Origin of the sequence: Staphylococcus equorum, from assembly GCF_029531845.1 — a bacterium.
Taxonomy (GTDB): Bacteria; Bacillota; Bacilli; order Staphylococcales; family Staphylococcaceae; genus Staphylococcus; species Staphylococcus equorum_C.
Genome location: NZ_JAMBPV010000002.1, coordinates 346,029 through 461,371, shown reverse-complemented (window position 1 = coordinate 461,371; position 115,343 = coordinate 346,029). Strand labels below are relative to the sequence as shown.

The window sequence follows — 115,343 nt, the reverse complement described above, 5'->3', positions numbered from 1 at the left end:
AAGGTAAAACAATTTATCATACTGGAGATACAGGACTTTTCAGCGATATGAAATTAATTGCAGAACGTCATCCTGTTGATGTTTGCTTTGTGCCTATCGGAGATAACTTTACTATGGGTATCGATGATGCTAGTTATGCAATCAACACATTTATTAAACCTAAAATAACTGTACCTGTACATTACGATACATTCGAATTGATTGAACAAGACCCAAATGAATTTAAATCTGCAGTTACGGTAGGAGAGGTACAAATTTTAAAACCTGGAGAATCAGTTAAATTTTAAAATATTTAAGGACTTAATATTTCTATTGAATTAAAAATGTCGACAAAATCTTGTTATTTTGTCGACATTTTTTATGTTTTTGTAGGAAAAATTTAAAGACTTCATTTATATTTCATATTTATAAGAGTGACAATTTAAAAACAAACCCAATGCTTTGGTGCGTTAGGCTTGTTTAGACGTTAAACTCAAATTAGTTCAATGGTTTTTGAGTTTTATATTATTTTACAATCAGAACAGGGATGTTTGCTCTTTTAGCCACCTTATGGCTGACACTACCAAGGACAAACTTTTTCTTTTCCTCAGCTTTTCGGTTACTGAGTACGACGATTTCATATTTGCCACTATTAGCTTGTTTAACTAATTGCTCTTTAGCGCTGCCACGAACAATAATCTCATCATATTGAATGCCATATTCATCTAAAGCTTTACGTGTAGGCTCAAGTCCTTTGCTGCGATTTTCAACTAGTTTATCTAGATGAATACCAGATTTAATTGAAGCTTGTGCATCCTGTTCGCTAATCGAATTTAAAATAGTGACTGTCGTTCCTTCACCCGCTAATTTTGATACTTCTTTAAGTGCTTTTTCGTTAGTAAGTGTTGTATCAACACCAAGTAAAATATTTTTGAACATTGTTCATCCCTCCTTAATATCATTCTAATCAAATCTTCTTGATAAATCCAATTATAATATAAAATCTTACATATTAATTTCTTAAAAAGAATTATTTATATAATTTAAAAGGTACGATTCAACATTATAAAGTTATAAACTATCATAATTTGAATTGTTACATCGCAATTTTAGATATAAGAAGTTATAATGGCATAGAAACTGTTCAATATAAATGAGGTTATTTAAATGACAAAGCATGAGCAAATTTTATCATATATAGAATCTCTAGCAGTAGGTCAAAAAATTTCTGTTAGAAAAGTAGCGAAAGATTTAAGTGTATCTGAAGGTACAGCTTATCGTGCAATTAAAGACGCTGGTCAAATTGGCTTGGTAGCAACAATTGATCGCGTAGGTACAGTTCGCATAGAAAAGAAAACTCGCGAGCAAATTGAGCAACTTACATTTGGTGAGATTGTAAAAATTATAGATGGCCAAGTGTTAGGTGGCAGAAACGGTTTAATTAAAACACTTACAAAGTTTGCCATAGGTGCGATGGAGATTGATGATGTAGTAAAATATTTAAGCACGCATACATTATTGATTGTAGGTAATCGTAAAGATGTTCAATTAGCAGCTTTAAAAAGAGGAAGTGCGGTGCTCATTACAGGAGGTTTCAGAACTTCTGATGAAATTATAAAGTATGCAGATGAACATGATTTACCAATACTTTCTTCCAATTACGATACATACTTAGTAGCGAACATCATTAATAGAGCGATGTATAATCAAATGATACGCAAAGAAATATTGGTTGTTGAAGATATTGTGAAATCAGTCAAAGAAAGCACAGTAATCTTTGATAATATGAAGTTGATTGATTATAAAGAAAAAGCAAGAGCTACTGGACATTCAAGATTTCCAGTTATTGATGAAAAATGGAAACTAGTCGGTATTATTACGAGCAAAGAAATTATTAAAATGGATGATTATGATACGATAGCTCAGTTTATGACGAAGCCTCCTATAAATGTTCAATTATCTACTACAGTAGCAAACTGTGCGCATATGATGATTTGGGAAGGTATAGAACTGTTACCAGTTACTACGGCGAGTAAAAAACTTATTGGTGTCATAACGAGGAAAGATGTATTGACAGCGATGCAATTATTAAGCCGACAACCTCAAGTGGGTGAAACTATTAATGATCAAATTGCAAAACATATTAACATTACAAACAATGGCATTCAAGTGCAAACAACACCATTATTAACAAATCAATATGGTACTTTAAGCAAAGCTGTATTCGTCGCAATAATTGAAGAAACAGTACGCTATGAAATGAGAAAGTTGAAAAAACTTGAAGTTATGATAGAGAGCTTGAACATCATATATATTAAAACAGTACAAATCGAATCAGAAATCGATGTGCATTATGATATGTTAGATGTAGGGAGAAACTTTGCTAAACTAGAAGTGACAATGTTTAGTGATGAGCATCATGTTGCGAAAGCAATGATTATCTGCCAGATGATAGATTAAAATGAACTTTATATAACTAATGAAAAGGAAGATATAAATGACTAAAGAATTCAATCAAATTATGAGTGAAATTAACGAAGCTGAAACGGTTATTATACATAGGCATGTCAGACCCGATCCAGATGCTTATGGTTCCCAGCTTGGTTTGAAACACTATTTAACGTTAAAATTTCCGAACAAAAACATATATGCAGTAGGAGAGTCAGAGCCTTCGTTAAATTTCATTGGAACTTTTGATGAAATTACAGATGAACTATACAAAGATGCACTAGTGATTGTTTGTGATACGGCTAATTCACCAAGGATTAGTGATGATCGTTTTAATAAAGGTCGTTCTTTAATTAAAATAGACCATCATCCTGCAGTAGATCAATATGGTGATATTAATTGTGTGGATGCACAAGCTTCATCTACAAGCGAAATTATCTTTGACTTTATTGCGCATTTTAATGACACAACTGTGATAGATGCATCTGTTGCACGTGTACTTTATTTAGGCATCGTTGGCGATACAGGTCGTTTCTTATTTAATAATACGACATCACATACGATGGAAGTAGCAAGTCAGTTACTAAAATATCCATTTAATCACAATGAAGAACTTAATAAAATGGGCGAAAAAGATCCAAAACTTTTACCATTCCAAGGGTATGTATTACAAAACTTTGAGTTAGATGAAAATGGATTTTGTAAAATAATCATTACGCAAGATGTACTTGAGCAGTTTAATATTGCAGCGAATGAAGCTTCATTATTTGTAAATGCGATTGCGGATATTCAAGGATTGAAAATTTGGATCTTTGCCGTTGATGAAGGTTCTGAAATAAGATGTCGCATTCGCTCAAAAGGTATTGTGATTAATGATATTGCAAGTGAATTTGGTGGCGGAGGTCATCCAAATGCATCAGGAGTTTCTGTTGCTGACTGGAATGAATTTAATTCATTAGCCGAAGCTTTAAATAATAAGTTGTAAGTATATAGGAGGTGTTTGCTGATGGTTACGCATTTAAATATTCATACAACATATGACTTGTTACATTCTAGTTTGAGAATAAAAGATGTTGTTGCTAAGGCCGCTAAAGAAGGGTACACTGCGCTAGCGATTACAGACACAAACGTCTTATACGGTTACCCACAATTTTATGACGCGTGTATTGCAGCAAATATTCATCCTATTTTCGGTATGACAATTTTTGTGACAGATGGTTTAGAATCAGTTGAAACTCTAGTGCTAGCGCAAAATGAGCAAGGCCTAAAAGATATGTTTAAGCTCTCTTCCGCTATAAAAATGAAAGAAAAAACTGAAACACCTATAGAGTGGCTGAAAAAATATCTACAGCATATTGTTGTTGTTTTTAAAGATGTATCATCGTTAAATGAAGCGATCGTAGCTGAATTTAGAGACGAAACACATGTTTATGTGAATCATACGAGTGAAGTCACATTAAACTTACCAATGGTTTGGGCGCAAAGTACGCGCTATCTGAACCAACAAGACGCTGATACGCTTACTGCGCTCGCTGCAATCAGGGATAATGCTAAATTAGATTTAGTGAGTGAACAACCTGATTATGATGCACATTTATACGAGCATAATGATTTGACTACACTTCAATTAAGTAAGGAAGTGTGGGATAACACAAATCAACTTGCAACAGTATGTCAGGCTGAAATGATATATCATCAGTCTTTGTTACCTAAATTTAAAACGCCGGATAATCAACAATCAAAAGATTATTTGTGGCAAATATTACAAGAAAACTTAGGCCAACTCAATTTAAGTCATAACAAATTTGAAACATATAAAGAAAGACTTGTTCACGAGTACCAAGTCATAACAGGCATGGGATTTGAAGATTACTTTCTTATTGTAAGTGATTTAATACATTATGCGAAAACACATGATGTATTGGTAGGGCCAGGTCGTGGTTCTTCTGCAGGGTCACTGGTGAGTTTTCTATTAAATATTACTACGGTTGATCCTATACAATATAATTTACTGTTTGAACGTTTTCTTAATCCGGAACGTGTAACGATGCCAGATATTGATATTGATTTTGAAGATACGCACAGAGATAAAGTTATTCAATATGTTCAAGAAAAATATGGGGATAATCACGTTGCAGGTATAGTAACTTTTGGTCATTTACTAGCTAGAGCAGTGGCTAGAGATGTTGGTAGAATTATGGGATTTGATGAGATTACTTTAAATGAAATTTCTAAATTGATTCCGCACAAGCTGGGTATAACATTGGATCAAGCATACGAACAAAATGACTTTAAACAGTTTGTACATCGAAATCATAGACATGAACGATGGTTTGAAATTAGTAAAAAATTAGAGGGTTTACCTCGCCATACTTCTACACACGCTGCAGGTATTATTATTAATGATCACCCATTATATGAATATGCACCGTTGATGTTAGGTGATACTGGATTATTAACACAGTGGACGATGACGGAAGCAGAGAGAATAGGCTTGCTGAAAATCGACTTCTTAGGGTTACGGAATTTATCTATTATTCATCAAATTGTGAAACAAGTAAAAAAAGACATGAATACACATATTGATATAGAGCAAATACCTTTTGATGATAGCAAAGTATTTCAATTGTTGTCACAAGGTGATACTACAGGTATTTTCCAACTAGAATCAGATGGTATTAGAAGTGTATTGAAAAAATTACAGCCTGAACATTTTGAAGATATTGTTGCCGTGACGTCTTTATACAGACCGGGTCCTATGGAAGAAATCCCTACCTATATTGCGAGAAGACATAATCCATCGAAGGTGCAATATTTGCATAGTGATTTGCAACCGATATTAAGTAACACCTATGGCGTTATCATCTATCAAGAGCAAATTATGCAAATTGCCAGTAAGTTCGCAAACTTTAGTTATGGAGAAGCGGATATTTTAAGACGTGCAATGAGTAAAAAGAATCGAGCTGTATTAGAAAGTGAGCGTCAACACTTTGTGAATGGTGCTTTAAAAAACGGCTATGATGAAAGTTTAAGCAAGCAAATATTTGATTTGATTCTAAAATTTGCAGACTATGGCTTTGCGCGTGCCCACGCTGTAAGCTACTCTAAAATTGCTTATATCATGAGCTATTTAAAAGTACATTATCCTAACTATTTTTACGCTAATATTTTGAGCAATACTATCGGAAGCGAGAAAAAGACAGCGCAAATTATTGATGAAGCCAAACATCAATCTTTAAACATTTTAACGCCGAATATTAATCAAAGTCATTGGTTTTATAAAGCAACCAAGCAAGGTATCTATTTATCAATTGGTGCAATTAAAGGTGTAGGTTATCAGAGTGTTAAGTTAATCGTTGATGAACGCATAACGAACGGCCATTTTAAAGACTTTTTTGATTTTACAAGAAGAATTCCTAAAAGGATTAAATCCAGAAAATTACTTGAAGCACTCATATTAGTAGGGGCTTTCGATACCTTTGGAAAAAACCGTGCTACGTTACTACAGTCAATTGATCAAGTGCTTGATAGCTCATCTGATATTGAACAAGACGGCTTTATATTCGATGTATTAACACCTAAAGCAACATATGAAGACAAAGAGGAATTGCCAGATAAAGTATTGAGTGACTATGAAAAAGAATATTTAGGCTTTTATGTTTCAACGCATCCTGTCGAAAAAGCGTTTGAACAAAAGCAATATCTTGGCATATATAAACTTACTAATGCACGAGATAATCACCCGATTTTTGTTCAAATTGATAATATTAAACGTATACGTACCAAAAACGGTCAGAATATGGCTTTTGTAACACTAAATGATGGAATTAATAGTTTGGATGGCGTCGTTTTTCCAGAAGTATTCAAAAAATATGAAACAGATTTGAAAACGAATGAGACATTTATCATAAAAGGTAAATTTGAAAATAGAAATAATAAAAAGCAGCTTATTATTAATCAAATAGAGTCAGTTAATGCATTTGAAGTTAAGGTATTTGAGCATGCCAAACAAATTGTAATTAGAAACCTCAGCGATGAAACAGAATTAAAACAATTTTTAACACAAACTGAAAATAGCAATTATATTCCTGTTAAGTATTTTCAAGAAGAACAAAATAAGTTCAAAATTATAGGTTATATTACACGAGATAACGACTTATTAAATACATTTATTCAACGATTTTCCCCTTGGGATATAAGAATTATTTAACTTTAATAGCGTTATGAACTATGGTATAGTAAACTGATGGTTAAGCATAAACTTGCCGTCAGTTTTAATTTTAACTAAATTAAAGATAAGAATTATTTAATGTCAAATCAATCTATATATTTTTATTACAAATATTAACTGTATAAGTGAAATCGACATCTTGTTAGCATTATCATTTGTAATTTAAGTTAGATTGTAATAAAAATATATATGAACTGATTTTTATACTAGTTGGATGTAAAGGGGTAGATTTACATGACATTGAGAGACGAAGCATTAGAAATGCATAGACGAAACCAAGGAAAGTTGGAAGTGACGCCTAAGGTCCAAGTTACCAATAAAGAAGAATTAAGCTTAGCTTATTCACCAGGTGTTGCAGAGCCTTGTAAAGAGATACATGAAGATTCTAGAAAAGTTTTTGAGTATACCATGAAAGGAAATACTGTTGCTGTTGTAACAGATGGTACAGCTGTTTTAGGATTAGGTAATATTGGTGCAGAAGCGAGTATCCCAGTAATGGAAGGGAAAGCAGTACTATTCAAAAGTTTTTCTGGTATCGATGGTGTACCTATTGCATTAAACACTACAGATACAGATGATATAGTTAATACTGTGAAATTATTAGAACCGAATTATGGTGGCATTAATTTAGAAGATATTTCAGCCCCACGCTGTTTTGAAATTGAGGAGCGTCTAAAAAAAGAAACTAAAATACCAGTATTTCACGATGATCAACATGGTACAGCAATAGTAACCGTAGCCGGAATGATTAATGCCTTAAGAATAGTGGATAAAGATTTATCAGATATTAAGGTTGTTCTTAATGGCGCCGGTGCAGCAGGTATGGCTATCGTTAAATTATTATATTCTTATGGTGTTCGAGATATGATTATGTGTGATTCTAAAGGTGCTATTTTTGAAGGACGCGCTTTCGGTATGAATGATACAAAAGCATATGTTGCTAAGTGGACTAATAGAGATAAAATTGAGGGTAACTTAAATGATGTCATCAGAGATGCTGATGTATTTATAGGCGTTTCTGTTGCAGATTTATTAACAAAAGAAATGGTTGAATCTATGGCTGATAATCCAATTATCTTTGCTATGGCAAACCCTAACCCAGAAATTCAGCCAGATGTTGCAAAAGCAGCAGGTGCAAAAGTTATAGGCACAGGCCGTTCAGATTTTCCAAATCAAATTAATAATGTCTTAGCATTTCCAGGTATATTTAGAGGTGCTTTAGATGTAGAAGCAACACAAATTAATGAAGCAATGAAACAAGCTGCGGTTGAAGCAATTGCTAATTTAATTAATCCAGAAGAATTGAATCCTGATTATTGTATCCCTGGTCCATTTGACAAACGCGTAGCACCGTCAGTCGCAAGAGAAGTTGCAAAAGCAGCGATGGAGTCTGGCGTTGCTAGAAATGATATGGATCCAGATGAAATTTATGAAAAGACAATGAAATTAACAGACTTAGATAAATAATATTCGTTTATCCTGAATTCAATACGTGACTAACAGTTAAGTATTGAGAAAGGTTGCGATATTTATGTGGAGGTTTACCAATGTTTAAAGATTTTTTCAATAGAAGCAGTAAAAAGAAAAAGTACGTGACCGTATCGGATTCAAAACAAAGTGATGTTCCAGCAGGTATTATGACGAAATGTCCTAAATGTAAAAAAATTATGTACACGAAAGAATTAGCTGAAAACTTAAACGTTTGCTTTAACTGTGATCATCATATTGCACTTACAGCCTATAAACGCATTGAAGCTATTTCTGATGAAGGTACATTTAAAGAATTTGATAGAGGTATGACCTCTGCAAATCCATTGGACTTCCCAAGTTATGAAGAAAAAATCCAAAAAGATCGACAAAAAACTGAGCTGAACGAAGCAGTGGTAACTGGAACTGCAAATTTAGAAGGTATAAGTTATGGTGTTGCTGTCATGGATGCTAGATTTAGAATGGGCAGTATGGGATCTGTAGTAGGCGAAAAAATTTGTAGAATTATTGAGCATTGTATTGAAAACCGTTTGCCATTTATTTTATTTTCAGCAAGTGGCGGTGCAAGAATGCAAGAAGGTATTATATCGTTAATGCAAATGGGTAAAACAAGTGTGACACTGAAGAAACATGCTGATGCGGGGTTATTGTATATTTCATATATTACTAACCCAACTACAGGTGGTGTTTCTGCAAGCTTTGCTTCTGTAGGTGATATCAACCTTAGTGAACCAAAAGCGTTAATTGGATTTGCTGGAAGACGTGTCATTGAACAAACAATAAATGAAAAATTACCAGATGATTTCCAAACTGCAGAATTTTTATTAGAACATGGCCAATTAGATAAAGTAGTACATAGAAAAGAAATGAAAACAACGTTATCTAGTATCCTAAAAATGCACCAAGAGGTGAAAACAAATGCTTGATTTTGAAAAGCCGCTTTTTGAAATAAAAAATAAAATTGAATCATTAAAAGAATCGCAAGAAAAGAATGATGTAGATCTACAAGAAGAAATTGATATGCTTGGAGCATCTTTAGAGAGAGAGACTGAGAAGGTATATACAAATCTTAAACCTTGGGACCGCGTTCAATTAGCACGTTTACAAGAAAGACCTACATCTTTAGATTACATACCTTATATATTTGACTCATTCATGGAACTTCATGGTGATAGAAATTACAGAGATGACCCTGCAATGATTGGTGGCATTGGTTATCTAAATGGTCAAGCAGTTACTGTAGTTGGGCAACAACGTGGTAAAGATACCAAAGATAATATTTATCGTAATTTCGGGATGGCGCATCCAGAAGGTTATAGAAAAGCAATTAGATTGATGAAACAGGCAGAAAAATTCAATCGACCTATTATTACTTTTATCGATACTAAAGGTGCTTATCCAGGTAAAGCAGCAGAAGAACGTGGACAAAGTGAGTCTATTGCTAGAAACTTAGTTGAAATGGCTTCGTTAACAGTACCAGTCATTTCTATTGTTATTGGTGAAGGTGGTAGTGGTGGAGCCTTAGGTTTAGGTATTACAAATCGCATATTGATGCTTGAAAATAGTACATATTCAGTTATTTCGCCTGAAGGTGCTTCTGCATTGTTATGGAAAGATAGCAATCTTGCAAAAATTGCTGCAGAAACAATGAAGATTACTGCTGAAGATTTACGTGAGCTCAATATAGCTGATGATGTAATTAAAGAACCATTAGGTGGAGCGCATCATGATGTTGAAATCCAAGCGCAAAATATCAAAAAAGGATTTGAATATCATTTATCAAAACTTAGTCAGCTAACTAAGCAACAACTTGTTGATGACCGATATGCAAAATTTAGAAATATTGGCGCATATCACGAGTAATGATTATAGTCTAGGGCATAAAGTCATGTCTCAGCTTCAATTGTTAAATTGACAATAGCTGATCGAATTGAAAATGTGTTTATATTAAACTTTTAAAGAACTACTTTTTCATTTATGAAAACGAGTAGTTCTTATGCAAGAGATTCTACTCTTGTATTCTTTTTTCTAATCAGGCTTGTGGGGCAGGGTTATGAAATCAAATTTTGATTTCTGTCCTGCTCCTTTATTATGTCTTAATTTATTTAAAAAATAAATATATTGTTTAAGAAATATAATTTAAAGGTAAATACAAAAGAGCGCTCATATCATTTTTGCTGAGAAATTTTAGTAAACGCTTACTATTTATAATTTAATAGCTTAGATTACTTTAAAACGTTTACATTCGGCACAAAGCCTTATTTTAATGGCACCATTGTATAATTTATGGTATTTTTAGAATAAGAAATACATGTTAGAAAGGTTTGTCGTCATGAAAAAAATTGCAGTGTTGACAAGTGGTGGAGATTCTCCAGGCATGAACGCAGCTGTAAGAGCTGTAGTTAGAAAAGCGATTTTTAATAACATTGAAGTCTATGGTGTTTACCAAGGCTATCAAGGTTTATTAAACGATGATATCGAAAAGCTTGAACTCGGTTCTGTAGGGGATACAATTCAACGCGGAGGCACTTTTTTATATTCAGCAAGATGTCCTGAATTTAAAGAAGTAGAAATGCGTAAAAAAGGTATAGAAAACTTACGGAAAAGAGGAATCGAAGGCCTTGTAGTTATCGGAGGAGACGGTAGTTACAGAGGCGCGCAACGTATAAGTGAAGAATGTGAAGAAATCCAGACAATTGGAATACCTGGTACTATTGATAATGATATTAATGGTTCAGATTTTACAATTGGATTTGATACAGCATTAAACACTATTATTGATTGCGTTGATAAAATCCGTGATACGGCATCGAGTCATGCTAGAACCTTTATTATAGAAGTTATGGGACGTGATTGTGGAGATTTAGCATTATGGGCAGGGATGTCTGTAGGTGCAGAAACAATTATCGTTCCAGAGGTAGAAACAGACATTAAAGATGTAGCTGAAAAAATCGATAATGGTATTAAAAGAGGAAAAAAACATTCAATCGTTATGGTTGCAGAAGGTTGTATGTCTGGAGAGGCTTGCGCACAAGAGTTAACTAAGTATATTAATGTTGATGCGCGTGTCTCTGTATTAGGTCATATCCAACGTGGTGGCAGCCCAAGCGGAGCAGATCGAGTGTTAGCGTCACGCTTAGGTGGTCACGCAGTAGATTTATTATTACAAGGAAAAACTGCTATCGGTGTAGGTATCCGTAATAATGAGTTAACTGATACACCATTTGAAGAAATATTTAGATCTGATCAACATGAGTTTGATTATGAAACTTATGAATTAACAAATGAATTATCTATATAAAATACTTGGAGGCATTATTAATGAGAAAAACTAAAATTGTTTGTACTATTGGACCAGCGTCAGAATCGGAAGAAATGCTTGAGAAATTAATGAAAGCCGGAATGAACGTTGCACGTTTAAACTTTTCACATGGTGATCATGCAGAACATAAAGCAAGAATTGACTCGATTCGTAAAGTATCTAAAAAATTAGGTAAAACTGTTGCAATTTTACTTGATACTAAAGGACCTGAAATTCGTACACATAGTATGAAAGATGGCGGTATAGAACTTAAAAGAGATACTGAAGTCATTGTAAGCATGACAGAAGTAGAAGGTACACCTGAAAAATTCTCAGTAACTTATGATAATTTAATCAATGATGTAGAAGAAGGTTCATATATTTTATTAGATGATGGTTTAATTGAATTACAAGTTAAACGTCTTGACAAAGATAAGGGCGAAGTTGTTTGTGATGTATTAAACACTGGTGAATTAAAAAACAAAAAAGGTGTTAACTTACCAGGTGTTAAAGTGAATTTACCTGGTATCACTGAAAAAGATGCAGAAGATATTAATTTCGGTATTAGCGAAGATGTTGATTTTATCGCAGCTAGTTTCGTACGTCGTCCAAGTGATGTACTAGATATCCGTAAATTACTTGAAGCACAAAAAAATACAACAATCAGCATTATACCTAAAATTGAAAACCAAGAAGGCATCGATAATATCCAAGGTATCCTTGATGTTTCAGATGGTTTAATGGTTGCTCGTGGTGATATGGGTGTTGAAATTCCTCCAGAATCAGTGCCTATGGTGCAAAAAGATTTAATCAGACAATGTAATAAATTAGGTAAACCGGTTATCACTGCGACTCAAATGCTTGATTCTATGCAAAGAAACCCCCGTGCTACACGTGCTGAAGCAAGTGATGTTGCCAACGCAATCTATGATGGTACAGATGCTGTAATGCTTTCTGGTGAAACAGCTGCCGGACTTTATCCTGAAGAAGCAGTTAAAACAATGCGTAATATTGCAGTTTCTGCTGAAGGCGCACAAGATTATAAAAAATTACTATCTGACCGCACGAAATTAGTAGAAACGTCACTTGTTAATGCAATTGGTGTTTCAGTTGCACATACAGCATTAAACTTAAATGTAAAAGCAATTGTTGCTGCTACAGAAAGTGGTTCAACTGCACGTACGATTTCTAAATATCGTCCGCAATCAGACATTATTGCAGTAACACCTAATCCAGAAACTGCACGCCAATGTGCGCTAGTATGGGGGATTCACCCAGTAATCAAAGAAGGACGTAAAACTACAGATGCATTATTAAACAATGCTGTAGCTACTGCAGTTGAAACAGAAAAAGTTCAAAACGGTGACTTAATTATCATCACTGCTGGTGTTCCTACAGGTGAAAAAGGTACTACTAACATGATGAAATTACATTTAGTAGGAGATGAACTTGCAAAAGGCCAAGGTATTGGTAGAAATTCAGTTGTTGGCCAAACACTTGTTGTTAATAATGCAAGTGAGTTAGAAGGTAAAGATTTATCTGAAACTATTATAGTAACTTCTTCAGTAGATGAAACACTTGTACCTTACATTGAAAATGCAATTGGTTTAATCACAGAAGAAAATGGCATCACTTCACCAAGTGCAATTATTGGTTTAGAAAAAGGTATTCCTACAGTTGTTGGTGTTGAAAACGCAACTAAAGAAATACAAAATGATGTTTTAGTTACTATTGATGCAAATCAAGGTAAAATTTTTGAAGGTTATGCTAACGTTTTATAATAGATTTACAAATATAAAATAATAGGCAGTTGTAACTTCCTATTTAAAACATTAGAAACCGGGATGTACATCCTAGAAGAAATTGAGAGTTAATTGAATTTTAAATTCAGTTAACTCTCTTTTTTAATATCAATTCAATGTTATATAAACTAAATAAGTATTCATGACTCCAATTATAATAAAACTATCCATACACATTGGTTCGCAAGTAATGTGTATGGATAGTTCACTTTGTAAGTACGCTTTTATGTATCCTGCATATGTGCAACTTTTTTATATCTTAAGTACATTAAACTTAAGGCAACGAACCAAATTGGTGTTAAAAATACTGCTGTTCTCGTAACTTCGTTTACGAATAATAAACAAAATACTAACAAGAAGAATAGTAAGATGAGATAACCCATATATTTACCGCCTGGTAATTTAAAACTAGCTTGTTTGTGAGCTTCTGGGTTACGTTTAGTATAATTGATATACGCAACAATGATTAATGTCCAAACAGCTAAAAACAACACTGTAGATACAGTAGTGATATAAGTAAATACGAGTGTCGCATTCGGTACAATATAATTTAATAAAGCTGCGATCATTAGCAAAGCACATGAGACAAATATTGCAATGTGCGGAACGCCATTTTTATTTGTTGATGCAAAATAAGGTGGCGCTTGTTTTTGATTAGAGAGACCAAAGAGCATACGACTGTTAGAAAAGATGCCGCTGTTACAAGAAGATGCCGCTGCAGTTAACACAACGAAATTAATAATACCTGCTGCAAACGGAATGCCGATTAAAGCGAACAATCTCACAAATGGACTTTCATCGGGATTTATAGCATTCCATGGGATGATTGACATGATCACAGCTAATGCACCTACATAAAAGACTAATATACGTAAAGGTACACTATTAATTGCTTTAGGTAAGGTCTTAGTCGGATCTTTTGTTTCGCCTGCAGTAACGCCTATTAATTCGATACCCACAAATGAGAACACAGCCATTTGGAATGACATTAAAAATCCATTTACTCCTTTAGGGAATATGCCATTATTATATAAATTAGATAATGAAGCATGTCCAAATTGTGTGTCATAGGCCATAATAATCATAATTGCACCGACAATAATCAATGCGAGAATCGTTACAATTTTAATGATTGCAAACCAAAATTCTAATTCACCAAAGAGTTTAGCACTTAATAAATTAAGTGACATAAGTACAAGTACACAGAACAAAGCACTAATCCAATTTGGAATGTGTGGAAACCAAAAGCTTACATATTTAGCAACCGCAGTTACCTCGGCCATACCAGTAATAATCCAACATAACCAATAAGTCCAGCCAGTCACAAAACCTGCAAATGAACCAATGTATTGATTCGTGACGTCTGCGAAAGATTTGAAATTAGTATTTGTTACAAGCATTTCTCCTAAGCCACGCATAAACATAAATAGCATAAAACCAATGATGATATATGTTAGTAAAATAGAAGGGCCAGTTAAAGCAATCGTCTGACCAGCTCCTAAAAACAGCCCAGTACCAATTGCGCCACCAATTGCAATTAGTTGGATGTGCCGGTTACTGAGTTCTCTCTGTAATTCATTGTTTGACATAATCTGCTACTCCTTCATTTTGTCGTTTTATTATTATGCAACTGTCTCTAAAATATTACAACTGTTTTTTAACTGAATCATAAAAAATTAAAGGATAAAACTACATTAATAATTAGTTATTAAAAATGATAACCAAATGAAAAGCTATAAAAATTGAACTGTAAGGCTTTCCATACTAAAATGAAGTTATAACACTGTTCCATGTCGTGGCGTGTTTAAGGGTATATAAACAAATACTTATTTCTAGTGTTTTGGTAAGAGGATTAAACTTTAAATATTCACAAAAGAGACAAAATTGGATATAATGGTTAATGAAAGCCATTTCATAACGAAATAGAAAAGGGGAATTTATATATGGCAGAGTTACAAAAAGGTTTAGAAGGGGTAATTGCATCTCAAACTAAAGTAAGTTCTATCATTGATAGTCAGTTAACATATGCAGGTTATGATATTGATGATTTAGCTCAAAATGCTGAGTTTGAAGAAGTTGTCTTCTTATTATGGCACTACCGATTACCTAATGAAGAAGAATTAAAAGAATTAAAAGAAAAGCTTTTTGAATACATGACACTAAATCCTAGAGTGTATAACCACTTTAAAGAATACGCTACTAGTAATGTGCATCCAATGACAGCGTTGAGAACTTCTGTGTCTTATATTGCCCATTTTGATGAACATGCTGAAACTGAAAGTGATGAACAAACAATGGAACGTGCGATACGTATTCAAGCTAAAATAGCTTCTCTTGTTACGGCATATGCGAGAGTTAGAGAAGGTAAAGAAGTTGTGAAACCAAATAGTGATTTAAACTATGCAGGAAACTTCTTATACATGTTAAGAGGAGAATTACCTACAGATATCGAAGTTGAAGCGTTTAACAAAGCGCTTGTATTACACGCAGATCATGAGTTAAATGCCTCAACATTTACAGCAAGATGTGCTGTTTCATCATTATCCGATATGTATTCAGGTATTGTTGCTGCAGTTGGTTCATTAAAAGGCCCACTTCACGGTGGTGCAAATGAACGTGTCATGAGCATGCTAGCTGAAGTGAAATCAATTGATGAAGTTGATAATTACATCGATAAAAAAATTGAAAATAAAGAAAAAATTATGGGCTTCGGGCACCGCGTATATAAAGATGGTGACCCAAGAGCGAAATACTTAAAAGAAATGAGTAGAAAAATCACAGCAGAAACAGGTCAAAGTCAATTATTTGATATTTCTGTTAAAATTGCTGATAAGATGAAAGAAGAAAAAGGCTTAATAGCCAATGTGGATTTCTTTAGTGCGACAGTTTATCATAGTATGAACATTGAGCATGATTTATTCACTCCAATTTTTGCAGTAAGTAGAACTTCTGGTTGGATTGCACATATTTTAGAACAATATAGAGATAATAGAATTATGCGTCCAAGAGCTGAATATATTGGTGAAACAGATAGAAAATATGAACCGATAGAAAAAAGATAATAAGTTTAATCATTTTTCACAATTTTTATTGTGAAAGTGAATGTATAAACAATATTTTTCGGAAAAATATTTAATAAACAAAAACAAAACACGGAGGTTTTTTTACATGTCAGGACAAAAAATAGTAAAATCACAAGAAGGTTTAACAGTACCAAATAATCCAATTATTCCATTTATTATTGGTGATGGTATTGGACCAGATATCTGGAATGCGGCTAGCAGAGTAATTGATGCTGCTGTTGAAGAAGCTTATAGCGGTGAAAAGAAAATCGAATGGAAAGAAGTATTAGCTGGACAAAAAGCTTACGATGAAACTGGCGAGTGGTTGCCTAAAGAAACACTTGATACAATTGATGAATATTTAATTGCAATTAAAGGTCCTTTAACAACACCAATTGGTGGCGGTATCCGTTCACTTAACGTCGCGTTACGTCAAGAATTAGATTTATTTACATGTCTACGTCCAGTACGTTGGTTCCAAGGCGTGCCTTCACCAGTTAAACGTCCTGAAGATACTGATATGGTTATTTTCCGTGAAAATACTGAAGACATTTATGCTGGTATTGAATTCCAAGAAGGCACACCTGAAGTTAAGAAATTAATTGAATTCTTACAAAATGAAATGGGTGCTAAAAATATTAGATTCCCAGAAACATCAGGTATTGGTGTGAAACCAGTCTCTAAAGAAGGTACAGAACGTTTAGTGCGTGCTTCTATACAATATGCTTTAGAAAATAATCGTAAATCATTAACATTAGTGCATAAAGGTAATATTATGAAATTTACTGAAGGTGCATTTAAACAATGGGGTTATGATTTAGCACATAACGAATTTGGTGATAAAGTGTTTACTTGGCAACAATATGATGAAATTGTTGAAAAAGAAGGTAAAGACCAAGCAAACGAAGCGCAAGAAAAAGCAGAAAAAGAAGGCAAAATTATCGTTAAAGATTCAATTGCTGACATTTTCTTACAACAAATTTTAACACGTCCGTCAGATCATGATGTAGTAGCTACAATGAACTTAAATGGTGACTATGTATCTGATGCATTAGCAGCGCAAGTTGGCGGCATTGGTATTGCACCTGGTGCAAACATCAACTATGAAACGGGTCATGCGATTTTTGAAGCTACCCACGGTACAGCTCCAAAATACGCTGGATTAAACAAAGTTAACCCGTCATCTGAAATTTTAAGTGCAACATTAATGTTAGAACACTTAGGATGGCAAGAAGCTGCAGATAAGATTACTGAATCAATTGAAAAAACAATTGCTTCTAAAGTGGTAACTTACGACTTTGCCCGTTTAATGGATGGTGCTAAAGAAGTTTCTACTTCTGAATTTGCAGATGAACTTATTAAAAACATCAAATAATATAAATTAGTATAGAATTTTTAATGTTTCAAATTAAAGATTTGTTCAAACTGCCACGATTGTCTTAGGATGTCGTTGGCAGTTTTTTTACGTGCTTTTGAGTTTTAACTCTAAGTAGTAATCATCGACTATGATTTTATTGAAACTTTGTGTATTTCATATATGACGGGCGAATCAAAATAATAATAGCAACAAATACATATATATATATATTATGATGTAAATTGTAAATTTTTATGTACGATTTAATGTATATTTTCACTATTAATTTTAATGAATTGGTTATTTCCAACGATATAAGTGTTCATGTTATTAATTAAATGTTAAGATTTTGTTAACGCATGAATTTTTTTTGAAAAAGTGAAATGAAACAAATAGCTCAACAGATTGTTTACAACAGCATTACATTAGCTTCATGAATACTTAACGTCTTCGTATATTATAGTCATTGTAAAATTTATGTGAAAAGAATTTAAAGTATGTTATTTTTATTAAAATGTAAGTTATAATTAATTTGTAAACACAAATATGGAGGTATACTATGTCACAAAAAGTACTTGTAGTAGATGATGAGCAATCAATCGTAACCTTATTAAAATATAATTTAGAGCAAGCTGGATATATAGTGGATGTAGCTTATGATGGCGAAGAAGCATTGGAGAAGGTTAATGCTACAAACCCCGAATTAGTTGTGTTAGATGTCATGCTTCCAAAAAAAGATGGCATAGAAGTTTGTAAGACAATTCGTACTGATAAAAACCTTGTACCTATCTTAATGCTAACAGCTAAAGATGATGAATTTGATCGTGTATTAGGATTAGAACTTGGTGCAGATGATTATATGACTAAACCATTTTCACCAAGAGAAGTAGTAGCAAGGGTTAAAGCTATTTTAAGAAGATCTGCGATGGTCACAGAAGCAGCTCAAATTGAAAATGATGAAGATGATATAGTTATTGGCTCAATCAGAATTAGACCAGAATATTTTGAAGTGTATAGAGAAGATGAATTATTAGAATTAACACCAAAAGAATTTGAACTGTTATTATATCTTATCGAAAGACAGGGTAGAGTAATCACACGTGAACATATGTTAAATTCAGTATGGAACTATGAATTTGCGGGTGACTCTAGAATTGTGGATGTACATATAAGTCATTTAAGAGATAAATTAGAAGAAAATCCAAAACAACCTAAACTTATCAAAACAGTGCGAGGTTTAGGATATAAGTTGGAGAGACCTAAGGTTTAATGTTGAAGTTTCATCACCGCCTTTTATTTTTATTATGTACCATCGTTATCATTAGTTTTATTATGCTGGGCGCAATCATAACACATGTTATTTATAACACGGTTACTACAGGTCAAGAAGGTGACCTAGAGCATCGTTCAGAGCATATCGTTAGTTTGTACAACCATGATAAAATAGCTGAGATTAAAGATATTGCTGAAAGTGAAAAACTTACTGTAATCATTGAAAAAGGTAACGATGTCTTGTTGTCCACAAAACAAGGAACTGAGATAAATGAAGATATAAAAAATGAAGCTATTCCTTCGAAACTAATTTATGATAAAGTAGCCGATGATCGAAGATATACATTCAAAACTTCAATCAAAGATAAAGACGTTTTGATTAGCGGCGTAAATAATGAAATCTTGCAATTACAAATTGAAATGTGGAAATACACTGCTTTAATTGGTTTAATTGTTTTAGTAATTATTTTCTTTGTAGTGCGAAGTATCAATAGAACGTATATTAGGCCTATTAATGAAGTAACTTATGCCACGAACCTTTTGGCTGAAGGCTATTATCACGTGAGAGTGCCTGAGAGCAACGTAAAAGAGACGAGAGAGTTATTCGTTACTACAAATGAATTAGCTAGACGTTTACAACGTTTAAACCATAAGCAAAAGCTACAATCCAATAGGCTAAAAACAACTGTAGAAAGTATTCCGAGTTCCATATTAATGATTGATAAATATGGTGAAATTGTTGTAGCAAATAAAGCATATTATGAGTTGTTTACGCCTGAAGAGGCAGTAGAACATAAAAGTTATGTTGAGTTTATCGATGTTAAAATTCAAAAACTTATCGCTGATGCGTTTAAAGTAGAAAAACCAATCTATGATCAAGTCGAATTAACCATAGATCAAGTGCATCAGAAATATTTTGATACTGCTTGTGTACCAATTTTGTCGAAAACAAAGAAAAATTTATATGGTATGGTCATTGTTATGCACGATATCACAAATCTAAAGAAACTTGAAAATTTGCGTCGTGAATTTGTAGCGAATGTATCGCATGAATTGAAGACACCCATTACTTCAATAAAAGGATTTGCTGAGACATTACTAGATGGGGCGAAAAATGATGAACAAGCATTAGATGATTTTTTAAAAATTATTTCTAAAGAATCTGATCGCATCGAAACTTTAGTGTTTGATTTGCTAGATTTATCTCATGTCGAGCAACAATCTGAAATAGAAACAGAATATATCAGTTTGTCTGACATTGCTGAGATAACGATTAAAAGCATGCAGACGATTGCTGAAAGTAAAGAGATAACAATTATAAATGAAGTGACGCCTGATATTGTCATTGATGCAAATAATGATAAAGTTTCACAAGTTGTAATCAATTTATTGTCAAACGCAATTAGTTATTCTAAGCGATCGGATAAAGTCATTGTTCGTGTATATAAAGAGAGTAATAAACGTATACTAGAAGTACAAGATTTTGGTATTGGTATAAGTGAAGAAGATCAAAAACATATTTTTGAACGTTTTTATAGAGTAGATAAAGCACGCAGTAGAGATTCAGGTGGCACAGGCTTAGGATTGTCTATTACAAAACATATTATGGAAGCTCATAATGGGAGAATCAATGTGATTAGTCATCCAAACGAAGGCTCAACATTTAGGATTACATTTTTTGAAACAGATAAAGCATAGTTTAAATGAGCAATTCTTGTGAAATTTTAAATAGATAGTCGATCTAATTAACTTTAAGTTGTTAGGTCGACTTTTTATATTATTATGAAAAACAGAAGATATGTCGTATCAATACAGATAGAGTCATAATATATGATAAAATGATAAGTAAATATGTGTTGGAGGTTAAAACATTGAATAAATTAATCTTGGTTGATGGTAACAGTCTTAGCTTTAGAGCTTTTTATGCTTTACCATTGTTACAAAATAAAGCAGGAATCCATACTAATGCCGTATATGGTTTTGCGATGTTGCTTGAAAAAATTATAAAAGAAGAACAGCCTACACATTTCTTAGTTGCATTCGATGCTGGAAAAACAACGTTCAGACACTCACAATATAGTGAATATAAAGGTGGACGTCAAAAAACACCACCTGAATTAAGCGAACAATTTCCTTATATCAGACAATTATTAGATGCTTATCAAATTAAGCGTTATGAGATAGACAATTATGAAGCGGATGATATTATCGGTACGCTGAGTAAACAAGCAAACGAAGAAAAATTCCAAACGATTATCGTAACTGGTGACCGAGATTTAACACAACTTGCTACAGACGATGTGACAATCTATTACACTAAAAAAGGTGTGACAGACGTTGATCATTATACTCCGGAATTTATTGCCGAAAAATATGATGGTTTGGTTCCAGAACAAATTATTGATATGAAAGGCTTAATGGGTGACGCTTCAGATAATATTCCAGGCGTTGCAGGTGTTGGTGAAAAAACAGCAATTAAATTATTGAAACAATTTTCTAATGTGGAAAATGTTTATGAACACCTAGATGAAGTCTCTGGTAAGAAATTAAAAGAGAAACTTGAAAATAGTAAAGATGATGCTTTAATGAGTAAGGAACTTGCGACAATAAATTGTGAAAGTCCAATTGAAATATCTTTAAAAGAGACGAAGTTACAAGAAAACCCAGATACAAGCGATAAAATAGATTTGTTTAAAAAATTAGAGTTCAAACAATTGCTAGACCAAATAGATGTTGATGGCAGTAGCTCGAGTATTGAAGAAATGGAAATCAATATAGCAAGTGATTTTGAACAAGTTGATTTTAAAAACTTAACTGCTGCATCCATACATTTTGAGCTAGATGGTTCTAATTACTTAAAAGATGACATATTAAAATTCGCCTTATATGATGGCATACATCATGTTGTTATTGATGCACATAAGATGCATGATCATCCAACGCTTATTGCATGGTTAGAAGATAGCACTACAGAAAAGAATGTCTACGACGCTAAAAAATCCTATATCGTGGCTCATAGATTAGATATTGCAATCAAGCACATTGTATTTGATGTGATGTTAGCAAGTTATATTATTGATCCTTCACGTACAATAGACGACGTCAATTCAGTAGTTACGAATTATGGTCAATATTATGTACAACAAACTATCGCAATTTATGGTAAAGGTAAAAAAAGGCATATGCCTGAAGATGAAGTGTTGAATCATCATGTAGCAACAATTATAGAAGCGATTAGTGCGACAAAACCAAAAATGGTAGAGCAACTAAATGAATATAACCAAACAGATTTACTATATGATTTAGAATTACCATTGGCACGTATTTTAAGTGAAATGGAAGAAACAGGTATCTATACAGTTGCTAGTGATTTAAAAGAAATGGAAAGAGAAATTCAAACCAAATTAGATGTATTAATAAAAAATATACATGAAGCTGCGGGAGAATCATTTAATATCAATTCACCCAAACAACTAGGTGTTGTATTATTTGAAACACTAGAGTTACCTGTGATTAAAAAAACTAAGACAGGTTATTCTACAGCAGTAGATGTTCTAGAACAATTACAAGGTGAACATCCTATTATTGAGCATATCCTTGAATATAGACAACTTGCTAAATTACAGTCTACGTATGTAGAAGGCTTGCAAAAAGTAATTGCTGAGGATGATCGTATCCATACACGCTTTAACCAAACGCTAGCACAAACTGGTAGATTGTCATCTATTGATCCTAACCTACAAAATATACCTGTTCGTTTAGAAGAGGGCAGAAAAATTAGAAAAGCTTTCAAATCTACGGATGAAAACAATGTCATATTTGCAGCCGATTACTCGCAAATTGAATTAAGAGTATTAGCGCACATCACGCAAGACGAAAGTATGAAGCAAGCATTTATTAATGATGAAGACATTCACACAGCTACAGCTATGAAAGTATTCAATGTGCAACCAGATGAAGTTGATAGCACGATGCGTAGACAAGCGAAGGCAGTGAATTTCGGAATTGTCTATGGTATAAGTGATTATGGATTAAGCCAAAGTTTAGGCATAACAAGAAAACAAGCGAAACAATTTATTGATGACTATTTAGATAGTTTCCCTGGTGTTAAACAATATATGGAAGATATTGTTAAAGATTGTAAAACTCAAGGCTATGTTGAAACGTTATTACATCGTCGTAGATATATACCAGACATCACAAGTCGTAACTTTAATTTGAGAGGTTTTGCAGAAAGAACCGCAATGAATACACCAATTCAAGGAACAGCCGCAGATATTATTAAATTAGCCATGGTTAATTTTGCAAATGAAGTTAAAGATACCGATTTCCACGCACAACTATTATTACAAGTGCATGATGAATTAATTTTTGAAGTACCTAAAGAAGAAGTAGAAGCATTTGAAAAATTCATTGAAAAGATTATGGACAATGCGATAGAGTTAGACGTACCATTAAAAGTTGAATCTAGCTATGGTCAAACATGGTACGATGCAAAATAGAAAGAGGGTATTATATTGCCTGAGTTACCAGAAGTAGAACATGTAAAAAGAGGTATTAAACCTTTTGTTAAAGGACAAACAATTGAATCAGTTACTTTTTCTGACAAAGTGCATGAAGGTAAAGCAAATCAACGGGAAACGATAATTAAAGGTTTAGCATTAGATACCTTTAGGCGTTTTACTGAGCATTTTACGATTAATGATATAGATAGAAGAAGTAAGTATATCGTTTTCTATTTAGAGAAAAACGGTGAAGAAAGAATACTCATTAGCCATCTTGGTATGGCTGGTGGTTTCTTTGTTGTCGATAATATAGAAGATATTAGTGTTCCAAATTATCGTAAGCATTGGCATGTTATATTTAAATTGAATAATGATAAATTGCTTGTGTACTCTGATATTCGCCGCTTCGGTGAAATTAGAAATGTGCCATCGTTTGAGGCATATCCATCATTTTTAGAAATTGCACCAGAACCGTTTGGTGAAGAAGCAATGCCACATTACTTATCATGGTTTAATAAAAAACTATACCAAAATAAACCAATTAAGCAGATGATTTTAGATCACCGAGTCATTTCGGGTTGTGGAAACATTTATGCGTGTGAAGCTCTTTTCAGAGCAGGTATTCACCCAGCGCGTCTATCAAAAGATTTAAATAAGCAAGAACGGGAAATATTATTTTATTATGTTCGAGAAGTGCTAGAAGCGGGTATAAAATATGGTGGAACGAGCATATCTGATTACCGTCATGCAGACGGTAGTACAGGAACGATGCAACTACATCTTAATGTTTATAAACAAAAGATATGTAAGGTATGTGGAAGTGATATTGAAACACAAGTTATCGCAACGAGAAATAGTCATTTCTGTCCTACATGTCAAAAATAAAGGAAGAGTGATATTATGCCAAAAGTTATAGGGCTAACAGGTGGTATCGCATCAGGTAAATCTAGTGTTTCGGAATTATTAACCGTACATGGTTTTAAAGTCGTAGATGCGGACGTTGCATCACGCCAAGCAGTAGAAAAAGGTACCAAAGGGCTAGAGCAAGTTAAAGAAGCATTTGGAGAAGAAGCGATAGATGAAGATGGCAATATGAATAGATCATATGTAGGAGATGTCATATTTAATCATCCGGAGAAAAGATTGGAATTAAATCAAATTATTCATCCTATTGTTAGAGATATCATGGAAAAAGAAAAAGAAGCGTATCTTGAACAAGGTTATAACGTAATTATGGATATTCCATTATTATTTGAAAATGATCTACAAGATACTGTTGATGAAGTTTGGTTAGTATACACTTCTGAAAGCATACAAATTGATAGATTGATGGAACGTAATAATTTATCAATGGAAGATGCGAAAGCGCGTGTTTATAGCCAAATTTCAATTGATAAAAAACGTAGAATGGCGGATCATGAAATTGATAACCGTGACACGAAATTAGAATTGAAACAGAACTTAGAACAATTGCTTGTAGAAGAAGGTTATATTCACAATGATACTGAAGAAGAAGCGCAATAAATCAACTTTTTAAGTGAGTCTTCAAATGATGATTATAGTATGGTTGATTTCATATGCATTAGTATGGTTTAATAAGTATATTCTAAAGTACTACTCAACTTATAATTTAAGTTTGGGTGGTATTTTTTTAATATAAATTCAAATTATGAGGATAATCCTATTATGAAAAAGTCTCTTTAAGCTCATAGGTAAAGGGATTTTAAAATTTTTAAAATTTATTTTAGAAAACGCTTTCTTGTACTTTCATTTATGTTATACTATTTCCATAAAGTATAACACAAAAACAAGGGGTGCTTTGAATGACGACAAATATTGCAATTAATGGAATGGGTAGAATAGGAAGAATGGTATTAAGAATCGCTTTAAAAAATAAGGATTTAAATGTAGTAGCTATTAATGCGAGCTACCCACCGGAAACAATTGCCCACCTAATTAATTATGATACAACTCATGGTGCTTATGATTTAAAAGTAGAGCCTATAGAAAATGGGGTCAAAGTCGATGGCCATGAAATCAAACTTGTAGCAGAAAGAAATCCTGAGCACTTACCTTGGGAAGCGCTGAACATCGATATCGTTATAGAGGCTACAGGAAAATTTAATCATGGTGATAAAGCCGTTGCACATATCAATGCAGGTGCTAAAAAAGTATTGCTCACTGGCCCATCTAAAGGTGGAGAAGTCCAAATGATTGTCAAAGGCGTTAATAACGATCAATTAGATATTGAACAGTATGACATATTTAGCAATGCTTCCTGTACGACAAATTGTATTGGACCGGTTGCTAAAGTATTAAATGATCAATTTGGTATACAAAATGGTTTGATGACAACGGTTCATGCCATTACGAATGATCAAAATAATATAGATAATCCGCATAAAGATTTAAGACGTGCGCGTTCTTGTAATGAAAGTATTATTCCAACTTCAACAGGTGCTGCAAAGGCACTTACAGAAGTGATACCTGAATTAGATGGCAAATTACATGGCATGGCGTTAAGAGTGCCAACGAAGAATGTTTCGTTAGTCGATTTAGTTGTTGATTTAGATACAAATGTAACGGCTGAACAAGTTAACCGAGCATTTAAAGATAATGATTTAGGCGGTGTGATTGCAACTGAAGATGCACCTTTAGTATCCATGGACTTTAATACAAATCCAAATTCAGCAATTATTGATACACAAAGTACGATGGTTATGGGAGAAAATAAAGTCAAAGTGATTGCGTGGTATGATAACGAATGGGGCTATTCAAACAGAGTTGTAGATGTGGCTGAACAAATAGGTCAACTACTCAAAAATGATGTTGGTGCAGTTACAAATTAAAGTGAACAGTTATAGCAATTAATAATTATTTATTTGGTTCAATTCTAAGAAGGCGTAATAGCTTGATTGTACGTAATGATAATATAAAGTATTATGTATACTCCTTTTGAAGTGATGCACTTTGCTAGTGCTTACTTTGAAAGGAGTTTTCATTTTGTCAGTTAAACCTATATACTAAATGTTTGTAGTGAAAGACAATGAATAAATCACTTAGCATGTTACGCTGAATGTCAATGAGACACAGTAAGTATTTTAATTTTATCAATATTCGGCATGCAAGTGATATATAATCCTTAAAGGTTTAAGTTGTTATTATGTATCATAGTGATTCTTTTGTGACATACATATTTATAGTATAATAATAAGTAATCAAAACGAGAGGGTGATAATTCGATGAAATGCCCGAAATGTAATTCGACTCATTCTCGTGTTGTAGACTCTAGACATGCAGATGAAGTTAATGCGATTCGACGTAGAAGAGAATGTGAAAAGTGTAACACGAGGTTCACAACTTTTGAACATATAGAAAAAAGACCACTGATTGTGGTAAAAAAAGATGGCACGCGTGAACAATTTTCACGTGAAAAGATTTTAAATGGATTGGTTCGTTCATGTGAAAAAAGACCGGTACGTTATCAACAATTAGAAGATATTACGAACAATGTTGAATGGAAGTTACGTGATGAAGGACATGCAGAAATTTCTTCAAGAGAAATTGGAGAACATGTGATGAATTTGCTCATGCACGTAGACCAAGTATCATATGTAAGATTTGCATCTGTATATAAAGAGTTTAAGGATGTAGATCAACTATTACAATCAATGCAAGGTATTTTAGCTGGAAATAAACGGAGTGATTCTTAAATGGGGTTACAATCATATGATTATGGTTTGAGACCACATGATAATTTTACTGTTGTACGAAATTTCTATTTGAACAGTAAGCATCTAGAAATTTTAAATAGATTGTTTACACCAATGATTGGTGCAAATGCAATTGGTTTATATCATTATTTGAATCAGTTTGTAGAATATGAAACTGATTCTGTATTGACGCACTATATAATTATGAGTGAGTTAAAGATTAATTTACTAGAATTTAGAAAAGATATGGACTTATTAGAAGGTATTGGTTTAGTTAAAACATTGGTGAATCATGATGCTCAGCATTCGTCTTTTGTTTATCAGCTTGTCCAACCACCATCAGCAAAACAATTTTTCAGTGATCCAATGTTATCAGTGTATTTGTTTAGTGAAGTAAGCAAACAACGTTATCAACAATTGAAACGTCATTTTGAACATAAAACGCAGATTGACTTTAGTAAGTATCACGATGTGACACGCAATTTCACTGATGTGTTTAAAGTACCAAATAAGTCTTTAGAAAACGATACAAATGAAATCCAAAGTGAGACTGCATATGAAGGTTTAAACTTGTCACAAGTGCGCTTTGATTTTGAAACATTATATGATTTATTGCAAAATCATTTTATTAGCACAAAAATTATAGATAAAGAGGCAAAAGCTTTAATCACGCAAATCGCGACTTTATATGGTTTAACACCGGAACCAATGAAACGTATCATTTTAAAATCTATAACAACCGCACAAGAACTTTCGTTTGAAGAATTAAGAAAACATGCAAGAACTTATTATTTGATGGAACACGAACAACAAATGCCATCTTTAAATATAAAAACCAACAATTATGTAGATAACACGCCTCAAGTTGATCAAACTCAGAATAATAATCAAACGCAAGATGAGGATAAATCTGCTACTTGGCTCAAACAGTTAGAAGAAACAAGTCCAATAGATATGTTAGCGTCTTGGTCAGAATCAGAACCAACAACACAACAAAAATATATGATTGAAGAATTAGTAGAACGTGAACAATTGTCATTCGGTGTCATTAATATACTGTTACAATTTGTGATGTTGAAGGAAGATATGAAGCTACCTAAGACTTATATTTTTGAAATAGCGTCAAATTGGAAGAAAAAAGGTATCAAAACAGCTGAACAAGCGTATAATTACGCGATAAAAGTGAATCAACCTAAGACGGAAAACAAGTCATCTAAGCCTTATTATAAACAAAAACAACTAGCATCGAGAGAGATGACACCTAAATGGTTAGAAGAACGAGATAACAAAGTGGAAACTGACACGTCAAATAACAATGAAGATGATGAAAAATTGAAAAATGATAGAGAACAGTTTTTAAATCAACTTAAAGATAGATGGAAGGAGGACAAATAAATGAAACCTTTTAATCAAATTATGGGCGATTCAAACGACTTATCAAAAAAAATTGCCAAGATAAAAAAAGATGTCGTCAATGATCCAGACGTTAAACAGTTTCTAGAATCACATAAATCTGAGGTGACCAATGCGATGATAGATGAAGATTTGAATATTTTACAAGAATATAAAGATCAAGAAAAGCGTTATGATGGTCATAAATTAAAAGATTGCCCCAATTTTGTGACAGGGCATATCCCTGAGTTATATATCGAAAATAATCATATCAAAATTCGCTACTTACCTTGTCCTTGTAAAATTAAGCACGATGAAGAAAGGTTTAACAAACATTTAATCACGTCACACCATATGCAGCGTGACACACTAAATGCAAAACTTGAAGATATATATATGGATAGAAGAGATAGATTAGACGTCGCAATGGCTGCTAACCAAATTTGTGAAAAAATAACAAATAAAGAGACACAAATTAAAGGTCTATATTTACATGGCCCATTTGGTACTGGTAAATCATTTATCCTTGGCGCAATTGCTAATCAATTAAAAACTGAAAAAATACCATCTACAATTGTCTATTTGCCAGAATTTATACGTTCACTTAAAGGCGGTTTTAAAGACGGTACTTTTGAAACAAAACTCTCAAGAGTGAGAGAAGCAAATATACTAATGCTAGATGATATAGGCGCTGAAGACATTACACCATGGGCGCGAGATGAAGTTATTGGACCATTGTTACATTATCGTATGGTTCAAGAGTTACCTACATTTTTCAGTTCTAATTTAAGCTTTGAAGAATTAGAATATCATCTCTCTGTCACACGTGATGGTACAGAAAAAACAAAATCTGCAAGAATAATGGAAAGAATTAGAACGTTAACAACACCTTATTTCTTAGAAGGAAAAAATTACAGGAACGATTGAAATCTAAAATAAATGTTGTATAATAAAATTAAATCTAAATCACACGAAATGAAATAAAGACGAGATGAATAAACCGCTACTTCACAGAGAGCCAGTAACAGATGAGATACTGGTAAGTAAGTTTGTTCGTTACTACTTTATACTTGATGTTGTAATGAACATCCGGCTCAAGACCGTTATCTTACGTAGAGTAAAGTTATGTATATCAAATACATCATAACTTTAATTTAGGGTGGTACCGCGAAGACCTCGTCCCTTTTTAGGGATGGGGTCTTTTTGTTTTTGAGTCTAATTCAGTATAAACTTCATTTCATTTTGATTTAAGTGCTTGAATAAATAGGAGGGTTTTTATGGAGCAAATAAATATTAAATTTCCAGATGGCAATTCAAAGGTGTTTGATAAAGGTACAACTACAGAAGATATTGCACATTCTATAAGTCCAGGGTTAAGAAAAAAAGCTGTAGCAGGTAAATTAAACGGACAATTAATAGATTTAACTAGACCAATTGACGAAGATGGATCAATTGAAATCGTTACACCTGGTTCTGATGAAGCGCTAGAAGTGTTACGTCATTCTACTGCACATCTTATGGCACAAGCTTTAAAACGTCTATATGGTAATGTTCATTTTGGTGTTGGCCCGGTAATTGATGGTGGATTTTATTATGACTTTGATATGGAAGAAAGTATTTCATCAGATGATTTTGAAAAAATAGAAAAAACAATGAAACAAATTGTTAATGAAAACTATCCAATTGAACGTAAAGTCGTTTCGAGAGATGAAGCTAAATCATTTTTCTCAGATGATCCATATAAGCAAGAATTAATCGATGCTATTCCAGAAGATGAAAATGTGACTCTATACTCTCAAGGAGAGTTCACTGATTTATGCCGTGGTGTTCATGTACCATCTACTTCTAAAATAAAAGAATTCAAATTATTATCGACAGCTGGAGCGTATTGGCGTGGTAATAGTGATAATAAAATGTTACAACGTATATACGGTACAGCATTTTTCGATAAAAAAGAATTGAAAGCACATTTGAAAATGTTGGAGGAACGCAAAGAACGTGATCACCGTAAAATTGGTAAAGACTTAGAACTATTTGCTAACAATCCTTTAGTAGGTGCAGGCTTGCCACTTTGGTTGCCTAATGGTGCTACAATTCGTCGTGAAATTGAACGTTATATCGTAGATAAAGAAGTAAGTATGGGTTATGACCATGTTTATACTCCTGTAATGGCCAATGTTGATTTATATAAAACATCAGGCCACTGGGATCATTATCAAGAAGATATGTTCCCAACAATGAAATTAGATGAACACGAAGAAATGGTCTTAAGACCAATGAACTGTCCACACCATATGATGATTTATGCAAATAAACCCCATTCATATCGTGAATTACCTATTAGAATTGCTGAATTAGGTACTATGCATCGTTATGAAGCGAGTGGTGCGGTTTCTGGTTTACAACGTGTCCGTGGGATGACGCTAAATGATGCGCATATATTTGTACGCCCGGACCAAATTAAAGAAGAATTCAAACGTGTTGTAAATTTAATTGTTGATGTATACAAAGATTTCAACTTTGAAAATTATAAATTCCGTGTAAGTTATAGAGATCCTGAAGATAAAGAAAAATACTTCGATGATGATAACATGTGGAACAAAGCAGAAAGTATGTTAAAAGAAGCGGTAGACGAACTCGGTTTAGATTATGAAGAAGCAGTGGGCGAAGCTGCATTCTATGGTCCGAAACTTGACGTACAGGTTCAAACTGCAATGGGTAAAGAAGAAACATTATCTACTGCACAATTAGACTTCTTATTACCAGAAAAATTTGATTTAACTTATATCGGAAATGATGGCGAACAACATAGACCAGTCGTCATTCACCGTGGTGTAGTATCTACTATGGAACGTTTTGTTGCATTCTTAACTGAAGAAACAAAAGGCGCATTCCCAGCGTGGTTAGCGCCAAAACAAGTAGAAATCATACCCGTTAATGTTGATTTACATTATGATTATGCAAGACACATTCAAGATGAGCTTAAGTCTCAAGGTGTAAGAGTTGAAATTGATGACCGTAATGAAAAAATGGGTTATAAAATTAGAGAAGCACAAATGCAAAAAATACCTTACCAAATCGTTGTAGGGGACAAAGAAGTAGAAAACAATGAAGTTAATGTACGAAAATATGGTTCACAAGATCAAGAAACGCTTGAAAAAGAAGCATTCATTTGGAATTTACTTGATGAGATTAGATTGAAAAAACAAAGATAGTCTTGAAACTCTTGATGAAATCATGTATATTACAGAATAGTGAAGTTAGTTCACATTCATATTAAAATTAAATTTGAGTTAGAGGTTGCATTTTCAATGAGTAATTATTCAGAAGCCGGATGGGGCATATGTTGAATGAAAAAAGGTGAAGATGCCGAAACTTGTATTGTCCATTAACTATACAGGTTGGGTCAGTTATCGAAAGAAACTGGACTGTCACATACGTGATGTGCTACCTATATAAATGCTATTATTAAAATGGTTGCATATCTAATAGGTATGCAACCATTTTATTTTTAGCCAAATGATTATCATAAATACGTTAACGGGAAAGAGCGAAATTTATAATTGTTGTGTGATTTATATACTGAATTACAATGAAGTACTGCTCAAACTATAAATAGTATGAATCTTAATCATATAGTAAGTTAACCTCTATATTTAAGGAAGGGAAGCGTCTATGGCAAAACAAGTGAATCAAAATGATGGAGTACAAAGGGGTCTGAAAGATCGCCATATATCCATGATTGCAATTGGAGGTTGTATTGGGACTGGTTTATTTATGACTTCTGGTGGTGCAATACATGATGCAGGTGGTTTAGGTGCGCTTTTAGCCTTTGCAATCATTGGAGCGATGGTATTCTTCCTTATGACTTCACTAGGAGAAATGGCAACATATTTACCGGTGTCAGGATCATTTAGTACATATGCTACACGTTTTGTTGATCCGTCTCTAGGATTCGCATTAGGTTGGAACTATTGGTTTAACTGGGTAATTACAGTTGCAGCCGATGTTACGATTGCAGCACAAGTAATACAGTATTGGACACCAATGTCAGGTATTCCAGCTTGGAGTTGGAGTTGTTTATTCTTAATTATTATATTTGGACTGAATGCATTGTCTGTTAGAGTATTTGGCGAAAGTGAATATTGGTTTGCTTTGATTAAAGTAGTTACAGTAATTATCTTTATTGGTATCGGTTTATTAACAATAGTCGGTATCATGGGTGGAGAGTTTGTTGGTTTTGACACGTTCACTCAAGGTGGCGGTCCTATTTTAGGTGACGGCTTTAGCGGCAGTATCTTAGCGATTTTAGGTGTATTCTTAGTAGCAGGCTTCTCGTTCCAAGGTACTGAACTCATTGGTATTACAGCAGGAGAGTCAGAAAACCCAGAGCGCGCAGTTCCTAAGGCGATTAAACAAGTCTTCTGGAGAATATTAATATTCTATATTCTTGCAATTTTTGTAATCGGTATGTTGATACCATACGATAGCCCATCACTGATGGGTGGCGGAGATGATATTTCAACTTCACCATTTACACTTGTATTCCAAAATGCAGGGCTAGCATTTGCAGCTTCATTCATGAATGCTGTAATATTGACTTCGGTATTATCAGCAGGTAACTCAGGTATGTATGCTTCAACACGTATGCTATATTCAATGAGTAAAGACAAGCTTGCATACCCTATATTTGGTAAAACAAATAGAAGTGGTGTGCCATATGTATCATTATTTGCTACAGCAGTAGTAGTTGTAATTATCTTTGTACTACAACATTTAAGCGGTGATGCTTATGAATATATCGTTGCAGCAAGTGGTCTGACTGGTTTTATTGCATGGGTTGGTATTGCAGTCAGTCATTACAGATTTAGAAAAGCTTTTGATAAACAAAATTATGATAAATCAAAATTAAAATATAAAGCTAAATTATTCCCATTTGGCCCAATTTTTGCAGGAATCTTGTGTGTGCTTGTAATTATTGGACAAGATGTTGATTTCATCCAATCAGGAGAGTTTAATCTCAATAGATTCGTTATCACATATATGGGTATTCCAGTATTCTTAGCATTCTTCATTTATCATAAGCTACGTTATAAAACAAAAATAGTACCATTAGAACAAGTTGATTTAAGACAAAATGTTAAAATGGACGATAAATAATTAAAAATGCTATTGACTTGCTAATGAATTGTTGCTAAGATAGATAATGTTGAATACGAAACGAACCAAGTAGAAGCTCCCGCTTCTCACCTGTTGCGACACTAATAGTAGTTGGCAGGTCTATATACATACGACATTGTTGTGTGTAAAGAAGAGCGGGTATATTATATACTCGCTCTTTTTCTTGGGATAATTTCGTAAAAATCTTGGAGGTGTCAACCATAGCAAAAGATCAGACTCAAGTTAACGAAAAGATTCGTGCAAAAGAATTACGTTTAATCGGACATGACGGAGAACAGATTGGTATCAAATCTAAAGCAGAAGCGTTAGAAATGGCAGAGCGCGTAGAACTCGATGTAGTTATTATGTCGCCTAATGCTAAACCACCTGTTGCGAAAATCATGGATTATGGTAAGTACAAATTCGAACAACAGAAAAAAGAAAAAGAAATGAAGAAGAAACAAAAAGTTATTAACCTTAAAGAAATTCGTTTAAGTCCTACAATTGAGGAACATGATTTCCAAACTAAATTGAAGAACGGACGTAAATTCTTAGAAAAAGGCGATAAATGTAAAGTTTCAATTCGTTTCAGAGGGCGTGCTATTACGCATAAAGAAATAGGTCAACGCGTATTAGAAAAATTTGCAGAAGAATGTAAAGATATCGCTACAATTGGGCAAAGACCTAAAATGGATGGACGCCAAATGTTCATCATGCTTAACCCACTCAACGAAAAATAAAAAGATACTACAGGAGGAATTGAATCATGCCTAAAATGAAAACACACCGTGGAGCAGCAAAACGTGTTAAAAGAACTGGTTCAGGTAAATTAAAACGTTCTAGAGCTTTCACTTCGCATATGTTTGCAAACAAAACAACTAAACAAAAACGTAAATTACGTAAAGCTTCATTAGTGAGCAAATCAGATATGAAACGCGTTAAACAATTATTAGCTTATAAAAAATAAGTAACGACAGATAAAAAAAGATTGAAGATATTTTGAGGAGGAATTTATTATGCCACGTGTTAAAGGTGGAACGGTAACAAGAGCTCGTCGTAAAAAGACGATTAAATTAGCTAAAGGTTACTTTGGTTCAAAAAGAACTTTATATAAAGTAGCAAAACAACAAGTAATGAAATCAGGACAGTACGCATTCCGTGACCGTCGTCAAAGAAAACGTGATTTCCGTAGATTATGGATTACGCGTATCAACGGAGCTGCACGTCAACATGACATGAGCTATTCAAGACTAATGAACGGTTTGAAAAAAGCTGAAATCGATGTTAACCGTAAAATGCTTTCTGAAATTGCTATTTCAGATGAAAAAGCTTTCGGTGAATTAGTTGCTAAAGCTAAAGACGCTTTAAAATAATGCTCAAATAAAGAGATGTACAAATTTGTACATCTCTTTATTTTTGTATCGATTAACATTTTGATAAATAACTATCATTTGATAAAATGGCTAAGAAGTCATATATGAAGGAGAAACTTATGTCTAAATTTGATGAAATGATTACAGTTGTACCAAGAACAATTTTATTTAATAGTGAAAAGAATCAATTTAACGGTTTTCTTGATAAAAATTCTGAAAAGGGTCAAGATATCTTTGACGCACTTTCCAAGTATGAAATTAAGCGTCGCGGTGATATGGAAGAAGATCCGACATATAAACAATTGGTTTCTTATTGTATCTTAGAAAATGAGAATGATGAAATTTTAGTGTATGAACGTTTAGCAGGTGGTGGAGAATCACGTTTGCACGGTCAATCTTCTATAGGTGTCGGTGGACATATGAACGATGTTAAAGGTGCTGAATCTATCAATGAAGTATTGCGAATTAATGCACAAAGAGAACTTGAAGAAGAAGTAGGTCTGTCAGATAGTAAATCACAAAATTTAGCATACATAGGTTTTATTAATGATGATACTAATGAAGTTGGCGAAGTTCATTTAGGCGTAGTGTTTAAAATTAAAGTAAATAGTAATGATGTTGAAGCTAAAGAAACAGATACATTAAAAATAAAATGGGTGAACCAAAGCAAAATAGATAATTATGATGACTTTGAAACATGGAGTGCGTTAATATTACAGTCAATACAATAGAGGTGCTTAAAAATGTCTGATATCATTCCTTTTCCACGTTCAAAAGATAAACTAGTAAGAGAAATCAAACAATCTTTTAACAATAATGATTTAGATCAAATGTATGAACTGTTCGAAGATTTTGAAAAGCAATTTGAATTAGATGAGCAAATATCTCTATTGAAATGTGCCATGTTATACAAAATGGGGCATTATCTTGAACTGCGAGAAGAAGCTATCATTTTGCTCAAACAAGGTATTACCAAATATGATGACCTTATGGTTTATTACGTGAAAAGTTTGAACGGGTTAGGACAATATTTTGAAGTCGTTGAAGTTATCAATCAAATAATAGATGAAGTCAATGATCATAAAACGAGGATGGAGTTATTTCCATTAAAAGAATATGCCTTAAGCCAAATTGATAAACATAATGCGCACGCAGCAGAAATGCTCCGTGATTTTGAATCGTTATCACTACGTGAACAGATAAGTACAATCTTAACTTTAATAGATCATAATCAGTATCGTTATCAAGAAACAGTGGTAAATATTATTAATGAAATTGAACTTGCACCGAATGTTGTGAGTATAATGCTTGAATATTTACGCTTTGCCGGATACAATCAAAACATTCGCGTTCAGAAATTTGGTTATACAGTTGAAGTGAATCCAAATCATCTTTCTGGTCTTGAACAAACACTGTTTAAGATTAAGGTCATCCCAGAAGTCATTAAGCAAATGGAAGATGATGCGGCACAAATTGTAGAGGAAGCACTTCATCTGATGAACAATCATGCTATTCTACTCTATCCGATAGATATAGAAGGTATAGCACCTGAAAATGAATGGATTGAAGCTTATACAAACTATTTTAAGTCAATGTTAGGCTTAGAAAGTTTAGAAACAACTAATACTATTGTTAACTTAATTACTTCAATTGATATGCATGAATAATTAATCTTTAATTTTTTGGGTAATAAATAATAGTAGTAAAATAATAATAAAATTAATTTCAATTATTCATTCAATGTGATTTGTAAACTCAGTGTTTGTGTAGAGCATTGACGTATGATATAATAATGAAGTTGAAAAAATAAAATAGGATATTCATGGAGGTTTTTATACATGACAGCAACTTGGGAAAAAAAGGAAGGTAACGAAGGAGTTTTAACCGTTACAGTTCCAGCAGAAAAAGTAGACAAAGCAATTGATCAAGCTTTCAAAAAAGTAGTTAAACAAATAAACGTGCCAGGCTTCCGTAAAGGGAAAGTACCTCGCCAAATATTTGAACAACGCTTTGGCGTAGAAGCACTATATCAAGATGCCGTTGATATCTTATTACCAGAAGCTTATGGTGAAGCTATTGACGAAACTGGAATTAAACCAGTTGATCAACCAGAAATCAATGTAACTACAATGGAAAAAGGTAGCGATATGACATTCGAAGCGAGTGTAATAGTTGAACCTGAAATTGAGTTAGGAGACTATAAAGGTCTTGAAATTGAAAAACAAAGTGTTGAATTAACTGAAGAAGAATTACAAGAATCAATCGACCACCAATTAGGCCACTTAGCTGAAATGGTAGTTAAAGAAGATGGTGCTGTTGAAGATGGTAACACGGTTAACATCGACTTTGATGGTTACGTTGATGGTGAACAATTTGAAGGTGGACAAGCTGAAGGCTATGACCTTGAAATTGGTTCAGGTTCATTTATTCCAGGATTCGAAGAACAATTAGTTGGTGTTAAAGTTGGAGAAGAAAAAGACGTTACTGTAACTTTCCCAGAAGAATACCACGCTGAAGAATTAGCTGGAAAAGAAGCTACTTTCAAAGCTAAAGTAAATGAAATTAAATATAAAGACGTTCCAGAATTAACAGATGAGATTGCGAATGAATTAGACGCAGAAGCAAATACTGTTGATGAATATAAAGAAAATTTACGTAAAAAACTAACTGAGCAAAAAGAAACTGACGCTGAGAATAATCAAAAAGAAGAAGCAATTAGCAAAGCATCAAATAATGCTTCAGTTGAAATTCCAGACGCGATGATTAACACTGAGTTAGATCGTATGGTTCAAGAATTTGGACAACGTATGCAACAACAAGGTCTTAATTTAGAAACTTATTACCAAATTTCTGGTCAAGATGAGTCACAATTAAGAGAACAAATGAAAGATGATGCAGAAGAACGTGTTAAAACAAACTTAACATTAACTGCTATTGCTGATGCTGAAGAAATTGAAGTAACTGATGCTGATATCGATAAAGAATTAGAAAAAATGAGTGGACAATTTAATATGTCAGTAGAAGATATTAAACAAACTCTTGGTAATACTGATATCGTTAAAAACGACGTTCGTATCCAAAATGTTATCGATTTATTAGTTAAAGAAGCGAAATTAGTAGAACCATCTAAAGATGACTCTGAAGCGTAACTAAATATAAAAAGAGCAAATTATTTTGTGAATTATATGTTGGTCGTTTAATATAGTAAACCAGTAGCAGATGCATTCAAATAATGTATCTGCTACACTATTTTTAAAGCAAATAACTTGTGAAAGTTGTAAGTTGCATATTAAAATGCTATTTAGTATAGTTTTTAGGGAATAGGGGTGTAAATAGAATGTTCAAATTCAACGAAGATGAAGAAAATTTAAAATGCTCTTTCTGTGGCAAAGATCAAGATCAAGTTAAAAAACTTGTTGCAGGAAGTGGCGTTTATATTTGTAATGAGTGTATTGAGCTATGTTCAGAAATTGTAGAAGAAGAATTAGCTCAATCAGAACCTGAAGGGTTAACTGAATTACCAACTCCAAAAGAAATTATGAACCAATTGAATGATTATGTAATCGGGCAAGAGAAGGCTAAGAAATCATTAGCTGTAGCTGTTTACAATCATTATAAACGTGTACAGAATTTAGGACCAAATGAAGATGAAGTAGAATTACAAAAAAGTAATATCGCTTTAATTGGACCTACTGGTAGTGGTAAAACACTATTAGCACAAACATTAGCTAGAACATTAGATGTACCTTTTGCAATCGCTGATGCTACAAGTTTAACTGAGGCTGGTTACGTAGGTGACGATGTTGAAAACATCTTACTACGCTTAATGCAAGCAGCTGATTTTGATATTGATAAAGCTGAAAAAGGTATTATTTATGTCGATGAAATTGACAAAATAGCTAGAAAATCAGAAAACACATCTATTACACGTGATGTATCTGGTGAAGGTGTACAACAAGCATTGCTTAAAATCTTAGAAGGCACAACTGCAAGCGTACCACCTCAAGGCGGTCGTAAGCATCCTAATCAAGAGTTAATTCAAATTGACACAACAAACATTTTATTTGTTCTTGGTGGTGCCTTTGATGGTATAGATGAAGTAATTAAACGTAGATTAGGTGAGAAAGTAATCGGATTTGCAAGTAGTGAAGCTTCAAAATATGATGAAGATGCAATACTTGAACAAATCAGACCTGAGGATTTACAATCTTACGGTTTGATTCCAGAATTTATCGGTCGTGTACCTATTGTTGCTAATTTAGAAACATTAGATGTAGACGCACTGAAAAACATTCTAACTCAACCTAAAAATGCTTTAGTGAAACAGTACACTAAAATGTTAGATCTTGATGATGTAGAGTTGATATTTACTGATGAAGCATTATCTGCAATCAGTGATAAAGCAATTGAACGTAAAACAGGCGCACGTGGTCTTCGTTCAATTATAGAAGAAGCGTTAATTGATATTATGTATGACGTGCCTTCATCTGAAGGTGTTGTAAAAGTCGTAATTACAGAAGAAACAATTAATGATGAAAAAGATCCTGAACTATACGATAAAGAAGGCAACCTTGTAAACAAGGAACAAACTTCTGCTTAATTAGATGAATCAAATGGGAGTAGGGCAAAAATTTAATTTTTTAACAAGATTTCGTCGTACCACCCCGGCAGAGCTGACTAGAAAATGGAATACAAGAGCTGAAGCTCTTGTATAAGAACTACTTGTCTTCATAAATGAAGTAGTAGTTCTTTAAAAGCTTGATATAAGCGCATTTTCAATTCAGTCAGGCACTGCCAATATAATGAATGAGGCTGAGACATGTATTTATGTCCCAGCCTCATTAGTTTTTAAAAAGAAAACATAGATAAAATAAAAATACATATTCATATACGTCATAGTGTAATATAATAAATAATGAGTTCAGAAGAAAAGAGGGACGATAATGAAAGTTAATCCTAATGAAATAGAATTATTAATTAGTGCAGTAAAACCGGAACAATATCCAGAAACTGGTTTAAGTGAAGTTGGCTTGAGTGGTAGATCTAACGTAGGTAAGTCAACGTTTATTAATAGCATGATTGGTCGGAAGAATATGGCAAGAACATCTCAACGACCTGGTAAGACACAAACACTTAATTTTTATAATATAGATAATCAACTTGTATTTGTTGACGTGCCTGGTTATGGCTATGCGAAAGTAAGTAAAACACAACGTGAAGCATTTGGTAAAATGATAGAAAGATATATTTCACAAAGAGAATCATTGAAACTTGTCATTCAACTTGTTGATTTACGACATAATCCAACCGAAGATGATATCATAATGTACAATTACCTTAAATACTATGAAATACCAACACTTATTGTAGCCACGAAAGAAGATAAAATTGCTAAGGGTAAAGTACAGAAGCATTTAGCTAAGATTCAGCAAAAATTAGAAATGGAAGCTGAAGATGAGATTATAAGTTATTCTTCAATTAAAAAAGACAAACAACAAAAAATATGGAATATGATTGAAAGTTATTTATAATCATTACATTGAAGAAACTATTTTTGCTATAAATAGGTTGAATTTAGTACAATTATGTCAACATTTTGAATGTAAATTAGAAGAATTATAATTTACTCGAGCAAGATGGTTAACTCATGACGTAATTGTGTTATAATTTACTTATTGTAATATGTATGGAGGGCGTTATAAATGCATTTAATTGCGGTTAGCATAAATCATCGTACAGCAGATGTAGCACTGAGAGAAAAAGTTGCTTTTAAAGATGATGCCAAACGTTCAGCCAATGTTGATTTATTTGAAACAAAATCTATTTTAGAAAATGTTATATTATCAACTTGTAATCGCACAGAAGTATATGCAGTTGCGGATCAAATTCATACTGGTCGTTATTATATTCAACGATTTTTAGCGAGATCATTTGGATTTGATGTTGAAGAGATTAAAGAAATGACTGAAGTAAAAGTGGGGGACGACGCAGTAAATCATTTATTGCATGTTACTTCAGGTTTAGATTCTGTTGTTCTTGGTGAAACTCAAATTCTTGGACAAATTAGAGATGCTTTCTTATTAGCTCAAGAAGAAGATACAACGGGTACTATATTTAATCACCTTTTCAAACAAGCAATTACATTTGCGAAAAAAGCTCATAATGAGACGGATATTGCAGATAATGCAGTAAGTGTTTCTTATGCGGCTGTTGAACTAAGTAAAAAAGTGTTTGGCAAAATTGACAACAAGCAAGCTTTGATTATTGGTGCAGGGGACATGAGTGAATTATCACTCTTAAATTTAATTGGTTCGGGCGTCACAGATATAACAGTTGTTAATAGAACATTGAGTAAAGCTCAAAAATTAGCAATGAAACATCATGTGAAATTTGAATCAATGGAATCATTACCAAAACTTTTAGCTAAAGTGGATATTGTTATCAGTTCTACAAGTTCAGACGAATATATTGTGACAAACGATATGATGCGTTCTATTTCAACTGAACGAAAAAGTGATTCACTTGTTTTAATAGATATTGCTGTTCCAAGAGACATCGAGCCTAATATTAATACAGTTCAAGATGTATTTAATTATGATGTAGATGACTTAAAAGGATTAGTGGATGCTAATCTAAGAGAACGTCAAATTGCAGCAAATGATATTATGCAACGAATCCCAGGTGAAATTGCAGCACATAATGAATGGGTAAGTATGTTAGGCGTTGTGCCTGTTATACGTGCCTTAAGAGAAAAAGCAATGAATATTCAGGGAGATACTATGGATAGTATTGATAGAAAATTGCCTGGCTTAACTGAGAGAGAACGTAAAATCATTTCAAAACATACTAAAAGTATCATAAATCAAATGTTGAAAGATCCAATCAAACAAGCAAAAGAATTGAGTAATGATAGAAATAGTAACGAAAAATTAGAGCTATTTCAAAACATTTTTGACATTGAAGCTGAACATGCTTATGAACCTAAAAAGAGAAAAAGTGAAGTGGCAACTAGTCAAATCTTAAGTTTTGAATAAGTATATGCAAATGGTGATAATATGCAAGAATTTTCGTTTATAAGATTAAATGAACTTATATTATTAATTTATTTATTTAGTATTGCTTGTTACTTTTTTGATTTTGTGAAAAAACATTATAAAGTTAGAAAAATTGGTTTTGTTACATTAGGGATTGTTTGGGTGTTACAAACAATCTCTTTATCTATTCATGCTAATGTAACGAAGCAAATTCCATTAGGTAATATTTTTGATGTGTTTTTTGCATTAGCTTGGTTAATTATTTCTATTTCTATAGTGATTAGTGTCATCAAGCAAATAAATTTTTCAATATTTTTATTTAATTTAATTGGTTTTGTATTAATTGCTATAAATACGTTTCAACCTATGCATTATCAGAGTGCAGGAGATAAATTAAGTATTATAAACGAATTGTTAATAGTACATATTGCCTTTGCAATTATAAGTTATGCCCTGTTTGCTTTTGCATTTGTTAATTGTATATTATATTTAATACAGTATAAAAATTTAAAACAAAAACGATTTAATCAAAAATATTTTAGAATTGGTAGTGTAGCTACATTAGAGCAAGTTGTGTTTTATAGTAGTCTGATTGGGTTTATATTTATCATATTAAGTATCATTTTAGGTACACAATGGGGCATAAACACTTTAGGTTTACACATATTGAATGATCCTAAAGTGGTGATGTCTGTAATTATTGCAGTGTTGTATGGTGTGTATATCATCTTTAGAGTAAGACATACGTTAAGTAAACATAATTTGATTTATTTTAATCTCAGTTTATTTTGCTTAAGTATGATTAATTTGATTTTTGCTTCTCATATATCTGATTTTCATCAATGGACAGGAATTTGATTACAGATAGAAAAGCTTAATTGTTAAATATAGTCATTTCTAGGAGGTTGCGCCTGATGCGTAAGTTAATCGTTGGTTCACGTAGAAGTAAGTTAGCTATAACTCAAAGCCAACAATTTATTGAAAAATTAAAAGCTGTTGATCCAGAATTAGATATTGAAATTAAAGAAATAGTAACAAAAGGTGACCGTATTATAGATAAACAATTATCTAAAGTAGGCGGTAAAGGGCTTTTTGTAAAAGAAATTCAAAATGAATTATTTAATCATGGTATAGATATGGCGATACATTCCTTAAAAGATGTGCCTAGTGTCATCCCAGAAGGATTAACACTAGGTTGTATACCAGACCGTGAAAATCCGTATGATGCTTATATTGCTAAGAATCATGTTCCATTACATGAACTGCCTGACAATAGTATAGTAGGCACAAGTTCTTTACGCCGTGGTGCTCAAATACTTGCGAAATATCCTAAATTACAAATAAAATGGATACGTGGTAATATTGACACGCGTTTAAGTAAGTTAGAAACTGAAGATTTTGATGCAATTTTACTTGCAGCTGCTGGTTTGAAGCGTATGGGTTGGTCAGATGATATCGTTACAACTTATTTAGATAAAGAGACTTTAATACCAGCCATTGGACAAGGCGCTTTAGGTATTGAATGCCGTTCGGATGATGAAGAGCTGTTAGCATTACTTAAGCAAGTTCACAATCAAGATGTAGCGGATTGTGTTACTGCTGAAAGAACGTTCTTAGAGCGTATGAACGGAAGTTGCCAAGTGCCAATCGGTGGCTATGCAACGAAAAGTAGTGATGGTACAATTGAATTTACAGGCTTAATTATGTCCCCAGATGGTAAAGAACGTTATGAGCATACTGAGCGCGGAGATAATCCGATTGAAATCGGTGAAAAAGTAACTGAAGTACTAAATGCACAAGGTGCATATGAAATAATAAAGGCACTAAACGAAGAACAATAATCGTTTGAGGTGAAAATAATGAGACCAGTGATAGTAATGACACAAACTAGTGAATTTAACAAAGAAGATACATGTATTCTACACAAGCCCTTCATAGATGTAGAGCCGTTATCCTTTGATTTAAATTTGCTAGATGTTAACTATGACTGGCTTATTTTTTCGTCTAAAAATGCTGTGAAATATTTTCGACCGTATTTGTCTAAGTTAAATATACAAAACATTGCAGTGATTGGTGAAAAAACAGCTGATTATTGCAAATCTTTAGGACTAGAAGTTTCTTTTTGTCCAACAGATTTTTCACAAGAAGGTTTTCTTGAAGAGTTTGAAGCGATAAAAGGCAGTCGCATTTTATTACCATCGAGTGCAGCAGCAAGAATATTATTACAAAATGGTTTAAAAAAGCGAGGCTATTTAGTTAGAAAAATTGACTTATATGAGCCTGTTCCACATACTGTGAATATAAATGAAGTCTTAAATCTCATAGTTGAAAATAAAGTAGATGCCATTACTTTTGCGAGTTCATCGGCTGTACGGTATTTTTTTGAAAGTCATCAGTACATACCTTTCGATAATTATTTTGCCATTGGTCAGCAAACATTGGATACATTAAAGGCATTTAATGTTCAAGGCACGATGTCAGAAACCCAAACCTTAGAATCATTAGTTCAAAAAACTTTAGAAAGTTGGGAAAATAATGCAATTTGATAGACACAGAAGATTACGTAGTAGTAAATCACTGAGAAACATGGTAAGTGAAACGCACGTTCACAAAGAAGATTTGATTTATCCAATATTTGTAGTTGAACGTGATAATGTAAAAACAGAAATTAAATCTATGCCTGGTATTTACCAAATTAGTTTGAATTTATTAGGTGATGAAATTAAAGAAGCGTATGATTTAGGTATAAGAGGCATCATGTTTTTTGGTGTGCCAAATGAAAAAGATGAAGTTGGCACTGGTGCTTATGATCATAATGGCATCATCCAAGAAGCGACAAGAAAAGCGAAGTCTATGTACAGTGACTTATTAATTGTTGCGGATACATGTTTGTGTGAATACACAGATCATGGTCACTGTGGTGTAATCAATCATGAGACAAAAGATGTTGATAATGATAAATCATTACCATTACTTGTTAAGACTGCAATTTCTCAAGTTGAAGCTGGTGCTGATATTATTGCGCCAAGCAACATGATGGACGGTTTTGTTGCAGAAATTAGAGCGGGTCTGGATGATGCTGGTTATTATAATGTGCCAATCATGAGTTATGGTATTAAATATTCTTCTAGTTTCTTCGGTCCATTTCGTGATGCAGCGGAATCTGCACCACAGTTTGGTGATCGCAAAACATATCAAATGGATCCTGCAAATAGAAGAGAAGCACTTAGAGAACTCGATAGTGATTTAAAAGAAGGTGCAGACATGATGATTGTTAAACCTGCTTTAAGTTTCTTAGATATTATTAGAGATGTTCGAAATACTACAAACGTCCCTGTAATCGCATATAATGTAAGTGGAGAATATAGCATGACTAAAGCAGCTGCACTCAATGGCTGGATTGATGAAAAAGCGGTAGTTATGGAACAAATGATTTCAATGAAGCGTGCAGGCGCAGATTTAATTATTACGTATTTTTCAAAAGATATTTGTAGATATATTGATGAACAATAAGGAGGTTATTTAGAATGCGTTATACCAATTCTGAAAAAGCGATGGTAAAAGCTGAACAATTAATGCCTGGCGGTGTCAATAGTCCAGTAAGAGCTTTCAAATCAGTAGATACACCAGCAATATTTATGGACCATGGTGAAGGTTCAAGAATTTATGATATTGATGGTAATGAATACATCGATTACGTTCTAAGTTGGGGACCTTTAATTTTAGGACATAAAAACAAGCAGGTCATTGATAAAATACATGAAGCAGTGGATAACGGTACAAGTTTTGGTGCTTCCACACTACAGGAAAATAAATTAGCTGAGTTAGTGATCGATCGTGTGCCATCTATTGAAAAAATACGTATGGTGTCATCAGGTACTGAAGCAACACTTGATACACTGCGCTTAGCACGTGGTTATACTGGTCGTAATAAAATCATTAAATTCATTGGTTGTTACCATGGCCATAGTGACTCACTATTAATCAAAGCGGGATCTGGTGTCGCAACGCTAGGTTTACCTGACTCACCGGGTGTGCCCGAAGGTATTGCGAAAAATACAATCACAGTGCCATATAATGACTTAGATGCGCTAAAAGTTGCATTTGAAGAATTTGGTGACGATATTGCTGGTGTTATAGTGGAACCTGTAGCTGGTAATATGGGTGTCGTACCTCCAGTCGAAGGATTTTTACAAGGTTTAAGAGACATCACTACAGAGTATGGTTCATTACTTATTTTTGATGAAGTGATGACTGGATTTAGAGTTGGATACAATTGTGCGCAAGGTTACTTTAATGTAACGCCAGATTTAACTTGTTTAGGTAAAGTAATCGGTGGTGGTTTACCTGTTGGTGCCATTGGCGGTAAGAAAGAAATTATGGACCAAATTGCGCCAGCAGGTGATATTTACCAAGCTGGTACGTTATCAGGTAACCCATTAGCTATGACGAGCGGTTATGAAACATTAGTTCAATTGACTCCTGAATCATATGATTATTTTAATAAATTAGGTGACAAATTAGAAGAAGGTTTGAAAGAGGTCTTTGCAAAACATCATGTGCCAATCACTGTAAATCGTGCTGGTTCTATGATAGGATATTTCTTAAATGCAGGGCCAGTTACAAACTTTGAACAAGCAAATAAAAGCGATTTAGAAATGTTTAGTCAAATGTATAGAGAAATGGCAAAAGAAGGCGTATTCTTACCACCTTCCCAATTTGAAGGGACATTTCTTTCAACAGCGCATACAGAAGCTGATATTGAACAAACAATACAAGCATTTGATACCGCACTAAGTCGAATTGTATAAAGTTTATTTTTAGCCCGAACAACCATGGTGTTGATCGGGTTCTTTTATATGTAAAGTACAATGAAGTATAACGATACCTATGAAAGTTGTGAGTACATGAGTAAGCAATTAAGAAACAATATCATCGTTTTAGCGTTAGCTTTATTTTTAAGTTTTATACTTAATGCCGCCCACATATTATTGCCATTCATGTTTGGTCCAATTATTGCCAGTATTATCTGTGTGAGATATTTACATTTAGAAGTAAACTGGCCATTTTGGTTAAGCCAAATTGGTTTAGTATTATTAGGTGTTCAAATTGGCTCTACTTTCACTGAAGAGGTTATTTTAGATATTAAAGATGATTGGTTTACCATTGTAATAATTACAATATTATTACTTGGACTCGCATTAATCATAGCTTATTTTTTCAAAAAAATAGCAAAAGTGAATACTGAAACTGCAATACTTAGCATCATTCCAGGGGCATTGAGTCAAATGTTGATTATGGCAGAGGAAAATAAAAAAGCGGATATTATGGTAGTGAGTTTGACACAAACTTCGAGAATTATATTTGTAGTTATTCTTGTGCCTTTTATTTCATACTTTTTTAAAGACTCCCAAGAATTAGCGACGGTTGGATCTGAAGTAACAGCAACATTGACTGACGCTTTATCGATTCCTAGTATTATCTTTTTGACATTAGCTGTGATTGCTGTATATATCATAATGGGAAAAATTAATTTTCCAACAAAACAGATACTTGCACCTATTCTTGTGTTAATATGTTGGAATTTATTGACAGGCGCTAACTTTACGTTAGATAATTATATTATTGCAGCAGCACAAGTCATATATATGATAAGAATTGGCGTTCAAATTGCGCTCTTATTAGATCAGATGAAAGGCCGTATTGCGGTCGCAATTGCTTTTCAAAATACATTGCTCATATTATTAGCTTTTGTAATGGTATTAATCATCTCTACATTTTCAACTCATACAGTAAATGAATTATTCTTGGGGGCTGCTCCAGGTGGTATGAGTCAAATTGTTATCGTTGCGTTAGAAACCGGCGCGGATGTCGCATTGATTTCTAGTTACCATATCTTTAGAATATTCTTTATTTTATTCTTAATTGCGCCAGCGATAAACGTGTTCTTGAAACATCGTGAAAAAAAACTTAACTAAACAGATGATATTTTTAATTAGACATTTGAACAATATCAGCACAATTATATATTACAACTTTTATACACAATATTATGATATAGAGAGGGTGAGACCGTGTTAGAAAATGTGATATAGGCATATCAAATAACTTTTTCAGTTAAAGCGACTCTACTTTTTGAGCGAATACGGTGAAGCAAAAGTCACAATTAATAAAGCATTTATAACACATATATTATGAAATATATTTATATAATTGTCATCATTCTTCTATGGGTCAATGTCATACTGACCTACGATATTGTTAAGGGTATCGTTGCAATGTTCTTAACTTTACTTATAATCAGATTGTATAAAAATAAAAAGATTGTTAAAAATAGTCGCAAAAGACAAGATTTATAAAAGTTTTTAAATTTTTAACACATTGCTATTCATTTGAAAATAAAAATGTAGAATCGATACTCTGTGAACTTACAATTAAAAAATGTCAACAAAACCTTATGGATTTGTTGGCATTTTTTAATTTTCTAGAGAAATATTCTTAGTTTTGGCGTAGAATTTTGTTGAATCATGCTGAAAAACATCAAAAAGAACTTCTATTGAAAGGGATAAACCGATGACTAACTAAAGCCTTTACCGTGATAATATTTTGGGTTATTAGGACATGCCTGCATGTGTGCATTATACAAACCAGCAGCTTCTAGAAATGAATAGACTGTCACTGGCCCTAAAAATTTAAAACCATAACGCTTTAACATTTTTGATAATTCCGTTGCGCGCGCGTCTACAGTTATACGATCATTTGGATTGGTATATCCACAATCGATAGGTTGGTAATCTACGTATGACCATAGAAAATCACTGAAACTTCCGTAATCTTTTGTTATTTCAAAATATCCTTTAGCTTGTCCGACAATAGCCTCTATCTTTTTTCTATTATGAACGATATTAGGAAATGTCATTAACTGTTCTATATCATCAGAAGTCATTTTAGAGATAAGCACTGGATCAAAGTCATAAAAAGCTTCTTCATACGATTCTTTTTTCTTTAAAATTGTTAACCAGGAAAGACCGGCATGTTGTGATTCTAATGCCATGAGTTTAAATAATTTTAAACTATCGTAAAGTGGTTGACCCCATACTTCATCATGATATTCGAGATAGGTAGGATCTTTTGTACCAAATGCGCATTCATTCATATATTTTCACTCCATTCCATTGACTTATCTTAATATCCATTATACTATAATTAGGTAAAGAAATATTGTCTACTGGGAAGAGTAAATAGGCTTAGATTTAACAGAGAGTACATGTTTGCTGAAAATGTACAGTTTAACTTATTGAAGGTAGCCCACATTGAACTTTAGCTGAAATATTACAATGTAATTGTATGTAAAATAGGTTAAAGCGTGTTTGAGCGTTAATCATAATTTTAAGTGCTTGAAATTGGTGAACTAATTTCTTGAATTTAGGTGGTACCACGGGAAATCCGTCCTATATATTTATAGGGCGGATTTTTTATTTTAAGGAGGATTTTAACGAATGGAAATGAAACCAAAATATAATCCGAACGAAGTTGAGTCAGGGCGCTATGAGAAATGGCTTGATAAAGGCTATTTTAAAGCTTCTGAAGATAATACAAAAGAAACATACACAATTGTTATTCCACCACCCAATGTAACTGGTAAACTACATCTAGGGCATGCATGGGATACAACGTTACAAGATATACTTACACGTATGAAACGTATGCAGGGTTATGATACTTTGTATTTGCCTGGTATGGACCATGCTGGTATAGCGACACAAGCAAAAGTAGAAGCTAAATTAAATGAACAAGGATTATCTCGTCATGATTTAGGACGTGAAAAATTCCTTGAACAAGCATGGGATTGGAAAGAAGAATACGCTACATTTATAAGAAAACAGTGGGCTAAACTAGGACTGGGTTTAGATTACAGCAGAGAAAGATTTACATTAGATGATGGATTGAGTAAAGCAGTTAATAAAGTATTCGTTGATATGTATAAGAAAGATTTAATCTATCGCGGAGAATATATTATAAATTGGGATCCTATTGCGCGTACTGCATTATCAGATATTGAAGTTATTCATGAAGACGTACAGGGCAAATTTTATCATTTTAAATATCCTTATGCAGATGGCGAAGGATATATAGAAATCGCTACGACACGTCCAGAAACAATGTTAGGTGATACAGCGATTGTTGTGAATCCTAATGATGACCGTTATAAAGATGTCATAGGCAAAAAAGTTATTCTTCCAATCCTTGGTAGAGAATTGCCTGTCTTAGCAGACGATTACGTGGATATTGAATTTGGTAGTGGTGCAATGAAAGTGACACCCGCACATGATCCAAATGACTTTGAAATCGGTAACCGTCATGACTTAGAGCGCATTATTGTAATGGATGAATCTGGTAAGATGAATGACAAAGCTGGTAAATATGAAGGTTTGGATAGATTTGACTGTCGCGAACAGCTGGTAAAAGATTTAGAATCAGAAGGTTTAGTTATTAAAATAGAAGAGCATGAACATTCTGTTGGTCATTCTGAGCGTTCTGGTGCAGTTGTAGAACCTTATTTATCTACACAATGGTTCGTAAAAATGAAACCTTTAGCAGAACAAGCATTAGATAATCAAAAAGCGGATGATAGAATCGATTTTGTACCTGAAAGATTTGAAAAAACATTTAACCGTTGGATGGAAGAAATTAGAGATTGGACAATTTCACGTCAATTATGGTGGGGACATCAAATTCCTGCATGGTACCACAATGAAACTGGCGAAATTTACGTGGGTGAAGCAGCACCAGAAGATATTGAAAATTGGACACAAGATGAAGACGTATTAGATACATGGTTCTCTAGTGCATTATGGCCATTTTCGACGTTAGGTTGGCCAGACGTTGAAGCTGAAGACTTCCAACGCTACTTCCCAACGAATGCATTAGTAACCGGTTATGACATTATCTTCTTCTGGGTGGCAAGAATGATCTTCCAAGGATTAGAATTTACTGGAAAACGACCTTTCGATGATGTATTATTACATGGATTGGTCCGTGCAGAAGATGGACGTAAAATGAGTAAATCTCTAGGTAATGGTGTTGATCCAATGGATGTTATCGACGAGTATGGTGCAGATAGTCTAAGATATTTCTTAGCAACTGGATCTTCACCAGGTCATGATTTACGTTACTCTACTGAAAAAGTAGAATCTGTATGGAATTTTATCAATAAAATTTGGAATGCAGCTCGATTTAGTTTAATGAATATTGGCGATGATTTTAAAGTTGAAGATGTAGACTTATCAGGTAATCTATCATTAGCAGATAAGTGGATTTTAACGCGTTTAAATGAAACGATTGCTAATGTTACTAATTTAAGTGACAAATACGAGTTTGGTGAAGTTGGTCGTACGCTTTATAACTTCATTTGGGATGATTTCTGTGATTGGTATATTGAAATGAGTAAGATACCAATGAATAGCGATGATGAAGCGCAGAAACAAGTAACGCGTTCTGTACTAACTTATGTTTTAGATAATACAATGAGAATGTTACACCCATTCATGCCATTTGTGACTGAACAAATATGGCAAAATCTGCCACATGAAGGTGAAACAATTGTTAATGCACCTTGGCCTAAAGTAAACGAAGCGTTGATTTTTGATGAAAGTAAAGAAACGATGCAACAACTTGTTGAAATAATTAAATCTGTTAGACAATCGCGCTTGGAAGTAAACACACCATTATCTAAAGCAATACCTATTTTCATTAAAGCAAAAGATGAAAATATTAAAGATACGCTATTAAATAATTCAAATTATATAGATAGATTCTGTCATCCTAGTGAACTTACAATAGATATATCAGTTGAAATACCTGAAAAAGCAATGACATCTATTACTACAGCTGGTGAAGTTGTCTTACCACTTGAAGGTTTAATCGATATGGATAAAGAGATTGAGAGACTAGAAAACGAACTTGGGAAATGGGAAAAAGAATTGGATCGTGTTAATAAAAAATTAGCAAACGATAACTTCGTTAATAAAGCACCTGAAAAAGTAATCAATGAAGAGCGTGAGAAAAAACAAACGTATCAAGAAAAATACGAGGGTGTAAAATTACGAATTAATCAATTAAAAGCATAGGAGTCCTAAACATGAATTACCTAGATAGCTTATATTGGATACATGAAAGAACTAAATTTGGCATTAAACCCGGCGTTAAGCGTATGGAATGGATGTTAGAACGATTAAACAATCCTCAATTTAATATAAATGGTATTCATGTAGGTGGCACGAATGGAAAAGGATCCACAGTTGCATATTTAAGGTCAGCGCTTGTTGATAATGGATATGAAGTGGGTACTTTCACTTCGCCATTTATTGAAACCTTTAATGAGCGTATAAGTTTAAATGGGATACCGATTAGTGATGACAATATTGTGGAATTAGTTCAAAAAGTAAAACCAGTAAGCGAAGCATTAGAAGTTGAAACAGAGCTTGGAACAGCCACTGAATTTGAAATCATTACTACGATGATGTTTTTATACTTTGGTGAATTACACCCAGTTGATTTTGTAATAGTTGAAGCGGGGTTAGGGATCAAAAATGATTCAACAAACGTGTTTAAACCGATATTAACAATTCTAACAAGTATAGGATTAGATCATACTGAAATTTTAGGGGATACTTATACTGAAATAGCAAAAGATAAAGGTGCAATCGTCAAACCCGACATACCAATTATCTATGCAGTGAAAAATGAAGATGCACTTAGAGTGATTCGTGGTTGCGTTGAGCAACAGAATACTGAAGGCATAGAATTTGATCGCGATATTAGTATCGTTTCACAAGAAGAGGAATTTACTTATCGTTATAAAGACTATGAATTAGAAACCTTACTATTAAACATGTTGGGCGAGCATCAAAAAGAAAATGCAGCTTTAGCAATAACTGCGCTTATTGAACTAAACGAATCAGGCATTGTTGATTTAGATTTCAATAAGATGATTGATGGCATTGAATCAGTAAGCTGGACTGGGAGAATTGAGCAAGTTAAAGAAAAGCCATTGATGATTGTTGATGGCGCACATAATGTTGAAAGTGTTGAGGCTTTGATTAGTACGATAAAAGGTTATTACCACGTTGATAGTCTGGATATTTTGTTTTCTGCAGTGAAGGGGAAACCAATTAACACGATGGTAGATCAACTTAAAACAATTGCTACAACGTTTTATGTTACAGATTTTGATTTTCCTAGAGCATTAACTAAAGACGATATTTTTGAAGCAATACGATTTGATCAAAAAGAACTCGTTGATGATTATGTGAAGTTTATTGAAACATATAAAGGCGATGGATTAATCATAACTGGAAGTTTATATTTCATTAGTGAAGTTAAAGCGAAAGTTAATTTTTAAATTTTATTAAACAACAGTTAATCTGTGCTGATTTTAATTAAATAAAGATTTATTCAATAAGAGAGCTAGTTATTATTTTGCGCTATTGGGTCAGGATTAATGATTTATTCTGACTTTAATGTAAAAGTAACTGGCTTTTTTTGATATAGAAGTTTTATGGAAATTTTTAAAATTGAAGATTTATTTTTTGGATTTGTGTAAATTGTGATTAATGCATCGTTTAATACAAATAATTATTGATGCTTTTTTTATCTATTTAGCAATTCCTATTTTAATTTGTAATAATATGATAGTATTTAAAAAAGGGAGGGAAAGATTAACATGACAGAAAAGAAATTTCCAAAGGATGCAATGCGCGTACTAAAAGAAACAAGTCGTACGTTTTATATTCCAATTACCTTTTTAGAAAAAGAATTAAAGCATTCAGTAGCATCTGCATATTTAATACTACGAGCAATTGATGAGATTGAGGATCATGAAGAAGTAGATAATGATTTAAAATATACAATTTTAATGCAAGTGAGTGAATTGTTTAAAGAACCTTTCGATGAAGAAAAATATCTAGAGATTCTTAGTCCCGTGAAAGATATCATGCCTGAAGTCACACTCCGTTTAGGTGAGTGGATAGACGCATGTCCTGACAGAACGTTGCCAATCGTTTTAGATTGTTCAAGCGAAATGGCATTCGGTATGGCTAAATGGGCGAAAGCAAACTGGGATGTTCATACGCGCGAAGATTTAGATGAATATACATATTACGTTGCAGGACGTGTTGGTGTCATGCTGTCAGAACTATGGGAATTGTGTGCTGGTGAAAAAACAGATCGCGATTTAGCCATTGGTTACGGGCGTGGACTTCAAGCTGTCAATATTTTACGAAATGAAAAAGAAGATTTAGATGAACGTGGTGTGAGTTTTGTACCTGATGGTTGGACTCGTGCAGACCTGTTTGATTATGCAGATGAAAACTTAGCAAAAGCAGATGCATATATCGATTCAATCAATAAGAGAACGATTATATTATTCGCGCGTTTACCTTTAGCTCTTGCGCATAAATCTTTAAAAGCCATGAAAAATGGTCGTGAAAAAATAACACGTAAAGAAGTGGAAGAAACAGTGGAAGAAGTTAAGAAAAAATAGTATCGAAAAATGATGATTAGCTTTCTTTTAAAACAGTAACTACAACACATAGCATTTTAATAAATAAATACAGAGTGACTGATTCTGTCTTTCTGTATGCCATAGTTAAATGTATTTATAATTATTATATATAAGCGCATAAACTCTTCTTAATTTATTTGGTTAACCATTTAAACAGTAGAGGTTAATGCGCTTTTTGTGTACTGAAATTTTATTTTAACAAGCTTACAATTGGAAAAAACAATAAAGTGATAATTTTGTTATTAAATTAAATAGGACGTGATATAATCTTTATAAGGAGGTACATCATTGATTAAACAACTTTTATTATGTCCAGTTCTATTTAGCTATTTGTATCAGCTGAGTTATGTGACTCAATTAAAGTTAAATTACTTTGTGTCACGCTCTCGTTGTGATTATTGTCATAAAGAACTTAAATTTATCGAAATGATACCAATTATAAGTTTTTTGTGTCTAAAAGGAAGAAGTAAATGCTGTCAAAGTAAGTTGAGTTCGTTATATTTAATTGGAGAATTGTTATCGATTGTTCCTGCATTTGTACTTTCTTACTTATCATTGTCTTTAGATCACGCCACTTTTTTACTTGTTTATATATTCTTGCTTGTATTTACTATGTATGACATCAAAACTTTTACGTTGCCACTCCATCTATTCATTATATTTTCGTTATGTGCCTACTTTATTGCACAAGGAAATGTATACCATTTCTTAATCATGACTATGATATTACACCTTTTTTATTTTTTAATACGTCACGGCATTGGTTACGGTGACATACTTCTCTTTTCATTGCTCTCTTATTTATTACCATATCCAGATTTTGTGTTAACAATGCTTTTCACATTTATTTGTGGAGGGATTTTTGCTTTAGTTAGTATGATACTTTTTCGTAATTTAAAACAAAGAATACCACTTATACCTTTTATTTTTGTTGCTTTTAATTTAACGATGGTATCTCATCAATATTTAACTTTAGGAGAGGGTCTAATTTGAGAATAAATGAACTAGCAGATAATCAGAAACCGAGAGAACGTTTATTAAGTCATGGTGCCTCGCATTTATCGCATGCTGAGTTATTAGCCATACTAATTAATACTGGTCGAAAAGGGAATTCGAGTTTAGATATTGCAAACGAATTGTTGAAGACAGTTGATAACTTAAAAGAATTAAAAAGGTTATCTATCAGTGACTTAAATAAAATCAAAGGTGTAGGTTTATATAAAGCGCTTATTTTGAAAGCAGCATTTGAGTTAGGAGAGCGCATGCATTCAGGTAGCGTAGACGATAAGATTCAAATTTCAAGCCCTAAAGATGTCGCAGATTTCATGATGGGAAAAATGGAGCATTTGACACAAGAGAAATTTATAGCGCTGTTTTTAAATTCTAAAAACGTAATTATTAAGCAAAAGACCATATTTATTGGCACTTTAAATAGCTCAATTGTACATCCAAGAGAAGTATTTAGTGAGGCTGTTAAATGTGCGAGTAACGCCATTATTGTATTACATAACCATCCTTCAGGTGACGTTACGCCTTCAAACGAAGATATTAAAACTACTGAAAGATTAAAAGAATGTGGTCAAATGCTAGGAATTGACTTATTAGACCACATTATTATAGGTGATCATACTTATTTAAGCATGGTTGAAGAAGGGTATTTTGATTGAAGTTTATTAATTGAAATTATTATTTATAAAATTACATAGAACAAACATTTATAACAGATTATTAAAACGGTAAAAAGGGTAGAAATAGAAAGTAATGGTTATATATAATCAACTTATTTATGCTGATTTTTAAATACATGAAAGAAGGGTAGGATTATCAATGACAATGTATGATGAGTTTCGTTTAAATGATGGATCAACTTTACCTCATATAGGATTAGGAACGGTTAATATTCAAGGTGGAAAAGGCGTTAACCAAGTAATGAATGCAATTGATATTGGCTATAGCTTAATAGATACTTCAACAAATTATAATAATGAAGGCATGGTAGGCGAAGCAATTCGTCGTTCGTCAATACCTCGAGAACAGATTTATGTAAGTGCTAAATTACCAGGCGCTGCACATGAATATGATAAAGCGATTAATCTTATTCAAGAATCACTTTATCGTACGGGCTTAGACTATTTTGATAAATATTTAATACATTGGCCGAATCCTAAACAAGGTAAATACGTTGAGGCTTGGAAAGCGTTAGTTGATGCTCAGAAATATGGCTTAATTAAAACGATTGGTGTTTCTAATTTTATGCCTGAACATTTAGATGAAATTATTGAAGCGACAGGAGTTACGCCAGCTACTAATCAAATAGAGATACACCCGTATTTCAATAATAAAGATTTAATAGCAGAAAATGACAAAAGAGGTGTTGTATCAGAAGCTTGGAGTCCTTTAGGTCGCGAAATTAATGACGTTCTTACGAATGATACGATTAAAGCTATTGCTGATAAATATGATCGTACGCCCGCTCAAGTGATTATTAACTGGGTTAATCAAAATCATGTATTTCCAATTGTTAAATCGAGTGATGACGTGCATCAACAAGAAAATTATAATTATCTTGACTTTGAATTAGAACAAGAAGACTTAGATAAGATTGATGCTTTAGATCAAGGTGAAAGCGGTCGTGTTGAAGGTCAAAACCCACGTGAATATGAAGAGTTTGTTTAAGCATTTAAATTAACAATATATATTAATGACATCCTGTGCTTATGAAGGGATGTCTTTTTTTACATATGACATATTTGTTTTATGGAGTAAATTAATCTTCCGGTATGCGTCAAGGTAATGTATAATCAAGATGTTATATAAGGAGGATTATATATTGGGAAGTATCTTATTAATCGGGTTATTGTTACCTGTAGTGTATCTTATGCAACTCACAAAAAAGCGCCAAGCAATTAATTTGAAAAGAACGGGTGTTGCAATAGCTGTTTCAGTTATCGGGGTTGTTATTACAACTATATTATTCGTTGTATTTAATCATACATCAACTTCAATTTGGATTTATTTATTGAGTGCTATAGCGGTAGCGATAATATGGGCACTATTATTAAGTGGCTGTTATTATGTTTATCAAGTGTTGAGTAATGGTGTAGGAAAATAAGCAAATGACAAGTTTCTATAGTATATGTTAAGTTTTGTTAGTAGTAATTTATATTTTTACATATTTAAAGTGAAAGTATTAGAAGTTTAAAGCTAATAACACAAAAATGCGCTTAATGGATAACTTAATCCTTAAGCGCTAAAATTTTAATTTATGAAATTGAAATAAGTGTTAAAATTTTCCATTAACCAAAGAATCCCTTGGTAACCCAAATATAGACATAACACAATAATCCCAATATATATTATAAATCTTAAAATTGATAAACCTACTCTAAATAGTAGTATGACTAAGAGTGCAAGCAGGATTATAGATAAAATACTCATTCTGTATTCACTCCCTTTAAAAACATTGTACTACGAAAATATAGCAGATGCATCAGTCTATAGATAAGTTTTAAATAGTTCTAGAGACTGATGATAATTCGATTGTAAAAAATTATAATATAGAGTGACTTAATAGGAGGATGGTTCATGCGGTTTATTTTCAGTATTGTAAAAAACATTATAGCTGTCATAGCGATTATAGCAATTGTACTTTTCGCATTAAAATATGCGCCTTTTTTAAAAGACCAAGAATGGAACCCAGTACATGATGATAAACCATCTATGAATAATGAAGCACCTCAGCAAAATTTGACTGGTGGCAAACGTTATTCAGTAGAAGATAATGACATCCTTAATAATGTACCATTTAGTCAAACGAAAAATGTGTTTGATTGGATTAATAAAAAAGAGTTTATGTCAGTCTCAGGTTTAGAAAGAATGGGTTACACAGATGAATATTTGGCTGGTCAACGTGGCGATGAGTTTATTATCTATAAATTCGGCTCAGATTCACTTCGTGTTTATAAGACAGAAATTGAAATGGAACAAGATCTAAATCAATTAGGAGCGCATATTGAACTACAACCGCAATCTAACTACGAGTAATGCGTTTGAATTATAGGGTGAAATGCGTTAGCCTTAAATAAGTAAAAACGTTAAAGGTTGGTGTCCAATTATGAGTGAACAGTCTAAAGATAAGAAAATGGCTGAACAAGCTAAAGCACAGAATTTATTTGCACGTTGGCGTAAAAAAGAAACATTATATGAAGAAGATGAGAAAAAAGCTAAAAAATCAACTGACGACAACAAATCAGATGAAAAAGAAAATGACTAAAGTAAGTTCACGTCTCTAAAAGTAGAGGCGTTTTTTTATGGCTTAAAAATTTGTGTACAAGCATACCAAAAGAATTATTAAATGAAAGTTATTAAATGATACATAAAAAATATATAACACGTAAGATGATTTTAAGCATCGTTAAGCGTAATTTTTAAAATAATGTATTGTATTATAATTCGCAAAACCAAAACTTTTTAATACACTATTGACTGTAAATATTGTTATAATACAATGTATCGTTAAATTCATTACATTCTAATCAAAACTTTAAACGTAATCGCTTAATCTAGTTAAACTGTTGATTCAACATCTGATAAATTTTGTTATGGAATATCAGGGTTCGTGCTTTATTTCGTAACACTAGTGATATAAAATGATAATAAGAATATAAAATAGTTGGTTAATAGAGGTGTTCAGGTTGTCAAAGTTTTTTAAAAACAACAAATTGATTGTTATACTGTGTGCAATCATTGTGTTTATAGCCTTAATTGGTGTATCTTTGCGTTCGCAAACACAATCACCAGTAGAACAATATGTGGGAGATACTGTTGCTTTTGGTCAAAAAGCAGTTAGCTATCCTGTCCATTTTGTAACAGGATCTATTGGTAATCTCTTTTCAAAGGATAGTTCAAAAGAACAAAATAGTAAGGTGAAACAATTAGAAGCTGAAAATGAAAGACTAAAAGCTGAAAATAAAACTTACAAAAAAGAATTAGATATTGAAGACATTTCAAAATATGAACCGATTTCTAGCACAGTGTTATCTAGAAATCCTGATCAATGGATGAATACATTGGTTATAAACCAAGGTTCTAAAGATGGAATAGAAAACAATATGGCTGTGATGACTTCAGAAGGGTTAGTTGGCCGCATCTCTAAAGTGAATCAATTCTCGTCTCAAGTAGATTTAATCTCAACGAACACACGTGCCAATCGATTGTCTGTAAACGTTCAACATGATGGTGAAAATGTTTTTGGTTTAATAGACCATTATGATGCTAAGAATGAAGAACTTGTAATTACAGATATAAATAATAAAGATAGTATTAAAAAGGGAGATAAAGTTGTTACGAGTGGCTTAGCAGATCAACTTCCTAGCAGTATTTACATAGGTGAAGTATCTAAAGTTGAAAATGATGAGTACGGTTTATCTAAAGAAGTAAGAGTTAAGACAGCTGCAAGTCTAGCAGACTTAAACCACGTTTATGTTGCTAAAAGAGACCCTAAAACAATACCAGATAATGAAAGCGGGGATAATTAATGCGCGCATTATACTACTTTCTTATTGGTATTGTATTGTTTTATATTGATACTGCAATTGGACTTGTTATACCAATGCAAATAGGAGATAAAGATATTATTTTCGTGCCACATTTAACGATCATGTACATTTTGATGCTAAGTGTGTATAGAAGTTTTGGTGTAGCGATGGTTTTATCAGTAGTATTAGGTCTAATTACAGATTTATATTTCGGCAGTTTTTACGGTTTATATCTATTTGGTTACATTTTATTTGTAGTCATCATGGACTTTTTCTTTAAAACATTTTATAGAGATCATACAATGTTGTTTATCATTATTTTACTTAGTACAGTCTTCTTAGAAATTTATGTAGCAATTATGTATAGTATTTTAGGAATTATTAATTTTGAATTTATTGACTTTGTTATATTTAGATTAATACCTACATTTATATTGAATTTAATTTTACTTACAATTTTATTCCCAATTATTATGAAATTCCTAAGAAAAGTACAATTGAAGATTGACAGTAAGAAATCCTAATGCTAAAATGCAGTAGTTGAGTAGTTCATAGCTACATACAACCGCTCAGATTCAGGTTCAAGTACATTTATGTCACCTGCATTTGGCGTGACTTAAAATTATAGGAGGTGCAAAGTATGTTTGCTATTATCGAAACAGGTGGAAAACAATTAAAAGTTGAAGAAGGACAAGAAATCTTCGTTGAAAAATTAAATTTAAACGAAGGTGATTCATTCACTTTTGACAAAGTATTATTTGTAGGTGGAGACTCAGTTAAAGTTGGTGCGCCAACAGTTGAGGGTGCTACTGTTACTGCTACTGCTAATAAAGAAGGACGCGGTAAAAAAATCACTGTATTCACTTACAGACGTCGTAAAGACTCAAAACGTAAAAAAGGTCATCGTCAACCTTACACTAAATTAACTATCGACAAAATCAACGCTTAATTATGATTACTGTTGATGTTACATTGAACGAAGCTGGTCAAGTAACGGATGTTATTATGGATGGTCATGCAGAACATGGCGAATACGGGCATGACATAGTTTGTGCTGGTGCATCCGCAGTTATTTTCGGAAGCGTTAATGCTATCATGGGATTAACGAGCGAAAAACCAGACATTGATTACAATGATGACGGTGGACATTTCCACGTAAGAAGTGTCGATGCTACAAATGAAAAAGCGCAATTAATTCTTCAGGCAATGTTAGTATCATTGCAAACAATTGAAGAAGAATATAAAGAAAATATCAGACTAAATTATAAGTGAGGTGCAACCCAATGTTAAAATTAAACTTACAATTCTTCGCATCTAAAAAAGGGGTAAGTTCTACAAGAAACGGCCGTGACTCTGAGTCAAAACGTTTAGGAGCTAAACGTGCTGATGGTCAATACGTTACAGGTGGATCAATTTTATTCCGCCAACGTGGTACTAAAATCTATCCTGGTGAAAATGTTGGTCGTGGTGGCGACGATACATTATTCGCTAAAATCGACGGCGTTGTTAAATTTGAACGTAAAGGTCGCGACAAAAAACAAGTTTCTGTTTACGCAGCAGCTGAGTAGTTTTTGTCACCATTAACACCAGAAGTTATGACTTCTGGTGTTAATTTTTTTGTCTTTATTTTCTAGTAGGCAAGATAATGATATAATGTAAAAGATATGGAAATTAAGTTTTTAGAAAAAGAGGTGAAATCATGTTTGTCGATCAAGTTAAAATATCACTTAAAGCAGGTGATGGCGGTAATGGTATAACAGCCTACCGTAGAGAGAAATATATTCCATTTGGTGGTCCAGCTGGTGGCGACGGTGGTAATGGTGCGTCAATTATATTTGAAGTTGATGAAGGGTTAAGAACTTTATTAGATTTTAGATATCAAACACATTTCAAGGCTAATAGAGGTGGCGCTGGTCAAACAAGTAATATGCATGGTAAAAATGCAGATCACTTAGTTCTAAAAGTACCGCCAGGCACAATTGTGAAAAATGTTGAAACAGAAGAAGTTGTTGCAGATTTAGTTGAAGATGGTCAACGTGCAACTGTAGCTAAGGGTGGTCGTGGTGGCCGAGGTAACTCTCGTTTCGCTTCTCCAAGAAACCCTGCACCTGATTTTAGTGAAAATGGAGAACCAGGTGAAGAAATAGATGTCACGTTAGAATTAAAATTACTAGCCGATGTAGGACTAGTAGGTTTCCCGAGTGTTGGTAAATCTACCTTGCTCTCAATGGTATCTAAAGCCAAACCGAAAATTGGTGCTTATCATTTCACTACAATTAAACCTAACTTAGGTGTTGTTTCTACAAAAGATCAAAGAAGTTTTGTAATGGCAGATTTGCCTGGTCTTATTGAAGGTGCGTCTGAAGGTGTGGGATTAGGCCATCAATTTTTAAAACACGTTGAGAGAACAAAAGTTATTGTTCATATGATTGATATGAGTGGCTCTGAAGGTCGTGATCCATTCGAAGATTATAAAGTGATTAATGAAGAATTAAGCGCTTATGAACATCGTTTAGAAGAGAGACCTCAAATCGTTGTAGCAAATAAGATGGATATGCCAAACGCTGAAGATAACTTAGAAATTTTTAAAGAAGAATTGAATGATGATAGTATTCATATTATTCCTTTATCTACAGTGATGCATGATCATATAGATGAACTTTTATATGCAATTGCAGATAAATTAGAAGAAGTTAAAGATATTGACTTTAGTAAAGTAGAAGAGGAAGACTTGGGTGTTAACAGAGTGTTGTACAAACATACGCCGAGTCAAGACAACTTCACAATTACTAGAGATGATGATGCTGCATACGTTGTAAGTGGTAAAGCAATTGAAAGAATGTTCAAGATGACTGACTTCAATAGCGATCCTGCAGTACGTAGATTTGCACGTCAAATGCGTTCTATGGGCATTGATGAGGCGTTGAGAGCACGTGGTTGTGAGAACGGTGATATTGTAAGAATACTTGGCGGAGAATTTGAATTTGTTGAATAGGAGTGCTTAATTTGGACAAAAAAGACTATAAAAAGTTTTATTTAATTAGAGAAGATGTTTTACCAGAATCAGTAGTAAAAACTTTAAAAATTAAAGATGTATTAAAAAATGATCCGTCATTGTCCATATTTGAAGCAGTCAAGCAGTTCGATTTATCTAGAAGTGCATTTTATAAATATCGAGATACAATATTTCCGATTGATGAAAAGATGGAAACAACTAGAGAGTTTACGTTAATATTGTATGTTAATGATATCGTAGGTATGTTGGCACAAGTATTAAATACATTATCTAGCTTACGTTTATCTGTATTAACAATTCACCAAAGTATTCCTATGGATGGTAGAGCAACAATCACACTTTCATTAGATGCCAAGGGTACGGATTTGGAAATTGATGATGTAATGGAAGCTTTAAGAATTATTGATCATATTTCTAAAGTTGAATTAATTAGTATGACTATATAAGGAAGTGTAAACGTGTACGCATATATTAAAGGCACATTAACAGTATTGAATCCTACGCACGTGGTAGTTGAAGCATCAGGTGTAGGATATGAGATTCAAACACCTAATTCTTATCGTTTTCAAAAACAAATGGACCAAGAAGTTGTGATTCACACTTCACTTATCGTAAGAGAAGATGCACAATTGCTATATGGTTTTATAAATCAAGAAGAAAAAGATATGTTTTTAAGCTTGATAAAAGTAACTGGTATTGGTCCGAAATCTGCATTAGCAATTTTAGCAAGTAGTTCTCCGAATGACGTCAAGATTGCCATCGAGAATGAAAATGATGCTTACTTAACACAATTCCCTGGAATAGGTAAAAAAACTGCGCGTCAAATTGTATTGGATCTTAAAGGTAAAGTACAGATTAACGAAGTAGATAGTAGCCAGCTATTAAACATGGGTGCAGATAGTAATGGTGCAACTGCAATTGTTAAAGAGGCAATGCTAGCACTAGAAGCATTAGGTTATTCTAAACGTGAGTTGACTAAAGTTGAAAAAAAACTAACTAAAGAATCATTTGAGTCTGTCGATGATGCAGTTAAAAGAGGATTACAATTACTTATATCATAAATATTACTGTATTTAAAAGGGGGGAATGTAATGGATGATAGAATGGTAGACCAATCAGTACATGAAGAGGAAACTTCATTTGAACTTTCTTTACGACCAACAAGGTTACGTCAATATATCGGACAATCAGCGATTAAATCGAATTTAGAAGTGTTTATTAAAGCCGCTAAAATGAGACAAGAGCCGTTAGATCATGTCCTATTATTTGGCCCCCCTGGATTAGGTAAAACGACTTTGTCTAATATCATTGCGAATGAAATGGAAGTAAATATTAGAACGATTTCTGGACCATCTGTAGAACGACCGGGTGATTTAGCTGCAATTCTTTCTAGTTTACAACCAGGAGACGTTTTATTTATTGATGAAATTCACAGGTTAAGTAGTGTTGTTGAAGAAGTATTATATCCAGCAATGGAAGATTTCTTTTTGGATATCGTTATTGGTAAAGGAGAAGAAGCTAGAAGTATTCGTATAGACTTACCACCTTTTACTTTAATTGGTGCTACTACAAGAGCGGGCAGTTTAACAGCTCCTTTACGTGATAGATTCGGTGTTCATCTCAGATTAGAGTACTACGAAGAACCTGAGTTGGAAGAAATCATCGTGCGGACTGCAGAAGTATTAGGTACGTCTATCGATAAAGAAAGTGCAACAGAATTAGCTAAACGTAGTCGAGGCACACCAAGAGTAGCCAATCGTTTGTTAAAGCGTGTACGTGATTTTCAACAAGTGAAGGAAGATGAATCAATAAGTATAGATACTACAAAGCAATCACTACAGTTATTGCAAGTAGATGATGAAGGACTAGATTATATTGACCATAAAATGATGAATTGTATATTGCAACAGTATAAAGGTGGACCTGTTGGTTTAGATACGATTGCTGTTTCTATTGGTGAGGAACGTATTACAATTGAAGATGTATATGAACCCTTTTTAATTCAAAAAGGATTCATTGAGCGTACACCAAGAGGGCGAAAAGCGACTCCTTATGCATTTGAACATTTTAGCAAGAATGGAAAGAGGGAATAAGTTTGGATATTGAAGCATTTGATTATCATTTGCCTGAAGCATTGATAGCACAAACACCTCTGAAAAACAGAGATGAGAGTAGATTACTAGTTCTTGGCAGACAAACTGGTGATATTGAACATAAACATTTTAAAGAAGTCATTGATTACTTAAATAAAGGTGACACACTTGTATTGAACGATACAAGAGTGATGCCAGCTCGTTTGTTTGGTTTGAAAGAAGAAACTGGTGCAAAAGTAGAAATGCTAATGCTGACACAAATCTCTGGTAATGATTGGGAAGTGTTATTAAAACCTGCAAAAAGAATCAAAATTGGTAACAAATTAACGTTTGGTGATGGCAAAATAATTGCTGAATGTATTGAGGAGTTAAACCAAGGCGGTCGAATAATGAGACTACATTATGATGGTATATTACAAGAACGTTTAGATGAGCTTGGTGAAATGCCTTTACCTCCTTATATTAAAGAACGTTTAGATGATCAAGATCGTTATCAAACCGTTTATGCTAAGGCCTCTGGTTCTGCAGCTGCACCAACAGCTGGACTACATTTTACTGACGAATTATTAAATCGTATAAAAGCAAAAGGCATTAACATCGCGTTCATTACATTACATGTTGGTTTAGGTACATTTAGACCTGTAAGTGTAGATAATATAGACGATCATGAAATGCACAGTGAATATTATCAGATGGACCAAAAAACAGCAAAGTTGTTAAATGAAACCAAATCTAATGGACATCGTGTAATTTCTGTAGGTACAACATCCACAAGGACGCTAGAAACGATTATGCAAACAAATGAAGCATTTAAAGCTCAAAGTGGCTGGACAGACATCTTTATTTTCCCCGGCTATACATTTAAGGCAATTGATGGTTTAATTACAAACTTTCATTTACCAAAATCAACGCTTGTTATGCTAGTATCTGCTTTTAGTAATAGGGATTATATTTTAAATGCATATCAACAAGCGGTAAAATCAGAATACAGATTCTTTAGTTTCGGAGATGCAATGTTAATTATTTAGGGAATGAAAGGGGATTTTGTATGCCAGCAGTAACGTATGAGCATATTAAAACTTGTAAGCAATCGGGTGCGCGTTTAGGTATTGTACACACACCTCATGGATCATTTGAAACACCGATGTTTATGCCAGTAGGTACAAAAGCAACTGTAAAAACAATGAGTCCAGAAGAATTACATCAGATGGAAACGAAAATCATTTTAGGGAATACTTATCATTTGTGGTTACAGCCAGGAAATGATATTATCAAAAAGAGTGGGGGCTTACATCAGTTCATGAACTGGAATGGTCCTATACTGACTGATTCTGGCGGTTTCCAAGTATTTAGCTTAAGTAATTTGAGAAATATTACTGAAAAAGGCGTAGAATTTCGTCATCACAAAAATGGATCGAAATTATTTTTGAGTCCTGAGAAAGCTACAGAGATTCAAAATGACTTAGGTTCAGATATTATGATGGCTTTTGACGAATGTCCTCCTATGCCTGCCGAATATAAATATGTGAAAGACTCTATTGAAAGAACCACTAGATGGGCTGAAAGATGTTTGAAAGCACATAAGAGACCTGAAGATCAAGCTTTGTTTGGTATCATCCAAGGCGGAGAATATAAAGATCTTAGAAAACAAAGCGCTGAGGAATTAGTTGCTTTAGATTTTCCAGGATATGCAATTGGTGGCTTATCTGTAGGAGAGCCTAAGCCAGTAATGTACGATATGGTGACACACACTGAACAATTTATGCCGAAGGATAAACCGCGTTATTTAATGGGCGTCGGTTCACCGGATGCATTGCTCGAATGTAGTATTCGAGGTATGGACATGTTTGACTGTGTACTACCGACACGTATTGCACGTAATGGCACTTGTATGACTTCACATGGGCGAGTGACTATTAAAAATGCTAAATATGCAGAAGATTTAGGACCACTTGATGATAATTGTGACTGCTATACTTGTAAAAATTATAGTAGAGCTTACATAAGACATTTAATTAAAGCAGAAGAAACATTTGGTATCCGTCTTACTACTTATCATAATTTACATTTCTTGCTAAAATTAATGGAAAACATCCGACAAGCAATTCGTGAAGATCGTCTTCTTGACTTTAAAGAAGAATTCTTTGAACAGTATGGACTTAATGTAGACAACCCAAAAAACTTTTAACAAGGGAGAAATAAAATAATGCAATTTACTTCATTAATATTACCAATTTTATTATTAGCATTAATGTGGTTTTTCTTAATCAGACCACAACAGAAAAGAGCGAAAGAGCATCGTGAAATGATTAGCCAAGTAAGCTCTGGGCAACATGTAACTACAATCGGTGGTATCAAAGGTACTGTTCGTGCAGTAGATGAAACTACAGTAGTATTAACTTTAAATGGCAATGGTACTGAAATCACTTTAGAAAAACCTGCTATAAAACAAGTTGATCCTTCATAATAAAGCAACGAACTGATATGAAAATATCAGTTCGTTTTTTTATTAACATATTCTACTGATGCATTAATAGAAATCATATATACTTTCTTAAACAATATGCTGATATAGTGTTATAATTTAAAATGACCTAGGATATAATAATCATAACTTAACGTATAAACTAGTAATATTTTCGTAACATTTTAAAATGTTAATAACGCTTACAATTAAGTTATGAATACAAAATAGTTGAGTTAGTTTTTACACGCGTTGTAATATGTTAAGATAATAAGGTCGTTTAGAAGAAAGTATAGATTGTATAAAATTGCGTTAAAATAATTTAATCAAGTATTCTTATAACATAAGCTTACAATGAGGTGTTCAAGTGAAGAAGAGTAGTAGAATAGTTGCATTCATAGTGCTCGTAGCTCTGTTGTTGGGAGCCATGGCATTTACTTATAAGAGTGTAGTTAAAGACGTCAGTCTTGGTTTGGACTTACAAGGTGGATTTGAGGTCTTATATCAAGTAGATCCTTTACAAAAAGATGATAAAATTGACGATAAAGCGGTAAAATCAACAGCAAAAACGCTTGAAAATCGCGTCAACGTCTTAGGTGTTTCCGAACCGAAAATTCAAGTCGAAGATAAAAACAGAATTCGTGTCCAGCTTGCAGGCGTCAAAAACCAGTCTGAAGCGCGAGAAGTTTTATCATCACAAGCAAATTTAACGATTCGTGATGCGGATGATAATATCAAATTGACTGGTAAAGACATTCAGCAAGGTTCAGCAAAACAAGAATTCAAAGAGAATACGAATCAACCAGCAGTTACTTTCAAATTAAAAGATAGTGATAAATTTAAAAAAGTAACTGAAGAAATTTCGAAAAAAGATGAAAACGTGATGGTTGTTTGGCTAGATCACGAAAAAGGTGATTCTTACCATAAAGAAGTGACTAAAAAAGATCCGAAATTCGTTTCAGCTGCTTCAGTAGATAAGCCAATTAACTCTGATAGTGTTGAAATTTCAGGTGGCTTTAACGGTGAAGAAGGCATTAAAGAGGCAAAACAAATTGCTGATTTGTTAAATGCAGGTTCCTTACCAGTAGATTTAAATGAGATTTATTCTAATTCAGTCGGCGCCCAATTTGGTCAAGATGCATTAGATAAAACAGTATTTGCTGCTGTTATTGGTATCGCAGTAATTTATCTATTCATGTTAGGTTTCTATCGTTTACCAGGGTTAGTAGCAATTATTGCGCTAACCGCGTATATATACTTAACAATGTTAGCCTTTAACTTTATTTCAGGTGTGCTTACATTACCAGGTTTAGCGGCCTTAGTGCTAGGTGTAGGTATGGCCGTCGATGCGAACATTATAATGTATGAGCGGATTAAAGACGAACTTAAAATTGGACGGACACTCAAACAAGCTTATAAAAAAGCGAATAAGAGTTCTTTCTTAACCATTGTCGATGCACAGTTAACAACTGTTATCGCAGCCGCTGTGTTGTTCTTCTTTGGTGAAAGTTCAGTTAAAGGTTTCGCAACTATGTTACTCATCGGTATCTTAATGATCTTTGTAACAGCAGTGTTCCTATCAAGATGGCTATTATCGCTACTTGTGTCATCTAATTACTTCAAAAAATCATATTGGTTATTTGGTGTAAACAAGAAAGATATCTATAACATTAATGAAGAAAAAGACGTACATGATTTGAAAACGCCATATGAGCGTTGGGACTTTATGAAATTGGCTAAGCCATTGTTATCATTGAGTGTCCTTATTATCATTGTCGGTGCCATCATTCTCTTCATTTTTAAATTAAATTTAGGTATTGATTTCACAAGTGGTACGAGAGTTGATTTTGAATCTGAAAATAAAGTCTCAGAGGAAAAAGTAACTCAAACGCTTGAAGATAAAGATTTCAAACCGACTCAAGTTTCACTAGGTGAAAATGGCCAAAATGCGACCGTACAATTTAAAGATGACTTATCTAAAGATGAAGTTGCTAAAATTAAGAGCACAATAGATAATGAGTTTGGTAGTGATCCAACGGTCAATACAGTTTCACCAGTGATTGGTCAAGAGCTTGCTAAAAATGCCATGTTTGCACTTGTATATGCTGCTATTGGTATTATACTCTACACTACATTTAGATTTGAGTGGCGTATGGGATTATCCTCGGTGTTGGCATTACTACATGATGCATTTATGATTGTTGCTGTATTTAGTTTATTCAGATTAGAGGTAGATATTACCTTTATTGCAGCAGTATTAACTATTATTGGTTACTCTATCAATGATACGATTGTTACATTCGATAGGGTCCGGGAAAACTTACACAAAGTAAAAGTGATTACGAAGAAATCTCAAATAGACGATATTGTTAATAGATCGATTCGTCAGACCATGACACGTTCTATCAATACTGTTTTGACAGTAGTTATTGTAGTCATTTCATTACTTGCATTTGGTGCACCAAGTATCTTCAACTTCTCGTTAGCATTACTCATCGGTCTGATTTCAGGTGTTTTCTCATCTGTATTTATCGCAGTACCGCTATGGGGCATTATGAAGAAACGTCAACTTAAAAAATCAGATGATCATAAGATTGTCGTTTATAAAGAGAAAAAATCAAATGATGAAAAAATCTTGGTATAAGTTATACAGGATGAATACGTTATGAATTATCAATATTAACCATAGCTAAGACATTTCTAATAAAGTGAAACAGCTCGAATTAAAATTCGGGCTGTTTTTTTATGTGTTTTAAAAGTTATTTACTAATAAAGTAATTATAAGTACGAATTATTTGTTAATAAGCTAAAGTAGAATGCTTTTCATGTTAAGATGTATTTGTGAATTTTATAAAAATGGTATTCGCTATATAAATTTAATAGAAAGTCTTGTTTAAATGTAAGTACTTTTTATTTTCGAATATCTTTTGTATAATTGCTTGTGGAAATGAGGGAGAATAGTATGATTAAATCCAAGTATACTTGGGATGTTAACGCACCAGAAATTGAGATTACAGAGGAAGTTTCATCAGATTTAAAGCTAACTCCTATTGTAAAGAAAATCTTAGAAAGTAAAGGGTTAACTGATAAACCATCAATTGAGGCTTTGTTAAAAGGCACTCAAGTCACACATGACCCATTATTAATGAGCGATATGACAAAAGCTGTCGAACGTATTAATTTGGCAATAGATCAAAATCAAAAGATTTTAGTATATGGTGATTATGATGCAGATGGCGTAACATCTACAACAATACTCGTAAATACGTTAAAAGAATTGGGCGCGCATGTAGGTTGGTATATACCAAATCGTTTTTCTGAAGGATACGGCCCAAATGAAATGGCGTTTAAAAATGCTTATGAAGAAGAGATTTCATTAATTATCACTGTGGATAATGGCATACAAGGCCATGAAGAAATACAGATGGTACAAGATTTAGGTGTAGATGTTATTGTGACAGACCATCACGAAATTGGTAGAACAATGCCTAATGCCTATGCCATTGTACATCCGATGCATCCAGAATTTGATTATCCTTTCAAATATTTATGTGGGGCCGGTGTAGCGTATAAGTTAGCACAGAATTTATTGGATGAGCCACCAGCATATTTCCTCGGCTTAGTTGCTATAGGAACAATTGCTGATTTAGTATCTTTAACGAATGAAAACCGAACTTTAGTTCAAAAAGGATTGGAAGTTCTTAATGATCATTGCCCGCCATCTATAAGAGCGATTTTAAAACAAGCTGGTTACAGTGATGAAATTAATGAAGAAACAATTGGTTTTATCATCGGACCTCGTTTAAACGCAGTAGGTAGACTTGAAGATGCTGCGCTTGCTGCAGAATTGTTAATGGCTGATACAGATGAAGAAGCAGATTTTTTAGCTGAGCAAGTCGAATTCTTTAATCAAGAACGTAAAGACATTGTTGCACAAATTTCTGAAGAAGCATTACAAGTTGCTGACGCACAGGTACAACAAGGGGCAAAATTCTTATTATTAGCTGAACCAAATTGGCATGAAGGTGTTTTAGGCATAGTGGCTTCTAAAGTTGTGGAAACGTATAGTTTGCCAACACTCATACTAAATATAGATGATGCGCAGGGCCATGCAAAAGGGTCAGCGCGTAGTATAGCGCAAGTCTCAATGTTTGAAATTTTGAATGCACATGGGGATTTAATTTCGAAATTTGGTGGTCATCATATGGCTGCAGGTGTGACGATGCCTATAGAACACATTGAAACACTGAGACAAGGATTAAATGATTGGATGAATCAACTTGCTGAAACAACCTCACTTGAGCCACGTAAAAAAGTAGATGTAAAAATTTCAGAAGCTGATATTACAATAAAGAACATTCAAGATATTCAAAGGTTGCGTCCTTTTGGCACAGATTTCTCTAGTCCATGCTTTGAATTACAAGATGTCATTGTCAATCAAGCAAAAGGAATTGGCCAAGAGCAGAAACATTTAAAACTCGTAATGGGTGAAAGTCAATTACAGGCTATCTTTTGGCAAAACGGTCACCTTGTTAAAGAATTAGGGGAACAACAACCGATTAATTGTATTGGTACTTTACAGATTAATGAATGGAATGGTTTTCAATCACCACAATTCATGATACAAGACTTATCAAGTAATAATTTACAAATTCTTGATTATCGAAGTAAAAGTAAAGTGAGTGGCTTTGAGCAGGATTCAACAGATGTAGCTTACCTTGTTCATAAAAAAAGTGAAAAATTAGGCGAAAATTATTATTTTTATGGTGAAGAAATTCAGCAAAATTATGATAAATATGTTTTCCGTGATTTGCCTGCTTCGATACAAGACATTAAAGATACTTTGAAAACCGTCGAAGTTTCTCAAATTTACCTTGTTTTAAATCATGAACGCTCGATTTATTTCGAAGGCATGCCAAAAATGGAAACGTTCAAACAATGTTTTAAAGCGTTAGCGACTAAAAAAGAAACTAATTTAGCAAAAGATGGTATGCAACTTTGTCAATACTTAAATATACAGTCTAGTATGCTTAAATTTATCTTGAAAGTTTTCCTCGATTTAGAGTTTATAAAAGATGAAAATGGTATAATTAAGATAAATAGCGACTCTACTAAGAAAGCGATTGAATCGAGTAAGTATTATCAAGGTCGTTTAGAAAGAATTGAAGTTGAAAAAATGTTGCTTTATGAAGATTTTAATAATTTGAAGCAATGGATTAAGTCTGAACTGGTAGATAAATAGGAGGAAGTTTGAATGGATTTAAAACAGTATGTGTCGGAAGTAGAAGATTGGCCAAAGCCTGGAGTTAACTTTAAAGATATTACAACAATTATGGATAATGGCGAAGCATTTGGTTACGCTACAGATCAAATTGTTCATTATGCTAAGGACCGTGATGTAGACGTTATAGTCGGGCCAGAAGCACGTGGTTTTATTATAGGCTGTCCAGTAGCATATTCAATGGGTATTGGTTTTGCGCCAGTTAGAAAAGAAGGCAAATTACCTAGAGAAGTAATTCGCTATGAATATGATTTAGAGTATGGTACAAATGTATTAACAATGCACAAAGATGCGCTTAAACCTGGTCAACGTGTTTTGATTACGGATGATTTATTAGCTACAGGTGGAACGATTGAAGCGGCAATCAAACTTGTTGAACAATTAGGTGGTATCGTTGTAGGTATTGCATTTATTATTGAACTTAAATATCTTAATGGTATTGAAAAAATAGAAGATTACGATGTAATGAGTTTAATCTCTTACGACGAATAAAATCTAATAGTAAGCTAACAAAAGAGCTTGGGACATGTATTTATGTCCTAGCTTCTTTTTTATTTAAAATATACTTAATTTATTATAATAGAATCCATCATTGGATAGTTATCTGAGAATTTTTCTTACTCTATTTCATTTTTCTTTAGCGATATTTCAAAAAATGTGTCTTTGTTATGAATGACATACACTTGAACACGCTATATAATATTTAAAATAAACTTTATTTTCTCAATACTCGCATGAACTCATTTATTTATTTAATAACATGTAGTATCATATAACTATTATACAAAATTTGACCTAATAAAATGAAAACACGTTACAATCGTAGTTAAATAAAATTAGATAAAGCAACGAAATATAATACTGGGTATCTAATAGCGATTAATATTTAGTATAGGGGTGTCTTAAGTGAACAATGAATATCCATATAGTGCTGATGAAGTACTATCCAAAGCCAAATCATATTTGTCAAAAGAAGACTATGAATATGTGTTGAAAAGTTATCATATTGCTTATGAGGCACATGAAGGTCAATTTCGGAAAAATGGTTTACCATACATAATGCATCCAATTCAAGTTGCTGGCATATTAACTGAAATGCATTTAGATGGACCAACAATTGTTGCAGGGTTTTTACATGACGTAATCGAAGATACACCATATACATTTGATGATGTTCAGGGTATGTTCAATGAAGAAATTGCAGTTATTGTAGAAGGTGTAACAAAATTAAAAAAAGTTAAATACCGTTCTAAAGAAGAACAACAAGCGGAGAATCATCGAAAACTATTTATCGCAATTGCTAAAGATGTACGTGTGATTTTAGTTAAATTGGCAGACCGTTTACATAATATGCGGACGATAAAACCGATGCCAAGGGAAAAACAAATTAGAATTTCTAAAGAGACACTCGAAATTTATGCACCTTTGGCTCATAGATTAGGTATCAATACCATTAAATGGGAATTGGAAGATACAGCGCTTAGATACATTGATAGCGTTCAATATTTCAGAATTGTTAATTTAATGAAGAAAAAACGTAGTGAAAGAGAAGATTATATTCAAAATGCTATAAACCGTATACAAGCAGATATGTCTAGTATGAATATTGTTGGCGATATCAATGGACGACCTAAACACATATATAGTATATATAGAAAAATGGTTAAACAAAAGAAACAGTTTGATCAAATTTTCGATTTGTTAGCCGTTAGAATCATCGTGAATTCTATTAATGATTGCTACGCTGTACTGGGTTTAGTACACACACTTTGGAAACCAATGCCCGGTAGATTTAAGGATTACATTGCGATGCCAAAACAAAATATGTATCAGTCATTACATACAACGGTTGTTGGTCCAAATGGCGATCCACTTGAAATACAAATTAGAACTTCTGAAATGCATGAAATTGCTGAACATGGTGTAGCAGCCCACTGGGCATATAAAGAAGGCAAAAAAGTAACTGAGAAAGCACAAAACTTTAATAAAAAATTAAATTGGATTAAAGAGTTTGCTGAAACAGATAATACTACATCGGATGCTGAAGAATTTATGGAAACACTTAAATTTGATTTACAAAGTGATAAAGTATATGCATTTACGCCCGAAAGTGACGTTGTAGAATTACCTTATGGTGCAGTTCCTATCGATTTTGCATATGCAGTCCATAGTGAAGTCGGTAATAAAATGATAGGTTCAAAAGTAAATGGTAAAATTGAACCTATAGACTATGTCTTGCAGACTGGAGATATTGTTGAAATTAGAACCAGTAAACATTCTTACGGCCCAAGTAGAGATTGGTTGAAAATTGTTAAATCATCAAGCGCTAAAAGTAAAATTCGTAGTTTCTTTAAAAAACAAGACCGTTCTTCAAACATTGAAAAGGGTAAATTTATGATTGAAGCGGAAATAAAAGATCAAGGTTTTAGAGTAGACACAGTATTAAATGAAGAAAACATTGCCGTAGTAAATAATAAATACAATTTTGCTAACGACGATGACTTATTTGCTGCAGTTGGTTTTGGTGGTGTAACCGCCTTACAAATAGTGAATAAATTGACTGAAAAGCAACGTATCCAAGATAAGCAAAAAGCATTGAATTCAGCACAAGAAATTTCTAAATCAGTACCTATTAAAGATGACATTACAACGGATAGTGGCGTTTATGTTGAAGGTATTGAAAATGTTTTAATAAAATTATCAAAATGTTGTAATCCAATCCCAGGTGATGATATTGTTGGTTATATCACTAAAGGACATGGCATTAAAGTACATAGAACAGATTGTCCTAATATTAAAAGTGAAAAAGACCGCTTGATTCACGTAGAATGGGTACGTTCTAATGATGCTACTCAACGTTATCAAGTAGATTTAGAAGTTTCTGCTTACGATAGAAATGGGCTTTTAAATGAAGTATTACAGGCTGTAAATTCGACTAAAAGTAATTTAGTTAAAGTATCTGGTAAATCAGATATAGATAAAAATGCTGTAATTAATATTAGTGTTATGGTGAAAAATGTTAATGAAGTTTACCAAGTTGTAGACAAGATTAAACAACTCGGCGATGTATATACTGTCACAAGAGTTTGGAATTAGAGGTGCAACATACATGAAAATAGTCGTACAAAGAGTGAAGGAAGCTTCGGTTTCTAATGAAAATATAGAGAATAAAATAAAAAAAGGTTTTTGCCTATTTGTTGGTGTTGGTAAAACATCTACAGAGGCTGACATTTTAGCATTAGCTAAAAAAATTGTGAATGCACGGTTATTTGAAGATATCGATGGAAAGTTAAACTTAAATATTCAACAAGTTGAAGGTGATATCTTATCTATTTCACAATTCACCTTGTATGCAGATGTTAGAAAGGGTAACAGACCAGGCTTTTCTCATTCTATGCCTCCAGAACAGGCAAACGCATATTATGAAATGTTTAATCAAGCATTACGTTCTTATGGAATAAATGTGTTAACAGGTGAATTTGGTACAGATATGTTAGTGAATATTGCTAATGATGGGCCTGTAACAGTGATTTATGAAAGTCAGGATGGCAAAATAGTATGAAAAAACTCGATACTTGGTTAGAAAAACATAATCTCAGAAATATCCCCACATTTATTGTCGTAGTAGCATTTATCATTTTTATTATTATGATTATTGCTTTCTTAAATCATAATGATGAAAACAGTAGTACGATTTATATTACTGAAGATGCAGAATTAAGAACAGGTCCTAGCGCTGTTTATCCAGAAATTAATTCTATCGAAAAAGGGCAAAGTTTCCATAAAATTGGCAAATCTGGTAAGTGGATTGAAGTAGAATCCGGTAATAATGAAAAAGGTTGGGTGGCAGGTTGGCATACGAATTTAAATATTCAAGCAGATGCTAACAAGAATGCTAAACCTTTGAAAGATAAGATAATAGTACTTGATCCTGGTCACGGTGGACGTGATCAGGGGGCATCAAGTAATACAAAAAAACATAGTAAAGAGAAAGTATATACTTTAAAAACCGCTCAAGAGCTTAAAGCACTTTTAGAAAAAGAAGGTGCAACGGTGAATATGACACGTAGTTCAGATGAATATGTCAGTCTTAGCGATAGAAACATTAAAGGTGATGCTTATATTAGTTTACATAATGATTCATTAAAGTCAGCTAAAGCAAATGGTAGTACCGTTTATTGGTATAAAAAAAACCAAAAAGCATTAGCAGAGACATTGAGTGCGAGCTTACAAAAAAAAGCATTACTAACAAATAAAGGCGCACGACAAGAAAACTTCCAAGTATTGAGACAAACAGATGTACCAGCAGTATTATTAGAGTTAGGTTATATTAGTAATCCTACAGATGAAGATATGATTAAGGACCAATTACATCGACATATTGTAGAAAAAGCAGTTGTTGATGGGCTACGTGCATACTTTTCAGAATAAAAAGGTTGCATATTAGTCATAAACTCGTTATTATTAAGTATGAATTCTATATTAAAACCGCTATAATTCTTGAAAATTCTAAACGAAATGGTAACATTTAAACAATGCGAAGAGACATAATTCCTGGCTGAAAAATTATGCTTAGTAATTTAGAAATTTAACACAAGAAAAGGTGCTTTGAAAAATAAAGCCGTGTAACGAACGTTATTCGTATGAAGTGGGTTATAAATTTAAATATTTATAACCAATTAGGGTGGCAACACGGAAATTCGTCCCTTGTATGACTATTAGTCATGCAAGGGTTTTTTTATTGCTTAAAAGGAGAGGTTCTATGATAAATATACCTAGAGGGACTCAAGATATTTTACCAGAAGAAACAAAGAAATGGCGTTATATTGAAGCGAAATTAGATCAACTCATGGAGTTGTATAATTACGAAGAAATTCGTACACCAATTTTTGAAAGTACTGAATTGTTTGCACGTGGTGTAGGTGGTTCAACGGATGTTGTTCAAAAAGAAATGTATACCTTTAAAGATAAAGGTGACCGAAATATTACGTTGCGTCCAGAAGGTACAGCAGCAGTTGTACGTTCATATATAGAAAATAAAATGCAAGGTATTCCGAACCAACCTATTAAATTATATTATAACGGGCCAATGTTCCGTTATGAACGAAAACAAAAAGGTAGATATCGTCAATTCACGCAGTTTGGTGTAGAAGCTATTGGTGCTGAAAATCCAGGCGTAGACGCAGAAGTACTAGCTATGGCAATGCATATTTATCAGTCATTTGGGTTGAAACACTTAAAACTTGTGATTAATAGTATTGGTGATATAAATTCTCGTAAAGAATATAATGACGCACTTGTGAATCATTTCGAACCTGTAATCGAGCATTTTTGTAGTGATTGTCAATCCCGTTTACACACAAATCCAATGAGGATTTTAGATTGTAAAATCGATAAAGACAAAGAAGAAATAAAAACAGCTCCAAGTATTACGGAATTTTTAAATGAATCATCAAAAGCTTATTATTCAGAAGTAAAACAACATTTAGATGATTTAGGTATTCCATACGTAGAAGATCCGAATTTAGTTAGAGGTTTAGATTATTATACACATACTGCTTTTGAATTAATGATGGATAACCCTAACTATGATGGTGCGATAACTACATTATGTGGTGGCGGACGATATAATGGTTTATTAGAATTATTAGATGGACCAAGCCAAACTGGTATAGGGTTTGCATTGAGCATTGAAAGATTGTTACTCGCATTAGAGGAAGAACAAATTGAACTTAATGCTGACCATGATTTTGATTTATTTATTGTAACAATGGGCGATAAAGCGGATCGTTATGCTGTAAAGCTATTAAATGATTTACGTAAAAATGGTGTGAAGGCAGATAAAGATTATTTACAACGTAAAGTTAAGGGCCAAATGAAGCAAGCAGATAGATTAAATGCGAAATATACAATTGTTGTTGGTGAGCAAGAGTTAGAAGAAAATAAAATTAATGTGAAGAATATGGAATCAGGTGAAACTGAAACTATTAAATTAGATGAAATGGTTAATTATTTCAAAAATTAAGGAGAAGATATTATGAGTAAGCGTACAACTTATTGTGGTTTAGTAACTGAATCGTTATTAGACCAAGAAGTAACATTAAAAGGTTGGGTACACAACCGTAGAGACTTAGGTGGCTTAATTTTTGTTGATTTACGTGACCGTGAAGGTTATGTTCAAATCGTATTTAACCCAGATTTTTCAGCAGAAGCATTACAAATTGCAGAAACTGTTAGATCAGAATATGTGGTAGAAGTTAAAGGGCTCGTTAAACAACGTGATCCTCAAACTGTAAACCCAAAAATTGAAACTGGGCAAGTTGAAGTACAAGTTTCAGACATTCAAATTATCAACAAATCTGAGACTCCTCCATTTGCTTTGAATGAAGAAAACCAAAATGTAGATGAAAATATCAGATTAAAATATAGATACCTTGATTTACGACGTCAAGAGCTAGCACAAACATTTAAAATGAGACACCAAACAACACGTTCTATCAGACAATACTTAGACCAAGAAGGTTTTTATGATATAGAAACACCTGTATTAAATAAATCTACGCCAGAAGGTGCACGTGACTATTTAGTACCATCGCGTGTGCACGGTGGTGAATTTTATGCTTTACCTCAGTCACCACAAATATTTAAACAATTATTAATGATCAGTGGTTTTGACAAATACTATCAAATTGTTAAATGTTTCCGTGATGAAGATTTACGAGCTGACCGTCAACCAGAATTCACACAAGTGGATATTGAAATGAGTTTCGTAGACCAAGAAGATGTGATGGATATGGGCGAAGAAATGTTACAAAATGTTGTTAAAGATGTGAAAGACATTGAAGTACCACGTCCATTCCCAAGAATGACATATAATGAAGCTATGGGGCGTTACGGTTCAGATAAACCTGATACACGTTTTGGCATGGAATTAATCGATGTTTCAGAACTTGGCGAAGTTATGGACTTTAAAGTATTCAAAGATGCTATCAATAAAGGCGGTCAAGTTAAAGCAATTGTTGCTGAAGGCGCTTCTGATAAATATACAAGAAAAGACATAGATGCTTTAACTGAATTTGTAAACATCTATGGTGCTAAAGGCTTAGCGTGGGTAAAAGTTGTAGATGATGGTTTAAATGGACCAATCGCTAAATTCTTCGAAAATGATCACGTTGAAAAGTTACAGTCACTAACTGGAGCGAAAGCAGGAGACTTAGTATTATTCGTTGCAGATAAACCAAGTGTTGTTGCACAAAGTTTAGGCGCTTTACGCCTTAAACTTGCTAAAGAATTAAATATGATAGATGAAACAAAATTGAATTTCTTATGGGTTACAGATTGGCCATTGCTTGAATATGATGAAGATGTTAAACGCTATACTGCAGCGCATCACCCATTCACTTCACCAAAACAAGAAGATATTGAAAAATTAAGTACTGAGCCTGAGAATGTTCAAGCTAATGCATATGATATTGTTTTAAACGGTTATGAACTGGGTGGGGGTTCTATCAGAATCCATGATGCTGATTTACAAGCCAAAATGTTCGAAGTTTTAGGTTTCACAGACGAACAAGCAAAAGAACAATTTGGTTTCTTACTAGATGCGTTTAAATATGGTGCACCACCGCATGGCGGTATCGCATTAGGATTAGACCGTTTAGTTATGTTATTAACTAATCGCACAAACTTACGTGATACAATTGCCTTTCCTAAAACTGCATCTGCGACATGTCTATTAACAGATGCACCAAGTGAAGTGTCAGAAAATCAATTAGAAGAACTTTCATTACGTATTCGACATTAATTATTGTAAGAAGTAATAATTCTTGCTAATTTGTGATTATGTGTTATGATGTTCACATAAGATAGTCATCTGAAGTGTTCGTAAGTTTGCTTCATATTTGGGCCTAACACTCTTTGATCCGGGAGCCCAATGGGTTTTCTTGCAGCGCACACGCCTCATTAGGAGGACTTGCAAAACAAGAAACAGGGCACCCACCTGTTTTAAGCAGGCCGAATGATCAAGCACTTTATAACTACGGCACTAACGGACTCTATCGTACGCAAGACTTCGGTCTTGCGTATTTTTTTGCTGAAATTTAAGATATGAATGTTATTAATTCAAATAATGTAAGATGTATAATGCATTTTGTAAATATAAATATATGTTAATGTTATAATAGTTTTGTTATGGCATATTATTAATAATAAGGAGTATTTAGATGAGACATCAATTTTCTAGAAATGAATTAGCCTATGGACAAGAAGGCTTAGAATTATTAAAAGAAAAGACAGTTGTTGTGCTTGGTGTAGGTGGCGTTGGTTCATTTGCCGCTGAAGCTTTAGCACGTACAAATATTGGTCATATCATTCTTATTGATAAAGATGATGTTGATATCACCAACGTCAATCGTCAATTGCATGCGCTTACTACTACGATTGGTCAGAGTAAAGTAACTTTGATGGAAGAACGTATTAAATTAATTAATCCTGATTGTAAAGTGACATCATTGCATATGTTTTATACAGAAGAGACTTATGAAGCATTGTTCAGTGAGTATGATATTGATTATTTTGTAGATGCAAGTGATACAATCATTTATAAAGTACACTTAATGAAGGAATGTTTAGATAGAGGCATTTCAGTGATTTCAAGTATGGGTGCTGCCAATAAAATTGATCCAACACGTTTTGAAGTTGCAGATATTTCTAAAACACATACAGATCCTATGGCTAAAATTATAAGACGTAAATTAAAAAAATTAGGCATTCATAAAGGGGTTCCTGTTGTATTTTCAGATGAAAGTCCGATTGTAATTAGAGAAGATGTTAAAGATACGGTGGGGGATGCTAATGCACCAACGAGAAAAGGTCAAATGCCCCCATCTTCAAATGCTTTTGTACCGAGTGTAGTTGGATTAATCAGTGCGGGTTATGTAATCAACGATATTCTAAAAAATATTCCCGTTACTCGTATTAAAGACAAAAAATAAAAGTGATATAAATGCACTACGCTTTGAAAGTAAATGCTAATTCAGCAATAATTATTTTAAAAAGGTAGCTTCCAGTTTTTGGGAGCTACCTTTTATTGATTATACTGAGTCATATTTCAGATTTATTTCTTGTTTTGTGAGCGATTAATATTATCATAAACAGATTTAAACTGCTGTTCACTTTTAGAGGTTGCTTTAGGTTCATAATAAATTTTATTTTTAAGTTTATCAGGTAAATATTGTTGTGCAACGAATCCGCTGTCATAACTATGCGGATATTTATATCCGATTGCACGACCCAATTCTTTAGCACCTGCATAATGACCATCCTTTAAATGGTCTGGAATCTGACCGACATGACCCTTACGTATATCTGATAGGGCAGCATCAATAGCTGAAATACCTGAGTTAGATTTAGGTGATAAACAAAGTTCAATTACAGCTTGACTCAAAGGAATTCTAGCTTCAGGGAAACCTAAACGTTCAGCTGACTCTATTGCTGCTAATGTCCGTTGACCAGCTGCTGGTGACGCTAATCCGACATCTTCAAAACTAATCACTAACAAACGTCGAACGATAGTTGGTAAATCACCAGCTTCAATTAAGCGTGCTAGATAATGTAATGCAGCATTGACATCGCTACCTCTAATTGATTTTTGAAAAGCACTCATCACATCATAGTGCATGTCACCATCTTTATCACTTACAAAAGCACCTTTTTGCAAACAATCCTTCGCATCTTCTAGTGTGATATGTCTATTATCATCAGTAACTTTAGAACTTAATACAGCCAATTCCAAAGCATTGAGAGCGCTTCTTACGTCACCTTGACTTTGTGTGGTAAAGTAAGTCATTGCTTCATCATCAACAATTGGATTGTAAGTAGCGAGGCCACGTTCAGCATCATTAATTGCTCTGTCTAATGACACTCTGACATCATCGTCATCTAATGGATATAATTCGAAAATTTGAGCTCTCGAACGTATAGCAGGATTAATTGCATGATAAGGATTAGATGTTGTCGCGCCAATTAAAACAATTTTTCCATTTTCTAAGTGTGGCAGTAAAAAATCTTGTTTAGCTTTATCTAAACGATGTATTTCATCTAATAGTAGAATTACTTGTCCAGACATTTTAGCTTCTTCAACAATTAGCTGCATATCTTTTTTTGTATTTGTTACAGCATTGAGCTGTCGAAATTTAAATTGCGTACTGCCAGATATCGCTTTTGCAATACTTGTTTTACCTATACCAGGTGGGCCAAAGAATATCATTGAAGATAATCTTTTCGTTTCAACCATTCTTCTAATAATCCCTTTTGGACCTACTAAATGTTTTTGAGAAATAATTTCATCTATGTTATTCGGACGCATTCTTGATGCAAGTGGTTCGTTCGTCACAATCTGTCACACCTTTCTAATTCTATATTAACGTAAAAAATGATAGAATGTTAATATATAGTATTCGAATTAAGTGAGGTAATATAATGAAAATTTCAACAAAAGGAAGATATGGGTTAACATTAATGATTTCCCTAGCTAAAAAACAAGGTCAAGGATGCGTATCATTAAAATCTATAGCAGAAGAAAATAATTTAAGTGATCTATATCTAGAGCAATTAGTCGGTCCTTTACGGAATGCTGGGTTAATTCGAAGTGTTCGTGGTGCAAAAGGCGGTTACCAATTAAGAGTGCCAGCGGAAGAAATAACAGCTGGTGATATTATACGTTTATTAGAAGGTCCAATTACGTTTGTAGAAAGTATTGAATCAGAGCCACCTGCACAAAAAGAACTTTGGATTAGAATGAGAGATGCTGTAAGAGAAGTACTTGATAATACAACTTTACAATATTTAGCTGATTTTAAAGAGACTGATGATTTAGACGGTTACATGTTTTATATTTAAAATGAAATATAATTTATAATTTTATAGTTCAAAACGATTTCTTTTAATGAAAATATTGGATTTATTTTCTTTATCATGTTTAGACACAATAATTAGTGGTATTTAATTTATATACATTGCTAAGGAGGTAATTTACATGGCAGATGAAAATAAATTCGAACAAGCAAAAGGTAATGTAAAAGAAACAGTCGGTAATGTAACTGACAATAAAGATTTAGAAAGCGAAGGCAAGGAAGATAAAACTTCTGGTAAAGCTAAAGAATTCGTAGAAAATGCAAAAGATAAAGCGAATGACGCTATTGATAAATTTAAAAAATAAGTGAAGTTTTAATTAACTTTCAAAGGAGTAATTACTATGGCTGAAAATTTCTTAGACAAAGCAAAAAACACTGCAAAAACTGTATCTGAAAAGTTAAAAGGTTCTGACAATGAAAAAGCACAACAAGCTTCAGAACAAATTGATAAATTCACTGGTGGCAGTGACGATAAAAAAGATGAAGACAAAAAAGACGAAAAATAATTTTTGTTTAAATTTTAAATAAACCATTTTGTAAAATACTTAAAATCCCAATCTACAACTATGTAGATTGGGATTTTAACATTTCATTAGCTTGAAATTTACAACGTATCTATTACATTTTTTAATTTACGGTAAGAATCAAGTTGAGCTTCTTGATCATAAATATAACTGATAGCCATTAATTCATCAATGTCACCATGTTCATCTATAAATGCTTTAATTTTATTTTTTACAGTTTCTTCTGAGCCGATAAGAGATGAGCGCATACGTTGTTGCGCAACTTCAAATTCAGTAGGCGTTAAAATGCCTTTTAAATCATCAGTAGGTGGTTGAAGTGGTTGCATTCTACCTCTAGTTATACTGACCATAACTTGTGCTTGGGTCGTTGATAAGTATTCAGCTTGTTCATCATTATCAGCAACAATGGCATTTAAACAAACGATGACATAAGGTTTGCTAAGTGCGTCGGAAGGTTCAAATAAATCTTTATATATATCAATCGCATCTTTCATTTGTTGTGGTGCAAAATGGCCAGCAAATACATAAGGAAGTCCTTTTCGTGCTGCTAAATGAGCAGAGTCAGTAGATGAACCTAGGATATAAAGTGGTACATGTTTATCTACTGCAGGGTAAGCACGAACATATGCTTGTTGGTTACCTGGACCAAAATATTTAGCGAGTTGTTCAACTTCTTCCGGGAATTCATAAACGCCATTATGTTGATCTCTGCGTAATGCACTTGCTGTCATCATATCAGTACCAGGAGCACGTCCTAAACCTAAATCTACACGTTCTGGAAATATCGTTTCCATCGTACCAAACTGCTCGGCAACTACTAATGGTGCGTGATTTGGTAGCATAATACCTCCCGATCCCACTCGGATTTTAGATGTATGCTCTAAGGTATGTTGGATTAATAAAGCAGTTGCAGAACTTACTAAATTTGGTGCATTGTGATGTTCTGCAATCCAATATCGCTCATAATCCAACGTTTCCAAATTTTGAGCTAATTTAACCATATCTTTAATCGCAGATTGATCATCTTCTCCTTCTCGAATAGGTACAAGATTAAGCGCTGATAATTTTAAATTGTACATGTTTATTGTTGTCCTCCTTAGTGATTGTTATTATATTGAAGTATAACAGTCGTTATAAAACTTGCGTAAGAAACTGCTCATTGTTATAATGAATGAAATTAAAACGTTAGGTGGCTTAATTAAGGCGATGAAGACATTGGATAAATATCAAGAGAACAAATTAATACAATTACATTTAAAAGAAAAAGTTACAGGATACGTCCATGTCGTAAATAATATGAGCTATTATTAAGTAACCACATATATTGATTGCAGTATATATTTATGGCATTTCATATCCTTGGAAGCGAGGAAATTGATATGTCTTTTTATTATGTTCAAAAACCATTTGAAAAATATGGTAAAATGCTGATAAATTACGTGAATATAAGTGTTGAAACGGGAGAACACGTAGCGCTCGTGGGTGATAATGGTGTAGGGAAAACGACTTTATTGAATGAAATATACTTAAAATATAGAGATAATGCATACCTTATGCAACAAGATATGACAGACTATTATAATGAAACTGGAATGGAATTCATTTTATCTTTATTTCCAGAAATATTAAAATTAAAAAAAGAAATAACGTATAACTATGAAAAAATAGTTGATTATATAGCTTATAATGGTTATGAATTAGAGCAAAAAATTATAACACAGGCAAATTTTTTTAATTTAACTGAAACTGATTTAGACAAACAAATAGGTCTTTTAAGCGGGGGGCAACAAACACGCGTCGCATTATTACGTTCAATTATTTCAGAAAAAGATTTAGTTCTATTAGATGAACCAACAAATCATCTTGATCAAATTATGCTTAATGATTTGATTATTCACATGAATAAATCAAAGCATACGATGATTTATGTATCTCATCACCGTGGCTTCATTAATGCAACTGCTAGTCATATCATAGAGATAAACCGAACACATACAAGGAAATTTACCGGTAATTATAACCAGTACAAAGAAATTATAGATTTAGAGTTCCAAACACAAGCGAATGCTTATGAAAAACAACAGCAGGAAGTTAAAAAACTTGAGGATACTATCCAAAGAGTTAAAGAGTGGCACGCTGCTTCTAAGCAAACAACGAGTGTCCGCGATCCCTCTATGCAAAAGCGATTGAGTAAATTAGCACAAAAATCAAAAGTAAAAGAATCACAATTAAATCAAAAATTAAACGAAAAAAATATCGAAGAACCCGAAAAAGATAATAGAAAGTTTCATTTTGAACAGCATAAAAACATGCGTAAACGTTATTTATTGAGGTTAGAAGATTTCAGTATTTCAATAAATGATCTTTGTATTTATAATCAAGCGAATTTCGAAATTAAGAATAATGAAAACATTTTACTTACTGGACCCAATGGCAGTGGAAAATCACTATTAATCAGCTTGATTAGACAAAAAATAAAACCTGATCAAGGCTTTATCCATATTACACCTTCACTTAAAATAGGTTATTTCAATCAACAAAATGATAATTTAACGTACCGAGAAACACCTTTAAATATGTTGTTAGCTCTAGAAGGAATGACACGTAGTCATGCCCAAACGATTTTAGCTTCATTTGGTTTTGACCAAGAGAAAATTAGTGTACCCATTGCTTATTTATCAATGGGAGAGAAAAGTAGGTTACAGTTTGTAATATTATTTTTCTCAAGTCCAAATTTATTGATTTTAGATGAACCGACAAATTATTTCGATATCGCAACACAGGACTTGATTATGAATATGATTCATAGTTTTAGTGGTCAAGTGTTCATAGTCACACATGACCAGTACTTACAATCACAATTCACAGCGACACATTGGGAAGTATCCAATAAACAACTTCATAATTTAACGCTCAATCAATATCGTAAGTCAAATACCGATGATACTTTGAAATTATTAGATGATTACAAAACAATTGATGAAAGTGGACATTTTGAAACAGACAACTAGAAAATTTGATTAGTTGGTGCTATCATTGGAACATTGATAAAATTGTTAGGAGTGTCAAACATGGAAGTATATGCAGATTATGCTGCAACAACACCAGTCAAACAAGCAGTTATAGATAAAATGATGGATGTTTATAGCGTTCATTATGGTAATCCATCTTCTGTTCATAGTATGGGTAGAGATGCAAGAAAGTATCTCGATGAGTCGCGTAGAACTGTAGCGAAGATATTTAAGGCTAAGCCAAGTGAAGTCATATTCACGAGTGGCGCTACTGAATCTAATAATACTGCAATAAAAGGTATTGCGTACGAACATCAACATAAAGGTAAACACATCATTACATCTAAAATTGAACATCACTCCGTACTCCATGTATTTGAACAACTCGAAAAAGAAGGCTTTGAAGTGACATATTTAGATGTGGATCATGAAGGCTTAATACAACTAGACCAATTAAAAGCAGCACTCACGGACGAAACAATTTTAGTGTCAATCATGTTTGTTAATAACGAAATAGGCACAGTTGAACCTATGTATGAGATTGACGACATCATAGCTGAATCTAACGCTTTGTTTCATGTTGATGCAGTCCAAGCGATAGGACATCTTGAAATAGATTTTCATGAATTTAATATAGATGTCATGAGTATCACTGCACATAAATTTGGAGGCCCCAAAGGTGTAGGTGCGTTATTAATTAAAAATGAAACAATATTGCAATTTCCACAATTAGGTGGAGAACAAGAAGCAAAACGAAGAGCAGGTACAGAAAATCTCCCGCAAATTGTAGGATTAGCTGAAGCTTTGACTTTAGCTAACAATCATATAAACGATAATAATGTTCATTTAATGAATTTGAAAAATCAATTTCTCGTTACATTACAAGAGCGATCTGTTCCATTTGAATTGAATGGTTCTATGACTGATTCGACAGGGCATATCGTTAATTTATATTTGCCTTTCGTTGATGTAGAAACAATGCTTACTTTATTGGATTTATCTAATATATATGTCTCGTCCGGCTCTGCATGTACAGCAGGTACAACGACACCATCGCACGTTTTAGTAGCAATGTATGGTAATGAAGAACGCGCAAAACATTCTGTAAGATTTAGCTTTAATGAACAAACCACTGAGCAAGAGATTAAATATATAACTGCGGAAATACACAAAATTCATCACAAATTTAAGGAGGAAATATAGTTGTCAAATCAAGATACACGTGTGGTAGTCGGTATGTCAGGTGGCGTAGACAGTTCTGTAACGGCACACATATTAAAAGAACAAGGTTACGATGTCATAGGCATATTCATGAAAAACTGGGACGATACTGATGAGAATGGAGTTTGTACGGCTACAGAAGATTATAACGATGTAATCGCCGTATGCAACCAAATCGGTATACCTTATTATGCTGTTAATTTCGAAAAAGAATATTGGGATAAAGTGTTTACTTATTTCTTAGATGAATATAAAAAAGGACGCACGCCTAATCCAGATGTAATGTGTAATAAAGAAATTAAATTTAAAGCTTTCTTAGAGCATGCATTAAAACTTGGAGCAGATTATGTTGCAACAGGTCATTACGCACGCGTACGACGTCATGAAGATGGTCATGTCGAAATGTTACGTGGGGTCGATAATAATAAAGACCAAACTTATTTCTTAAATCAATTATCGCAAGATCAATTATCTCGCGTTATGTTTCCAATAGGTGATATTGAAAAGTCAGAAGTACGTCGCATTGCTGAAGAACAAAATTTAGCTACTGCTAAAAAGAAAGATTCTACAGGTATTTGTTTTATAGGAGAACGTAATTTCAAAGAATTTCTATCTCAATATCTACCAGCTCAATCTGGTGATATGGTTACATTAGCAGGGGATAAAATTGGCACACACGCAGGATTAATGTACTATACAATTGGTCAACGCCACGGCCTTGGTATTGGTGGGGATGGAGACCCATGGTTTGTAGTTGGTAAAAACTTAGATGACAATGTGTTATATGTAGAACAAGGTTTCCACCATGATGCATTATACAGTGACTATTTAATCGCTTCTGATATTTCATTTGTGAATACAGTTGATTTAGAAGAAGGTTTTGAATGTACTGCTAAATTTAGATATCGTCAAAAAGATACTAAAGTATTTGTTAAAAAAGAAAATGACAATGCAATTCGCGTTTCATTTGCTGAACCAGTTCGTGCAATCACACCTGGTCAATCTGTCGTACTTTACGATGGTGATGTTTGCTTAGGCGGCGCTACAATTGATGATGTCTTCAAAGAATCAGGTCAGTTAAGTTACGTCGTATAATAATACATTTTACTTAGAAATCGTTAGTAAGCTATATATTATAGTAACTAACGATTTCTTTTTCTAAAATATGATTTCAAAAAGACAAGCAAATGTTATAATAAATAGTCAGAAATGAGGGTTTAAATTGGATCAAGAACAAATATATAAATTAATTAAACAAGGTAATATTGAAGAAGCATTAACAGCATTATTTGCAAATATTGAAGAAAATCCTAAAGAAGTTGAAAATTACATAAACGCAGGTATTTTAATTGCTGAAGCGGGTGAAGTTGAGAAGGCTGAAAAGTTTTTTCAAAAAGCGATAACACTCGATCCGGAAAATGGGGCGATTTATTATAATTTAGGCAATGTATATTATAATGAAGGACGATTCAGTGAAGCAATCAAACTATATCAGCAAGCTTTAAAATACAAGGTAGATTTAGTAGATACCAATTATATGATTGGTATGTCATTTAATCAACTAGAGGCATTTAAAGAGGCGTTACCATTCTTAATGACTGCTGCAGAACAAGATGAGCGTAATGATGTAGAAGTTCAATTTCAATATGGTCTGGTATTATGTCATTTAGAAATGTTTGAACAAGCAATCACTCAATTGAACCATGTATTAACATTAGATAAGAAGCACTCAGATGCTTTATATAATCTAGGTTTAGCAACTTATATGCAAACTGAAGATACAACGCAAGCCATTCAAATTTTTGAACGTGCGGTAGAGGCTAATCCAGAACATGTGATGAGTCAACACGCAATCAAAACTTTTAAAACTATAGCAGAGGAGGAATAACTAATGGAAGACCCTACATTGTTTAATAACTCAATGATTAAAGGAACCGTGGATGCCATTTTATTTCAAAATAAAGAAAACTTTTATACGGTTTTAAAAGTAGATACAATTGAAACAAACGAAAATTTCGATTCAATGCCTACAATTGTAGGGTTTTTTCCAGAAATTGCTGAAGGTGATGTCTATACGTTTAAGGGTCAAGTTGTAACACATTCAAAATACGGTAAACAACTTAAAGCTGAAACGTTTGAAAAAGAGTTGCCACAAACAAAAGAAGCAATTATTAGTTATTTGTCCAGTGATCTTTTTAAAGGTATCGGTAAGAAAACGGCACAAAACATTGTAAATAAGTTAGGCGAAAATGCCATTAGCGATATATTAAATGACCCTGCTGTTTTAGAAAAAGTACCGAGTCTACCCAAGAATAAACAAAAGCAAATTGCAGAACAAATCGCTAGTAATCAAGAAACAGAACAAATCATTATACGACTCCACGATTTAGGGTTTGGTCCGAAACTCGCAATGGCAATATATCAAGCCTATTTAGGTGAGACGCTTAAAGTTGTTGAAAATACACCATACCAATTGGTTTATGATGTAAAAGGCATCGGTTTTAATAAAGCAGATACCTTAGCGCGCAACGTGGGTATTCAATTTAATGATGATGAACGACTGAAAGCTGGTTTACTATTCGTTTTAGAAGAAGAATGTATTAAACAAGGACATACTTATTTACCTACAAATAATGTTCTGGAAATGACACAAGATATGTTGTCTCAACCACCAGCAGAGCTAATTGATGCACAACAACTTATAAATGTATTACAAGATTTAGTAAATGACACGAAATTAATCCAACAAGAAAATGAAGTTGCAATACCAAGTTTGTACTATTCAGAGTTAAAGAGTGTTCAAAACTTATATCGTAATTTTACGCATACAAATAAATTAAAAGAAATTGAGCAATCAGAATTATTGCTTGAAATTGGTGAAATCGAGAATCGTAATGAAGTAACATATGCCGACTCCCAAAGAGACGCGCTACAAACTGCAATCAATACTAAAATTATGTTGTTAACCGGTGGTCCTGGTACTGGTAAAACGACAGTAATCAAAGGTATTGTAGAATTATATGCAGAGATTCATGGGTTATCATTAAATTATGATGATTACCAAAATGATGATTATCCAGTTGTGCTTGCTGCACCTACAGGCAGAGCATCGAAGCGGTTAGCAGAATCTACAGGTTTAGAAGCAATGACGATACACCGACTAATTGGTTGGAATCAAGATACACAACCTGAAGACATATTAGATAATGAAATATCTGCAAAACTTATTATTATTGATGAAATGTCGATGGTTGATACATGGCTATTCCATCAATTTTTGAGTGCAGTACCTATAGACGCACAAGTTATATTAGTAGGTGACGAAGATCAATTACCATCTGTTGGTCCTGGACAGGTGTTCAAAGATTTAATTGATTCAAAAGTCATCCCACGTGTTAATTTAACGGAAGTATATCGACAACAAGATGGTTCTAGCATTATTGAGTTGGCACATAGAATGAAATTGGGCGAAACGATTGATATTACACAGCGTTTCCATGATCGTAACTTTATCAAATGTACTACTGAACAAATACCAATAGTAGTTGAGAAAGTAGTGACAAGTGCGGTAAATAAAGGATATGACATGAGTGATATTCAGGTATTAGCCCCTATGTATAAAGGTTCGGCAGGTATTAAAAAATTGAACACTGTCTTGCAAGATATACTGAATCCTAAAGATAAAGATACTCGAGAAATCGAATTTGGTGATGTTGTTTTTAGAAAAGGCGACAAAGTTTTACAACTTGTGAATCGGCCAAGTGATAATATTTTTAATGGTGATATCGGAGTAATCGTAGGCATATTTTGGGCGAAAGAAAATGCGTTAAATAAAGACATACTTGTTGTTGATTTTGATGGCAATGAAATTACATTTGTACGAAAAGATTTATTAGAATTAACACACGCATATTGCACATCAATTCATAAGTCTCAAGGCTCTGAATTTCCTATAGTCATTATGCCAATGGTCAAACAATATTTTAGGATGTTACAAAAACCTATCTTATATACAGGGCTTACCAGAGCGAAGCAATCGCTTATATTTTTAGGTGACCCACAAGCATTTGATATTGGGTTAAAAACGCATGGTCAAGTGAGAATGACTCAATTATGTACATTTCTGAAAAGTTATTTCAATAACGAAATAACAGAAGATGTTGAAGATAGTATTGAAATAAGTAAAACAATAGATGCAGATATTATTTTGACTGAAGATAATATCTTTAAAATTAACCCTATGATCAACATGGGAGAGATTTCCCCATATGATTTTGTAGAAGATTGACATTAGTAACGAAAGTAAATACAATATAATTAACTTAGCATAAAGGTGAGTAGGCTGTGTTAGACAAAAAGAGATGTACTGGTCGGTGGAAAGTGCAGATAATACAGTTGAACGCTACTTTATGTCAGTATAAATATTAACTAATTAAGTGATAAGTGTGAGTTAGTAAATTTTAAGAATAACTATTGGTCTGATATGTAAATCTTTAAAATTTAGTTAGAAATAGATTTACTAATGCTTATAACCAGGGTGGTACCGCGAAACGTTCGTCCCTTTTATGAGGATGGGCGTTTTTTATTTTCAATTTTTTCTTATAACTGTTATAACTTGATTTGAGATGGAGGAATTTTAAGGATGAAAAACTTAAAAGCTAGTGAAATTAGACAAAGTTTTATTGATTATTTCGTTGAACAGGGACATATGGTTGAGCCTTCAGCGCCGTTAGTCCCTATTGATGATGATTCTTTACTCTGGATTAACTCTGGTGTTGCTACATTGAAAAAATACTTTGATGGTAGAGAAACACCTAGAAAACCTCGCATAGTGAATTCACAAAAAGCGATTCGTACCAATGACATTGAAAATGTAGGCTTTACTGCCCGACACCATACGTTCTTTGAAATGCTAGGAAACTTCTCAATTGGCGATTACTTTAAAAAAGAAGCAATCCAATTTGCGTGGGAATTTTTAACAAGTGAAAAATGGATGGCAATGGATCCAAAATTACTTTATGTCACAGTTCATCCTGAAGATGTAGAAGCATATAGAATATGGAATGAAGAAATGGGATTAGAAGAAAGTAGAATCATCCGTATTGAAGGTAATTTCTGGGATATAGGTGAAGGTCCATCTGGTCCAAACACTGAAATATTCTATGACCGTGGCGATCAATTTGGTCACGATGATCCTGAAGAAGAAGTTTACCCTGGTGGAGAAAATGAACGCTTTTTAGAAGTATGGAATTTAGTGTTCAGTGAGTTTAACCATAATAAAGATCATACTTATACACCATTACCAAACCAAAATATTGATACTGGTATGGGTCTAGAAAGAATGGCTTCTATCGCCCAAAATGTGCGTACAAATTATGAAACTGATTTGTTTATGCCTATTATTCATGAAGTTGAAGCAGTTTCTGGTAAAAAATATTTAGAAAAAGATGCTTATGATGTTGCATTTAAAGTGATTTCTGACCATATACGAACAATAGCATTCGCAATTGCTGACGGCGCATTACCAGCTAATGAAGGCAGAGGTTATGTATTGCGTCGATTATTACGCCGTGCTGTAAGATTCAGTCAATCTCTAGAAATTAACGAACCATTTATGTATCAGTTGGTTGATATTGTTGCGGATATTATGGAACCTTATTATCCGAACGTGAAAGAAAAATCAGATTTTATTAAACGTGTTATTAAATCAGAGGAAGAACGTTTCCACGAAACTTTAGAAGAAGGACTTGCGATATTAAATAATTTAGTTGTAAAAGCTAAAGATTCAACTCAAGAAATAAGTGGTAAAGATGCGTTTAAATTATATGATACTTATGGCTTTCCAGTTGAATTAACTGAAGAAATTGCAACACAAGAAAACCTTAATGTTGATATGCAGACTTTTGAAATTGAAATGCAACAACAAAGAGATAGAGCGAGACAAGCACGTCAAAGCTCTCAATCTATGCAAATCCAAAGTGAAGTATTGAAAAAAATAACTACAGAAAGTAAATTTGTAGGTTACGACGTTACGGAGAAAGCAACAACGATTACTGACATTATCTATAATGGAGAATTAGTAGATACGGTTGAAGCAGGCGAGGCAATTCATTTTGTATTAAATGAAACACCTTTTTACGCTGTAAGTGGTGGACAAGTTGCAGACCAAGGTATAATTAGTAACGAACAATTCGAGACAGCAGTGACTGAAGTAACGAAAGCACCAAATGGACAAAACCTACATAGAGGTGAAGTTCAGTTTGGAACTGTTAAAAAAGGTGCTGAGGTTTCTGCGAGCGTGAATCACGAAGACCGCCGTGCGATCAAGAAAAACCACAGTGCCACACACTTATTACATGCTGCTTTAAAAGAAGTGTTAGGCGATCATGTAAATCAAGCTGGTTCATTGGTGGAAGCAGACCGTTTAAGATTTGATTTCTCACATTTCGGTCCTATGAGCCAAGTAGAAATAGATCGTGTTGAACAACGCGTTAACGAAGAAATTTGGAATAGCATCGATGTTAACATCCAAGAAATGCCAATTGATGAGGCTAAACAAATAGGCGCTATGGCACTATTTGGTGAAAAATATGGTGATGTAGTAAGAGTTGTAAACATGGCACCATACTCTATTGAATTATGTGGTGGTATCCATGTGAATAATACGTCTGAAATTGGATTGTTTAAAATTGTTAGTGAATCAGGTACAGGTGCAGGTGTGCGTCGTATAGAAGCATTTACAAGTAAATCAGCATTCCTTTATTTAGAATCTGTTCAAGAGAACTTTAATGCTGTTAAGTCTCAGGTTAAAGTTAAAACAGATGAGCAAGTATTAGAAAAAGTTATGCAAATGCAAACTGATGAAAAAGAACTGAAAAAACAATTAGAGCAAAAAAATAAAGAAGTTACGGCCTTGAAAATGGGTGATATCACTGACCAAGTTGAAGATATAAATGGCTTGAAAGTTTTAGCAACAGAAGTTGAAGTCACAAATGCCAAAGCAATTCGTGAAACAATGGATGATTTTAAATCAAAATTACAGGATACAGTAATCGTATTAGTGAGTAACATAGATGGAAAAGTCTCATTAGTTGCCACTGTACCAAAAGAATTAACTGCTAAAGTGAAAGCAGGAGACATTATTAAAAATATGGCACCTATTGTAGGTGGAAAAGGCGGAGGCCGTCCTGACATGGCTCAAGGCGGAGGAACACAGCCTGAAAATATCACAGAATCATTACGTTTCATTAAAGATTACATTAAAACTCTATAACTTCAGTGTATAGTAATGTAGAATGTAAATAAGAACTTTTTTACTTGATACGAAGGAGTGCTAAACAATGGAAAATTTTGATAAAACAATGAAGTTTAATTACGATGAAATTCCAAAAGAAGATGTCAAAACAGTATTGCAAAATGTCTATAATACACTAGATGAAAGAGGGTACAATCCTGTAAATCAAATCGTAGGTTATTTACTATCAGGTGATCCAGCTTATATTCCTCGTAATAACGAGGCTAGAAACCAAATACGTCGTATAGATCGTGACGATATTATGGAAGAACTTGTTTCGAATTATTTACAAGAGAATTCAAAATAATATATGTTAACGCATAAAATATTAGGTTTAGACGTTGGAAGTAAGACTGTTGGCATTGCAGTAAGTGATTTAATGGGTTGGACAGCCCAAGGATTAGACACACTCCGTATAGACGAAGAAAACAATGAACTAGGTATTGAACAATTAGTGAAAATTATAAAAAAAGAGAATGTTGGCTCTGTTGTTATAGGTTTACCGAAAAACATGAACAATTCTATTGGATTTCGAGGCGAGGCTTCGTTACAATACAAGGAGCAACTTCAAGAAGCACTGCCATCTGTAGAGATAATTATGTGGGATGAACGATTAAGTACCATGGCTGCAGAACGTTCTTTACTGGAAGCAGATGTTTCTAGACAGAAACGAAAAAAAGTAATAGATAAAATGGCAGCAGTATTCATATTGCAAGGCTATTTAGACTCTATTCAATAAAAAGGAGCGTTTAATAATGACAGAACAAAATAAAGATGCAGAATTAGAAATCAACAACGAAGAGGAATTATTAACACTATATGATGAAGAAGGTAATGAAGTTTTATACCGTAAAGTTCTAGAATTTTTCCACCCAGAATTCAAGAAAGAATATGTCATTCTTGCTGAAGAAGGCGCTGAATCTGATGATGAAGATTTAATTGAATTAGTACCGATGATTAACGAACAAGACGAAAATGGTGAAGGTGGTAAATTCTTACCAGTTGAAACAGACGAAGAATGGGATATGATTGAAGAAGTAGTTAATACTGAAATGGATGATCATGACCACGATCACGAATAAAATAACTATAGATGGCGCATATAACCTCTTATAGCGATGAATAAATAACGAAGGGATGATTTCACTAGAAATCATCCCTTCTTGCTGTCAACAAGCGTGTAGGGTTTTGTTGACAGCTTTTATATTGTTGGTATAAGTAAGAGTTCAAATTATTGTTTAAATTGATTACCCCCATCCCCGTAAGCAACAATATGAAGGGCGTCACAGCTTTGAAACACAATTTACACTTATATTTTGTGCTAGTTTATGGTAAAATATATAAAGTTAATTTCAATCGTACGTTTTGTATATTTATGGTATACCTATATATAAACACTTGAACGCGTACCCTTATAAAAAGCTAGTTATCATTTACTTTTATTAGAGACAATCAGTCAATTTATTCTGACTGATTTATTTTATTATTTAAGTCAAAAAGTATCATTTTACAACAAAGGAAGTTATGAAAATGGATAATAATCAGTTATATTTGTTAAATTTGCATAAGCAAACTGATAAAAATATTGAATCATTAAGAACCTATGCAGAGGAAAATCAAGTGCCCATCGTTGATAGACTCACTTTAGAAATGATAAAACAAATTATTAGATTACATAAACCTATTAATATTTTAGAAATTGGAACTGCAATTGGTTATAGCGCAATGCAATTTGCTTCTATTTCTGAGAAAATTAATGTGACTACAATTGAACGTAATATAGAAATGCAAGATAAAGCGAAAGAAAATATTGAGTTATTTCAATATAATAACCAAATTAGATTAATTGAAGGCGATGCATTAGAGCAAGTTGAAAATGTGAGTGATCGCAGTTATGATATGATATTTATTGACGCAGCAAAGGCACAATCCAAAAAGTTTTTCGAACTTTATACACCATTATTAAAAATAGGTGGCATCGTTGTTACTGACAACGTGCTTTACCACGGTTTTGTATCTGATATCTCTGTCGTTCGTAATAGGAATGTACGACAAATGGTAAAGAAAGTACAAGATTACAATGAATGGCTAATGAACCACCCAGATTATACTACGAATTTTTTGAATATGGATGATGGTTTGGCAATTTCAATTAAAGGGGAATCAAAATGACAGAATTATTAGTAACACCAAAATCTGTTGAACATATTGAAATATTAATTGAAAAAGGCGCTGATGCGTTTGTAATTGGCGAACAAAAATTCGGCTTAAGACTCGCAGGTGAATTTAATAAAGATGATATGATAAAAGCTGTGGATTTAATACACAGTCAAGGTAAAAAAGCTTATGCCGCTGTTAATGGCATTTTTCATAATTATCATCTGAACGCATTAGCGTCTTATATTGATTTTTTGCATGAAATTAAAGTAGACCGTATCATATTTGGTGATCCAGCAGTGGTTATGTATGTAAAACAACAAGAACATCCAATCCCGTTAAATTGGGATGCTGAAGCACTAGTTACTAATTACTTTCAATGTAATTATTGGGGGAAAAAAGGTGCTCAACGTGCTCAATTAGCTAGAGAACTAAGTTTAGAAGAGATTATCAATATTAAAGAAAACGCTGATGTTGAGATTGAAGTTCAAGTACATGGAATGACTTGCATGTTCCAATCTAAACGTATGTTATTAGGTAATTATTATACATTCCAAGAGCGACAAATGAAAATTAAACGGAATAAAGAAGCAAATGAATTATTATTATACGATGAAGAACGTGATAATAAATATCCGGTGTATGAAGATTATAATGGTACACATATCATGTCACCTAATGATATATGTTTAATTGAAGAGCTAGAACCACTTTTAGCAGCAGGTATAGATGCATTGAAAATAGATGGTGTATTACAATCAGAAACATATATTAATGTATGTACAGAACAATATAGGGAAGCCATTGATTTATATCATGAAGATCCTGAAGTTTATGAAGATGAAAAATTTATGCTTGTCGATCCAATTGAAGCTATACAACCAGAACATCGTCCGTTTGACGAAGGCTTTTTATTTAAACAAACAGTATATTGATGGAGGTTTAACAGTGAAAGTTTTAGAAGAAATTAAATTACATAATAAACCTAAAATGAATAAACCTGAACTTCTTGCTCCCGCGGGTAATTTAGAAAAATTAAAAATTGCAGTACATTATGGGGCAGATGCTGTGTTCCTCGGTGGACAAGAATATGGTTTAAGATCAAATGCAGATAATTTTACAATGGATGAAATTAAAGAAGGTGTTGAATTTGCACAAAGTTATGGTGCTAAAATCTATGTCACTACGAACATCATTGCGCATGATGAGAATATAGATGGATTAGATGACTATTTGCGTGATTTAGCCTTAACTGGTGCAACAGGTATTATCGTTGCTGACCCTCTTATTATTGAAACGTGTAAACGGGTAGCACCAAAATTAGAGATACATTTATCTACACAGCAATCACTTTCAAATTATAAAGCCGTTGAATTTTGGAAAGAAGAAGGTTTGGATCGAGTTGTATTAGCTCGTGAAACTGGAGCAATGGAAATGAAAGAGATGAAAGAAAAAGTAGATATTGAAATCGAATCTTTTATACATGGTGCGATGTGTATTGCTTACTCAGGAAGATGTACCTTAAGTAATCATATGACTGCGCGCGATTCCAATAGAGGTGGTTGTTGTCAAAGTTGTCGTTGGGATTATGATTTGTTACAAGTAGATCAAGATGGTGAGTTAGATTTATTTTATGCTAATGATGAAGCTGCGCCATTTGCAATGAGTCCTAAAGATTTAAAACTAATCGAAGCTATACCAAAAATGATGGACATCGGTGTCGATTCTTTAAAAATTGAAGGTCGTATGAAATCAATTCACTATATTGCAACAGTTGTTTCTGTGTATCGAAAGGTTATTGATGCTTATGCAGAAGACCCAGAACATTTTAAAATCAAGCCGGAATGGTTAAGCGAATTAGATAAATGTGCCAATAGGGATACAGCTTCAGCATTTATTGAAGGGACGCCAGGTTACGAAGAACAAATGTTCGGCCGACAAAATAAAAAGAATGCTTCATTTGACTTCTGTGGTTTAGTATTAGATTATGATAGTTCAACCCACATAGCGACAGTGCAACAACGTAATAAATTTGAACCCGGACAAGAAATTGAATTTTTTGGTCCTGAAATTGAAACATTTAGACAAGTTGTGGATACAATTTATGATGAAGAAGGTAATGAACTTGATGCAGCACGCCATCCATTGCAAATCGTGCAAATCAAAGTCGATCATCCAATTTATGCCAACAACATGATGAGAAAGGAAATTGGATAATGAATAGTACGACAATTATAGGTATTGCAGGTGGCTCTGGATCAGGCAAAACATCAGTAACAAATGAAATTATGAAGAATTTAGAAGGTCATAGTGTTGCACTATTGGCTCAAGACTATTATTATAAGGACCAATCGCATTTAACTTTTGATGAACGCTTGGAAACCAATTATGACCATCCATTTGCATTTGATAATGATTTGTTAATCGAGAATTTGAATGATTTGAGGAATGGAAAACAAATTGAAGTTCCAACTTATGATTATTCAAATCATACGAGAAGTGATAAAACGATTGCATTTGAGCCAAAAGATGTTATTATCGTGGAAGGTATATTTGCGCTTGAAAACAAAACATTAAGAGATTTAATGGATGTCAAAATTTATGTTGATACTGATGCTGATTTACGTATCTTAAGACGGTTACTTCGAGATACTGAAGAAAGAGGCCGTACTATGGATTCTGTTATAAATCAGTATTTAAATGTGGTGCGACCAATGCATAATCAATTTATAGAACCGACTAAAAGATATGCAGATATTATTATTCCAGAAGGTGGCAGTAATAAAGTAGCAATCGATATAATGACGACAAAGATTCAAACTTTAGTAAGTAAACAATAGTATGTATATGTAAAGGAAGATGACATAATGGAAAATCAAAAACAGTACCCAATGACTCAAGAGGGTTTTGAGAAATTAGAACATGAGTTAGAAGAATTAAAAACAGTTAAACGACCAGAAGTCGTTGAAAAAATTAAGGTAGCACGTTCTTTCGGTGACTTATCTGAGAACTCAGAGTACGATGCTGCTAAAGACGAACAAGGATTTATCGAGCAAGATATTCAACGTGTAGAACATATGTTACGTAATGCACAGATTATCGAAGATACTGGTGATAACAATGAAGTTAAAATTGGTAAAACAGTAACAATTGTAGAATTACCAGGCGAAGAAGAGGAAGAATACCAAATTGTTGGTTCAGCTGAATCTGATGCATTTAATGGTAAAATTTCTAATGAATCGCCAATGGCTAAAAGTTTAATTGGTAAAAAATTAGAAGATGAAGTACGTGTACCGTTACCAAATGGTGGCGAAATAAACGTTATTATTAAAAATATTAAATAAAACAAATCCCCCTAAACATATATACAGATGTTTAGGGGGATTTTACACTATATAAAAGTAGTTATATACTTGGCGGTAACATTTTGTTAACTTAATGATAATAATGAAATTTTAGATTAATATTGCTATTTTATTTACAAATACACTTTGGATAGAAAATGTTTAGTTATTATTAGTAATAACTTTTTAGTATTAAACACAATATTAAAATAAATGGTATACTATCAATATCATGTGCACAATATAGTTTTCTTGAAGATAAACTGCATTGTAAATGTAAAAAAGGGGGCATAATCTTTGAATTATAAATTAATTAATGAACAAACGATTATGATTTATTTTGAAGAGCGTATAGATCCTAATACGTTTCAAAAGGTACAGCACGTCGAACAATGTATTAAATCACAAAACAACCCAGCTATTATTGAAATAGTTTCTTCATATCGTGCAATTATGTTAACCATTGATATCAGTAAAAGTGATTTATCAAAGATTATTACAGAACTTAATTTAAATCAAATGGACCTAACAAAATCTGACGATACAGCTATACAAACACAAACGATTAACCTACCTGTGTTATATGGTGGAAGTTATGGACAAGATATTCAAGAGGTAGCAACACATAACAATTTAACTACTGAAGAGGTCATACGTATACATACTGAAAATGCTTATTTAATCTATATGTTAGGATTTATGCCTGGTTTTCCTTTTTTAGGGGGATTAGATAGACAATTACATACGCCAAGACGCCAAGAACCGAGAACAAGCATTCATGCTGGTTCTGTAGGTATTGCTAATAATCAAACGGGTCTATATCCTAAGCAATCTCCTGGTGGTTGGCAAATTATAGGACGTACGCCAATTAAAGTGTTTGATATTCATAGAGAACCTATGTGTTTATATGGTGCAGGAGACTACATAAAATTTTACGCTATAGAAGAAGCAACATACCATCGTATATTAGATGAACAGCAGCGTGACGATTTTGAGATAGAAAAGTGGGTGAAAATTTAATATGTCTATTAAAATTTTAAATCCTGGACTATTTAGTACAATACAAGACCAAGGTAGAATTGGTTTTCAAAACCAAGGATTTTCGAATGCAGGCGTGTTAGATCAATATGCATATAAGTTAGGCCAATCACTTATTGGAAATGAAGGACCTGCGATTGAATGCACGATTATTGGTCCAACACTTCAATTTTTAGCAGACAATACTGTTATTATCACTGGTGCGCAATATAATGCCAAGATAAATGATAAAGATATTGATGTTCAGACAGTAACTTCAGTGAAAAAAGGCGATGTACTGGAACTGGGTGCCGTAGTAAATGGTGCGAGAGGTTACATTTTGTTTGGTAAACCACTAGATGTTCCAATGGTAGCAGGTAGTTATGCTACTCATACACGCAGTCATATTGGAGGATATAAGGGGCGTGCTTTAAAAGGAGATGATGTGATTTTGTGTAAACAAGACGATACATACCTTTCTAAAGTAGGTTACAGTTTAGAATTAAATACTGAAACATTTAATAAAGATACAATTCAAATCATTGAAGGACCACAAATAAATCGATTCACTCTAGATACACAAGATAAATTGACAACAGTTGAATTTAAAATTTCAGAAAAATCAGACCGCATGGGATATCGATTACAAGGTGAGACAATCTCACCAATAGATTCTGCGGATATTATTTCTGAGCCAGTAGCTTTAGGTAGCATACAAGTTCCAAACGATGGAAATCCTATTATTTTACTGAATGATAAACAAACAGTTGGTGGCTATACAAAAATTGCTACAGTATGTGGTTCAGATTTACATATTTTAGCACAGAAACAACCAGGGGACGTGCTTCATTTTGAATGGATAACGATTGAAGAAGCAACAGAAAAATTAAAACAACAAGAATTAGATTTTAAAAAAATATTAGAAGGTACAATCAATACACCTATTTATAATATGGCTCAATTAAGACCAACGGCTTCACGTATCAAAAAAATATTAAAAGGGGAATTATAATGAATTTTGAAAAAATAGAGCAATTAATAAAATTAGTGAAAGAAAATGAAGTTAAAAAATTCGAATACAAAGATAGTAAAAGTGAAATTTCTATAGATTTTACTGATAATAATATGGGTTCATTTCCTTCCAATAAAAATTTACAAACTGTAGCAAACCAAGAATCCAATCAAAATCAAAGTGTAACGGACGGTCAAACAACTGTTCAGGACAACTTTAAAGAAGTTAAATCACCAATGGTAGGTACATTCTTCCAACAAGATGAAAAAGAGCTTACTGAACCAATCATTCGTGTTGGTGATGAAATAAATAAAGGTGATACGATCGGTTACATTGAAGCAATGAAAGTAATGAATGAAGTGAAAAGTGACCTAGATGGTGTAGTGAAAGAAATCGTAGTAGAACATGGTGCGAATGTCGAATATAATCAGACGATTATTAAAATAAAATAAGTTAAAGAAAGGGGTGTTTGCTGTGTATCGTTGTTTAATAGCAAACAGAGGAGAGATAGCTGTTAGAATTATCCGGGCATGTAGAGAGATGGATGTTGAAACAGTAGCTATATATGCAATAGGGGATGAATCTAGTTTACATGTGAGTTTAGCTGATCAGGCTATTTGTATTGGTGAAGCAAATCCACTAGAGAGTTATTTGAATCAGGACAGAATTATTAGTGCAGCAAAAATCAGTGGTGCTACTGCAATACATCCAGGATATGGCTTTTTATCAGAGAGTACTTCTTTTGCACAAAAAGTAGAAGAAAATAATATTGATTTTATTGGCCCAACACGATTGACGATGGAAATGATGGGTGATAAAATCACCGCACGTCAAACTGTTGATAATGCGGATGTGCCAATTATTCCAGGTTCTACAAATGCTGTGGAGTCAATTGAAGAAGTGAAACAAATATCACAAGATGTTGGTTTTCCACTTGTTTTAAAAGCTGCTAGTGGTGGCGGTGGTAAGGGCATTAGAATTGTTAAAACAGTTGATGAATTAGCTAAAGCTTATAAAGAGGCTAAGAGTGAAGGCGAGAAGTATTTTGGTGATAATCGTATTTATGTTGAATCGTTTATTCCTGTAGCGAAACATGTAGAAGTTCAAGTCATTGGTGATGGTAAGAATAATTACATACATTTAGGAGAAAGAGATTGTTCAGTACAAAGAAAAAATCAAAAATTAATTGAAGAATCACCTTGTGCAGCAATATCAAAAGAGACGAGAAATGCAATGTGTAGCGATGCAGTTAAAGTCGCAAAGGCCTCGAATTACAGAAGCGCAGGTACAATCGAATTTTTAGTGACAGACACAGCATATTATTTCATTGAAATGAATGCTCGTATTCAAGTAGAACATACTGTGACTGAAATGAGAGCGAATAGGGATTTATTACAAGCTCAATTATACTTGATGATAAATAACGAATTGCCTTTCACACAGGAAGATATAGTTTTTGACGGACATGTCATTGAAGCACGAATTAATGCAGAGAACCCAGAGCGACAATTCCAACCTTCACCAGGAAAAGTAGAAGCATTACATTTACCACAAGGATTTAACGTACGTGTAGATAGCTTACTTTATCAAGGGTATACTGTCTCCCCTTATTATGATTCTTTAGTAGCAAAAGTGATTGTAAAAGCGCCTGATAGACAACGCGCAATCAAAAAATTAAAAGTTACTTTAGATGAAATGGTGATAGACGGTTTTACAACAACTGCTGACTTTTTATACGCAGTGTTATCTTACCCATTGTATGCAGACGGGGATGCAAAAGAAGTAGATATAAAATTTTTAGATAGGCATCAAATTATCAAGGGGGTATCTTAATGCAAGTAGACTTAAATTGTGATCTTGGAGAAGCTTTCGGTAATTACTCATTTGGAGGGGATGAACATATCATCCCACTTATTACTTCAGCAAATATTGCTTGTGGTTTCCATGCTGGTGACCAACATGTAATGAATGAAACGATAAAATTAGCTAAAACGCATGATGTAGGTATTGGTGCTCATCCAGGATTGCCAGATTTACAAGGATTTGGACGTAGAAATATGGATTTATCACCAAGTGAAATTTATGATATTGTTGTTTACCAAATTGGTGCGTTAAGTGGATTTTGTAAAATTCATAACGTGAAGATCAATCACGTTAAACCGCACGGCGCCCTTTATCAAATGGGAGCTAGAGACAAAGATATAGCACGCGCAATTGCGCAAGCAGTATTTGATATTGACAAGACCCTAATATATGTGGGATTATCTAACACGTCATTAATTTCTGAAGCTAAATCAGTTGGGTTAACAACAGCCTCAGAAGTCTTTGCAGATAGACGTTACGAAGACGATGGCCAACTTGTAAGTAGGAAAGAGCACGATGCATTAATTACGGATACAAATGAAGCAATTGAGCAAGTAGTTAATATGGTAAAATCACAAACCGTTGTCGCAAAAAGCCAAAAGACCATCAGCATAGAAGCTGATACTATTTGTGTGCATGGAGATGGTGCACATGCTCTCGAGTTTGTAACGCAAATTAGAGAAAGATTAACGAAAGAAGGCGTTTCTATAAAAAGTCTAGGGGGCTAACCTATGAAAGAAAGATTAAGTTCTGAAGAAAAAGATTTTGAGTTCACGAAAAACCATAAAAGGTTATTATTAGGTTCAGTATTTTTAATGGCAACATCTGCAATAGGACCAGCGTTTTTAACACAAACTGCAGTATTCACGGCACAATTCACTTCAAGTTTTGCATTTGCTATTCTATTATCTATTATTATAGATATTGGTGCGCAAATAAACATTTGGAGAGTATTGGTAGTTACAGGCAAACGTGGTCAAGAAGTTGCAAATGAGATTTTCAATGGGCTTGGTACAATTATTTCAATACTGATAGCCATTGGAGGGTTAGCTTTTAACATCGGTAATATAGCTGGAGCTGGACTTGGTTTAAATGCCATCTTTGGTTTAGATGTGAAGATCGGTGCTGCAATTACAGCAATCTTATCCATTGGTATCTTTATTAGTAAAAGCGGTCAAAAGGTTATGGATGTTGTTACAATGTTTTTAGGCATGCTTATGATTGTAGTCATAGCGTTTGTGATGTTTAAGGCAAACCCGCCATATGCAGAAGCGGCTAAGCATTTAGTAATGCCAGAACAACCATTTGCGCTTGTACTACCTATTATTACTTTAGTAGGTGGCACAGTTGGTGGTTACATTACGTTTGCTGGGGCACATAGAATTTTAGACTCTGGGATTAAAGGCAAAGAATATTTGCCATTTATTAATAAAGCCGCTATTTCTGGTATATTGACTACCGGTGTTTTAAGAGCTTTATTATTCTTAGCAGTTCTTGGTGTGGTCGTTACAGGTGTTACTTTAAGTTCAGAAAATCCACCAGCTTCAGTCTTTGAACATGTACTTGGACCAGTTGGACGTAGTATCTTTGGTGTCGTATTATTTGCAGCAGCAATGTCATCTGTAATTGGTTCTGCTTATACAAGTGCGACATTTTTAAAAACATTACATAAATCGGTATACAATAAAACCAATTTAATCGTAATTAGTTTTATTGTTGTTTCTACGCTAGTATTTTTATTCATAGGTCAACCAGTTACTTTATTAATCGTTGCTGGAGCACTTAACGGATTTATTTTACCAATCACTTTAGGAACGATTTTAATAGCGAGTAAACGAAAATCAATTGTCGGAGATTATCATCATCCAACGTGGATGTTAATCTTTGGTATAGTGGCAGTGCTAGTTACAATTGCTGCAGCGTTATTCTCTCTACAAAGTTTATCAGGTTTATTCGGTAGTTAATATAGCATTATTTTAAAACTCTGAACGATACATAAAAATAATGTATTGTTCAGAGTTTTTATATGGAAAAAATATGGAATTCAAATGTATAAAAAATTTATTATTAATTACTTAAAAATAGGGAAAATGGCATATAGAATTTAATATAAAAAGTTGAACAATGATCGAGCTATGAACATAAATGTGGTAGAATAACTAAGGCTAGGATTTTAATATGAGGTGAATTATAATGATAGGTATTATAGGTGCTATGCAAGAAGAAGTAGCAATCTTAAAAGATAAACTTGTAACATTAGAGGAAATAAAAATTGCGCATGTAATATTTTATAAAGGGCGTCTACATGATAAAGAGGTAGTACTTTCACAAAGTGGTATTGGTAAAGTGAACGTAGCAATTTCTACGACATTATTAATTGAGAAATTCAGACCTGATGTAATAATTAATACAGGTTCTGCTGGAGCTTTAGACAAATCATTAAATGTTGGTGATGTTGTTGTTAGTGATTTGGTCTCTTATCATGATGCAGATGCAAGAGCATTTGGTTATCAATTAGGACAAATACCTCAAATGCCAGCACAGTTTATTGCTGATGAGCATTTAATTAAAAAGGCAACAGATGCAATTAATGAACAACAACTTGTAGCTAAAACGGGATTAATTGTGAGTGGAGATAGCTTTATTGGTACAAATGAGCAGCGTACGATGATTAAAACGAATTTCCCACAAGCAATGGCTGCAGAAATGGAAGCTACTGCAATTGCACAAACCTGCTATCAATTTAATTTACCATTCATAATTACGCGTGCAATTTCAGATTTAGCTGACGGCGATGCTGGTATTACGTTTGATGCATTTTTAGAAAAAGCAGCAATATCTTCTAGTAAAATTGTTGAGCGTTTAATTAAAACTATATAAAAAGGTGAAAATAAATAATGGGTATAATAAAAAAATATTTTATGCCAAATCAATATGTGCAGTCTGTTTTTCAAATAGACATTGATAAACTTGCAGCATCTGGCGTGAAAGGAATTATTACAGATTTAGATAATACACTTGTAGGATGGGACGAAGCAGATCCAACTGCAGCAGTGAAACAATGGTTTGAGAAAGCAAATGCATTAGGCATTACAATTACGATTGTTTCTAATAATAACGAAAGACGTGTTGGTAGTTTTTCAAAATCATTGAATGTTGATTATATTTTCAAAGCCAAAAAACCTAGAGGTCGTGCTTTTAATCAAGCTGCGCAATTAATGAAATTGAAACCTACAGAAATTGTAGTTATTGGTGACCAAATGCTTACAGATGTATTTGGAGGTAATAGACGTGGACTCTTTACAATTATGGTTGTACCAGTGAAACAAACGGATGGTTTTATTACGAAATTCAACCGGATGATTGAACGAAGATTACTACAACACTTTAGAAAAAAAGGCTATATCAAATGGGAGGAAAATTGATTGACTGAAATTTTAAAATGTATCGGATGCGGTGCACCACTACAATCTGAAGATCCAGATGCGGCAGGCTATGTGCCAGAACATAATTTACATCGTGAAGATGTCATATGTAAAAGATGCTTTAGACTAAAAAATTACAATGAAGTTCAAGATGTTGGCTTAGATAGCGAAGACTTTTTAAATTTATTGAATGGTTTAGCAGATGAAAAAGGAATTGTTGTGAATGTTGTAGATGTTTTTGATTTTGAAGGATCTTTTATTAACGCAATCAAACGAATCGTAGGTAATAAAAAAATCATTTTAGTAGCCAATAAGTTAGATTTATTGCCTAAACAGATAAATAAACGTCGTGTTAAAGAATGGTTGAAGAAGACAGCTAGAAAGTATGGCTTAGAAACTGAAGATGTTGTATTGATATCTGCCGAAAAAAATGAGGGCATAGATGATTTATTAACATCGATTAACACATTACGTAATAACGACAATGTCTATATTGTAGGAACTACAAACGTAGGTAAATCAACACTTATAAATAAATTGATTGAACGCAGTGTTGGTGAAAAAGATGTCGTTACTACTTCTAGATTCCCAGGAACAACACTAGACATGATTGACATACCATTAGATGATACTTCATTTATGTTTGATACTCCAGGCGTGATACAAGCGCATCAAATGACACATGTGGTAACGGATGATGAACTTAAAACAATTATGCCTAAAAAAGAAGTTAAGCAGCGCGTATATCAGTTGAACGAAGGTCAAACTTTATTCTTTGGTGGAATAGCGCGTATTGACTATGTTAGTGGTGGTAGACGTTCATTGGTATGTCATTTTTCAAACGAACTTAATATCCATAGAACTAAAACTGAAAATGCCAATGAATTATGGAAAAATCAATTAGGTGCATTATTGTCACCACCTCATAATCCTGACAATTTTGATTTACAAAATGTTAAAGCAGTAAGATTAGAAACAGGTAAAGAAAAACGAGATGTGATGATCTCAGGATTAGGTTTTATCACGATTGATGAAGGTGCCAAAGTTATAGTTCGAGTACCTAAAAATGTAGATGTCGTATTAAGAAATTCTATAATGTAAGGTGTGTTTAATATGAAATATGCAGTAATAGGCAATCCCATAGATCATTCTTTGTCACCAGCTATGCATAACGCTAACTTTGAGACTTTAAATGATGATTCAACATATGAAGCGATAAATATTCCTGAAGAACATTTTCATCTTATTAAAGAAATCATAGAAGACAAAGCGCTCTCTGGATTTAATGTTACAATACCTCACAAAGAACGAATTTTACCTTATTTAGATGAGATTGATGACCAATCTAAAACGGTTGGTGCAGTTAATACAGTGAAAATTAAAGGTGGAAAATGGATAGGATACAATACAGACGGTATAGGCTATGTTACAGGTCTTAAACAGGCTTACCCTGATTTACAAAATGCTTATATACTTATTTTGGGTGCAGGTGGTGCCAGCAAAGGTATTGCAAATGAACTGAATAAACACGTTCGACCTAAATTAACTGTTGCTAATAGAACTATGAGCCGCTTTGATAATTGGGAATTAGATATAAATAAGATTAGCCTAGTAGATGCAGAACAATCATTGTCTGAATTCGATATTATTATTAATACTACACCTGCAGGTATGAATAAAAATAAAGATGTAGCTATAAGTCTCGATCAATTAGCTTCGCATACATTAGTTAGTGACATTGTTTATATTCCGTTTAAAACGCCAATTTTAGAAATAGCAGAAGAAAAAGGTAATCCTATACACAATGGATTGGACATGTTTGTATACCAAGGTGCAGAAAGTTTTGAGATTTGGACCGAACAAACGCCAGATATTCAAGTAATGAAAGAAGCAGTACTAAAACATTTATAAAAGGAGCATATTATGCTAACAGGTAAACAAAAAAGATTTTTAAGAAGTAAAGCAAATAACGTAGATCCAACGTTTCAAATAGGAAAATCAGGTATTAATGATAATATGGTTAGTCAAATTAACGATATTTTAGAAAATAGAGAATTAATTAAAGTACATGTTTTACAAAATAACTATGAAGATAAAAATGATTTAGCACAAAGCTTAAGTGATGCGACAAGAAGTGATGTCGTACAAGTAATCGGGTCTATGATTGTATTGTACAAAGAATCTCAAGACAACAAACAAATTCAATTGCCATAATGACTGAGTCAATTGTATTATATGGTGGGCAGTTTAACCCGATTCATACAGCTCACATGGTTGTTGCAAGTGAGGTAAATAACGTAATAAAACCTGAGAAGTTCTATTTTATACCGAGCTATATGTCTCCGTTAAAAGAGCACAATGATTTTTTAGACGTACAGTTTAGAATAGATATGATTCAGTGTGCTATTAAGGAACTTGGATTTGGAACAATTTGTCTTGATGAAATTGAACGTGAAGGGCAAAGCTACACTTATGATACGGTGGAGCATATTTTAAAACAGTATCCTCGATCTAAGCTATACTTTGTTATAGGTACTGACCAATACAATCAACTTGAAAAGTGGTATAAAATTGATGAATTAAAATCATTAATTACTTTTGTAATTGTTAATAGAGATAAATCAGCTCAAGAAGTGGAGCCTGGTATGTTAGCAATAAATATACCCCGTATTGATATTAGTTCAACATTAATCAGAGATAGAATTAAAAATGATGGAAATATTCAAGTTTTAGTTCCTCCTAGTGTAGAACAATATATCCGAGAGGAAGGATTATATGAAAATTGATCAAGCAGTTACTTTAGTCAAAGATAAATTACCAAAAAAAAGGTTTGACCATTCATTGAGAGTTGCTGAAACAGCTGTAAAATTAGCAGAAATCTATGATGGTGACAAAGACAAAGCTGAACTTGCAGGTATACTACATGATTACTGTAAATATGACGATTTAGGATCAATGTATCAAATCGTTACGCAGAACGAATTAGATACTAATTTACTGAGTTATGGCTCTGAAATATTACATGGCCCAGTAGCAGCTATAATTATGAATCAACAGTATAACGTCACTGAGGAAGAAGTCTTACTAGCGATTAAAAATCATACAACAGGACGCGCTCAAATGACAAAAACTGAGAAACTGATATTCATAGCTGATTATATAGAGCCAGGTCGTCAGACCCCAGGCGTTGAAGAAATTAGAGATTTAGCATACAATCAAGGTAGCTTAGATAAAACCATTTATGAAATTTCTAAGCGAACAGTTCTATACTTAATTAATAAAGATATTAATGTTTATGATGCCACGATTGCATGCTTGAATTATTACAATTACAGTGACGAAAGAGTAAAGGATGATTAAATGAATTCAGATCAATTATTAAACATTGCTGTCGAAGCAACAGAGAATAAAAAAGCAGAAGATATTATTTCTTTAAAAATGAAAGGCATTAGTGACATGACTGATTATTTTGTAGTTTGTCATGGTAATAACGAAAAACAAGTTCAAGCTATAGCTCGTTCGGTAAAAGATGCAGCAAGCGAAGCTGATATCGAAGTAAAACGCATGGAAGGTTTTAATGATGCCAGATGGATTCTTATTGATTTATCTAATGTAGTTGTTCACGTATTCCATAAAGATGAACGTGATTACTATAATATTGAGAAATTATATCGTGATGCGCCTCTTGAGAGTTATAGACAGGTTGTTTATTAATTATGGTGCAATATGAAGAAATGAGCTTGTTCTATGATCAATTAACGTTAGATCAACCCTATGAATCATGGTTAGAAATTGTAGACCATTTTGCTGAAAATAGGACGTCTATATTAGATATTGGTTGTGGTACAGGGAGTTTAACATCATTGCTAACAGACTTTGACCAAATCACGGGTATGGATTTGAGTGTTGATATGCTTTCGATAGCAACTCAGAAATCTAACAAAGTGAATTGGATAGAAGGTGATATGACTGAATTTGAATTGAATCAGAAGTTTGATGTAATTACGATTTTTTGTGATTCTTTAAATTATTTATCTGAAAAAGATAACGTCTTCACCACATTTAGTCATGTTTTTAACCATTTAGAAACAGAAGGTGTGTTTATGTTCGATGTTCATACACCTTTTAAAATGAATACATTATTTAACAACCAAAGTTATATCGACGAATCTGAAAAAGTTTTTCTTGGTTGGGAAGCTGTGCAGGGTGAGGAACCATTGAGTGTCTGGCATGACATGTCATTCTTTATTAAACAAGATGACAATCATTATGTAAGGTTCGATGAGTCACATTATCAGCGAACTTACACAGAATCAGATTATATTGAAATGCTTAATAACGTAGGCTTTAACCAAATCACTACGTTTGTCGATTTTGATATTAAGAATAATAGCAATGAAGGACACCGACTGTTTTTCATTGTCAAAAAATAAAAGTAAAATCACTCCTCTATACGTGTATAGTATAAAGGAGTGATTTTTTATTGCTAGATCAGTGGAACTATCTAAGAGAAATCATTTGTAAGTACAAAGCAGTAGCTATAGCAATTGTAATGCTCGCTGTTATTTTCATAGCTTGGTTGCTGCAAAGTACTTTTACAAACGACAACAATCATAATATAGTAAATTCGAATGACGACATAACCACAGCTTCACAAACACAACAAGATACAAGTGCAAACCATACGAAAAATAATACTGAACAACCAAAAAAGATTAAAACAGAAGATATTTTTGTGGACATCAAAGGCGCAGTGCAACATCCTGATATTTATAAGATGAAATCCTCTGATAGAATTAAACAGCTTTTAGATAAAGCAATCGTTACTGATGATGCTGATTTGTCAAAAATAAATTTAGCTGAAAAGTTAGTAGATCAAAAGCTGGTTTATATACCAAAAAAAGATGAAACGATAAATTCAAATCAACAAAGGAATGAAAATATTAACAATGGTTCTCATAAAAGCACGAGTTCAAGTTCAACAAGAGTTAGTGACAATAGCACTAATCAGGAAAAAATAAATATTAACAATGCTACAGAAACTGAGTTATTAACAGTTCCCGGGATTGGTCCTTCAAAAGCTAAATCTATTATAGAATATAGAGAACAAAATGGAGCTTTTGAATCTATCGAGCAATTAACAGAAGTTAAAGGGATTGGAGCAAAGACGTTTGAAAAATTAGGCTCATATTTTACGATATAGATTTTTATTGCAATATAACTCAATACAAATTAACCTATAGTTATTCATAAAATAAATAATTACTATTAATGGAGGTATTACATCATGGATCGCATTAAATGGGAAGAATACTTTATGGCTCAAAGCCATTTATTAGCGTTACGTTCCACTTGTCAACGTTTATCTGTTGGTGCAACAATTGTTAAAGATAATAGAATCATTGCTGGTGGCTACAATGGCTCTGTTTCAGGAGAAGTTCATTGTATAGATGAGGATTGTTTGTTAGAAGATGGGCATTGTATACGTACAATTCATGCTGAAATGAATGCATTACTCCAATGTGCCAAACAAGGGGTATCAACAGATGGAGCAACGATATATGTCACACATTTTCCTTGCTTAAATTGTACGAAATCAATCATCCAAGCTGGCATTCAAACAATTTATTACGCTGAAGACTATCACAACCATTCATATGCGTTAAAGTTACTAGACCAATCAGGTATCGATTATAAAAAAATACCATTTAATCAAGAACATGTAGCACAATACCTTACCCATAAATAACACTGATTTACTATGCTATTGCATATTTAGTCGGTCTTCTATGGCTACATGTTAAACTATTATCGATATTTTTATGTGGTATCTTATTTTATTTAGTGATACGCAAAAGATTTAAATGGTTTCAAATTTTAGTTGTTTTAATTATACCAATCATTAGTTATACGATGTTTCAGAGTGATTTAGTAAGTGAGAATAAAGCACGTGGAGCTTACTTAAACCAAAATATTGAAGTAGATGTACAATTTGTGACTAAACCTATTCTGAAACATCAAAAACTACAAGGTAAAGCTAAAATTGATAATAAAAATTATAACTATTATTTTTATGTTAATAACAACATGCACAGTAATAAATACATAGATCTCTATCAAAAGACATGTAATGTGAAAGCAAAATTAAAACCCTTGAACCAGTCTCCATATAGCCCCATTTCGCTTTTTATTAATTCAATCAATTTTGAAAGTTGCAGATTAAAGAATTCGAATTATAATGCTATTTTAGATAGACATAAACAATATATTTTCGAACGTTTAAGACATACCAAAATCAGTCATCCAGAGAAAGTTATTGCATTAATTAGTGGAGATACCTCAAAAATTAATAATAATGAATTAGACAAATTTAAAGAAATTGGTATATATCATTTATTAGCAGTAAGTGGCACACATATTGCTGCGATTATAGGTATTTTAATATACGTATTAAATATTTTTAAGTGTCCGTTTGCCTATATCAAAATG

The 115,343-nt window shown here is 33.2% G+C and carries 109 protein-coding genes, 1 other RNA gene, 1 riboswitch and 3 other annotated features (2 of these 114 cut by a window edge); of the genes, 104 read left to right on the top strand and 6 right to left on the bottom strand.

Annotated elements, in window-relative coordinates; translation table 11 throughout:
* Positions 1 to 287 carry the final stretch of a metal-dependent hydrolase gene (locus M4L39_RS04515; protein WP_277580950.1) on the top strand. The gene continues 403 nt to the left of window position 1, outside the view, so only the last 287 of its 690 coding nucleotides appear in the window; its start codon lies beyond the left edge, outside the window; its stop codon occupies positions 285 to 287.
* A 217-nt stretch (positions 288 to 504) separates the two neighbouring features.
* Here M4L39_RS04515 and M4L39_RS04510 read toward each other — a convergent pair whose 3' ends face one another.
* Positions 505 to 918 carry a universal stress protein gene (locus M4L39_RS04510; RefSeq protein WP_277580949.1) on the bottom strand — a complete coding sequence of 138 codons (414 nt, stop codon included), beginning with the start codon at positions 916 to 918 and terminating at the stop codon, positions 505 to 507.
* Between the two features lie 228 nt (positions 919 to 1,146).
* Between M4L39_RS04510 and M4L39_RS04505 the strand changes: the two genes are divergently transcribed.
* The 8 genes from M4L39_RS04505 (at position 1,147) to pyk (ending at position 13,228) form a co-directional block, all read left to right on the top strand.
* Positions 1,147 to 2,439 carry a DRTGG domain-containing protein gene (locus tag M4L39_RS04505; protein ID WP_277580948.1) on the top strand — a complete coding sequence of 431 codons (1,293 nt, stop codon included), beginning with the start codon at positions 1,147 to 1,149 and terminating at the stop codon, positions 2,437 to 2,439.
* A gap of 37 nt (positions 2,440 to 2,476) precedes the next feature.
* Entirely contained in the window at positions 2,477 to 3,412 is a 936-nt protein-coding gene (locus M4L39_RS04500) for a DHH family phosphoesterase (RefSeq protein WP_277580947.1), read from the top strand.
* Between the two features lie 21 nt (positions 3,413 to 3,433).
* A complete protein-coding gene (locus tag M4L39_RS04495; RefSeq protein ID WP_277580946.1) occupies positions 3,434 to 6,637 on the top strand; it encodes a DNA polymerase III subunit alpha in 3,204 nt (1,067 codons plus the stop codon).
* Positions 6,638 to 6,892: 255 nt separating this feature from the next.
* Positions 6,893 to 8,125, top strand: a complete 1,233-nt coding sequence (locus tag M4L39_RS04490) for an NAD(P)-dependent malic enzyme (protein ID WP_277580945.1) — start codon at positions 6,893 to 6,895, stop codon at positions 8,123 to 8,125.
* Between the two features lie 80 nt (positions 8,126 to 8,205).
* Complete coding sequence (gene accD, locus M4L39_RS04485; protein ID WP_277580944.1) at positions 8,206 to 9,072, top strand: acetyl-CoA carboxylase, carboxyltransferase subunit beta; 867 nt, start codon at positions 8,206 to 8,208, stop codon at positions 9,070 to 9,072.
* A complete protein-coding gene (locus M4L39_RS04480; RefSeq protein WP_277580943.1) occupies positions 9,065 to 10,009 on the top strand; it encodes an acetyl-CoA carboxylase carboxyltransferase subunit alpha in 945 nt (314 codons plus the stop codon). Before accD ends, M4L39_RS04480 begins: the two co-directional genes overlap by 8 nt.
* 469 nt (positions 10,010 to 10,478) lie before the next feature.
* The gene (pfkA, locus tag M4L39_RS04475) at positions 10,479 to 11,447 is read left to right on the top strand and encodes a 6-phosphofructokinase (protein WP_277580942.1); all 969 of its coding nucleotides are present in this window, start codon (positions 10,479 to 10,481) and stop codon (positions 11,445 to 11,447) included.
* A gap of 20 nt (positions 11,448 to 11,467) precedes the next feature.
* Positions 11,468 to 13,228, top strand: coding sequence for a pyruvate kinase (gene pyk, locus M4L39_RS04470; protein ID WP_277580941.1), 1,761 nt, complete (start codon positions 11,468 to 11,470; stop codon positions 13,226 to 13,228).
* Positions 13,229 to 13,473: 245 nt separating this feature from the next.
* Here pyk and M4L39_RS04465 read toward each other — a convergent pair whose 3' ends face one another.
* The gene (locus tag M4L39_RS04465; RefSeq protein ID WP_277580940.1) at positions 13,474 to 14,838 is read right to left on the bottom strand and encodes an amino acid permease; all 1,365 of its coding nucleotides are present in this window, start codon (positions 14,836 to 14,838) and stop codon (positions 13,474 to 13,476) included.
* 354 nt (positions 14,839 to 15,192) lie between these two features.
* Between M4L39_RS04465 and M4L39_RS04460 the strand changes: the two genes are divergently transcribed.
* The 28 genes from M4L39_RS04460 to M4L39_RS04325 all read left to right on the top strand — a co-directional run bounded on the left by M4L39_RS04460 (position 15,193) and on the right by M4L39_RS04325 (position 48,095).
* The gene (locus M4L39_RS04460; RefSeq protein WP_277580939.1) at positions 15,193 to 16,311 is read left to right on the top strand and encodes a citrate synthase; all 1,119 of its coding nucleotides are present in this window, start codon (positions 15,193 to 15,195) and stop codon (positions 16,309 to 16,311) included.
* 106 nt (positions 16,312 to 16,417) lie between these two features.
* Positions 16,418 to 17,686, top strand: a complete 1,269-nt coding sequence (gene icd, locus M4L39_RS04455; protein WP_277580938.1) for an NADP-dependent isocitrate dehydrogenase — start codon at positions 16,418 to 16,420, stop codon at positions 17,684 to 17,686.
* Between the two features lie 541 nt (positions 17,687 to 18,227).
* Complete coding sequence (locus M4L39_RS04450; protein ID WP_277580937.1) at positions 18,228 to 18,938, top strand: response regulator transcription factor; 711 nt, start codon at positions 18,228 to 18,230, stop codon at positions 18,936 to 18,938.
* Positions 18,938 to 20,638, top strand: coding sequence for a two-component system histidine kinase PnpS (pnpS, locus tag M4L39_RS04445; RefSeq protein WP_277580936.1), 1,701 nt, complete (start codon positions 18,938 to 18,940; stop codon positions 20,636 to 20,638). The genes M4L39_RS04450 and pnpS overlap by 1 nt, the downstream gene beginning before the upstream one ends.
* A gap of 173 nt (positions 20,639 to 20,811) precedes the next feature.
* The gene (polA, locus tag M4L39_RS04440; RefSeq protein WP_277580935.1) at positions 20,812 to 23,442 is read left to right on the top strand and encodes a DNA polymerase I; all 2,631 of its coding nucleotides are present in this window, start codon (positions 20,812 to 20,814) and stop codon (positions 23,440 to 23,442) included.
* A 15-nt stretch (positions 23,443 to 23,457) separates the two neighbouring features.
* Positions 23,458 to 24,330 carry a bifunctional DNA-formamidopyrimidine glycosylase/DNA-(apurinic or apyrimidinic site) lyase gene (gene mutM / locus M4L39_RS04435; protein ID WP_277580934.1) on the top strand — a complete coding sequence of 291 codons (873 nt, stop codon included), beginning with the start codon at positions 23,458 to 23,460 and terminating at the stop codon, positions 24,328 to 24,330.
* A 15-nt stretch (positions 24,331 to 24,345) separates the two neighbouring features.
* Positions 24,346 to 24,969 carry a dephospho-CoA kinase gene (coaE, locus tag M4L39_RS04430; protein WP_277580933.1) on the top strand — a complete coding sequence of 208 codons (624 nt, stop codon included), beginning with the start codon at positions 24,346 to 24,348 and terminating at the stop codon, positions 24,967 to 24,969.
* A 299-nt stretch (positions 24,970 to 25,268) separates the two neighbouring features.
* Entirely contained in the window at positions 25,269 to 26,294 is a 1,026-nt protein-coding gene (gene gap / locus M4L39_RS04425) for a type I glyceraldehyde-3-phosphate dehydrogenase (RefSeq protein WP_277580932.1), read from the top strand.
* A gap of 393 nt (positions 26,295 to 26,687) precedes the next feature.
* A complete protein-coding gene (nrdR, locus tag M4L39_RS04420) occupies positions 26,688 to 27,158 on the top strand; it encodes a transcriptional regulator NrdR (RefSeq protein WP_277580931.1) in 471 nt (156 codons plus the stop codon).
* On the top strand, positions 27,159 to 28,553 hold the full coding sequence (locus tag M4L39_RS04415) for a replication initiation and membrane attachment family protein (protein WP_277580930.1): 1,395 nt from the start codon (positions 27,159 to 27,161) through the stop codon (positions 28,551 to 28,553).
* The gene (dnaI, locus tag M4L39_RS04410) at positions 28,554 to 29,477 is read left to right on the top strand and encodes a primosomal protein DnaI (RefSeq protein ID WP_277580929.1); all 924 of its coding nucleotides are present in this window, start codon (positions 28,554 to 28,556) and stop codon (positions 29,475 to 29,477) included.
* 350 nt (positions 29,478 to 29,827) lie between these two features.
* Complete coding sequence (gene thrS, locus M4L39_RS04405) at positions 29,828 to 31,765, top strand: threonine--tRNA ligase (RefSeq protein ID WP_277580928.1); 1,938 nt, start codon at positions 29,828 to 29,830, stop codon at positions 31,763 to 31,765.
* A gap of 71 nt (positions 31,766 to 31,836) precedes the next feature.
* Positions 31,837 to 32,008, top strand: a riboswitch (Lysine riboswitch).
* 217 nt (positions 32,009 to 32,225) lie between these two features.
* Positions 32,226 to 33,710 (top strand): amino acid permease, encoded by a 1,485-nt coding sequence (locus tag M4L39_RS04400; RefSeq protein ID WP_277580927.1) that lies wholly within the window; start codon positions 32,226 to 32,228, stop codon positions 33,708 to 33,710.
* A 61-nt stretch (positions 33,711 to 33,771) separates the two neighbouring features.
* Positions 33,772 to 33,900, top strand: a sequence feature (ribosomal protein L20 leader region).
* A gap of 22 nt (positions 33,901 to 33,922) precedes the next feature.
* On the top strand, positions 33,923 to 34,450 hold the full coding sequence (gene infC, locus M4L39_RS04395) for a translation initiation factor IF-3 (RefSeq protein WP_002507377.1): 528 nt from the start codon (positions 33,923 to 33,925) through the stop codon (positions 34,448 to 34,450).
* A gap of 26 nt (positions 34,451 to 34,476) precedes the next feature.
* Positions 34,477 to 34,677, top strand: coding sequence for a 50S ribosomal protein L35 (gene rpmI, locus M4L39_RS04390; RefSeq protein ID WP_002507378.1), 201 nt, complete (start codon positions 34,477 to 34,479; stop codon positions 34,675 to 34,677).
* 49 nt (positions 34,678 to 34,726) lie between these two features.
* Positions 34,727 to 35,083 (top strand): 50S ribosomal protein L20, encoded by a 357-nt coding sequence (gene rplT / locus M4L39_RS04385; protein ID WP_277580926.1) that lies wholly within the window; start codon positions 34,727 to 34,729, stop codon positions 35,081 to 35,083.
* A 119-nt stretch (positions 35,084 to 35,202) separates the two neighbouring features.
* The gene (locus M4L39_RS04380) at positions 35,203 to 35,814 is read left to right on the top strand and encodes an NUDIX domain-containing protein (RefSeq protein ID WP_277580925.1); all 612 of its coding nucleotides are present in this window, start codon (positions 35,203 to 35,205) and stop codon (positions 35,812 to 35,814) included.
* 12 nt (positions 35,815 to 35,826) lie between these two features.
* Positions 35,827 to 36,750, top strand: coding sequence for a hypothetical protein (locus M4L39_RS04375; protein WP_277580924.1), 924 nt, complete (start codon positions 35,827 to 35,829; stop codon positions 36,748 to 36,750).
* Between the two features lie 171 nt (positions 36,751 to 36,921).
* Positions 36,922 to 38,232: a trigger factor gene (gene tig / locus M4L39_RS04370; RefSeq protein ID WP_277580923.1), complete on the top strand. Its 1,311-nt coding sequence runs from the start codon at positions 36,922 to 36,924 to the stop codon at positions 38,230 to 38,232.
* Positions 38,233 to 38,420: 188 nt separating this feature from the next.
* Positions 38,421 to 39,683: an ATP-dependent Clp protease ATP-binding subunit ClpX gene (gene clpX / locus M4L39_RS04365; protein ID WP_277580922.1), complete on the top strand. Its 1,263-nt coding sequence runs from the start codon at positions 38,421 to 38,423 to the stop codon at positions 39,681 to 39,683.
* 343 nt (positions 39,684 to 40,026) lie between these two features.
* Complete coding sequence (gene yihA / locus M4L39_RS04360; RefSeq protein WP_277580921.1) at positions 40,027 to 40,614, top strand: ribosome biogenesis GTP-binding protein YihA/YsxC; 588 nt, start codon at positions 40,027 to 40,029, stop codon at positions 40,612 to 40,614.
* 171 nt (positions 40,615 to 40,785) lie between these two features.
* Entirely contained in the window at positions 40,786 to 42,117 is a 1,332-nt protein-coding gene (gene hemA, locus M4L39_RS04355) for a glutamyl-tRNA reductase (protein ID WP_277580920.1), read from the top strand.
* Between the two features lie 21 nt (positions 42,118 to 42,138).
* Complete coding sequence (gene ccsA / locus M4L39_RS04350) at positions 42,139 to 42,975, top strand: cytochrome c biogenesis protein (RefSeq protein WP_277580919.1); 837 nt, start codon at positions 42,139 to 42,141, stop codon at positions 42,973 to 42,975.
* 56 nt (positions 42,976 to 43,031) lie between these two features.
* A complete protein-coding gene (gene hemC / locus M4L39_RS04345) occupies positions 43,032 to 43,958 on the top strand; it encodes a hydroxymethylbilane synthase (RefSeq protein WP_277580918.1) in 927 nt (308 codons plus the stop codon).
* A gap of 18 nt (positions 43,959 to 43,976) precedes the next feature.
* Positions 43,977 to 44,663, top strand: coding sequence for a uroporphyrinogen-III synthase (locus M4L39_RS04340; protein ID WP_277580917.1), 687 nt, complete (start codon positions 43,977 to 43,979; stop codon positions 44,661 to 44,663).
* A complete protein-coding gene (gene hemB / locus M4L39_RS04335; RefSeq protein WP_277580916.1) occupies positions 44,653 to 45,630 on the top strand; it encodes a porphobilinogen synthase in 978 nt (325 codons plus the stop codon). Before M4L39_RS04340 ends, hemB begins: the two co-directional genes overlap by 11 nt.
* Positions 45,631 to 45,644: 14 nt before the next feature.
* Positions 45,645 to 46,928 (top strand): glutamate-1-semialdehyde 2,1-aminomutase, encoded by a 1,284-nt coding sequence (gene hemL, locus M4L39_RS04330; protein ID WP_277580915.1) that lies wholly within the window; start codon positions 45,645 to 45,647, stop codon positions 46,926 to 46,928.
* A 96-nt stretch (positions 46,929 to 47,024) separates the two neighbouring features.
* Positions 47,025 to 48,095, top strand: a complete 1,071-nt coding sequence (locus tag M4L39_RS04325; protein WP_277580914.1) for an AbrB family transcriptional regulator — start codon at positions 47,025 to 47,027, stop codon at positions 48,093 to 48,095.
* A gap of 599 nt (positions 48,096 to 48,694) precedes the next feature.
* On the opposite strand, the gene M4L39_RS04320 is transcribed toward M4L39_RS04325, so the two are convergent.
* A complete protein-coding gene (locus M4L39_RS04320) occupies positions 48,695 to 49,273 on the bottom strand; it encodes a DNA-3-methyladenine glycosylase I (protein WP_277580913.1) in 579 nt (192 codons plus the stop codon).
* Positions 49,274 to 49,332: 59 nt separating this feature from the next.
* Positions 49,333 to 49,574 (top strand) — a binding site (T-box leader).
* Positions 49,575 to 49,616: 42 nt separating this feature from the next.
* Between M4L39_RS04320 and M4L39_RS04315 the strand changes: the two genes are divergently transcribed.
* From M4L39_RS04315 to M4L39_RS04285, 7 genes are all read left to right on the top strand, one after another.
* Entirely contained in the window at positions 49,617 to 52,247 is a 2,631-nt protein-coding gene (locus M4L39_RS04315) for a valine--tRNA ligase (protein ID WP_277580912.1), read from the top strand.
* Positions 52,248 to 52,258: 11 nt separating this feature from the next.
* Positions 52,259 to 53,521: a bifunctional folylpolyglutamate synthase/dihydrofolate synthase gene (locus M4L39_RS04310; protein WP_277580911.1), complete on the top strand. Its 1,263-nt coding sequence runs from the start codon at positions 52,259 to 52,261 to the stop codon at positions 53,519 to 53,521.
* 321 nt (positions 53,522 to 53,842) lie between these two features.
* On the top strand, positions 53,843 to 54,661 hold the full coding sequence (locus M4L39_RS04305; protein ID WP_277580910.1) for a squalene/phytoene synthase family protein: 819 nt from the start codon (positions 53,843 to 53,845) through the stop codon (positions 54,659 to 54,661).
* A gap of 309 nt (positions 54,662 to 54,970) precedes the next feature.
* Positions 54,971 to 55,675: a prepilin peptidase gene (locus M4L39_RS04300; protein ID WP_277580909.1), complete on the top strand. Its 705-nt coding sequence runs from the start codon at positions 54,971 to 54,973 to the stop codon at positions 55,673 to 55,675.
* Entirely contained in the window at positions 55,672 to 56,349 is a 678-nt protein-coding gene (radC, locus tag M4L39_RS04295) for a RadC family protein (protein WP_277580908.1), read from the top strand. Before M4L39_RS04300 ends, radC begins: the two co-directional genes overlap by 4 nt.
* Before the next feature lie 160 nt (positions 56,350 to 56,509).
* Positions 56,510 to 57,358, top strand: coding sequence for an aldo/keto reductase (locus M4L39_RS04290; RefSeq protein ID WP_277580907.1), 849 nt, complete (start codon positions 56,510 to 56,512; stop codon positions 57,356 to 57,358).
* 154 nt (positions 57,359 to 57,512) lie between these two features.
* Positions 57,513 to 57,794, top strand: coding sequence for a hypothetical protein (locus M4L39_RS04285; protein ID WP_277580906.1), 282 nt, complete (start codon positions 57,513 to 57,515; stop codon positions 57,792 to 57,794).
* Positions 57,795 to 57,940: 146 nt separating this feature from the next.
* Here M4L39_RS04285 and M4L39_RS04280 read toward each other — a convergent pair whose 3' ends face one another.
* On the bottom strand, positions 57,941 to 58,120 hold the full coding sequence (locus M4L39_RS04280) for a hypothetical protein (protein WP_277580905.1): 180 nt from the start codon (positions 58,118 to 58,120) through the stop codon (positions 57,941 to 57,943).
* 147 nt (positions 58,121 to 58,267) lie between these two features.
* Here M4L39_RS04280 and M4L39_RS04275 point away from each other — a divergent pair, with 147 nt between their 5' ends.
* The 24 genes from M4L39_RS04275 (at position 58,268) to M4L39_RS04160 (ending at position 82,066) form a co-directional block, all read left to right on the top strand.
* A complete protein-coding gene (locus M4L39_RS04275) occupies positions 58,268 to 58,726 on the top strand; it encodes a DUF4930 family protein (RefSeq protein ID WP_277580904.1) in 459 nt (152 codons plus the stop codon).
* Positions 58,727 to 58,796: 70 nt separating this feature from the next.
* Positions 58,797 to 58,955, top strand: a complete 159-nt coding sequence (locus M4L39_RS04270) for a hypothetical protein (RefSeq protein WP_141714362.1) — start codon at positions 58,797 to 58,799, stop codon at positions 58,953 to 58,955.
* Positions 58,956 to 59,376: 421 nt separating this feature from the next.
* Positions 59,377 to 60,219 (top strand): rod shape-determining protein MreC, encoded by an 843-nt coding sequence (mreC, locus tag M4L39_RS04265; RefSeq protein WP_277580903.1) that lies wholly within the window; start codon positions 59,377 to 59,379, stop codon positions 60,217 to 60,219.
* The gene (mreD, locus tag M4L39_RS04260; protein WP_277580902.1) at positions 60,219 to 60,743 is read left to right on the top strand and encodes a rod shape-determining protein MreD; all 525 of its coding nucleotides are present in this window, start codon (positions 60,219 to 60,221) and stop codon (positions 60,741 to 60,743) included. Before mreC ends, mreD begins: the two co-directional genes overlap by 1 nt.
* Before the next feature lie 29 nt (positions 60,744 to 60,772).
* Positions 60,773 to 60,846: a sequence feature (ribosomal protein L21 leader region), on the top strand.
* Positions 60,847 to 60,859: 13 nt separating this feature from the next.
* The gene (gene rplU, locus M4L39_RS04255) at positions 60,860 to 61,168 is read left to right on the top strand and encodes a 50S ribosomal protein L21 (protein ID WP_065338186.1); all 309 of its coding nucleotides are present in this window, start codon (positions 60,860 to 60,862) and stop codon (positions 61,166 to 61,168) included.
* A gap of 2 nt (positions 61,169 to 61,170) precedes the next feature.
* Positions 61,171 to 61,491, top strand: coding sequence for a ribosomal-processing cysteine protease Prp (locus tag M4L39_RS04250; protein ID WP_002507408.1), 321 nt, complete (start codon positions 61,171 to 61,173; stop codon positions 61,489 to 61,491).
* Between the two features lie 11 nt (positions 61,492 to 61,502).
* Positions 61,503 to 61,787, top strand: coding sequence for a 50S ribosomal protein L27 (gene rpmA, locus M4L39_RS04245; RefSeq protein WP_002507409.1), 285 nt, complete (start codon positions 61,503 to 61,505; stop codon positions 61,785 to 61,787).
* 131 nt (positions 61,788 to 61,918) lie between these two features.
* Entirely contained in the window at positions 61,919 to 63,214 is a 1,296-nt protein-coding gene (gene obgE / locus M4L39_RS04240; RefSeq protein WP_277580901.1) for a GTPase ObgE, read from the top strand.
* A gap of 11 nt (positions 63,215 to 63,225) precedes the next feature.
* Positions 63,226 to 63,681, top strand: a complete 456-nt coding sequence (locus M4L39_RS04235) for an ACT domain-containing protein (protein WP_277580900.1) — start codon at positions 63,226 to 63,228, stop codon at positions 63,679 to 63,681.
* A 12-nt stretch (positions 63,682 to 63,693) separates the two neighbouring features.
* On the top strand, positions 63,694 to 64,296 hold the full coding sequence (ruvA, locus tag M4L39_RS04230; protein ID WP_277580899.1) for a Holliday junction branch migration protein RuvA: 603 nt from the start codon (positions 63,694 to 63,696) through the stop codon (positions 64,294 to 64,296).
* A gap of 30 nt (positions 64,297 to 64,326) precedes the next feature.
* The gene (gene ruvB, locus M4L39_RS04225) at positions 64,327 to 65,328 is read left to right on the top strand and encodes a Holliday junction branch migration DNA helicase RuvB (RefSeq protein ID WP_277580898.1); all 1,002 of its coding nucleotides are present in this window, start codon (positions 64,327 to 64,329) and stop codon (positions 65,326 to 65,328) included.
* 2 nt (positions 65,329 to 65,330) lie between these two features.
* Positions 65,331 to 66,356 carry a tRNA preQ1(34) S-adenosylmethionine ribosyltransferase-isomerase QueA gene (gene queA / locus M4L39_RS04220; RefSeq protein WP_277580897.1) on the top strand — a complete coding sequence of 342 codons (1,026 nt, stop codon included), beginning with the start codon at positions 65,331 to 65,333 and terminating at the stop codon, positions 66,354 to 66,356.
* Between the two features lie 20 nt (positions 66,357 to 66,376).
* Positions 66,377 to 67,516 carry a tRNA guanosine(34) transglycosylase Tgt gene (tgt, locus tag M4L39_RS04215; RefSeq protein ID WP_277580896.1) on the top strand — a complete coding sequence of 380 codons (1,140 nt, stop codon included), beginning with the start codon at positions 66,377 to 66,379 and terminating at the stop codon, positions 67,514 to 67,516.
* Positions 67,517 to 67,534: 18 nt separating this feature from the next.
* The gene (gene yajC / locus M4L39_RS04210) at positions 67,535 to 67,795 is read left to right on the top strand and encodes a preprotein translocase subunit YajC (protein ID WP_002507416.1); all 261 of its coding nucleotides are present in this window, start codon (positions 67,535 to 67,537) and stop codon (positions 67,793 to 67,795) included.
* A gap of 364 nt (positions 67,796 to 68,159) precedes the next feature.
* Positions 68,160 to 70,436 (top strand): protein translocase subunit SecDF, encoded by a 2,277-nt coding sequence (gene secDF, locus M4L39_RS04205; RefSeq protein WP_277580895.1) that lies wholly within the window; start codon positions 68,160 to 68,162, stop codon positions 70,434 to 70,436.
* 318 nt (positions 70,437 to 70,754) lie between these two features.
* Positions 70,755 to 73,034 (top strand): single-stranded-DNA-specific exonuclease RecJ, encoded by a 2,280-nt coding sequence (gene recJ / locus M4L39_RS04200; protein ID WP_277580894.1) that lies wholly within the window; start codon positions 70,755 to 70,757, stop codon positions 73,032 to 73,034.
* 12 nt (positions 73,035 to 73,046) lie between these two features.
* Positions 73,047 to 73,565 (top strand): adenine phosphoribosyltransferase, encoded by a 519-nt coding sequence (locus M4L39_RS04195; RefSeq protein ID WP_021339119.1) that lies wholly within the window; start codon positions 73,047 to 73,049, stop codon positions 73,563 to 73,565.
* 414 nt (positions 73,566 to 73,979) lie between these two features.
* A complete protein-coding gene (locus M4L39_RS04190; RefSeq protein WP_277580893.1) occupies positions 73,980 to 76,169 on the top strand; it encodes a RelA/SpoT family protein in 2,190 nt (729 codons plus the stop codon).
* 13 nt (positions 76,170 to 76,182) lie between these two features.
* Positions 76,183 to 76,635 (top strand): D-aminoacyl-tRNA deacylase, encoded by a 453-nt coding sequence (gene dtd, locus M4L39_RS04185; protein ID WP_277580892.1) that lies wholly within the window; start codon positions 76,183 to 76,185, stop codon positions 76,633 to 76,635.
* Entirely contained in the window at positions 76,632 to 77,504 is an 873-nt protein-coding gene (locus M4L39_RS04180) for an N-acetylmuramoyl-L-alanine amidase (RefSeq protein WP_277580891.1), read from the top strand. The genes dtd and M4L39_RS04180 overlap by 4 nt, the downstream gene beginning before the upstream one ends.
* Positions 77,505 to 77,835: 331 nt before the next feature.
* Entirely contained in the window at positions 77,836 to 79,098 is a 1,263-nt protein-coding gene (gene hisS / locus M4L39_RS04175; protein ID WP_277580890.1) for a histidine--tRNA ligase, read from the top strand.
* A gap of 12 nt (positions 79,099 to 79,110) precedes the next feature.
* Entirely contained in the window at positions 79,111 to 80,877 is a 1,767-nt protein-coding gene (gene aspS / locus M4L39_RS04170) for an aspartate--tRNA ligase (protein WP_277580889.1), read from the top strand.
* Between the two features lie 63 nt (positions 80,878 to 80,940).
* Positions 80,941 to 81,131, top strand: a non-coding RNA gene (gene ssrS / locus M4L39_RS04165) — 6S RNA.
* Between the two features lie 164 nt (positions 81,132 to 81,295).
* Positions 81,296 to 82,066, top strand: a complete 771-nt coding sequence (locus tag M4L39_RS04160; RefSeq protein ID WP_277580888.1) for a tRNA threonylcarbamoyladenosine dehydratase — start codon at positions 81,296 to 81,298, stop codon at positions 82,064 to 82,066.
* Positions 82,067 to 82,188: 122 nt separating this feature from the next.
* Here M4L39_RS04160 and M4L39_RS04155 read toward each other — a convergent pair whose 3' ends face one another.
* Entirely contained in the window at positions 82,189 to 83,466 is a 1,278-nt protein-coding gene (locus M4L39_RS04155) for a replication-associated recombination protein A (protein ID WP_277580887.1), read from the bottom strand.
* A gap of 86 nt (positions 83,467 to 83,552) precedes the next feature.
* On the opposite strand from M4L39_RS04155, the gene cymR reads away from it, so the two are divergent.
* The 3 genes from cymR (at position 83,553) to M4L39_RS04140 (ending at position 84,492) form a co-directional block, all read left to right on the top strand.
* The gene (gene cymR / locus M4L39_RS04150; RefSeq protein WP_002507427.1) at positions 83,553 to 83,972 is read left to right on the top strand and encodes a cysteine metabolism transcriptional regulator CymR; all 420 of its coding nucleotides are present in this window, start codon (positions 83,553 to 83,555) and stop codon (positions 83,970 to 83,972) included.
* Positions 83,973 to 84,108: 136 nt separating this feature from the next.
* The gene (locus M4L39_RS04145; RefSeq protein ID WP_277580886.1) at positions 84,109 to 84,291 is read left to right on the top strand and encodes a CsbD family protein; all 183 of its coding nucleotides are present in this window, start codon (positions 84,109 to 84,111) and stop codon (positions 84,289 to 84,291) included.
* 36 nt (positions 84,292 to 84,327) lie between these two features.
* Positions 84,328 to 84,492, top strand: a complete 165-nt coding sequence (locus tag M4L39_RS04140; protein WP_277580885.1) for a hypothetical protein — start codon at positions 84,328 to 84,330, stop codon at positions 84,490 to 84,492.
* A 98-nt stretch (positions 84,493 to 84,590) separates the two neighbouring features.
* Here the strand turns inward: M4L39_RS04140 and M4L39_RS04135 are convergent, their stop codons facing one another.
* Positions 84,591 to 85,589, bottom strand: coding sequence for an LLM class flavin-dependent oxidoreductase (locus M4L39_RS04135; protein ID WP_277580884.1), 999 nt, complete (start codon positions 85,587 to 85,589; stop codon positions 84,591 to 84,593).
* A gap of 88 nt (positions 85,590 to 85,677) precedes the next feature.
* Between M4L39_RS04135 and M4L39_RS04130 the strand changes: the two genes are divergently transcribed.
* The 33 genes from M4L39_RS04130 to M4L39_RS03970 all read left to right on the top strand — a co-directional run.
* Complete coding sequence (locus M4L39_RS04130; protein WP_277580883.1) at positions 85,678 to 85,821, top strand: hypothetical protein; 144 nt, start codon at positions 85,678 to 85,680, stop codon at positions 85,819 to 85,821.
* A 68-nt stretch (positions 85,822 to 85,889) separates the two neighbouring features.
* Complete coding sequence (sal, locus tag M4L39_RS04125; protein WP_277580882.1) at positions 85,890 to 87,521, top strand: Sal family ABC-F type ribosomal protection protein; 1,632 nt, start codon at positions 85,890 to 85,892, stop codon at positions 87,519 to 87,521.
* 60 nt (positions 87,522 to 87,581) lie between these two features.
* Positions 87,582 to 88,724, top strand: coding sequence for a cysteine desulfurase family protein (locus tag M4L39_RS04120; RefSeq protein ID WP_277580881.1), 1,143 nt, complete (start codon positions 87,582 to 87,584; stop codon positions 88,722 to 88,724).
* The gene (gene mnmA / locus M4L39_RS04115; RefSeq protein ID WP_277580880.1) at positions 88,725 to 89,837 is read left to right on the top strand and encodes a tRNA 2-thiouridine(34) synthase MnmA; all 1,113 of its coding nucleotides are present in this window, start codon (positions 88,725 to 88,727) and stop codon (positions 89,835 to 89,837) included.
* Positions 89,838 to 89,964: 127 nt separating this feature from the next.
* Complete coding sequence (locus M4L39_RS04110) at positions 89,965 to 90,630, top strand: tetratricopeptide repeat protein (protein WP_277580879.1); 666 nt, start codon at positions 89,965 to 89,967, stop codon at positions 90,628 to 90,630.
* 3 nt (positions 90,631 to 90,633) lie between these two features.
* The gene (gene recD2 / locus M4L39_RS04105) at positions 90,634 to 93,030 is read left to right on the top strand and encodes an SF1B family DNA helicase RecD2 (RefSeq protein WP_277580878.1); all 2,397 of its coding nucleotides are present in this window, start codon (positions 90,634 to 90,636) and stop codon (positions 93,028 to 93,030) included.
* Positions 93,031 to 93,384: 354 nt separating this feature from the next.
* Complete coding sequence (alaS, locus tag M4L39_RS04100) at positions 93,385 to 96,015, top strand: alanine--tRNA ligase (RefSeq protein WP_277580877.1); 2,631 nt, start codon at positions 93,385 to 93,387, stop codon at positions 96,013 to 96,015.
* Between the two features lie 67 nt (positions 96,016 to 96,082).
* Positions 96,083 to 96,343, top strand: a complete 261-nt coding sequence (locus M4L39_RS04095; protein WP_057512350.1) for an IreB family regulatory phosphoprotein — start codon at positions 96,083 to 96,085, stop codon at positions 96,341 to 96,343.
* Positions 96,344 to 96,346: 3 nt separating this feature from the next.
* Positions 96,347 to 96,775, top strand: a complete 429-nt coding sequence (gene ruvX, locus M4L39_RS04090) for a Holliday junction resolvase RuvX (RefSeq protein ID WP_277580876.1) — start codon at positions 96,347 to 96,349, stop codon at positions 96,773 to 96,775.
* A 16-nt stretch (positions 96,776 to 96,791) separates the two neighbouring features.
* Positions 96,792 to 97,118 carry a DUF1292 domain-containing protein gene (locus tag M4L39_RS04085; RefSeq protein WP_277580875.1) on the top strand — a complete coding sequence of 109 codons (327 nt, stop codon included), beginning with the start codon at positions 96,792 to 96,794 and terminating at the stop codon, positions 97,116 to 97,118.
* Between the two features lie 448 nt (positions 97,119 to 97,566).
* Positions 97,567 to 98,208 carry an O-methyltransferase gene (locus M4L39_RS04080; RefSeq protein WP_277580874.1) on the top strand — a complete coding sequence of 214 codons (642 nt, stop codon included), beginning with the start codon at positions 97,567 to 97,569 and terminating at the stop codon, positions 98,206 to 98,208.
* Positions 98,205 to 99,128: a peptidase U32 family protein gene (locus tag M4L39_RS04075; protein ID WP_277580873.1), complete on the top strand. Its 924-nt coding sequence runs from the start codon at positions 98,205 to 98,207 to the stop codon at positions 99,126 to 99,128. Before M4L39_RS04080 ends, M4L39_RS04075 begins: the two co-directional genes overlap by 4 nt.
* 13 nt (positions 99,129 to 99,141) lie before the next feature.
* Positions 99,142 to 100,410 (top strand): peptidase U32 family protein, encoded by a 1,269-nt coding sequence (locus M4L39_RS04070; protein WP_431197617.1) that lies wholly within the window; start codon positions 99,142 to 99,144, stop codon positions 100,408 to 100,410.
* Complete coding sequence (gene udk / locus M4L39_RS04065; protein WP_057512344.1) at positions 100,410 to 101,033, top strand: uridine kinase; 624 nt, start codon at positions 100,410 to 100,412, stop codon at positions 101,031 to 101,033. Before M4L39_RS04070 ends, udk begins: the two co-directional genes overlap by 1 nt.
* 27 nt (positions 101,034 to 101,060) lie before the next feature.
* Positions 101,061 to 101,537 carry a transcription elongation factor GreA gene (gene greA, locus M4L39_RS04060; RefSeq protein ID WP_046465479.1) on the top strand — a complete coding sequence of 159 codons (477 nt, stop codon included), beginning with the start codon at positions 101,061 to 101,063 and terminating at the stop codon, positions 101,535 to 101,537.
* A 297-nt stretch (positions 101,538 to 101,834) separates the two neighbouring features.
* Positions 101,835 to 102,557: a 5-oxoprolinase subunit PxpB gene (gene pxpB / locus M4L39_RS04055; protein WP_277580872.1), complete on the top strand. Its 723-nt coding sequence runs from the start codon at positions 101,835 to 101,837 to the stop codon at positions 102,555 to 102,557.
* Between the two features lies 1 nt (position 102,558).
* Positions 102,559 to 103,566, top strand: coding sequence for a biotin-dependent carboxyltransferase family protein (locus tag M4L39_RS04050; protein ID WP_277580871.1), 1,008 nt, complete (start codon positions 102,559 to 102,561; stop codon positions 103,564 to 103,566).
* Complete coding sequence (locus M4L39_RS04045) at positions 103,566 to 104,018, top strand: acetyl-CoA carboxylase biotin carboxyl carrier protein (RefSeq protein WP_277580870.1); 453 nt, start codon at positions 103,566 to 103,568, stop codon at positions 104,016 to 104,018. Before M4L39_RS04050 ends, M4L39_RS04045 begins: the two co-directional genes overlap by 1 nt.
* A 22-nt stretch (positions 104,019 to 104,040) precedes the next feature.
* Positions 104,041 to 105,399, top strand: coding sequence for an acetyl-CoA carboxylase biotin carboxylase subunit (locus M4L39_RS04040; RefSeq protein WP_277580869.1), 1,359 nt, complete (start codon positions 104,041 to 104,043; stop codon positions 105,397 to 105,399).
* Complete coding sequence (gene pxpA, locus M4L39_RS04035) at positions 105,399 to 106,157, top strand: 5-oxoprolinase subunit PxpA (RefSeq protein ID WP_277580868.1); 759 nt, start codon at positions 105,399 to 105,401, stop codon at positions 106,155 to 106,157. Before M4L39_RS04040 ends, pxpA begins: the two co-directional genes overlap by 1 nt.
* A gap of 3 nt (positions 106,158 to 106,160) precedes the next feature.
* Positions 106,161 to 107,393, top strand: coding sequence for an NRAMP family divalent metal transporter (locus tag M4L39_RS04030; RefSeq protein ID WP_277580867.1), 1,233 nt, complete (start codon positions 106,161 to 106,163; stop codon positions 107,391 to 107,393).
* 229 nt (positions 107,394 to 107,622) lie between these two features.
* Positions 107,623 to 108,309 (top strand): 5'-methylthioadenosine/S-adenosylhomocysteine nucleosidase, encoded by a 687-nt coding sequence (gene mtnN / locus M4L39_RS04025; RefSeq protein WP_277580866.1) that lies wholly within the window; start codon positions 107,623 to 107,625, stop codon positions 108,307 to 108,309.
* A gap of 17 nt (positions 108,310 to 108,326) precedes the next feature.
* Positions 108,327 to 108,854, top strand: a complete 528-nt coding sequence (locus M4L39_RS04020) for a YqeG family HAD IIIA-type phosphatase (RefSeq protein WP_277580865.1) — start codon at positions 108,327 to 108,329, stop codon at positions 108,852 to 108,854.
* Complete coding sequence (gene yqeH / locus M4L39_RS04015; RefSeq protein ID WP_277580864.1) at positions 108,855 to 109,955, top strand: ribosome biogenesis GTPase YqeH; 1,101 nt, start codon at positions 108,855 to 108,857, stop codon at positions 109,953 to 109,955.
* 12 nt (positions 109,956 to 109,967) lie between these two features.
* Positions 109,968 to 110,765, top strand: coding sequence for a shikimate dehydrogenase (gene aroE, locus M4L39_RS04010; protein WP_277580863.1), 798 nt, complete (start codon positions 109,968 to 109,970; stop codon positions 110,763 to 110,765).
* Between the two features lie 12 nt (positions 110,766 to 110,777).
* A complete protein-coding gene (gene yhbY, locus M4L39_RS04005; RefSeq protein WP_002507455.1) occupies positions 110,778 to 111,068 on the top strand; it encodes a ribosome assembly RNA-binding protein YhbY in 291 nt (96 codons plus the stop codon).
* A complete protein-coding gene (nadD, locus tag M4L39_RS04000) occupies positions 111,068 to 111,640 on the top strand; it encodes a nicotinate (nicotinamide) nucleotide adenylyltransferase (RefSeq protein WP_277580862.1) in 573 nt (190 codons plus the stop codon). The genes yhbY and nadD overlap by 1 nt, the downstream gene beginning before the upstream one ends.
* Entirely contained in the window at positions 111,630 to 112,214 is a 585-nt protein-coding gene (gene yqeK, locus M4L39_RS03995; protein ID WP_277580861.1) for a bis(5'-nucleosyl)-tetraphosphatase (symmetrical) YqeK, read from the top strand. The genes nadD and yqeK overlap by 11 nt, the downstream gene beginning before the upstream one ends.
* Positions 112,215 to 112,568, top strand: a complete 354-nt coding sequence (gene rsfS, locus M4L39_RS03990) for a ribosome silencing factor (protein ID WP_277580860.1) — start codon at positions 112,215 to 112,217, stop codon at positions 112,566 to 112,568.
* A gap of 2 nt (positions 112,569 to 112,570) precedes the next feature.
* The gene (locus M4L39_RS03985) at positions 112,571 to 113,287 is read left to right on the top strand and encodes a class I SAM-dependent DNA methyltransferase (protein WP_277580859.1); all 717 of its coding nucleotides are present in this window, start codon (positions 112,571 to 112,573) and stop codon (positions 113,285 to 113,287) included.
* A 50-nt stretch (positions 113,288 to 113,337) separates the two neighbouring features.
* A complete protein-coding gene (locus M4L39_RS03980; RefSeq protein ID WP_277580858.1) occupies positions 113,338 to 114,057 on the top strand; it encodes a helix-hairpin-helix domain-containing protein in 720 nt (239 codons plus the stop codon).
* 84 nt (positions 114,058 to 114,141) lie between these two features.
* The gene (locus M4L39_RS03975) at positions 114,142 to 114,603 is read left to right on the top strand and encodes a ComE operon protein 2 (RefSeq protein ID WP_277580857.1); all 462 of its coding nucleotides are present in this window, start codon (positions 114,142 to 114,144) and stop codon (positions 114,601 to 114,603) included.
* A 164-nt stretch (positions 114,604 to 114,767) separates the two neighbouring features.
* A protein-coding gene (locus M4L39_RS03970) for a DNA internalization-related competence protein ComEC/Rec2 (protein ID WP_277580856.1) crosses the window boundary here: on the top strand, positions 114,768 to 115,343 show its 5' portion. It continues 1,473 nt past the right edge of the window; only the first 576 of its 2,049 coding nucleotides appear in the window; the start codon lies at positions 114,768 to 114,770; its stop codon lies off the right edge, out of view.

Bases quoted from the DNA above. Each gene is read 5' to 3' on its own strand.
- M4L39_RS04320 (WP_277580913.1), bottom strand. From the start codon at position 49,273: ATGAATGAATGCGCATTTGGTACAAAAGATCCTACCTATCTCGAATAT.
- M4L39_RS04080 (WP_277580874.1), top strand. From the start codon at position 97,567: ATGGATAATAATCAGTTATATTTGTTAAATTTGCATAAGCAAACTGAT.
- M4L39_RS04145 (WP_277580886.1), top strand. From the start codon at position 84,109: ATGGCAGATGAAAATAAATTCGAACAAGCAAAAGGTAATGTAAAAGAA.
- M4L39_RS04030 (WP_277580867.1), top strand. From the start codon at position 106,161: ATGAAAGAAAGATTAAGTTCTGAAGAAAAAGATTTTGAGTTCACGAAA.
- M4L39_RS04075 (WP_277580873.1), top strand. From the start codon at position 98,205: ATGACAGAATTATTAGTAACACCAAAATCTGTTGAACATATTGAAATA.
- tig (WP_277580923.1), top strand. From the start codon at position 36,922: ATGACAGCAACTTGGGAAAAAAAGGAAGGTAACGAAGGAGTTTTAACC.
- M4L39_RS04140 (WP_277580885.1), top strand. From the start codon at position 84,328: ATGGCTGAAAATTTCTTAGACAAAGCAAAAAACACTGCAAAAACTGTA.
- M4L39_RS04050 (WP_277580871.1), top strand. From the start codon at position 102,559: ATGTCTATTAAAATTTTAAATCCTGGACTATTTAGTACAATACAAGAC.
- pyk (WP_277580941.1), top strand. From the start codon at position 11,468: ATGAGAAAAACTAAAATTGTTTGTACTATTGGACCAGCGTCAGAATCG.
- aroE (WP_277580863.1), top strand. From the start codon at position 109,968: ATGAAATATGCAGTAATAGGCAATCCCATAGATCATTCTTTGTCACCA.
- icd (WP_277580938.1), top strand. From the start codon at position 16,418: ATGTCAGGACAAAAAATAGTAAAATCACAAGAAGGTTTAACAGTACCA.
- ccsA (WP_277580919.1), top strand. From the start codon at position 42,139: ATGCAAGAATTTTCGTTTATAAGATTAAATGAACTTATATTATTAATT.
- M4L39_RS04270 (WP_141714362.1), top strand. From the start codon at position 58,797: ATGAGTGAACAGTCTAAAGATAAGAAAATGGCTGAACAAGCTAAAGCA.
- M4L39_RS04310 (WP_277580911.1), top strand. From the start codon at position 52,259: ATGAATTACCTAGATAGCTTATATTGGATACATGAAAGAACTAAATTT.
- hemC (WP_277580918.1), top strand. From the start codon at position 43,032: ATGCGTAAGTTAATCGTTGGTTCACGTAGAAGTAAGTTAGCTATAACT.
- cymR (WP_002507427.1), top strand. From the start codon at position 83,553: ATGAAAATTTCAACAAAAGGAAGATATGGGTTAACATTAATGATTTCC.
- recJ (WP_277580894.1), top strand. From the start codon at position 70,755: ATGATTAAATCCAAGTATACTTGGGATGTTAACGCACCAGAAATTGAG.
- M4L39_RS04180 (WP_277580891.1), top strand. From the start codon at position 76,632: ATGAAAAAACTCGATACTTGGTTAGAAAAACATAATCTCAGAAATATC.
- tgt (WP_277580896.1), top strand. From the start codon at position 66,377: ATGCCAGCAGTAACGTATGAGCATATTAAAACTTGTAAGCAATCGGGT.
- dnaI (WP_277580929.1), top strand. From the start codon at position 28,554: ATGAAACCTTTTAATCAAATTATGGGCGATTCAAACGACTTATCAAAA.
- coaE (WP_277580933.1), top strand. From the start codon at position 24,346: ATGCCAAAAGTTATAGGGCTAACAGGTGGTATCGCATCAGGTAAATCT.
- M4L39_RS03975 (WP_277580857.1), top strand. From the start codon at position 114,142: ATGGATCGCATTAAATGGGAAGAATACTTTATGGCTCAAAGCCATTTA.
- nrdR (WP_277580931.1), top strand. From the start codon at position 26,688: ATGAAATGCCCGAAATGTAATTCGACTCATTCTCGTGTTGTAGACTCT.
- pfkA (WP_277580942.1), top strand. From the start codon at position 10,479: ATGAAAAAAATTGCAGTGTTGACAAGTGGTGGAGATTCTCCAGGCATG.
- M4L39_RS04275 (WP_277580904.1), top strand. From the start codon at position 58,268: ATGCGGTTTATTTTCAGTATTGTAAAAAACATTATAGCTGTCATAGCG.
- thrS (WP_277580928.1), top strand. From the start codon at position 29,828: ATGGAGCAAATAAATATTAAATTTCCAGATGGCAATTCAAAGGTGTTT.
- M4L39_RS04195 (WP_021339119.1), top strand. From the start codon at position 73,047: ATGGATTTAAAACAGTATGTGTCGGAAGTAGAAGATTGGCCAAAGCCT.
- gap (WP_277580932.1), top strand. From the start codon at position 25,269: ATGACGACAAATATTGCAATTAATGGAATGGGTAGAATAGGAAGAATG.
- rplU (WP_065338186.1), top strand. From the start codon at position 60,860: ATGTTTGCTATTATCGAAACAGGTGGAAAACAATTAAAAGTTGAAGAA.
- M4L39_RS04120 (WP_277580881.1), top strand. From the start codon at position 87,582: ATGGAAGTATATGCAGATTATGCTGCAACAACACCAGTCAAACAAGCA.
- M4L39_RS04280 (WP_277580905.1), bottom strand. From the start codon at position 58,120: ATGAGTATTTTATCTATAATCCTGCTTGCACTCTTAGTCATACTACTA.
- M4L39_RS04415 (WP_277580930.1), top strand. From the start codon at position 27,159: ATGGGGTTACAATCATATGATTATGGTTTGAGACCACATGATAATTTT.
- ruvX (WP_277580876.1), top strand. From the start codon at position 96,347: ATGTTAACGCATAAAATATTAGGTTTAGACGTTGGAAGTAAGACTGTT.
- M4L39_RS04130 (WP_277580883.1), top strand. From the start codon at position 85,678: ATGAATGAAATTAAAACGTTAGGTGGCTTAATTAAGGCGATGAAGACA.
- aspS (WP_277580889.1), top strand. From the start codon at position 79,111: ATGAGTAAGCGTACAACTTATTGTGGTTTAGTAACTGAATCGTTATTA.
- M4L39_RS04500 (WP_277580947.1), top strand. From the start codon at position 2,477: ATGACTAAAGAATTCAATCAAATTATGAGTGAAATTAACGAAGCTGAA.
- pnpS (WP_277580936.1), top strand. From the start codon at position 18,938: ATGTTGAAGTTTCATCACCGCCTTTTATTTTTATTATGTACCATCGTT.
- hemA (WP_277580920.1), top strand. From the start codon at position 40,786: ATGCATTTAATTGCGGTTAGCATAAATCATCGTACAGCAGATGTAGCA.
- M4L39_RS03985 (WP_277580859.1), top strand. From the start codon at position 112,571: ATGGTGCAATATGAAGAAATGAGCTTGTTCTATGATCAATTAACGTTA.
- udk (WP_057512344.1), top strand. From the start codon at position 100,410: ATGAATAGTACGACAATTATAGGTATTGCAGGTGGCTCTGGATCAGGC.
- M4L39_RS04465 (WP_277580940.1), bottom strand. From the start codon at position 14,838: ATGTCAAACAATGAATTACAGAGAGAACTCAGTAACCGGCACATCCAA.
- yihA (WP_277580921.1), top strand. From the start codon at position 40,027: ATGAAAGTTAATCCTAATGAAATAGAATTATTAATTAGTGCAGTAAAA.
- mtnN (WP_277580866.1), top strand. From the start codon at position 107,623: ATGATAGGTATTATAGGTGCTATGCAAGAAGAAGTAGCAATCTTAAAA.
- M4L39_RS04325 (WP_277580914.1), top strand. From the start codon at position 47,025: ATGAGTAAGCAATTAAGAAACAATATCATCGTTTTAGCGTTAGCTTTA.
- alaS (WP_277580877.1), top strand. From the start codon at position 93,385: ATGAAAAACTTAAAAGCTAGTGAAATTAGACAAAGTTTTATTGATTAT.
- rpmA (WP_002507409.1), top strand. From the start codon at position 61,503: ATGTTAAAATTAAACTTACAATTCTTCGCATCTAAAAAAGGGGTAAGT.
- M4L39_RS04085 (WP_277580875.1), top strand. From the start codon at position 96,792: ATGACAGAACAAAATAAAGATGCAGAATTAGAAATCAACAACGAAGAG.
- accD (WP_277580944.1), top strand. From the start codon at position 8,206: ATGTTTAAAGATTTTTTCAATAGAAGCAGTAAAAAGAAAAAGTACGTG.
- M4L39_RS04380 (WP_277580925.1), top strand. From the start codon at position 35,203: ATGTCTAAATTTGATGAAATGATTACAGTTGTACCAAGAACAATTTTA.
- rplT (WP_277580926.1), top strand. From the start codon at position 34,727: ATGCCACGTGTTAAAGGTGGAACGGTAACAAGAGCTCGTCGTAAAAAG.
- dtd (WP_277580892.1), top strand. From the start codon at position 76,183: ATGAAAATAGTCGTACAAAGAGTGAAGGAAGCTTCGGTTTCTAATGAA.
- M4L39_RS04340 (WP_277580917.1), top strand. From the start codon at position 43,977: ATGAGACCAGTGATAGTAATGACACAAACTAGTGAATTTAACAAAGAA.
- M4L39_RS04460 (WP_277580939.1), top strand. From the start codon at position 15,193: ATGGCAGAGTTACAAAAAGGTTTAGAAGGGGTAATTGCATCTCAAACT.
- M4L39_RS04160 (WP_277580888.1), top strand. From the start codon at position 81,296: ATGAGACATCAATTTTCTAGAAATGAATTAGCCTATGGACAAGAAGGC.
- M4L39_RS04490 (WP_277580945.1), top strand. From the start codon at position 6,893: ATGACATTGAGAGACGAAGCATTAGAAATGCATAGACGAAACCAAGGA.
- M4L39_RS04495 (WP_277580946.1), top strand. From the start codon at position 3,434: ATGGTTACGCATTTAAATATTCATACAACATATGACTTGTTACATTCT.
- M4L39_RS04095 (WP_057512350.1), top strand. From the start codon at position 96,083: ATGGAAAATTTTGATAAAACAATGAAGTTTAATTACGATGAAATTCCA.
- greA (WP_046465479.1), top strand. From the start codon at position 101,061: ATGGAAAATCAAAAACAGTACCCAATGACTCAAGAGGGTTTTGAGAAA.
- pxpA (WP_277580868.1), top strand. From the start codon at position 105,399: ATGCAAGTAGACTTAAATTGTGATCTTGGAGAAGCTTTCGGTAATTAC.
- M4L39_RS04135 (WP_277580884.1), bottom strand. From the start codon at position 85,589: ATGTACAATTTAAAATTATCAGCGCTTAATCTTGTACCTATTCGAGAA.
- rsfS (WP_277580860.1), top strand. From the start codon at position 112,215: ATGAATTCAGATCAATTATTAAACATTGCTGTCGAAGCAACAGAGAAT.
- M4L39_RS04290 (WP_277580907.1), top strand. From the start codon at position 56,510: ATGACAATGTATGATGAGTTTCGTTTAAATGATGGATCAACTTTACCT.
- rpmI (WP_002507378.1), top strand. From the start codon at position 34,477: ATGCCTAAAATGAAAACACACCGTGGAGCAGCAAAACGTGTTAAAAGA.
- clpX (WP_277580922.1), top strand. From the start codon at position 38,421: ATGTTCAAATTCAACGAAGATGAAGAAAATTTAAAATGCTCTTTCTGT.
- M4L39_RS04450 (WP_277580937.1), top strand. From the start codon at position 18,228: ATGTCACAAAAAGTACTTGTAGTAGATGATGAGCAATCAATCGTAACC.
- obgE (WP_277580901.1), top strand. From the start codon at position 61,919: ATGTTTGTCGATCAAGTTAAAATATCACTTAAAGCAGGTGATGGCGGT.
- mreD (WP_277580902.1), top strand. From the start codon at position 60,219: ATGCGCGCATTATACTACTTTCTTATTGGTATTGTATTGTTTTATATT.
- M4L39_RS04400 (WP_277580927.1), top strand. From the start codon at position 32,226: ATGGCAAAACAAGTGAATCAAAATGATGGAGTACAAAGGGGTCTGAAA.
- hemL (WP_277580915.1), top strand. From the start codon at position 45,645: ATGCGTTATACCAATTCTGAAAAAGCGATGGTAAAAGCTGAACAATTA.
- yajC (WP_002507416.1), top strand. From the start codon at position 67,535: ATGCAATTTACTTCATTAATATTACCAATTTTATTATTAGCATTAATG.
- M4L39_RS04480 (WP_277580943.1), top strand. From the start codon at position 9,065: ATGCTTGATTTTGAAAAGCCGCTTTTTGAAATAAAAAATAAAATTGAA.
- ruvB (WP_277580898.1), top strand. From the start codon at position 64,327: ATGGATGATAGAATGGTAGACCAATCAGTACATGAAGAGGAAACTTCA.
- M4L39_RS04045 (WP_277580870.1), top strand. From the start codon at position 103,566: ATGAATTTTGAAAAAATAGAGCAATTAATAAAATTAGTGAAAGAAAAT.
- hisS (WP_277580890.1), top strand. From the start codon at position 77,836: ATGATAAATATACCTAGAGGGACTCAAGATATTTTACCAGAAGAAACA.
- M4L39_RS04505 (WP_277580948.1), top strand. From the start codon at position 1,147: ATGACAAAGCATGAGCAAATTTTATCATATATAGAATCTCTAGCAGTA.
- M4L39_RS04375 (WP_277580924.1), top strand. From the start codon at position 35,827: ATGTCTGATATCATTCCTTTTCCACGTTCAAAAGATAAACTAGTAAGA.
- M4L39_RS04305 (WP_277580910.1), top strand. From the start codon at position 53,843: ATGACAGAAAAGAAATTTCCAAAGGATGCAATGCGCGTACTAAAAGAA.
- M4L39_RS04510 (WP_277580949.1), bottom strand. From the start codon at position 918: ATGTTCAAAAATATTTTACTTGGTGTTGATACAACACTTACTAACGAA.
- nadD (WP_277580862.1), top strand. From the start codon at position 111,068: ATGACTGAGTCAATTGTATTATATGGTGGGCAGTTTAACCCGATTCAT.
- M4L39_RS04250 (WP_002507408.1), top strand. From the start codon at position 61,171: ATGATTACTGTTGATGTTACATTGAACGAAGCTGGTCAAGTAACGGAT.
- sal (WP_277580882.1), top strand. From the start codon at position 85,890: ATGTCTTTTTATTATGTTCAAAAACCATTTGAAAAATATGGTAAAATG.
- M4L39_RS04315 (WP_277580912.1), top strand. From the start codon at position 49,617: ATGGAAATGAAACCAAAATATAATCCGAACGAAGTTGAGTCAGGGCGC.
- M4L39_RS04020 (WP_277580865.1), top strand. From the start codon at position 108,327: ATGGGTATAATAAAAAAATATTTTATGCCAAATCAATATGTGCAGTCT.
- yhbY (WP_002507455.1), top strand. From the start codon at position 110,778: ATGCTAACAGGTAAACAAAAAAGATTTTTAAGAAGTAAAGCAAATAAC.
- recD2 (WP_277580878.1), top strand. From the start codon at position 90,634: ATGGAAGACCCTACATTGTTTAATAACTCAATGATTAAAGGAACCGTG.
- hemB (WP_277580916.1), top strand. From the start codon at position 44,653: ATGCAATTTGATAGACACAGAAGATTACGTAGTAGTAAATCACTGAGA.
- yqeK (WP_277580861.1), top strand. From the start codon at position 111,630: ATGAAAATTGATCAAGCAGTTACTTTAGTCAAAGATAAATTACCAAAA.